The organism is Thermococcus eurythermalis (genome assembly GCF_000769655.1).
Classification (GTDB): domain Archaea; phylum Methanobacteriota_B; class Thermococci; order Thermococcales; family Thermococcaceae; genus Thermococcus; species Thermococcus eurythermalis.
In genome coordinates, this window is sequence record NZ_CP008887.1 from 166,074 (window position 1) to 278,686 (window position 112,613).

The following is a 112,613-nucleotide window of genomic DNA, read 5'->3' on the forward strand; positions in this document are numbered from 1 at the left end:
CTCCCTCGCTTACCCGTTCTACGCCACAGCCATCCTGTACGCCGTAGCAACGGTCATGTTCTATGTCCTCTTCATAAAACACAACGAGTGAAGTGTCCCAAAGGAAGAAGAGAGGGAAAAGTTCACTCCTCTGCGAGCTCGACTCCCCTATCGAAGGCCCTGAAGTTCACTTCCCAGAGCTTCTCGCGCAGGGTGAGCTTTATCCCCTCGAGGAGGCTCTCGCGCTTGAGCGGAATGAGGCCCTTGCCATAGGCATAGCCGAGCATCAGGACGCCAAGGGTCCTGGGGTTTATCCCGTCAGCCTCGCGCTGGAAGTCCAACATGTGGACGGGGCAGATTCTTCCAAGGGCCTCGTTTATCTCTTCAAGCTCAGGGTAGCGCTCCTTTCCGACGAGCGTCGTCGCGGTGTGAATCGGATAAGCATTGACGATTGCCACGCTCTCCTTTCCCAAAAACCGAGCGTTCCTCAGAGCCTCTGCGGGCTCAAGGGCGAGCATTAGGTCCGCTTCCCCCTCCCCGATGAGAGGAGAATAAACCTCCTCGCCAAAGCGGAGGTAGCTGAGGACGCTTCCGTAGCGCTGGCTCATTCCAAGGGTCTCGCCGATGCGAACGTTGTAGCCCTCTACCATCGCCGCGTTCCCGACTATCCTCGAAAGGGTCAGACCACCCTGGCCGCCGACCCCGGTAATTATAAGGTTAAACTCCATAAACACCACCTACATGGGTTGGAGCGAGACAATAAAAAGCTAAGCTCAAAAAAATTCGCTGAAACAAGGGGTTTTCTGAAAATTATGAGCCTTCCATCCTTAGTTCGAGAATTCCATTCAATTTCCAAGACACCTCCAGCCGGGGCCTAGGATACATATTTAAGGGATTGCGAGAACCCAAAAATATGACGTTCGAGGAGTACTACTCGGCTTTCAAGACATACAGCGATGTCCATTCAGAAGAGTACAGGAGAAGAATCGAAAACCTTGAGCCCCTCCTCATGAAGTTCATGACGAAAAAGGGAAGAGTCCTCGACCTCGGGTGCGGTGCAGGGGGCTTTTCCTTCCTTCTCGAAGACTTAGGCTTTACAGTTATCGGAGCCGACAACAGCGACTACATGCTCTCCCTCGCGAGGGGTTTTGCCAAAGAGAAGGGCTCAAAGGTAGAGTTTATCAAAGCCGACGCCAAGGAGCTTCCCTTTGAGGACGACTCATTCGACTACGTCCTCTTCATAGACAATCTCGTGCACTTTGAGCCCCTTGACCTTGGAAAGGCCTTCCGCGAGATAGCGAGAGTGCTGAAGCCAGGTGGGAGGCTCCTACTCCAGTTCACAGACCTCAGAGCCCTGCTCCCAGTCCTCATGAACGGACAGGTGGTCGGGGCAGAGTACTGGATAAGCAAAGTCCTGCCGGATAGAGAGGAGAAGACCGTCCTGATAGAGTTCCAGAGCGAGGAGAAGTCCTTCAGGGTTCGCTTCAACGTCTGGGGAAAGACTGCGGTGGAGCTCCTGACAAAGCTCTACTTCAGAAAGATTGGAGAGGAGCAGATAAACGAGCACACATACCTTCAGGTTTACGAGCCAAAGAAATGAAACAAAAACAAATCAGGCCTCCATGCGGAGGCGCTTGAGGACGAACTCCCTATCGAGCGAGGCCAAGAACGGGGCAAGCCTCGGCCCGCGGTCCTTGCCTATGAAGACGTTGTAGAGAACCTTAAACCACTCCTTGCTCGGGATTCCGCGCTTCTTGGCGACGTCAAAGATTGCGTTGTTGAGCTCATCAACCGTGAACTTCTCGTGTGCCTCGATCCAGTCTGCCAGCTCCATCATCGCCTCCCTGATTTCGGGCTTTAGGTCGAGCCCTGGCGCTTCCTCAAGCAGGCTGAACTTGACGTTCTCGGGGGCGTACTTCTCGACCCAGTTCCTGGCGAGCCTGATGCGGAGCCTTATTCTCTCAATGTCCTCTTCGCTCAGGTTCTCGGGAACGTGGCCCTGCTCCTTGAGAACCCTGATTATTCCCTCCTCGTCGAGGTGAGGCATCTGGACGAGGGTGACGAGGAAGCGGAAGGGCGCCTGAGCGATAAGCCTCTCCGGAACCTTCGGCATCGACAGCTCGTAGGTCCTCTTGAGTTCCTCTTCCTCCTCGGGGTTCTTTGCGTGCTCAAGGCCGAAGTAAATCCTCTCGACCTTGTCGAACTCGTCGTAGAGGTTGAGAAGGCCGAGACCGAGGTCTATCTTGAGCTCCTTGTTGGGCCTCGCCTTGGCGTAGATGAAGCGGATTATTCCCGGCTCGAGAACCTCGTAAAGGTCGCTGAGGAGTATAACGTTACCCTTTGAGCCACTCATCTTGCCCTTCTGTCCCTTGATTCCGACAAACTCGTACATGAGGGTCATCGGGGCGGGCCAGCCGAAGACCTTCTCGGAAATCTCCTTTCCGGTGTCGTAGGAGCTTCCAGCGGCGAGGTGGTCCTTTCCAGCCGGCTCGAAGTCCACCTTGAAGTGGGCCCAGCGCATCGGCCAGTCAACGCGCCAGCGGAGCTTAACGTTGCCCTCCCTTATGTCGGTCTCCCCCTCCTCGCCACAGTGCTCACAGCGGTACTTAACCTTCCACCCGCCGTCCCACGAGACGAACTTCGCCTCTCGCCTACACTTCGGGCAGTAGACCATGACCGGCTGCCAGTCATCTTCGAGGGGCGGCTGCTTGGCCCTCTCGCGGTACTTGTCGAGGACGGCTTTGATTTCATCGCGCTTGGCCAGGGCAGTCCTTATCTCCTCCGCGTACTCACCGGACTTGTAGAGCTCGCTCGCGTAGAGGAAATCAACCTCAATGCCAAGTTTCTTTACCTCTTCCTCGAACTTCTCCATGAAGTGCTCGGCGTAGCTGTTGTGACACCCCCACGGGTCGGGAACCTCGCGGACGGGCTTGGTTAGGTGCTCCTTCCACTCAGCCGGGACGTTCTTTGGAACCTTTCTAAAGCGGTCGTAGTCGTCCCACATGTGGATGTGCCTGACCTTCTTTCCCCTGTCCCGGAGGGCGTGGCCCACGATGTAGGCCGTGAAGAACTCGCGGAAGTTCCCAATGTGAACGTAACCGCTCGGGGTTATCCCGCTCTCGACCACGTACTCCTCCTTGTCACCGCGTTCCCGGATAATCTTTTCCGCCATGTAGTCCGCCCAGTGAACCATCTTCACCACCGCGCTTAGCTCCTCGAAAGGGCTTTTAAGGTTAGCCTCCAGTCAAACAACTCCCTAAGAGAAACACTTATAAGCACGAAGAGTAAAAACTACTGAACAATGTAAAAGGTGAACGCTATGGAGTTCGAATTGAGGAGAATGAACGTTTTCTTTCCGGCGTCGCTGGAGATTCAGGAGGAATTACTCAAGGCCGGCTTTAAGGTGCCGTACGACAAGGAAACAGGAAAGAAAACTCCCGTTCCTGTGGTCTCAAGCTCGAGGGAGGGCAGAAAGCTGAGGCGCGGAAGGCTGCTGAAGGCAACGGATTTTGAGATAAAGGACAAATTCGCGGTGATTCCAGAAGAGAAAACTCTCATCGAGTTCGAGGTTACCAAGAAGGGCTTTCTCGTGATAAGGCCGAAACCCTTCGAGTACCACCTCGAGGAGCTCGGGTTCCTATCAGTCCCACCAAGGATTTGGGGAACGTGGGCGAGCTTTTCACTGCCGTTTTCAGCGTACGGGGAGCTTGCCGATTGGCTGAGTGAGTTTAAAGGGGAAGGCAGCGGTATTTACACCGCCTCAAAGGGCTCAGGAGGAAGGATAGAAGTCTACGCATACAAGGGCAGGACGAGGAAAGACCTCGGCATCCCAGTCTTCGGCTACGCCTTTGGCTTACACGGTCTAACCCTCGCGGAGGAGTACCTGAGGGAAAAGGCGGAGGAGAACGGCGTCCCAGAGGAGAGGCTCCGCTACCTAAAGCTCGGTCTGAGGAAGAGGAAGGAAACCAAGGCCGGCCTCAGGGTCGGAATCGTCTGGGAGAACGGAAAACCCGTTGAGGTTACCCTTAAGCTCTCTACGACCGCGCCAAGAGTCAGAATCCAGGGCCTCTACGGAGAGCTCGTCGGAAAGTCCAGAGGCGAGCTCACGAGGACTGACGACTGGTACATCTTAGTCCACGCAACGGACTTCGTAAACGCCCTTGAGAAGGTGCGCGGGACGTTTGGGTGAGGAGCGGAAGATATTTTAGTTTCAACCTCATTTTTCTTTTGGTGAAAACTGATATGATTGAAACTGCACTGGGAGTTGCAATAGCGGCTTCGTGTATCATAATCACGATATTTCTAACCAGCAAACTCGGGCCAGAATGGGCGTGGATAAACAGAAAGCTTATACACTTCAGCATCGTGCCCGCGGCCCTGCTGTTCTACTACGGCATGATTCCAAAGGAAATCTTCAGCCCAGCGGCTGCCCTCTTTGGAATCGTCCAGCTGGCGACACACCTAAAGCATAAAGAGCTCAGCTGGTACCAGCTCAACCACAACTACGGGGAGGTCTTCTTCGCATTCTCTGCTACGGCCATCACGTTTTTCCTGCCGAGGGACTACGCAACCGCCCTGCTCCTTGTGATGGCAATCAGCGACGGCGTTACGGGAGTCGTGAGACACTTCTACTTCAGGAGAAACGGGCTCAAGGTGAAGCTCAAGAAGCACTGGACCGGGAGCCTGGCGTATCTGGCGACGGCCCTCGTGATAGCGTTCATTTTCCTTGAGGGAGAAGCAATAAGAAAAGTGATATGGGCAGTGGTGCTGATGCTCGCAGAGTACCAGCCATGGGTCGATGACAATCTGGCGGTGCCCCTCGTTGGTAGTCTGCTGTTCCCCCTCTACTGAGCCCACCTGACCTTCAGGCTGTCCTTTTTCACCTTTTTGAACTCCTCAACCAGGGCCCTTCCCGTTCTCTCCATGAATTCTTCAACGTCGGTGATGCCAATTTCCCTGAGACCTGTTGCTTCCACGCCCTCCGGAATTCCCTTTGCCTCGACGTTTATTCCGATGTGAATCTTCACGCTGACCGGCGAGACGGTTGCTATCGAGATGCTGAGCTTCCTGCCGTTAACGTAGATGTCGTCGCCTTTGCGCATTGTCTTGATGCCGTACTCACCGAGAACCTCACAGAGCCTCGCTATGAAGAGCTTCTGGAGCGTCGAAGCGAAGAGGGTGTTTACGAGGTCAAAGACCTCTATGATGTAGTGAACCATGTCGTCGCTCTTTATCTCCTTGTTCTGCCTAAGGTCTTCGATGTCGATCATCTCTTCCACTTTGACGTCGCACTTCCCGCGGAAAACCACGAGCGAGTTGCCGAGCAGGCCGAAGTTTCTGTATGCCCAGTGGCTACCAATGGCCGAACCGTCGTAGTCAATACGCCTGTCCTTAACTATCAGCAGCTCCATACTATCACCCCATTCTTTCGAGGAGTTCCATTAGCTCTTCAAAGCTTTTTGCATCGACCCACATGTGGATGAAGTCAACGCCAGGAACGGCCATTTTGACACCATCGATGTGAATGGCCCTGTCGTCAATGTAGATGATGTCGTCGATATCATAGCCGATTGAACGAAGCTCTTCAATGGTTCTCCGAATCATGTCACCCTTGTCAGGATGGCCCTCAATTTTCGGGAAGACAAAGTAGTCCCATAAACCAAAGCCCTCGAGAATCGGCCTTACCCTCTCCTCGATGTTCCAGCTCGCAATGCTTAGAACAAACCTTTCGCTCGCCCATTCGAGGAACCCGCGGACGCCAGGGAAGAGGCAGAGCTCTTGGCCAAGGGAGTCTGTTAAACAATCACCGCTGAACTCGTAAGGCAGAACTAAAGCAGAAGCGTCCTCATGGTCCCAGAGGGTGCTGTCCAAATCGAGAACGAACAGTCTCATGAAAATCACCAGGAAAATGTATCGCGGAGAATTTTAATTTTTGCGGGTTGAAACTTGCAGAAGAGTTGAGTTAAGTCATGATGAGGGCCGTGCATAGGCGAGCTGGTCTCTCAGACGCCCCGCCCGGGGCACTCGGGCTGTTGGGAGCGGCAGGCTGAACGGGTCGGTTTCCCTTCCCGCTTACACCCCCGCCCCATCAAACGGGTCTTCTTCCCGAGCCCTCGTCCTGGGCAACGGACCGGTCGCCCAGGCCCAAACGCCCAGGAACGGCCGCCTATTTTCGGGGACCGCTTCGGCCTTAGATGCTTTCAGGCCTTATCGGACGCGGCGTAGCTGCCCGGCTATGCCCTGTAGGACAACCGGTAGACCAGAGGCCGCGGCTCCCTGTTCCTCTCGTACTGGGGGAGCCTTCCCCTCAGGCGGCCAGCACCCCCGGTAGATAGCATCCGACCTGTCTCACGACGGTCTAAACCCAGCTCACGTTCCCCTTTAATGGGTGAACACCCCCACCCTTGGCCCCTGCTGCAGGGCCAGGATGGGAAGAGCCGACAGCGAGGTAGCAAGCCTCGGGGTCGATATGGGCTCTCGCCCGAGACGACTCTGTTATCCCCAGGGTAGCTTTTCTGTCATCCCTGGCCCCCACCGGGGAGGCACAGGGGTTCGCTAGGCCACGCTTTCGCGGCTGGACCCGCCTCTGTTACGGGTCCAGTCAGGCCGGCTTTTGCCCTTGCACTCTACGGCGGATTCCTGACCCGCCTGAGCCGACCTTAGGGCACCCTCGATACCTTTTCGAGGGTGTGCCGCCCCAGCCAAACTGCCCACCTACCGCTGTCCCCCCCTTCCGGGGGTTAGCCGTACGGCAGAGGGTGGGCGGTGTCTCATGGACGGCTCCACCCGCCCCGGAGGGCGGGCTTCGACGCCTCCCGCCTACGCTGCGCACCCCCCGCCGTACGGCAACGGCAGGCTGCAGTAAAGCTCCATGGGGTCTTCGCTTCCCACCGGGGGTCCCAGGCATATGCGCCTGGCAGAGGTTTCGCCGGGCCCCAGCCGGGGACAGTGGGGACCTCGTTACGCCATTCATGCAGGTCGGCATTTAACCGACAAGGAATTTCGCTACCTTAAGAGGGTTATAGTTACCCCCGCCGTTTACCGGTGCTTCACCCGGTTGTACCCGGGCTTCACATACCGGCACTGGGCAGGCGTCGGCCCCAGTACAAACCCTTTCGGGCTAGCTGGGACCTGTGTTTTTACTAAACAGTCGGGCCCCCCTAGTCACTGCGACCTGCGGGTTACGCACCCGCAGGCACCCCTTCTCCCGAAGTTACGGGGCCAATTTGCCGAGTTCCCTCGGCTGGGTTTCCCCCGACACGCCTTAGGCTTCTCACCCAGGGGCACCAGTGTCGGTTCTCGGTACGGTCGCGGTGGATCGTTCCCGAGGGGCTTTTCACGGGCCCCAGGGATCGGCGGAACCCCCCTTACGGGAGGCCATTCGCGCTTTCATCCGGTTCTCGCCATTACGGCACTCCCCGGACTTATACGCTTAGCCGGCCTTGTGGGCCGGTCCGCCTACCCCGAGGCGTCACCCCTCGGGCTTGCGTTGCCGCGCCTACCACCGCGGTACGGGAATATAAACCCGTTTCCCTTTCCCCGACGCCGAGTTACGGGTCGGGTTAGGACCGACTAACCCACGGCTGACGAACATTGCCGTGGAACCCTGGCCCCTACGGCGGCCGGGATTCTCACCCGGCTATGCTGCTACTCCCGGCAGGATCCACAATACCGACGGGTCCACCGGACCTTACGGCCCGGCTTCCGCCCCATCGGCACGCCCGCCTACCCGATCACGGACCAATCGGTCCGTGCGCCGGGGTCTCGGCGGCCGGCTTAAGCCCCGTCCATTTTCGGGGCCCCTGACCTCGACGGGTGAGCTGTTACGCACTCTTTAAAGGATGGCTGCTTCTAAGCCTACCTCCCCGCTGTCTAAGGCCAGGGACACCCTTTGGAGTAACACTTAGCCGGCACTTTGGGGCCTTAACCCCGGTCTGGGTTGTTCCCCTCTCGGGTGACGGCTTACACCGCCCCCCTACTCCGGCCATCTACGGCGGCGGTGGGTTCGGAGTTTGACAGGGAGCCGGAGGCTTTCGCCCCCTAAACTCCCAATCAGTGCTCTACCCCACCGCCTACCTCCGGCCGGGCTATCCTGGGGGATAATTCGGCGGGAACCAGCTATCGCCGGCCTCGATTGGCCTTTCACCCCTAGCCCGGGGTCACGGGAGCGAATTGCACGTCAGCACCCCTATCGGGCCTCCATCCCTCGGTTGAGGGACTTCACCCTGCCCCGGGCTAGATCGACCGGCTTCGGGTCTCACCCGAGCGACTCCGGGCGCTTTCACACCCCGTCCCTCGCCCTTACGGGCTGCGGACCTGTCGGTTTCCCTGCGACTTCGGGGCTGACCCCCTTAACCTCGCCGCTCGGGTGAACTCCCTGCCCCGTGATCCAAGACGGACGGTGCAACCCCGGTCACCTCCCCTCGTACTCCACGGTCGCCCGTGTTTCCTTCGGGGAGGGTCAACCCTTTCGGGCCGCACCCTCCTATCGCCGCCTGGTTTCAGGCTCTTTTCACCCCCCGCCAGGGGTGCTTTTCAGCTTTCCCTCACGGTACTAGTTCGCTATCGGTCTCGGGACGTATTTAGGGTTGGGAGCCGATGCCTCCCAGCTTCCCGCCGGATATCCGACCGACGGTACTCAGGGACACCCCAGGAGCTCGGGGGCTTACGCCTACGGGGCTTTCACCCTCTACGGCGCCGCGTTCCAGCGGACTTCGGCTTCGCCCCCAGGGCTCCTTCGGGGGCCCTACAACACCACATCCCCCGAACCTTTCGGCCCGGGGTTCAGTTTGCCCTGTGCCGCTTTCGGTCGCCCCTACTCACGGCATCGCTTTTGCTTTCTTTTCCTGCGGGTACTAAGATGTTTCAATTCCCCGCGTTCCCCCTCCCGACTGGGAGTGCGGCAAAGCCGCGGGAGGTCCCATTCGGGCATCCCCGGTTCGACGGCTGCCTGCGCCTCGCCGGGGCTTATCGCAGCTTGCCACGCCCTTCGTCGGCGCCCCGAGCCGAGCCATCCACCAGGCGGCTTAGTTGCCACCGGGCGGGGCGTTTTCTGGACCAGCTCGCCTATGCACGGCCCTCATCGTGACCCCTGTTCGGGGTCTCAGGCCCTTCCACCCCGAGCCAAGCTCGGGATGTGCACCTCTTCGTGGTGGACCGGCCGGGATTTGAACCCGGGGCCTCCGGCTTGCAAAGCCGGCGCTCTCCCAGGCTGAGCTACCGGCCCACTTTGGCAGGCCCGACACCCCTTAAACCCCCCCGGACGGGTTCCCGGCGATAGGAGGTGATCGAGCCGTAGGTTCCCCTACGGCTACCTTGTTACGACTTCTCCCCCCTCACGGAGCCCAGGCTCGACCCGGCCTCCCCGAAGGGAGACCAGGCCTCACCCAGACCCCGCTCGGGTGGAGTGACGGGCGGTGTGTGCAAGGAGCAGGGACGTATTCGCCGCGCGATGATGACACGCGGGTACTAGGGATTCCAGCTTCACGCGGGCGAGTTGCAGCCCGCGATCCGAACTGAGGGCGGGTTTAGGGGATTCCCTTCCCCTTTCGGGGTCGGATCCCATTGTCCCGCCCATTGTAGCGCGCGTGTAGCCCGGGGGTTTCGGGGCATACTGACCTACCGTCGCCCGCTCCTTCCTCCGGCTTATCGCCGGCGGTCCCCCCAGAGTGCCTCCTCCCCAGCGGGGAGGACTGGCAACTGGGGGCGCGGGTCTCGCTCGTTACCACACTTAAGTGGACGCCTCACGGTACGAGCTGACGGCGGCCATGCACCTCCTCTCGGCGCGTCCGGCAAGACCTTCAGCCTGGCCTTCATCCTGCCGTCGCCCCCGGTGAGGTTCCCGGCGTTGAATCCAATTAAACCGCACGCTCCACCCCTTGTAGTGCTCCCCCGCCAATTCCTTTAAGTTTCAGCCTTGCGGCCGTACTCCCCAGGCGGCGGGCTTAACGGCTTCCCTCCGGCACCGGGCGAGCTCGAAGCTCGCCCGACACCTAGCCCGCATCCTTTACAGCCAGGACTACCCGGGTATCTAATCCGGTTCGCTCCCCTGGCCTTCGTCCCTCACCGTCGGACCCGTTCCAGCCGGGCGCCTTCGCCACTGGCGGTCCCCCTGGGATTATAGGATTTCACCCCTACCCCAGGGGTACCCCCGGCCTCTCCCGGTCCCAAGGCCCGCAGTATCCCCAGCAAGCCCCACGGTTGAGCCGTGGGATTTCGCCAGGGACTTACGGGCCCGGCTACGGACGCTTTAGGCCCAATAATAGCGGCCACCACTTGGGCCGCCGGTATTACCGCGGCGGATGCCACCGGCCTTGCCCAGCCCTTATTCCCGGAGCTTTTTACACTCCGGAAAAGCCATGCCTGAGGCACGGCACTGGGGGTCCCCCCGTCGCGGTTTCCCGCATTGCGGAGGTTTCGCGCCTGCTGCGCCCCGTAGGGCCTGGACCCGTGTCTCAGTGTCCATCTCCGGGCTCCCACTCTCATGGCCCGTACGGATCTTCGGCTTGGTGGGCCGTTACCCCACCAACTACCTAATCGGCCGCCGGCCCATCCTCGGGCGGGCAGAGCCCCTTTCGGCCTGGGGACCTTCCAGTACCCCAGGCCTATGGGGGATTAGCCCCAGTTTCCCGGGGTTATCCCCCTCCCGAGGGTAGGTTACCGACGTGTTACTGAGCCGTCCGCCGGTGCGCGCAGAGCGCGCCCCATGACTCGCATGGCTTAGTCGGACCCCCATAGCAGTGGCCTCCGGCAGGATCAACCGGAATTGAGCAAGGAGTACGGCCGGTGGAACTCCCCTCAAATGGGGGAGTACCGATTCCCGTCCGGGGGTTTGGTCGGGGTGTCGGGCCTGCCTTACCCCCGAGGGGTCCGCCTTTCGGCGTTTCCTCGGGAGCGCACCTCGTGTAACCCGGACTGGAGGGCGGGGTTCATCGTTGGGTGCTTTGCACCCGTTCCCCCCGACGCCGCCGTCTTGGCGTCCGGGTCTTCGTCGCCCCCTGTTCGGGGGCTCCACCCAATAGGGCTGAACCCCCGCAGTGAAAAATTTTTGCAAAACCCGTGAGCGGGGAGATTTTTAGAAAAGAACCTGTCAAAAGAGAGAACCAAAATGCACAAAAATAGGCATGAAAATGTTAAAAATTTTTGCAGTCAGAAGCGAAGTATTTCCGGGACAACGCTTATCTTCGAGACGGGGGTGGGTATTGTGTTCGTGACGGCGAGCTCATCAACAGCACCGCCAACCCTCTCGATGGCACCCTCGGCAAAGACCCCATGGGTGGCCGCAACAAAGACCTTACCCGCACCCATCTCCCTGAGCAGGTTGGCCGCCCTTATCATAGTACCCCCTGTGCTTATGATGTCATCAACTATAAGCACGTTCTTGCCCTTGACGTCTATGTCCACGGGCCTCATCTCGACCTCGGTAGGTGAGATTCTCCTCTTCTCAAAGTGGCTATACTCAAGGCCGAGCTCTTCAGCAACTGCCCTAGCCCTCTCGCGGGCGCCTTTATCAGGGGCAAGGACTATCCCCTCACCAAGCTTCTCGCGGAAGTAGCCCGCTATGACCCTCGCCGGCGAAACGTTGACTCCCTTGCCAGGGAAGTACTTGAGGGTCTCGGGGTTGTGGAGGTCGAAGATGTAGAGTTCATCGTAGTAGATGCCGAGCGCCTTCATTATCGCCCTCACGCTCACCGGCTCACCATCCTTCGTGACCCTGTCCTGCCTGCTGTAGGCGAAGTAGGGAACTACGGCGCGGAGTTTCGTGAAGCCCTTCTCCCTGAGCGCGTCCCCAATGAGGAGTAGCTCAACGATTTTCTCGTCCTGCGGTGCGAAGGTAGAGCTGACGACCGTTGCTTCACTACCTGAACCGAGAACCCGGACGTACTTCTCCTCATCCGGGAACTTCTTTATCTCGACGTCAATGATTTCTCCGCCGAGTTCCCTCAGCTCCGGCTCAAGGTGCTTTCCACCGCTCCCTATGACGAACATGAGAACCACCCCCTTTGACAGTCTCCTGTCGAATTGGCGACTTATAAACCCACCGTCATACCAGAAGAACGGCAATGATTCCGGCGAGAAATATTCCGTCGAAGGTCCCCGCACCACCTATGCTCACCATCGGTGCCCCCAGCTTCTTGATTTTGTCCCAGTTCATCAGGTCTGCCCCTATGAGGACACCCAGCGTCCCGCTGACGTAGGCAACGAGGGTCGGGTTTCCATCACCAAGCAACCAGCCGAGAAGGACGGCAATGAGGGGTGGAAACAGCGTCGGCATTGCTATCCCAAGACCCCTAACCGGTCTCGCGACGGCGTTGCTGAGGAGCGAGGCGATGAAAACCGCGAGAAGGGTGTTCAGGAGAAGGCCGTACTCACCGAGGTAAACGAGGCGGAGTAGCTCGTAAATAGATATGCTCAGCGGGACGAGTGCACCGCCAACGTTGACGGCTATGACAGTCTTCCGCTCCTCCCAGTCGAAGTATGGCATCGGGTAGAGGATTCCAAAGAAGCCGATTTCCCGAACCCTAATCACGGGCTCGTAGGTCACTTCCTCCGCTATGGGTATGTTTATGAAGCTCCCCACGAGCGCGAAAATAAAGAGGGTAATCGCCACACCGGGCGGAAGGCCGAGCCTGTGGAACGCTATGAGAACAGCACCCGAGAAGAAAAAGAACGTGAGGACGAAGACAACCGCTATGAGAATCAGAAACGGCCAGGTAAGGGGTGGAAACAGGAAGCGCCTCGCTCTATTCATCCTTAACCACCACGTTGGCCCAAATCTGAACTCCTTTGGCCATCTCCACTTCCTTGGGCTTCTCAAACTTCTCGGCGTTTTTGAGCACCCACGCGTAGAGTGGCTTCCCGTTGGAGTACTCACGGAGGAAAGAAACGCTCGCGCGGTGCTTGTCCTCGTGCTCAGCTAACTCCTCCGGCGTGAACGGGCCGAGGACGTCAACAAGTTCGGCCTTTCCAATGGCCTTTCCGTTGGAGATTATCAGAATCTCGCCCCTAACTCTCGTCCTCGTCTTCCTAATCTCCCACACTTTCTTGCCCTCAACTATAAGGCTCGCATAGGGTTCTCTCACTATGAGGCCTTTTTTCGTCTCCATCGTCATCGCTTCCAGTAGGGTTTAGAGGTTATAAAGCCAACGCTGGGAAAACTTTAAGTCCGCTTTACCGAAGGCACTTGAGGAGGTCGAACCGATGAAGGTCATATGGTACGGTCACGCCTGCTTTTGGGTTGAGACGAACGGAGTGAAGATACTGATAGACCCATACCCGGAAGTTGACGACGACCGAATTGGCGAGGTTGACTACATCCTGATAACCCACGAGCACACGGACCACTATGGAAAGGTCGAGCTCCTGTCAAGGCTCCGCGACGCCACGGTAATAGGCCCCAAGCAGGTCTACCTGATGGCGGTGGCAGATGGCGTTACGAAGGTCAGGGAAATCGAGGCGGGACAGACGATAGAGCTCGAAAACGGCGTGAAGGTTACGGCCATCTACGTCGAGCACCCGTCGAGCCAGTACCCGCTCGGCTACCTGATAGAGGGCGACAAGAGGCTCCTCCACCCCGGAGACACCTACGCAGGCCCAGTGTTCCAGAGGCTTCGCGGTAAGGTGGACATCCTGCTCGTCCCGATAAGCGGTCGCTCAACGGCCAATGCGAGGGAGGCGACGCAGATAGTCGAGGACGTGAGACCGAGGGTGGTAATCCCGATGCACTACGGCGTTTACAACGACGCCGACCCGTCGAAGCTGGCCGAGGAGCTCAGGAAGAGGCGCATTTGGGTGCTCTTCAGGGAGCCGAAGCTCTACGAGGAGATGTCCTTCTGAGGGAAAGGCATGCTATCCACGGGCTCACGGAAGCTCGACGAACTGCTGGGGGGAGGCTTCGCCCCCGGCGTTCTCACCCAGATTTACGGCCCCTATGCTACCGGGAAGACGACCTTAGCCGTTCAAACAGGAATTCTAAGCGGTAAGAAGGTCGCCTACGTGGACACAGAGGGAGGCTTTTCTCCCGAACGGCTGAAGCAGATGGCAGAAGCGAGAAACCTCGACCCCGAGGAAACACTGTCGCGCTTCATACTCTTTACACCTGCAGACTTCACGGAGCAGAGAAGGGTTATAGGCTCGCTGAAGAAGGTCGTTGACGAGTCCTTCTCGCTCGTCGTGGTGGATTCCATAACCGCCCACTATAGGGCCGAGGAGAACAGGATGGGCCTCCTGACCGACCTGAGCAGGCAACTCCAAGTTCTCCTCTGGATTGCAAGGAAGCAAAACATACCCGTCCTCGTAATCAACCAGGTGCACTACGACAGCCGACTAGAGAGAACGAGGCCAGTTGCGGAACAAACCCTCGGCTACCGCTGTAAGGACATTTTGAGACTCGACAAGCTCCCGAAGCCGGGCCTAAGACTAGCTATCCTCGAAAGGCACCGCTTCCGCCCCGAGGGCATAATGGTCTACTTCAGGATTACAGAAAAGGGCATTGAAGACGTTGGTGAATGATATCGCTGAGGTCGAAGGCCAGGACGCCCTCTTTTCTCAGCTCCTCCTTATCCTCAAGCTCCCTCGCTATAATGCCGAACCTGTAATTCCCTTTGAGCGGGAGAAGTTCCGCTTTCCTCTCAAGGGAATTCAAAACCTTCCTCGCGTCTCTCAGGCTCAGGTCCCTCCACTTCACCTCGAAGAGAACAACGTTTTTCCGGTCGTAGGCGACCACGTCTATCTCTTCTCCCCCCTGCCACCACCTGCCAACGCGCTCGGGCCTGAAGCCGAGGTCGAGCCCTCTCACGAAGTCCAGGGCAATTCTCTCGTAGGTTTTGCCAACGAAGGCAGGAAACTCAGTTTTAAAGCGCTCGAAGACCCTTCTGGGGTCCTCCTCAAGGGCGGTGTAGTTGTGGTAAACGAAGCGGAACCAGAAGTTGAAGAACTCGTCGCTTATGCGATAGGCCACCTTCCTCGTCTTCAGCGGGTTCTCGGTGACGGGAACTTCCCTCTTCAGGTACTCGAAGTGGTTCGTCAGCTCGCTGAGGTACTTGCCAACGGTGAGGAGCTTCATACCAGTTTTGTCGCTTATCTCCTTGGGCGTAACGTAGCCGAGGCTGACCGCTTCGAGGATTGAGAAGTGAGCGCGGTAGAACCTGCCGAACTCCAGCTTGAGGACGTTTAAACCTTCTTCCCTCAGAGGGGCGAACTCGTCGAAGAATAGCGCCTTCAGAGCCTCAAGAGAGCCTCCATGGTAGTAGCGCGGGACGTAGAGGAGGTACCTTGGCATTCCGCCCAAAGCCGAGTACAGCTCAACGAAATCCTTCGGTGGAACATCAACAAGAGAGCGCACGAAGTTAAATGAAGTCCAGAAGTCAAAGGGCTTCAGCTTAACCCACTCGTCCACCCTGCCGAAGAGGGGCTCTTTTCTGTCCATGAAGATGCGCTTAATCATGCCGACGTACGAGCCTATGACTATAAGCATGAGGTTTGAGGTCTCCTTTTTCTCGTCCCAGAGCCTCTGGAGGGAGGAGAAGAAAGAAGGTTTAACCGTCCTGAAGTTCTGGAACTCGTCGAAGACCACAACAAGCTTTCTCTCCCGCGAGTAGTCGAGCAGGAACTCAACCAGCTCCTCCAGGGAGCCGAACTTTGGTTTCACGTAAGGGGGAAGGTAGCGGGAAAGCTTCTCCTCAATCTCGCGCGAGTACTCCTCGAGGAGCAACGCTTCGTCCTTCTCGCCAACGAAGAAGTAGAGGCCAAGTTTATCACTCAGGAACTCCCTGGCCAGGGCTGTCTTTCCAACCCGCCTCCTGCCGTAAATTACGAGAAAGCTTGAGCCAGGAAAGGAGTAAACCTCGTTGAGCTTCTCAAGCTCGCGTTCCCTGTCGTAAAACATATTACCCACCGAGTATATTACTGAATGAGTAATATTTAAGGGTTGTGGGGAATCAAAGCCAAGACTAACAAGCTCGGCACGCCCCTAAGCCACGAAGTTACCAAACGTTTTTGAGAGCTATCTTCAAACACCCGCATATGAACTCCCCAGAAACCGAAAGAACACACCAGAGAAAAAGGCTCAAGTTACCGGTTCTTCCCGGCGGCAGGAATCTACCCCCGAGGACATTGAAAAGACCATAAGCCTCGGCCAGGGTAGTGAGATAGTAGAGGAAATGAGAGTAAAGAAAACGGGAAGAGAGCGCCTTCAAATCCTCTCGTAGACCTCCTGTGTAATCCTCAGCACGGCCTTGTAGAGCTTCTCGCTTATTATACCCTCCTCGTAGTGTTCCGCTAACTTCTCCTTGTCGATTATCTCCTTCGTTCCATCTGGCCATTTAACGATGTCAACCTCGAGGTCAACGTAGCGCGCTCCATCGGGGTAAATCTCAACGGGAGTGTTGATGTTGTAGTACTCGCCCTTCAGGTTGCCGTTCTTGTCGTAGTAGCGGTGCACGAACCACCACTTGCCGGCCTCAATCTCTGTTATGGCGTAGTCGCCGAACTCTATCGGCAGGTCGAGGCCGTCGTAGAACTTACCGGGCTTGAGGTGCCTCTTTATCGTGACCTTGAGCGGGTTGTGGCTGACCTCCAGAACTTCTCCCGGCCCAATCCTTATCCTCTGACCGTCGGGCTTGACGTGGTCGAGGCTGAAGAGCCAGCCCCTCCTCGGCCCCTTGTTCTCTATCAGAGCCTCCCAGAAGCCCCGGTTCACCTTCATCCTCTGGCCGGGAACCTTGGCGAGGATTCCCTCCGCTATCTCAACCGCGAAGCCGAGTTCGGGGTCTTTAGCCTTGAGCTGGTGGTGGCCCTCCACGGTCGGGACGACCTTGTTCCTTATCTCGTCGAGCTTCTTCTTGGCACCGCCACCGAACTCGACCTCGTAGATGTTCCTGCCCTCGATGATGAGCGACGGCGCGAAGTAGGTGTCAGCCTTGGCCAGTCTGTCGGCGAGCTTTGAAAGCCTGACTATCTCGTCCCTCAGGGTGTTCCAGTCCTTGTAGGCCGCGGCGGTTCTCCAGAGGATTCCCCACTCGCCGAGGTCTATGCTCAGGCCGAGGATTCTGAGCCTCTCGCGCTCCTGGTTGTCCCTTATCTTCCTCGAAATCTTCACGTGCCTCTGGGCCCCTATCGGCTTGGGAATCAAAACGGCGTAGTCGCCTGGAATAGTTAGGGTAGTGCTGAGGTGTGGCAGGAGGTTGTGCTTCTTCACCTGAACGAGAACCTCGTCCCCTTCGTTCGCCCTCGGGAGCTCGTTCTTGGGGAGGGTTCCTATCGCGCTCCCGAGGTCAACGTAAACGTACCGCTCATCAACCTTAACAACGAGACCCTTGTAGATGCCGTAAAGCTGGTAGGGAAGTCTCCTGAAGAAAACATCAATCAGCTCCTCCTCCAGGACGGCCTTGGCCTCCTCAACGGCGTTTCCAACGAGAACGACGCCGTGCCTGTCCTTCTTATCGTAGATGTCAACGTCGAACTCGTCGTAGGTCTTCTCAAGGCCGAAGCGCTCGACTATCTTGTTGCTCGGCTGGCTTATGCCGAAGCCCCTGTCGAGGAAGAGTTTCGTTAGGGCCGTTGAGTAGATGCCCCGAATCCTAACCGTAAGCCCTGTGTCTGTAGACACCTTCACCACCCCTCATCTTCTTCTCCACCACTCCAATGAGCGCCAGTCCCTCAAGGATTTCCTCAGTGTCTCGCACCCCGCTGAGCTTCTCCACGTTTCTCGCCTCAACCCAGAGCAGGCCCTTGGAGTGCCATTCGAGCAGGGCCCTCTCGACGCGGTGAACGTCTGAGGAATGAGCGTAGAGCCTGTAAACGAAGCGAACGAGCGTGTCGAGCCTCTCCTCAAGGTACCTCGTTCTGTGGACTTCCTCCAGTATGCCAACGGGAACCTTTTTGTGGTTTTCGCCCAGGAATGCCAACCCCTCAACCTCGGCCGAGAGCTCGCCTATCGCCTTCCTCACCGCGTAGTCGTAGAGCCTGTGAAACTGGACCAGCCTGTCGAAGGAAGCCTTCAACCTCGCCCGCGAGTTGAAGTCGTCACCGCGGAGGAGCGAGAGGACTTCCTCAAGGCGGAACTTCATCTGGTGCTCGTTCTTGTAAAGCTCCTTCGAGAGCTCCTCAAGCCTCCCGCCGAACTTCGCCAGCTCACGGTAGAGCGACGAGGCCCTCTCAAGCTTCTCGGCCGAGAGCTCGTGCAGTGACCTGAGGACAGCCTCGAGCTCCTCAGCGCCCTTCTCACCGTAGAGCTCGGAGAACTTTGATTCAAAACGGGAGTGAAGCCTCTCAAGCTCCCCGAGAAGTGACCTGAGCTCGTCAACGTCCATCCCCGAAACCCCCTAATGTAGGAGTTGGCCGTAGGCCTACTTTTACTTTTCGATTGGCGGAGTTAAACGAAACCGCTTACCCGAAAGCCTTTTTTAAAAGGACAGTGTATCAGAGTACGGTGTTGCCATGACCCTCTACGACCGCTTTGGAAGGCCAGTAACGAACCTCAGGATTTCGCTCACGCAGGAGTGCAACTTCCGCTGCTTCTTCTGCCACCGCGAGGGCCAGAGGTTTTTGGCCGCGAATGAAATGACCCCCGAGGAAATCGAGAGGCTCGTCAGGATAGCTTCCCGCTTTGGGATAAGGAAGGTTAAGCTCACAGGCGGTGAGCCGACCGTTAGGGAGGACATCCTCGAAATCGTTCGGAGGATAAAGCCCTACGTGATTGACCTGAGCATGACGACCAACGGGAGCCGGCTTAAGGAGCTCGCAAAGCCACTCGCAAAAGCGGGACTCGACAGGGTGAACGTCTCACTCCACAGCCTCAAACCGGACGTTTACCGCAGGATTACCGGCGTTGACATGCTTGAAACCGTTCTGGAGGGCATAGAGGAGGCCGTGAAGTATCTCAGCCCCGTCAAGCTCAACATGACGGTCATGAGGGGCCTCAACGACGGCGAGATATGGGACATGGTCAAGTTCGCCGCGAAGACTGGAGCAATACTCCAGCTGATAGAGCTCGAAGCGCCGAGGGAGATGACCGAGACCAAGTTCTTTAAGAAGTACTTCTATCCGCTCAGGCCGGTTGAGAAGGAGCTCGAAAAGAGAGCCGTTGAAATCCGCGAGAGAACGATGCACAGGCGGAGGAAGTACTTCATCCCGACCGACTACGGCATAGCCGAGGTCGAGGTCGTTAGGGCGATGCACAACACGGTCTTCTGCGCCAACTGCACCCGCTTGAGGGTCACTTCCGACGGCAAGTTCAAGACGTGTCTGCTGAGGAAGGACGACCTTATAGACTTCCTAACGGCGATGAGGAACGGCGCAAGCGATGAAGAAATCGCGGAAATACTCCACCAGGCCGTCCTGATGAGAGAGCCTTATTGGAAATAGTTTGGCATTGGATGCCCTGGACATATTGGCCTTCAATTAGATATTCATCGAAATTTTTTAAAATTCGTCTTAACGCATGGGTTTGATAGAAATGGAAAAACATTTAAACTATTTTGTAGATACCACAAGCAAGTTTGGAAATACTGCGGTGCGGTGGGGTTATGTATCAAAACATTCCAGGGCTCCTATCGGGATTTGCACTTGTGACAATTGGACTGCACCTTATTTGGATAGCACTCAAGTACTACAAGGCCCTCGAAAAGCCCGGGAAAAAGTTAGCTTGGAGATTCTTGATTTCGATATCGCTCTTTACTGTAGGTTCAATTGGGGTCGTCATAGACTCTCTAACCGAAATCCAATTATGGTTCATCATGGCCATCATTTATCCAATCTCCTACTTTATTTTGGCCTCCTCAGTTGGATTCTACCTTAAGGCCCTGCTCTCAAAGCAGGCGAAGCCAATAAAGCCCCACAAGAAGGCGCCGGTTCTCCCAATATCCGGAGCATACTCCTTGAGGAAGCCCGTAACACCCCAAACGCTGGCATACCTGTCGAGGATTTCAAGCGGACTGCTCGTCATCAGCAGGACAAAGAAGGAGAGGTGGGTCAAAAAATATCGGCTTGAGCCGGATGAGTTCGTATGGCTGAGCAATATGGAGGAAGAAACTGCAATCAGCCCCACAAAGCTCCACGTGATTCAGGGCAAGATACTCCAGTTTCTGAACGGGAGCGGAGGAAAAGCAGTGGTGTATATGGAGGGGGTTGAATATCTGGTAATCTACAACGACTTTCCCCCAGTTGCAAAGTTCCTGTTCTCGGTCAAAGACTACGTTATTTCCCATAAATCGGTGCTTATCTCTTATATCCCCCATGGCATCCTGGATAAGTCACAAGAGAGCATTATTCTAAAAGAGTTCAAGGAAGCGGAGGAGGAAGAACTACTTAACGAAATCTCCCAAAAACTCCTAGTAACAATGGTGGAACAGAGGGAAAGTGCTAGTGTCGATGAACAAGAAAATGTCATGTCAAACAGTGAATGATGGCCCCAGCAGGGGTACTTTTGGAGCCGTACTGCAGTCTTGGAGACGCGAACAAGCACCCGCCGTAGAGTAGAAAGGTTTTTTGGGGAGCGATGCAAAGTTTTAATGGTGGAACAGTGGAGCTAAACAACCTCTCGCCGTATCTTTCAGGGATAATGCTGATTCTCATAGGCCTCTATGGTATGGTTAGGTCGTACCAAGAGTGGAGACTGCATGACGAGCCAGCCAAACGGCTTGCCCTAGTCCTAATGGTCTCATTCGCCCTGTTTGGGATCGTCGGAGGAGTTAGTATAATCATGCTTATCGCCATTGACCCCGAGTTCTGGGTCATTGAGGCAACTGCAATCACTTCGGGGTATCTTCTCCTGGTGTATGCAACGCTGAGCATGCTCCCGTCTGAGAACAATCCAGAAAAAACCCAGGACAGGAGGAGCAGAGGAAAAACTCGAAAGACAGAGGGTAAAAAAGGTAAAACTTCCCCTCCCCTCTGCGGGGGTAGTGAAGTCCCGCAAAGACGCTGTATTACTCCTTAGGGCAATAGCAAACTATGCTGGCCGCCCCATCCTTGTCATTGGAAGGGAGCACCCCGATGAGTGGGTCGAAAGGGCGGGCATAGAACCCGACGAGTACATATGGCTTACAAGGGTTGAGCACAGAAAGGCCGTGAGTCCGAGCAGCCTGCATGTTCTCACAGGAAAAGTTGAGGCATTCCTAAAGGGTAAGCCGGGAGGTGTGGTCTACATTGAGGGAGTTGAGTATATGCTCTTTTACTCCGACTTCAAAGCCGTTGCAAAGTTTTTGTTCACAATCCGGGACATGGCAATAATGGAGAATGCCCACATAATCCTTCTAGTAGATGAAAACACGATGTCCCCAGAACAGACGGCAATACTAAAAAAAGAGTTCGAGGAAATAGACGTAGAAGATGCCCTCGAAAAGCTGATGGGCCCTGCACTGTTTGGAGCTATTCCCAGCGAAAAACGGAGGGGCAACAATGCCAGCCCTGAAAGTCCCGAAGAAGGAAGCGGAGCCGGTGAAGAGAAAGCTGAAGAATCTGGGTCTCTACGACGGGAAGAGGAGACCGAGGAGAGAAAGTGATTTCGTCCTTCTGCCTGTAGTTGAGGACGAGAGAATTTATTCCCTCGGCTACGAGGTTTTACCAATTGAGCTCCCCCTCAGGCCGGAGAGACAGATTTACAAGAACCTTGAGAGCGTCCTTGCGGAGAGGCTGAGCGAGGAGGAGCTGAGGCACCTCAGGCGCTACGACGTGGTTGGGGACATAGCGGTAATCCAGATACCGCCCGAGCTGGAGCACCGCGTTGACGACATCGTCTGGGGACTGAGAAAGGTTCACCCTTTTCTGAAGGTCGTCGCAAAGAAGGGCTTCCACGAGGGGGCCTTCAGGATAAGGGACTACTCGATAATCTGGGGCGAGAAAAGGCTTGAGACAGTCCACAGGGAGAACGGCGTCGAGATTAAGGTTGATTTGAGCAAGGCATTCTTCAACCCGCGGATGAAGGGAGAACGCTATCGGCTGGCCCAGCTGGTGAAAGACGGCGAGAGGATTTTAATTCCCTTCGCCGGAGTTCTGCCGTATGCCCTCGTGATAGCAAAGTATAGAAAGGTCAAGATAACTGCCGTCGAGCTGAACAGGGAAGCCTACGAACTCGGACTGGAGAACATAGAGCGCAACAGGAGGAGGCTGAAGGGAGAGATAGAGTTCATCTACGGCGATGCCTTCAAAGTCCTGCCGGAGCTCCCAAGCTACGACCGCGTGATAAGCCCAACGCCGAGGGGCGTTGATGCCCTAAGTTTAACGCTCTCAAAGGCCGAGCGCTGGCTTCACTACTACGACTTCGTCCATGAAAACGAGATTAAAGCCTTCAGGCGGAGAATACTTGAGGAATGCCAAAAGCTCGGAAGGGAGTGCTCGGTAATGGTGAAGAAGGTCAGCGACTTCAAGCCGCATGTGTTTAAGGTGTGTGCCAATGTTGAACTCATGCGAGGCCCTTAAACTTGATGTTGCACCACAATACGACTCCCTTATTCGGATTTCTTTTGTCCGGTTCTAAATGGGAAACCCAGGTTAGAACAAATTTATACTTGAAAAAAAAAGAAAAAAGACTTACTTATAGTAAAAGGAAAAACTTATAAAGGTTAGCTGTACAACTGATATTGCAAAAACCTAATGATGGAGGTGACCTCATGCGGTGGAAACCACTCCTCGCAGTCCTGTTGGGACTGCTGATGGTCGGAGTAACGGCAGGAAGTGCGATGGCAGTGGAAATCAACAATGATTCGAAGCACTTAAGCGGGATAGTATTAGTTCTGAAGGGGAGGTACTATCCCCATTCATGGAAGGGGAACTACACAAAGTCATCACCTGCCCAAACAGTTGCTAGGTTCAACATGCGGACTCATGAATTAACAGCAATCTTTATGTACGAACAAACTATGGAGCCCACCAGGTACAAGGTTAGAATACTAAAATCACATCTGTTCAATGGATACGCATTGCTACCCATAGGTAGTAGCCAAAAACACAACAACATTCATCTTCTTGAGATTATAGTATATGACAACGGAACGATACAGATTTTTGCTAAAGACCATAAGGGCAACCTAATAGCCCTCAGTGGATATAGCCGCAGCTTAATAAGGGGACTGCATCTATCACAGTTCCCATCTGAAGATATTCCAGACAATTTGTGGATAATGTCCGTAACACCTATCATTAATGGAACAACAAAAATAGTAAAAGTTCCAACAGATTATAGTACAATGGCGACACGCTCAACTTCTGTCTCTAAAGTTATAGAATATCAATATACCGCAAAAGCCGCACATTGGAACGTTACATTTTACATAACATTCAAACTATACATGTATGGACCAACGTCGCTAGATAATTATGGCAAATACCGTGTTTCAGTGTCTGTCTTGGACAAAGGGGTATACTATAACAAAAAACATGTACATCACAATGGAGTTCCCCTCTCGATTGGGAATATAAAGCCTATTGAAATTGGGTTTATAGTTCCAAACGATGACAACATCAAAGACAGGATTATATCAACACAGTTTTCATATCATTCACCTTCAGATATTTTATCAAAATTAGCAGTAGGATGGGACCTCCTAGTGGGGGGGTTCAATCCAATAACTGTTGTTGACACCTTTTTCAACATAAAACCAGATGTCAAACTAGATCTTAGGCACACAGATGAACCTCCCAATGCAATTCATGTAAAGTTCGAGAATGTACCGTTATGGTCTCCCGAAGACTACGTGGAAGGTTTATTCGAGGTTGACCATTCATCAGGCGTAGGCAGTGGAACTATTACCACGTTTTTTGCAGTTCCACTCTATTACAAACAGGGCAAATTCCACTATATAGAGACTATCAAAGACAAACTCAAAATAACCGCTGAGCATCTAGACAGTAAAACTGCTCGAAGGTGATGAACATGCCAAGCAGGTGTTCACTAGCAATCTCCCTCCTTCTCATTTTTCTCGTTGGTACCAACGTCTGGACATATGCATATTACAAAGAGACCGTCAGAGAAGCACAGAAAAATGGCGACATACACACAGCCGTACTGCTCACAGGTACGTATCTCCATGATACACGCTCCCACTCGGAGGCCGCTCTCAGCGCCCTTTCACAGGGAAACTTTGACATCTTTAACTTCACGATGGGTGAACTCCACAGCGACTTTGTGAACCTTGGGTTTTCATTGGACCTAATAGCGGAACTCGTATTCCCCGAAGAATATCCTGATAACACAACGGTGGTCAGCATGACCGAAACGGGGTCGTGTGCTGACTTTGTAAATAAAGCGCGGGATGCTGTCTTATCCGGCCAAGGGAACCTCTCTGCCGTTAGAGAAGGCCTTATACTAATCCACGATTTTGCCAACCAATGGATAACCGGCGATGCTAATTCCCATGCCCTTAAAAATAACTCCACGCACGTTCATCATTTCGCTAACAGGTGGATCTTTTCTGGCTCCCTCGTTAGCAGAGCATTCCTTCAGGCAAACGAGAGGCTTGAAGAGAAATGTGAGCTCCTCGCCCATAAAATTGATGGAGGTTGATGATACCGATTACTCCAGATACGCCCTTAAGGAATCAAAACACAGATAGCAGGGCGCACATTATTAGGGCAAGAAGCATAAAAACGATAAAAATCGGTAAAATACAAAATCAGAGCCTCACTTCTTCCCCAGGAAGTCGAACAGCGTCGCCTGCTTGCCCTTCTTCTTTTCAGGCTTCTTCTCCTTCTTCCCCACGGGCTCTATCTCCCTCTCGGCCTCCTCAAGCTCCTCTTCGGTGAGCTCTTCACTTTCCTCGGACTCTTCAACTTCCTCCTCCGGTTCTTCAAGCTCCTCTGCTTCTTCTAACTCTTTCTCCCTTGCCTTTCTCAGGCCCTCACGGACCCTCTCCTCAAGTTCACCGCGCTCTTTGAGCCTCTTCTCGATGTTCATGGCCTTGCCCCATATTGTCTTGGCCTTCTCCGAGTCCCCAGCTATGAACTCAACTTCCTTGAGGTTAAGGTCGAGGTAAACAACGAAGTGCGCCGCAAGGTCTGGGTTGTTCTCGAATATGACGCGGAGGTAGTGGAGCGTCTCAAGGGCCTCAAGCTTGGCCATGTGCATTTCTTTCATTATTTTCTTGACTATCGAGTCCCTGAGGCCCCTCTCAGCCTTGCTCTCCGCCAGGAGCTTAATCGTCTTCGGCGGGTAAATCCTCACGAAGCCCTTCTTCTTGACGCCGGCGACGGCAACTCCGGCCGTCATCATGTCGGTGGCGTACTTCCAGAGCGAGTAGTTGCCTGTCCGCTTCGCCCTGCCAAGGTATATGTCGGCCCTGCTCAGGGCCTCGTAGGCCCTTGCTATGTCCCCTGGCTTGTAGTAGACGTAAGGCACGTTCTCGTCAATCCAGAGGAGGAGCTCGTCGGGAAACATGTCAACGCCGAGCGTCGCCATCTTTGCCCTCTTCGCGTTGTCGGTCGCGAAGACCTGAGCCAGAGCCTGGAAGACGCTCTTCTCGACGTCACGGTATGCGAGAACCTCGGCGGCGTCCTCGGCCCCGCCAGTGACCACTGTTTGAAGGTCGTTTATTGCCGCCCTCAGGTCGCCGTTCGCCCTCTTGGCTATCTCGTAGAGGATTTCCCTGGGAACAGTCTTGCCCTCGCGCTTGAGAATCCTCACGAGGGCCTTGATGATGTCCCTCTGGGTAAGGCGCTTGTATTCGACAATCTGAGCCTTGTTCCTTATCTCCTTGGGCACTTCCCAGTAGTGGTTGGCGCTCATGATTATCGGGTTCTTAGCCTTGTCGATGAGCTTCGCTATCTCGCGAGCACCGCTCGGCTCTATGTTGTCTGCCTCGTCAAGGAAGATGAGCTTCCTCCTCTTTCCGAGGATGTCCATAGTGTACGCCGCCTGGACGTAGCGCTCGACCTTCTCGTAGGTTCTCTCATCGCTCGCGTTCAGCTCGATGACCTCGAAGCCGTACTCGTTCGCTAAAGCATAGACGGTGGTCGTCTTGCCGACGCCTGGAGGTCCAGCGAGGATTAGCGCCTTCTTCTTCGGGGGGTTGCCGTGAAGCCAGGCCTCGACCCAGGCCCTCACCTGCTCTATTGCCTTCTCCTGGTTCACTATCTCGCTCAGCTTCCTCGGGCGGTATTTCTCAACCCAGGGAACCTCGGTCATGGCAATCACTTGCCCTTCTTGTCACCCATAATCGTGAACTGAGCGAGTAAAGCTTCGAGCTGTATCATCTCGTTGGCGCCTTCAACCAGGCGGAAGTTGTACTCGCCTATCTTGTCTGCCAGAGCTACCTTCTTGTCCTCCGGAATCGGCAGGTTAAACACTTCCTTGTGCATCTGAATCAGCACGTCCTCACCGCTGAGGCCCTGCTTGAGGAGTATGTCCCTCAACTTGTCCCTCGCTTTCAGGAAGTTACCCTCCAACGCTAAGGTCATCATCTCGCGAACGTCCTCCGGGCGGGCTCTGCTGGCAACGAGGAAGACGTTCTCGTCGGTTATCTTCTTGTCCAGAGCGGCCGCCGCCTGGAGGACGTTGATGGCCCTCCTCAGGTCGCCTTCGGCAACGTAGAGAATCGCCTGAAGGCCCTCCTCTGTGAGCTCAAGCCCCTCCTGCTCGGCAATGTACCTTATACGCTTCGCTATGTCCTCGTCGCTGAGGGGCCTGAAGCGGAAAATTGCACACCTCGACTGTATCGGCTCGATAATCTTGGAGGAGTAGTTGCAGTTGTGGCTGACGACGCCGTTGGATATGAAGCTGTGGTCTCTGGCGCAGGTAACGTCGTAGACGTCGAGGTAGCCGAGCTCCTCCTTCTTGATAATCCGCTCAACGACGTAGCCGTCGAGGGTTCTCTCGCGGAGGAACTCCTCAAAGGTCATGAAGTCCCTTGTTAGGCCAATTGGGACGCCCTTGAGTCTGTTCACAACAAAATCCCGCTTGACGCCGAGGACTTTGGCGGCATGAGCTGGATTTGTAGCTGTGGCGAGCTCCACGGCTTTTTCTGCAACCTGCGGGAGGACGAGTTCTTTGTACGCCAGCTTAATCCTGAGGTACTCTCCAACGAGCCTCGCATGGGAATCCTTGGCGTAGGCGTAGCCAACCCTCGTGAGGAAGAGGAGGTAGTTGGCGTCGTTGGGCGTAACGAGAAGGCGAACGATGAACTTTCCGTCCTTCGAGGGGGAAACCACGATCTTCGAATCAACCTCGAATTCCCTGAGGAGCTCGGCCAAGTCGTTGAAGAACTCAGTGGTCTTCTCAAGGCTCTCCCTCGTCGCGCGCATCTCAAGCTTTATCCCGTTGAAGTTGTAGCGGTTTCCGCTCGGCTTCGTTCCGTCGGCTCCAAAGAGGCCCCTGAGGAACTCCCTCTTGACGAAGAGGTTGCCCCTCTTTATCCACTCTGGAACGGCGTAGCCCTTGGAGGTTTTGTTTCCAACCTCGACGTCCCAGAACCGCATGAGCGCGTGGAACGCTGAGCTGTCCACGTAGAGCATGTGGATTCTGCCCTCGACCTTTCTTCCGCGTATTTCTGAGCTGGTCTCACGTTCTATTATCTCAGAGGGCTTTAAGCCGAGCCTTCTGAGGTCCTCGGCGAGGAGCTCAAGTTCCTCCCTGCTCGAGTTGAACCAAACCCTGACACCTCCCTTGGCAAGGTGGCCGTCGCCGAGGAGGAATCCAAGGACCCTCGCAAGGATTCCCGCTTTCTCGTCGTCGTAGCGGACGAGCCACTTCTCCCTGACCTCCCGCAGGATGTCGTAGGCGATTCCACTTATCTCACCGTTGAGGAGCTTTCTAACGGTGGAGTAGCTTATCCTTATTCCGAACTCCCCCTCAATGGCCTTCTTCACGTCCATCGCGTTTCTTAGAGGTTTGCCGTTGCGAACCTTCCTGACGAACTGCCTTTTGCCTTCAATCCTCCTTTCGACGTAGCCCTTTTCCTCAAGGCTCTGGAGGAGCTGGTTGAGCCTCACCCTTGAGAGGCCGGTCTTCTTCTGAAGCTCCGCCCGTGAAACCCAGTCCTCTGGAATCTGGGTGAGGATTTCAGCCTCCCTAACCGTCAGCCCGTTCTCCATCTCGGCCTTGAGCTCAAGAACCCTTGCGAGGATTTTCTCCTTATCCCTCGTCAGGAGCTCGCGGAACGTCTTTGCCTCGCCGAGAGGCTTCAGCCCGTGCTCGCGCTCGATTTCCTCAAGGAAGCGGTAGAACTCGTGGAGGTCTATTATCGGTCTCGGGTCTGGTTCGTATGGGGTGCCCTCAAGCGTCGGCCTGACGAGGACTTCCGAGCCTTCCCTTAGGTCGTAGGTCTGAACCCAGCCCGTAGGCGTTAGGAACATGTGGTCGCCAGTAGCTTCGATTATCCTACCACTTTCAAGGGTCAGCCTGAAGACGGGGTGGCCGACTATCTTTGAGTTGAAAGCCACTGCTGCTATGACCGTATCCCTTCCCGCCCTGTTGCTCACCTCCCTGAGCAGGCCATTCTCGAAGTGCCTAAGGAAGTCCCGTATCTTAACTTCCCTTTCGTCGGGCGTGTAGATTTTCGTGTCTCCAGTGACACAGCTTAGGATAAAGCGGACGTTGTTGGAAAACATTTCCATCGTTCTTCTCAGGGCCTGCTGGGCGTCCTGGGTCAGAGCATCGGCCTCGTCGAGGAAGATTATCTTGAAGCTCGCACTGCCTATCGGCTTCGTCCTTGCAAACTCCTTGACCTTCTCCCTAATCACGTTTATTCCGCGCTCGTCGGAGTTGTGAAGCAGAACCGGAATCTCGCCAGCGAAGAACATCTCGTTGCCCGGAACACTGACGTCGTAGACGAAGTCGTTGTATTCAACGAGCTCGACCTTTTTGACAGTCAGGGCATGTAAATCCGTCTCGGCGAGCTTTCTCAGCGTTTCAAGGATCCTCCTGCCCTTCTCGTCGAGTTTGTCCTCGTTAACCATTCCGATGACCTTTCTCAGGGCTGCCTTCCTGACGCGCTTCTTGCCTTCGTAGAGCTGGTGCCTGAGCTCGTAGCGCCAGTTACCCTCGATGGCGTTTTCTATCGCCGTGAGCATCTTAACTATCGGCTCAGCTGGGAGGGGCTCAGCCTTGCTCCACTTCATTCCACCCTTCCAGATTAGTCTCGCCTCCCTCTCGAAGAGACTCGCCTCTATTCCAGAAACCCTCGCGAGCCAGACGGTGTCTATGAGCAAATCCCTCGAAACCGAGGAAACCCTGATTACACCGCCCCATTCTCCTGTTCCGTCACCGTCGGCAAGTCCCTTCAGGAACGCTATCCTTTCCTGAAGGGGGAACTCGAAGACGAAGCCCGGAATCCTTTTGTTCACAGCCCTTCTGCCTTTTCCATCGTAAAAGCTCTCCTCAAAGAACCTCGCCAGCTGGGTGTTGAGGAACCTGAGCTGGTGCGCGCTCTTCCTTGAGCGGTCGAAGGCGGAACCAACGTCATTCTCGTAGAGGCTCACCCCAAGGTTCTCGGCAAAGGCCCTAACGCGGTTTATCAGCTCGTCTTCGTGATTTCCGAGGGTGTAGATGACCTGACCGGAGGTCTTGCCCTTGAATCCCACCGCCCCTTCAGCGGCGTAAAGGCCGAGCATGTAGGAGAGCTCCTCACCGACGGGGAGGTTCTCAAAGGTCCTCGTCCTCGCGCTCTCCTTAATCCTGTATTCGCTCAGGTCGAGGACGTCGAGGAAGCCCTCAAGGTTCGCCGTGAAGCTGAGAAGGATTGTGCCTTCCGTAAGCTCACTCGCCTTCACCGTTTCGAGTCCGTTCTCGGTGAGCACCATAACGGAGTGGTTTCCAGTGAGTTCGAGCTTTCCTCCGCCTTCGAGGTGGACGCGGAGTATAACCGGAACGCGGTGGCGGATTATCTTGCTCACCCTCGCCCACTTGACGCGGTAGTTCTCATCAACCGTAAGGACTTCAAGGTTTGGAGCATCTTTGTAGGCAACGTCGCCGTCGTTCCCGTCGAAGTAAATCTTGTCAAGCTCGGCAAACGTTGTCCTGATGACTCTTCCATTGAGCCTCACGAGTATCGGGGTGTCCTTAGAAACGGAGGCGTTTAGCTCAAGGAAATTGTGTTTCCAGTTTTCGCCGAATAACTCCCTCGCAAGGGCCAGAGCAGCCGTTGTGTTGTGGAGAACCGTCGGAAGGTTGCCGCCTATGAAGTTGTGGTAGTTCGGCACGTGGAGGTCGTAGATTATGAAGTCGCCCCTAAGCTTCTCGACTTCGACTATTTCGTCCCAGAGGAGCTCGTTCTGGGCAAGGAAGATTAGATAGGCGACCCCGCGCTTGAGTTTCTCGTCGTTGAGCATCTCCCTTAGAAGCTTCAGCTCGGCCTTCCTAATTTCCTCAAGGACTTCTATCTTCTCGGTGTTGCTCTCAAGGACAATCCTCACACTTGAGTTCCAGGTTCCAACGAGCCTACCAATTTCGGCATAGCTGGAATACTTTCTCGCAAAGAGTCTCATGGCTTCTATCGTTTCCTCCAGCTGAATTCCAAGGGCGCCAGCAATCTTAAGGTAGTTCCTCAAGCTCGGCTTTCTCTTGCCCCTGATGTACTCAAGGATTCTGTCGGCCCTTATTCCAGTGGCCTCGGCGATTTCCTTCCTTCTCTTCGCGACTTCGTTCCAGTCTATGAGAACGCTCCTCGACAGGGCCTTCTCAAGCTTTTCGAGCTCATCCAGGCGGTAGTAGATTTCCTTCATCAGCTCCCATGCTATCCTCTTGGCCTTCTCCGGGCCCCACCGGGGCTTGTCATCGTAGAAGTTCAGCTTGAGCCTGTCCCTGACGTAGGAAATCAGCTCCCTGTCAGCGTAGAGCGAGCCGATGTTGGGGTTCGGCTTCTTTACCAACGCCTCAGCTTTCCTCCTCTTCTCCTCGACCGAGAAGCCAACCTCGCTGAGGAAGCGTGATATGTTTTCGGAGCCTGAGATAACAACGTAATAGTAGGTGCGTCCTTTGACTGCCTTGCTCTTCACTTTGGCGACCACTCCAAGCCCCGCCAACGCGTAGGAAACCTGTTCGGCCATTTCCCTGCTCGCGGTCGAGAGAACTATCCCGTTCTTCTCAACACCCGCGTCGCAGTCGAAGTAAGCTCTCAGGAAGGAACGCAGGCCATTCCAGCCCTGCTTAGGTATGTAAACCCTATCTGCCTTCCTGCCAGCGAGGCCAAGGCTCTCAACGAGCTTCTTTGCCATCTTCGAGTTCACGTAAACGTCGGGTGCACGATTCTTGTGAATTCTTTCCTTAATTCTTGCATCGGAGAAGAGTCTTTCGGTGAGCTCCATGAAGCGCTTTCTGAGCTTCTTGTCCGTGTTAGTGAATGTTATAACGTTGTTCTGAGCGTCGGCGTGGCCGTCACCGATGAAGTAGCCAAGCCACTCGGCCAGGGGGTCTTCATCGAAAACTGCTGGAAGGAAACGTGGAACCGCAAGCCTGTCCCCAGGCTTGAGCTCCTCAGCCTTGACCCACGCGATTCTCCCGTCCCTTCTGTTCACGAGGAGCGGATGGTAGGGGGTCACCTTGAGCTCCCTACCAAGTCTCGTCCTTATCCTGACGAGCTCATCGGTTCTGTCCTTGTAAACGTACTCGACTGGCAACTCCCTGAGTTTTCCGTCCTCGTCAACGCCGAGAACCGTTAGGCCTTTGACGGGGGTTGGACCAAATCTACCGTTGCCTAACTTCTCAACGAGTTCACCTATGGTAGTCAGCTCACCGTTGATTATGACCTTAGCATCTCCCGTAAGGCACTTTCCAACGCCTGGCGGTCCAGCGAAGAGCAGGTGGGGCATCGAACCGGTCTTAGCGTAGTGTTTGAGCCTCTTGACTATGTGCTCCTGACCGACGATGTCATCGAGCCTCTGAGGGCGGTACTTTTCAACCCAGGGCTTCTCGAGAACCTTAACCTCTCTAATCTCCTCGGTCATGTATTCCACCTAAACCTTTATGAGAGCCAAGAGTTTAAGGGCTTTGCCATGGACCCGCTTGAGCACGCCTCGATTCCGAGCCTCGTTTACCTCGCACTCTCAAACGAGCCGACGCTGACGGGACTAACAGCACTCGTCCTCGGCGCGGTCTTCCCCGACCTCGATGCTTTAGCTGAGGAGCACCGCTCATACCTCCACTCCCTCCTGCCCTTTCTCCCGGCCCTTCTCCTCGGCCTGCACTTCAAGCCGTTTCTCCTCTTCGCCCTCGGCTGGGGAAGCCATCTCTTCCTCGACTTCTTCACCGGTGTCGTGCCCCCTGCTTACCCACTGTCGAGAAGGGGCTGGGGGTTGTCAATCATCGTCACAGGGCCGACAAATTTTAGGATTGAGCTCAGACTAATCGAAAGGTATCCGGACAGAAAGCGCGACTACAGACTTGAAATCGGCGGGAGCGTTGCGCTCGCCCTTTTAACAATCCTCACGGCAATAATTAGACTGAACTAACCGGTTCAGTGCAAAACTTTTATACCTCAATGACCAAAAAACGACCGGTGGTTTTCATGGGGAAGCTTGACTGGATTAGGGAAGAGCTCCAGGAGCTTAAGGATAAGGGCCTCTACGTGACCATAAGGAAGCTCGAGAGCGCCCAGGGCCCGTGGGTCGTCGTTGACGGCAAGAAGGTTCTCAATATGTGCTCCAACAACTACCTCGGCCTTGCCGCGCACCCGGAGATTAGGTACGCGGCAATTAGAGCTATTCTTGACTACGGTGTTGGTGCCGGAGCCGTTAGGACCATAGCCGGAACGATGGAGCTCCACGTGGAGCTTGAGGAGAAGCTCGCCAAGTTCAAGAAGAGGGAAGCTGCTATCCTCTTCCAGAGCGGTTACAACGCGAACCTCGGAGCCATAAGCGCCCTCCTCAAGAAAGGAGAAGACGGAGTCTTCATCAGTGAGGAGCTCAACCACGCGAGCATCATAGACGGGATGCGCCTCAGCGGTGCGCCGAAGGTCATCTACAAGCACATCGACATGGAAGACCTCAAGAAGAGGCTTGAGGAGAACAAGGACAAGAAGAAGAAAATCATCGTCAGCGACGGTGTTTTCTCAATGGACGGTGACCTCGCCCCGCTTCCCGAAATGGCCGAGCTGGCCGAGCAGTACGATGCCATACTCTACATAGACGACGCCCACGGTGAGGGTGTCCTCGGTGACAGCGGTAGGGGTATAGTCGACCACTTCAAGCTCCACGACAGGGTTGACTTCGAGATGGGAACGCTGAGCAAGGCCTTCGGTGTCATCGGCGGTTACGTGGCCGGTCCAGAGGAGGCCATCGAGTACCTCCGCCAGAGGGCGAGGCCGTTCCTGTTCTCAAGCGCCCCGAACCCGCCCGACGTCGCCGCGGCCATAGCTGCCGTTGAGATACTCCAGAGGAGCGACGAGCTCGTCAGGAAGCTCTGGGACAACACCCACTTCCTCCAGAACGGGCTGAGAGACCTCGGCTACGACCTCGGAAACACCAAGCACCCGATTACGCCTGTTATGCTCTACGACGAGAAGCTCGCCCAGGAGTTCTCAAGGAGGCTTTACGACGAGTACAACATCTTCGCGCAGGCCATCGTCTATCCGACCGTCCCGCTTGGAACCGCGAGGATAAGACTCGAACCTTCAGCGGCCCACAGCAAGGAGGACCTCCAGTACGTCATAGACGCGTTCGAGGATTTGGGGAAGAAGACGGGCTTTTTGAAGTGAACCCTTTCCATCTTTTCTTCTATTCTCTTAAAACCTCACCCACTCAACCTTATAATAAGTAACATCCGCGTCCTCATCAACTATCGCCATAATCATGTTCTTCCTGACGCCGTGGGCGACGCGGACGCGGGCTGTGATGTCGTTTGGACTCAGGCGGGAGTTCTCTGGGAGAACCCACACGAGCCACTGGGAGTGCTCGTCCATTCCGCGCCTGTAAACGCGGAAGTGGGAGCCGAACTTGAGGCCGGACTTGACGGTGTAGCCCCTGTCGCGCAAATCCTTGTAGACGAGGTATTTTGCATCAAACAGCTCGTCCCTCTCCCTTCCGAGGTTCATGAGCTCCTCAACGGTGAGCTTCCTCTTTCCATCCCTGACCTCTATCTTGCCCCTTTCAACGAGGTAGGTAGCTTCCAGCAGGGAGAGGAACAGCTTGCCCTCCACCAGCTTTCCGAAGTGGCGCTTGTTGTAGAGGCCGTTTATCGCGTTCTGGTCGGTCGAGAAGACCCTGTCTCCGCTCAGGTAAAAGACTATCATCAGCTTCCCCTCCATTCCTCAGCAGGCAGGAGCATGTAGTAGGCGTCCTCGCCGTCTGAGTAGTAGCCGATAATCCGCTTCACCTTCCTGAAGCCAAAGCGCTCGTAGAGCTTTATGGCCTTTTCGTTGCTGACCCTGACTTCGAGGCCTATGTACCTTGCCCCCCTCGCGATGAGCCTGTTTATGGCCTCTGCAAGTAGAGCAGAGCCAATACCGTTCCCGCGGTAGCGCTCCTCAACGGCTATGCTCATTATGTGGCCCTCAAGGTCGGGCCTGAGGTAGGCCATGACGTAGCCTATAACCTTTCCGTTGTATTCTGCAACGAGAAAAGTATCCGGGTTGTTCTCAAGGAAGACCAAAAAGAGCCCCCTTGGGTAGGCCTCGCGGAAGGACTCCCTCTCAATCCTCATAACTTCGCTTATGTCGAAGAGCTTCGCCGGCCGTATCGTGACGAGTGCCAGAGGTATTCTGGCCTTCACTTCCCTCGCTGAGACGCTCATGTTAATAACTCTCCCCCAAGGCTTTTAAGGCTTGAGGGGACTCCCTATGGGGTGGCCACCCCGGCGTGATGAGCACTCTCGAACCTGACCCAGGGATGATGACCGGATTCCTGGCTGATTACAACTCCCTTTAGTTCCTTTTTCACGGTGTGGAAAAGTTTAATTAGCCGAGCCTCGAACTTGTGCCGGTGGTGAAGTTGAGGATTCACGAGGAACCTGTTGGTATAGTCACCGGAGAAGCCACGGTCAACTCGTTCCAGTTCTACGCTCACCCGAACGTAGAGCTCAGGTTCGGCGACTTCGTCGTTGCAAGGCTCTGCAAGGAGGCGAAGGACAGGAGCTGCCGCTGGAACGATGACGTTGAGTGGGTAATAGGGACAATCAGGGGGATTAAAAACATCAACTGGCTCCTCAGTGAAGGGAAGAGCACTTTCCAGTCCCTCATGCTCGACATCAGGGAATACGGGGAGAGCATAGTTGAGAACGAGGCCCTAATAGTGGACGTCCGCATCCTCGGCAAAGTTTCCCTCAGCGGGGAGAAGGCGGAAATAGTGCCCCACAGGGTACCTGTCCCCAACGGCAACACGGTTTATAGAGCAAGCTCGGAGCTCCTAAAGGCAATATACTATGGAGGAGATGGGTTTATCGAGGTTGGCAACCTCCTCCTGAGGGAGGACGTCCCGATATACCTCAACGCAGACGAGCTCGTCTCAAGGCACTTCGCAGTCCTTGCAGTTACGGGTGCGGGAAAGAGCAACACCGTGGCAGTCCTGATAAGTGGAATGGTAGAAGACCTCGGAGGGACTGTGATAGTCCTCGACCCGCACGGGGACTACGTCAAGCTCATGCTACCGAAGACAGGAAGAAAGCATGTAAACGTTATAGAAGCTAAAATTTCACCCGAACACCTTGATAGCGAAGAGCTTGCGGAAATTATAGATGTAAGAAAAGATGCTTCTATTCAACGGACGATTTTAGAAAGAGCATGGGACACTGTAAAACATGAAAATCCGACTCTAGGTGGAAAAGATCTTATAGTTAAGCTACGAGATAAATTGATAACTTGGGTAGAATGGGAAGATTGGAATAATCCCCCCAAATACTGGGACCCAATTACTGAACGAAAATATGAGCTAGAAAAGCTAGACACAAACAAAAAGAATTCCATTGTAGGAGTTATCATGAGGCTATCTAGATTCATACGAAATTATGGATCCTTGCTAACTTCAGAGGACTTAATTGGAATGATAAAACCAGGGATGGTCAACGTCATAGATCTAGGCCCTCTAGACGAGGGACAAATGAAAGTTATCACTGCAAGACTCCTAGCTAGGTTATTCGAATTGAGGGTTGAATATGAAAAGGCAAGAAAAACCCTCGAGAGGGAAAAAGAAGAAGCAATGCTCAACCCTAACTCGCTTAGAACCGAGAAAATTAAAGAACTTGAACAAACGCTAAAACGTATTGAGACTATAAACCCTGCCCTGGCTGAACCCGTGCTCGTGATAGTCGAAGAGGCCCATATCTTCGCGCCACAGGGCGAGAAGAACGACGCAGTGAGAATACTCAGCAGGATAGCGAGGGAGGGAAGAAAGTTCGGCGTCGGGCTCGGTATAGTCTCCCAGAGGCCAAACAAACTCAACGAGGACGTGCTCAGTCAGACAAATACAAAAATAATCCTGAGAATCGTCAATCCAAAGGACCAGGACTACGTGCTGAAGGCGAGCGAACAGCTCAGTAAGGAGCTCCTCGGGGACATAGCGTCCCTCGGAAAGGGTGAGGCCGTCATCGTCGGCCAGGCGATAAGCCTCCCTGCCCTCGTCAAGATACACAACTTCAAGGCCATCGGCGGAGACTACGGAGGAGAGGACATAGGAGTCGTGAAGCGCTGGCGCGAGAGGCTTGAGCGGGAGAGAGCGGAGCGCGAGAAAGAAGCCCTCTACGAAGAGGAAGGTATTGAGATAGACCTGTGAGGTGCTAAGATGAAGTTCGCCCACATAGCGGACGTCCATCTGGGCTACGAGCAGTACCGACTGCCATACCGGGCAGAGGAGTTCACCCGCGCATTCAGGGAGACCGTTGAAAGGGCAGTTGAGGAGAGGGTGGACTTCATACTCATAGCCGGCGACCTCTTCCACACGAGCAGGCCGAGTCCCGAGACTCTAAAGGAGGCCATAGAGATACTGAAAATCCCAAAGACAAGGGGAATACCCGTCTTTGCAATAGAGGGCAACCACGACAGGACCCAGAGAAAGGTCTCGGCGTACCACCTCCTCGAGGGCCTTGGCCTCCTCAACCTCGTCGGCATACGGGAAGAGAAGGTTGAGAGCGAACACCTGACGAGCGAGAAACTGGGGGACAAGTACCTCGTCAAAGGAATCTTCGAGAAAGAAGGCGAGAGCATCGAGATTCACGGGCTCAAATACATGAGCGCCGCGTGGATCGAACGGAACAGACTGAAGGACATATTCAGGCCCGAAGGAGACGCAATCCTTATGCTCCACCAGGGGATAAAGGAGCTCTTCGAGAGGGTCTCAGGAGTACTTCCCGAGAGCCAGCGCGATTATTTCGAGCTCAAGATGGAAGACCTGCCGAAAGGCTATCTCTACTACGCGATGGGCCACATACACAGGCGCTTTGAGACCAACTACGACATCGGGAAACTCGTCTACCCAGGCTCGCTCCAGCGCTGGGACTTCGGGGACTACGAGGTCAGGTACCGCTGGGACGGAAGGACGTTCAAGCCCAGGGCCGGCGTCGAAAAGGGCTTCTACATCGTGGAGGACTGGGAGCCGAGGTTCGTTGAGCTCAAGGTGAGACCCTTCGTGGACATCAAGATTGAGGCCGACGGTGAGACCGTCAAGAGGGAAGTAAAGAGGCTCGGCCCCAGGATTCCCAGCGAGGCCTTTGTAAGGCTCGATATCAAATGGGAGAAGCCCTTTGACGTCTCCACCCTCCACGAGCTCTTGAAGGTAAAGTACCTCCACATAAGAACCCGCTTTGGAAGGAAAATCGAGACACCCGGCGGGGGAGGAGAAGTCCCGAGACCGGAGGAGTACTTCTCGCCCCTCGAACTCAAGGCCATTGAGCTCACAGGAGAGAAAAAATTCGAAGTGGAGCCCGTGGTGGAGCTCTTCCTCCGCGGTGGGTGGGACGCAGAAAAAACCCAAAAACGGGAAGAGAAGAAGGAAAATAAGAAGATGGAAAAAGAGGGCCCCTCAAAAGACGGCGAGAAGAAGCAGACAGAGGCCAGACCCCCCAAAAAAGGGGAAGCTGTTGAGAAGAAGCCTGAGAATGCCAAGCCCAAGAAGGGCCCCAACCTGCTTGCCTGGCTCGGTGGTGCGAGATGAAGGTTGAGAGGCTCATAATCAAGGACTTCCGTTCGCACAAACTCACGAAGGTCAATTTCACCAGCGGGATAAACCTGATAGTCGGCCAGAACGGTAGCGGAAAAAGCTCCCTCCTTGATGCCCTCCTGATAGGCCTGTACTGGCCCACCAAACCGAAAGACCTGAAGAAGGACGACTTCTTCAGGATAGGCGGGACATCAACTGAGATAACGGTCTTCTTCGAGAAGGACGGTGTGAAGTACCAGCTGCACAGGAACATAACAAAGGGCCTCTCCTTCGTCAAATACTGGGACGGTGAGCGGTGGCAGACCCTTGAGAGCGGGCAGAGGCAGGTCAGGGAGTGGATGGAGAGGCTAATCCCCTACGACGTCTTCCTCAACGCAATTTACATCCGCCAGGGTGAGATTGACGCCATACTGGAAAGCGACGAGAGCAGGGAAAAGGTCGTCCGGCAGGTTCTCGGCTTAGATAAGTACGAGAACGCGTACAAAAACCTCCTTGATGTCAAAAAGGACATCGAGGCCAGGATTAAAGCCGTGGAGGACTACCTGAAGAGCACGGAGAACATAGACTCCCTAATTGGGGAGATGGAAAAAGAGCTGACGAACACCCTCAGGGAAATAAACGGGCTCTCACCCCAGCTCCCGAACCTCAGGAAGAGGCTCGCGGAGGTTGAGGGCCGGCTGAAGGAGCTGGACAAGCTCTCTAAGGACATCAACAGCATGAGGCTCGAAGTGAAGAAGAGGGAGGGAAACGTTGGAATACTGAAGGCGAGAATAGGGGAGCTTGAGAGGAAGCTCTCCGAAATCGAGGAGCGCATCGGGGGGCTCAGAGAGAAAGTGAGAGAGGCCGAAATGCTCAGAGAGAAAGCCGAACTGTACACAAAGCTCTCCGAATTCAGAAAGCGTTATTCCGACGAGAAGGCCAGGGACGAAAAGCTCGTGGAAAGCTACAAGGCACAAATCAAGAGCATAGAAGAACGTCTGGCCGAAATAGAGGGGCTAAAATCCCGCGTTGAAGAGCTTGAAGGGAAGAAAAAAGAGCTCTCCGAGAAGCTTGAGGTGCTGAAAGAGGGCACAAAGACGTATGAAGAGGTGCGCGCGATAGAGGCCAGCCTGAGGGACAGCAGGGCAAAACTAAAGCTCTCAGAGGAGGAAATTGAAAGACTTGAAGGGAGCATTGAAGGCGCCAAAAAGAGAAAGGAAGAAATCCAGCGCAGACTGGAGGAGATAAACGGGGAAAGGGGAGCGCTGAAGAGCCAGGCGAGCGAAAAGAACAGGGCAATACTTGAGCTAAAGAAGGCCAGGGGCAAATGCCCCGTGTGCGGCAGGGAGCTCACCGAGGAGCACAGGGCGGAGCTCCTTGAGAAGTACCTAGGGGAGGTTCGGGAAATATCCAGGAAGATCAAAGAGCTCGATGCAGAGGAGAGAAAGCTCAGAGAGGAGCTCGTGGACGTCGAGAAGACGCTTAAGAGGGAGCGGGAGGTAATAGCCCAGAGAGAGCTCCTTGAGAGGGTTAAAGAGCTTGAAAGCAGGCTAAAATCCTACGACATTGAGGGCCTGAAGGCCAAGGTGGAGGAGTACGAACGGCTGAGGGGCGAGCTCGGGAAAGTCGAAGGCGAGCTGAAGAACCTCAAAGAGGAGCTTGAAAAGGCCAGAGCCCTTGAGAAAAAGAGAGATGTCCTGCAGAGAAAGCTGGAGTCCCTTGAGTCGAGGCTGGGGGAGCTTGATAACGAACTCAAGAACCTCGGGTTCTCAAGCGTCGAGGAGCTTGATGAAAAACTGAAGGAGCTCGAACCGGACTACAGGAAGTACCTGTCCCTCAAGGGTTCGGCAGAAGAGCTGGAGAGGGAAGAGAGAAGGCTAACCCTGACCCGGAAGGAGCTCGAAAGTGCCAGAGAGAGCCTAGAAAAAGAGACCGCAGTCCTGTTGGAGCTGAGGAAAAAGCTCGAAGAGCTGGAGCGGGCCTACAACCCCGAAGAACACGAAAAAGTCAGGGAAGAGTTCACACGGCTGAGGGAGGAGCTTGCCAAGAAGGAAGAAAAGCTGAGGGGGCTTGAGGAGAAGAGAGACCAGCTCATGGAGAACATCAGAAAGCTGAAGGAAGAAAAGGAGAAGAGAAAAGAAAAAGCGAGGGAGCTTGAGAAGCTTAAAGAGGCCCGCGATAGGGTGCAGAGGCTCAGGGAGAAGGTCAAGCACTACAAGAACCTCCTCAAAGAGGGCGCCCTCGCCAAGGTTGGGGAGATAGCGAGTGAGATATTCGAGGAACTGACGGAGGAGAAGTACTCCGGAATAACCGTTAAGGCCGAGGAAAACAAGGTCAGGCTCGGCGTTGTTTACGATGGAAAAGAGCGTGGACTCGGATTTCTGAGCGGTGGGGAGAGGATAGCGCTGGGACTGGCATTCAGGCTTGCGCTGTCCCTCTATCTGGCGGGAGAGATAAGCCTGCTCATCCTCGACGAGCCCACACCATACCTGGACGACGAGAGGAGAAGAAGACTTGTGGACATAATGCAGCGCTACCTCAGAAAGATACCGCAGGTCATCGTGGTTTCTCACGACGAGGAGCTGAAGGACGCGGCGGACAGGGTAATACGGGTGGGCCTTGAGAACGGGGTATCAGTCCTCAGGGAAATCGAGGTGGGGGTGTGAGCGTGTACCGGCTTCTTGACAGGAAGAGCGTTGACAGGATAAAGGAGATGCTTGAGAGGAGCTACAAAGAGGCCGAAGGAAAGCTCAAGGACATCGAATGGCGGGAGCTACCTGAGGAGAGGAGGCCCTGCAGGGTCTACGCAATAGACGGCAGTCAGGGGAAGCAGAGGCTCAGCGGGACGATTTTCTACGCCGTCTCAAGCTACGCCTTCGGCAACGGCCCGGCTTACAGGCTCATCTACACCAACGTAATGCTCTACAACCAAGGCATATCCGACCAGATAATAAGGCTCCAGATGGAGACCCTTGAGAACAAGCTCGGCTACCTATCGGCCGAGCTCGGTGAAGTCGACTACGTTATGATGGACGGGACGCTCACGGGTTCACTAACGAGGCCCCCGGTTTACCCGGAGAGCATCAAGGGCATAACCACCATCGAAAACGCCCTTGGGAGAAACAAACTGGAAGAGCTCGTCAAAGCCTTCGTTGAGCTCCTCGACGAGCACTACGAGAAGCTGGGGGAGGAGCTCAGGGAGAAGCATAAGGTAAACCAGGGAGTCATTCTTGCAGACGAGAGGCTGGAGGACTTTGAAGAGTTTTACAAGGCAATGGAGGGCTTCAAAGGGCGCTCCCTTGATGCGACCTTACCGAGAAGGGTCGTCCTTACGAGGAAAACCCTCGATGCCTACCTCAAGGGGGAAAAAGGCGCTGAGGAGATATTCCAGGAGATACTCAACGAGTACAGCGAAGAAAAGGAGCTGAGCCTTGACGACGCGCGCAATGCCGTCCACGTTGTCCTCGGCTACCTGGAGTACCTCTACTCTCTGGAAAAGCTCCTTCAGAAAAACCTCGTCTACGTCGCCAAGAGCTTCTACAACAGAAAGATAACCCAGAAGCTTGGACTTGACATCGTAGACGTCCCCTACCTCGACGCTTACCTGAGGCAGAAATACGGGGAGGAAAAAACCGGGTACTACATCATAACCCAGGGGGGCACCCCGATAAGCCACAGGATGCCCAAGATACTAAGGAAGTACTTCCCGACCGTCGAGGACTATATCGAGAGGGGCGTTCCGATGGCCTACATAAGGACTATGCGCGGTGGGGTCATTTACCTCCTCCAGAGCAACAGAAAAATAACCGACGACCTCTTGGCTGAAATACTCTGGCACGAGAGCAACGGCTACTTCAGGCCGCTCCAGAGGGCCCATGAGGGCGTTAAAATCGAGAAAAAGGCCTTTGAAGCTGAGCTGAGGGCGCTTCTCAACATCATCAAGGCCGAGAACCCGGAGCTGAGGGCCTTCCTCAAGTACGGACGCTCACCCCTTGAATAACATCAGCTTTAAAAGGCTGGACAAAAACTCCACCACATGCGGAAATGGCTCCCGGCCCTGCTCGCCCTTTCAATCACCTCAATTTTCCTCGGCGTTTACTTCGGCCCGGTTAGCCTGGGCCTTCACGACGTCACAGAGAGCGTAACCTATGGCCTGAAAACGACCCTCGGAAACGGGCTATCCTGGATTCTAGAGGGGCTCGCCGAGGTCACCCACTCCCAGACCCTTGAGGAGGTTTCCAGGTCAATAGCCGAGCGCGTCTCAGGCCAGCCCCCAAGGTACTTCACAATAGTGTGGCAGATTCGCATGCCCGAAGTCCTCTTGGCATATCTCGTCGGCCTCGCCCTCGCATCGGCCGGCGTCACGAGCCAGGCCCTCTTCCGAAACCCCCTCGCCGACCCGTACATAATAGGCATAAGCTCCGGCGCGGCCCTAGGCTCCGCCATCGCAACGCTGGTTAACCCCACTTACATGGCGCCCTTCGCTCTGGTGTTCGCATTCCTCTCTGTCTTCATAGTCTACACGATAGCGAGAACCAACGGAACCGTCCCGGTAGATACGCTCCTCCTCGCGGGGATTGCCTACGGCTTCCTGGCAAACGCTGTGACGTGGTACATCTACGTGACGCACCCCCACGAGAGCACCCTGAGCTGGATGTGGTTGCTTGGGAGCTTCAACGGGAGCACGTGGCGGGACGTAGGGGTGATGCTCGTCGTCTCGACCCTTGGAGTCCTCTTCCTCACCTGGCGCTGGCGCGAGCTGAACCTAATCCTCCTCGGAGAGGAGAGCATAGCGCTCGGCCTCGACCTGCACCTCTACAGAAAGGTTTTCCTCGGGGTTATAGCGACGCTGACTGCGTTCGCCGTCTACACTTCCGGGATAATAGGCTTCGTGGGCCTCGTGAGCCCCCACATAATGCGCCTGCTCCTCGGCCCGAACCACAGGGAGCTGACGCCCGCAACGGCGCTCTTCGGCGGAGTCCTCCTCGTCACGGCAGACCTGCTGGCCAGAACAGTCGCAAAGCCAACGGTCATCCCGGTCGGCGTAGTGACCGCCCTAATGGGCGCACCGTTCTTCCTCTACCTTCTGATGAGGCACAAGAGGGGTGAGCTGATTGCTTGAGGCGAGGGTCTCGTTCGCCTACGGCGAGAGGGAAGTCCTGAAGAATGTCGAACTGAGCGCGAAGAGGGGCGAACTGCTCGCTGTAATCGGGCCGAACGGTGCCGGTAAGAGCACCCTGTTGAAGTGCCTCGTCGGTATTCTAAGACCTATTGGTACAGTAAAGCTGGACGGCCTCGAGCTGACAGGGCTTAAACCCGCCGAAAGGGCCAGGCTGATAACCTACGTGCCCCAGAGCTCTCTGCCGCAGTTCGCCTTTACCGTCGAGGAGTTCGTGGAGATGGGGGCGTACATAACGAGGGGGAGCGTCGAGGAGGCCCTCAAACGGGTTGGCCTCTGGGAGAAGCGGAGTGACAGGATAACGAGCCTCAGCGGCGGAGAGTTCCAGCTCGCCCTCATAGCGAGGGCTTTGGCACAGGGCAGTAAGGCCATTCTCCTCGACGAGCCCACGAGCCACCTCGACATCAACCACGCCCTCGACGTCATGGAGCTCCTCAACGAGCTCAAAAGGGAGAAGATAATCATCGCCGTCCTCCACGACCTCAACCTCGCGTTGAGCTACGCCGACAGGGTTCTTGTCCTGAAGGGCGGAAAGAAGGCCTGGGAAGGGCCGTCGAAAAAGCTCAAGGCCCAAATCATCGAGGAGGTCTACGGGATACGGGCGAGAATCCTCGAGGTCGAGGGGAAGAGGCTCATCGTCGCCTGGCCGGAGGGCTAAGGTTTAAAACTCTGGCGCGTTTCTTAGTTTAGGTGAGAGAAAGTGGAGAAGAAGACCGGAACAACAACGGTGGGAATAAAGGCCAAGGATGGCGTTGTTCTTGCAGCTGATACGCAGGCCTCACTTGACCACATGGTCGAGACCCTGAACATCAAGAAGATAATCCCGATAACCGACAGGATAGCGATAACCACCGCTGGAAGCGTCGGCGACGTTCAGGCCCTGGCGAGGATGCTCGAAGCCGAGGCCAGGTACTACCAGTTCACGTGGGGAAGGCCAATGACCGCCAAGGCGATGGCGCATCTGCTCAGCAACATCCTCAACGAGAACAAGTGGTTCCCCTACATGGTGCAGATTATCATAGGCGGCTACGTTGAGGAGCCCACTTTGGCGAACCTCGACCCGCTGGGCGGCCTCATCTTCGACGACTACACGGCGACCGGCTCGGGAAGCCCCTTCGCAATAGCGGTCCTTGAAGAGGGCTTCAGGAAGGACATGAGCATCGAAGAAGCCAAGGAGCTCGCCATCAGGGCCGTCAGAACCGCAGGAAAGCGCGACGTCTACACCGGCAACAGGAAGGTTCAGGTCGTCGTCATAACCAAGGACGGCATGAAGGAGGAGTTCGTCGAGTTCAAGGAGTGAACCGTTCAACGGTTGCACCAAAGCTCTTTTTAATTCTCTTTTTGAGTTGGTAACATGCGGAACCTCCCAGAAAAGCTGGCGGTTCTGGGGCTGATACTCATTCTCGTTTCGGCCCTCTACGCGGCCGAGAGGTTAATTGCCGAACCGGGCACGGTTCTTGAGGAAGTTGACGAAATCCTCCACCAGGTTCAGGAGATACGAAACCTCACGTTCAAGGAGTGGCCCAGGATAGTTGTCATCACGAAGAGCGAGGCCCTGAGCATGTGGAAGCCCGGCGAGACGGACGTCGAGAGGCTAAGGATAGAAGAGCTGACATATAAGATGACGCTCCTTCTCCCCCCTGACTACCAGTACATCAAGGAAGAGACCGAGAGAAAGGCCAGCTGGATAGCCGCCACCGTTGGGGACACCATCTACATCATCAGGGAAAACTTCATGGAAAACCCTGACATCGCCCGGAGAACGATAGCCCACGAGAGCGTCCACGTGCTCCAGAAACAGTGGTTCGATGCGAAGTACAGGGCAGACACCTACGACGGCACCATAGCGGTTCAGTCACTCATCGAGGGCGACGCAGACCTCGTCGCCGACCTCTACTGCGAGAGGAACGGGATTCCGATTCACAAGATACGCTCGCTGAGCGGCAATCCACTCACGGACCTTCACATCTTCCCCTACGTCTTCGGCGACCGCTTCGTGAGGTACCTCTACGAGAAAGGTAGCTGGGAACTTGTTAACGAGGCGTACAGCCGCTATCCGGTCTCGGCGCAACAGGTCATGCACCCGGAGCTGTACCTCGAAAACGTCACCCCCCTCAACGTCACCCTGAGCGCACCGCCCGGTTCCAGAGTCCTAAAAGAGGACAGGCTAGGTGCGTATTACGTCTACATCCTCCTCCTGGACGTCGCGGGGCTGGACAACGAGGCCGCCTGGAGCGTCTCGACCGCCTGGCTCGGCGACAGGCTGGTTCTCACGGTCAACGGGACTGACTACGTGCTCCTCTGGAAGGTGGAGTTCTCGGACGAGAGGGCTTCAGAAACATTCGCCGAAACCCTCAAGAAGCTTGCCCGGGAAAACAGCTATGCACACTTCACTATAACCCGTGATGGAAACACCGTGCTCCTTAAAGCTGTAAGGAGGGTCAGAATTGAAACTTAGGTGTCCACTCTGTGGTAGGGAGTACAGTGAGCCAGTCCAAAGATGTGAGTGCGGTGAACCGGTTGAGTTCGAGACATTTCACGGCGAGCCGTACATCGGAAAGAGCGTCTGGGAGCGCTTTTACGACTTCTGGCCCGTTGAGCCCGTGCTGGAGTTCTCCCTCGGCGAGGGCGACACGCCTCTGGTTAAGTCGAGGCTCGGCGAAGAGCTTGGAATAAAGCTCTACCTCAAGAACGAGACCGTGAACCCGACGTGGAGCTTCAAGGACAGGGGCACTTTTCTGGCGATGAGCTACGCACTCAAAGCAGGCTATAGGACAGTTGGAACTGTCTCAACTGGGAACATGGCGGCGAGCGTCTCGGCCTACGCCTCCCGCTTCGGGCTGAAGGCGAAGATTCTCGTCTCAGAGAGCGCTAGCGAAGAGAAGCTGAAGGCTGTCGGCGCTTACGGCGGGGACGTCATCAGGGTTCACGGCGACTACGGAAGGCTCTACTTCGAGAGCCTGAAGCTGGGAGAAAAGCTCGGCGTCTATTTCATCAACTCGGACAACCCCTTCCGAATCGAGGGCTACAAGGGAATAGCCTTTGAGATAGCGGAAGAGGTAAGCCCGGACTACGTTTTAATCCCCACCAGCTCCGGCGGGCTCTTCAGGGGAGTGGCGAAGGGCTTCATCGAGCTTTACGAGAGCGGGCTGATTGATAACTTACCAAAGCTGATTGCGGTCCAGGCGGAGGGTTGTTCGCCGATATGCAGGGCATTCCACGAAGGAGAGGAGAAAGTGGAGCGCTTTGAGAACCCGAAGACGATAGCAAAGGCCATAGCCAATCCCTACCCGCCAAGCGGGAACGCGGTTCTGAAACTCCTCAGGGAGTTTGGCTGGGAGTGCGTTGCCGTTTCGGACGAGGGAATAAGGAAAGCTCAGGAAAGGCTCGCCCGCGAGGGCCTCTTTGTCCAGCCCGCGAGCGCTACGGGAATTGCCGCGCTTGAGAAGCTCGACCTCCCTGAGGGAGCAAAGGTCGTCTCGATTCTCACTGGCTCGGGTTTGAGAACGCTGAAGGAGGCCCAGACCGGAAAGGTAATGGAGTGCCCGCTCGAAGGACTTGAAAAGTGTTTGAGGTGATTGAAATGCTAGTTGGAATCGGCCTGATGCCCCACGGGAACCCGGTTCTTGAGCCGCCCGACGAGGAAACGGAGAGGCTCGCGGAGGTGCTGAGGAGAATCGGCGAGGAGTTCAGGAATGTGGACTCCTACGTTTTGATAAGCCCGCACAACGTGAGGATGAGCGACCACCTCGGCGTGGTTATGGCGGAGCACCTAGTTTCATGGCTCGGCTTCGAGGGGAAGGAACTGCCCGGCGAGTGGAAAACAGACAGGGAGCTGGCTGAGGAAATATACCGCGCCGAGAAGGACGCCGGAATGCCCGTAGTTGACCTGAACTTTGCATCGGCAAGAGGGGAATACTCGCGCTGGCCGCTGAGCTGGGGAGAGCTTATACCACTGCAGTTCCTTGAGAAGAAACCGCTCGTCCTGATAACGCCATCTAGGGGAGTGAGCAGGGAGACCCTCGTAAGGTTCGGTGAAGTCCTCGGCGAAGTCCTCGAAAAAGATAACAAGAAAATCGCCCTGATAATCAGCGCCGACCATGGACACGGACACGACGAAAACGGCCCCTACGGAAAGGTGAAGGAAAGCGAGGAGTACGACAGGTTGATAATGGAGCTGATAAACGGAGACCGCCTTGAGGAGCTCCCAGAGGTTCCCGAGGAGCTCGTTAGGAAGGCCCTCGTGGACAGCTACTGGCAGATGCTTATAATGCTCGGGACTATGAAGAAAGCGGAGTTCGAGCTGAAAGCTTCGGCGTACGCCTGTCCGACCTACTTCGGCATGGCAGGGGCGCTGTGGGTGAGGTAGCCTGCACCAGAGTTCTCTCGTAATCTACACTTTCCGTTTTTAGCCCTAAAAAAGGGTTATTAGGAATCACCACGTACCTATTGAAGGTGTTCTCATGAAAAAGCTCGAAGAAATCGCCAAGGAACTGGGGGCCGAGATTCTTAAGATTGGAAGGCCCGTCAAGACCGTCGAACAGGCCACAAGGGAGACGGGCGTTTCCAAAAAGCAGGCCATAAAGTCGCTCGTTATCGTAAGCGAGAGCGGGCCCCTCCTCGTCATAGTGGACGGCGAGTCGAGGGTCAGCATGTCAAAACTTGAAAAAAGTTCGGAAAGTGCAGGTTCGCCAGGCCAAGGGAAGTCAAAGAGCTCACCGGCTATGATGTCGGAGGCGTCCCTCCAGTTGGCGTTCCCCTCAAGACGGTAGTCGACCCGAAGGTTCTGGAAAACGAGTACGTTATCGGCGGTGGCGGCACCACTGAGAGGTTTCTGAGGATAAAGCCAGAGAAGATAGCCGAGTACCAGAAAGCAGAGATTCTTGACGTGAGCGAGTAGTGCGGAATGTCCATAGACACCCTGACAGGCCAACCGGTGATTATCCAGTCCTATCTGAAGACTTTTCAATGTTTAAATGTCCACATCGAATAAACCCCACAGAAAGCTTTCACTATTCAACGAAAACCGTTATAAATGCCAAAAGCGATACACTAATGCCGAATTAAAAGCTTTTGAGGTGGTCAAAAATGGCCGAGAAGAAGAAAAAGAGGGTTCTGATTTTGGGCGCCGCCGGAAGGGACTTCCACAACTTCAACGTGTTCTTCAGGGACAACCCTGAGTACGAGGTCGTCGCCTTCACCGCCACCCAGATTCCGGACATCGAGGGCAGGCTCTACCCGCCCGAGCTCGCTGGAGAGCTCTACCCGAACGGTATCCCCATCTGGAGCGAGGACGACCTTGAGAAGATAATCAAGGAGCACGACATTGACATCGTCGTCTTCGCCTACTCCGATGTCTCCCACGAGCACGTCATGCACCTCGCCAGCAGGGCCCACTCAGCCGGTGCCGACTTCTGGCTCCTCGGCCCGAAGAGCACCATGCTCAAGTCCAGCAAGCCGGTCGTTGCCGTTACCGCAGTCAGAACCGGCTGTGGAAAGAGCCAGACCAGCAGGAAGGTCGCCCAGCTCCTCCAGGAGATGGGCTACAAGGTCGTTGCCATAAGGCACCCGATGCCCTACGGCGACCTCAGGAAGCAGGTCGTCCAGCGCTTCGCCACCTTCGAGGACCTCGACAAGTACGAGTGCACCATCGAGGAGAGAGAGGAGTACGAGCCCTACATCGAGCGCGGTATGGTTGTCTACGCGGGCGTTGACTACGAGAAGATTCTCCGCGAGGCCGAGAAAGAGGCCGACATAATCCTCTGGGACGGAGGAAACAACGACTTCCCGTTCTACGAGCCCGACCTCTGGATAGTCGTCACCGACCCGCACAGGCCCGGCCACGAGCTCAAGTACCACCCTGGTGAGACCAACTTCAGGGCCGCTGACGTCATAATCATCAACAAGATTGACACCGCCAACAGGGACGACATCCAGAAGGTTCGTGAGAGCATCGAGAAGGTCAACCCGAACGCCACCGTCATCGAGGCTGCCTCGCCGATATTCGTCGACAACCCAGAGCTCATCAAGGGCAAGCGCGTTCTCGTCGTCGAGGACGGTCCGACCCTCACCCACGGCGGCATGAAGTACGGAGCCGGGTACGTTGCAGCGAAGAAGTTTGGAGCCAAGGAAATCATCGACCCGAGGCCCTACGCCGTCGGCTCAATCGTCGAGACCTACAAGAAGTACCCGCACCTCGACGTCATCCTCCCTGCTATGGGCTACGGCAAGAAGCAGATTAAGGAGCTCGAGGAGACCATCAACAGGGCTGATGCCGACGTCGTCATCATGGGCACCCCTGTTGACCTGCGCAGGTTCATGAACCTCAACAAGCCAGCTGTAAGGGTCCGCTACGAGCTCGAGGAAATCGGCCAGCCCAAGCTCAAGGACATCCTCGAGAACTGGGTCAAGAACTGCGAGAAGCTTAAGAAGGAGTGAAGTTTTTAACCTCCGCTCCTAATTTTTCTTCATGTTCGACGTGGTCATTGAAATCTGGTGTCTGATTTGGGTTCTCAACATCGCGGGCTTTGCGTGGGTCACCTACGACGTCATCAAGAAGCAGAAGCTTATGCCAGACTCGGAGAAGGTCATGTGGATTCTTTTGGCGTTTCTGTTTGGCTCCTTTGTTGCCCTCGTCTACGCCATCTCAATTAAGCTGAGCGGGAAGTATGAGGAAGTCGAGTTCGAGAAGAAGGAGAACGAAGATGTCAAAGTGTGGTAGAAAGCCTTTTATTGTGAAGCGCCCAACTCAAATCGCCCGGGGAGCACCGCCGAGGGCGGAGTCAATGAACTCGGGCGGGTTATTACCGTCCCGCCGACTCCTTCCTTTTTATTGCATTGACAGTGAGAGTCGGCTTCCCTCCTCCCAGCTTCATTGGAGGGCTTTCGGGGGGAACGGTGACTCCCCACATCTTCAAGGCTCTCAAGCGAATATTCCAACTCCCAACCACGTCCCTATCGGCTTCAAAACCACAATTCAAACACTTCAAAATCCGGTGCCCATTCGGGCTTAATTTCTCTCCACATATCGGGCACAGAGAAGAAGTGTAAGCAGGGTTTACAAAAACGACTCTAACACCCTTCAGTTTGGCTTTGTATTTGATGATTGACTGGAGTTTGCGAAAACTCCACCTGTGAAGTCTCCCATTCATCCCAGCTGAATATCTAATCGAATCCCTGATTTCAATCAAATCCTCTAAAGCAATCCCACCATACTTCTCCGCCAGCTCGATGATTTTATTGGCAAGCTTATGGTAAAGGTCGTTAAGCCTGTTCTTTTCCCTTCGCCCGTATTTTTCAAGGAGTTCTCTCCTCCTCTTTCCAGCCTTAAATTTCTTCTGGATTTTCCTTCTCTTCATGAAGTAACCTGTCCTAATCTCCCGCTCGTGGGTGATGATTTGAACAAACTCTCCATTAGGGAAGGAAAGCGTTACGTTATTCTCATTCAAATCCACTCCAACAAAGGCTTTCGGCTCTTTAACCTCGACTTCCTTCGAGAAGACGACGTTTAGGAAGACTCCCTTCGATGTTCTCACTAACCACGCTTGACCAACCCCCCAGTTCTTGAACTTCTCGTGGTATTTTGCGGGATAAAACTCTAACTGAACCCTCCCGCTTGGAGTGGAGAGTTTTACGGTCTTGTTCTCCAAGTCGAGTTTGAACAGGTGGTCGTCGAGCATAATAACTTCTTTCTTGAAAACTGGTCTTCCCCTCGCTTTACCCTTCTTTTTCCTCTTCCTGAAGCTTTTAAAGATTGCAGTCGCCATCTGGCAGGCCGTGTAAAGGTAGTGACTTGGGAGTTCTGGATACTCTTTGCGAAGACTTTTGTAAGTTTCTTTTTTCAGCCTGTAGAAGCTTGTGGTGTTGTTTTCGAAAGCATAAGTGATGAGAAAGTTCACGATTTCACGATAAGTGGAGAAAAGGCATTCTAAACCCTCTGGAATTTCCCTAAGCTTGAATTTGGCAGTAAGTTTAATTGTTTCAAATGACATTGAAAACCACACAAAGATCTAATTTGGAGTATTTAAATCTTACTATAATGTCTTCGTGGACAATTCCAATTCCATATAATTGTACTCTCTGGGAGGAGGGAAATGATAAATCGGGCTGTATTTTTGATGTCCATCGGTGGAGCAAGTTTTGCATACGGCGTTATGAACTTCTTGACAGCAGCTACGGAGCTCTGGAAAAAGCGCTTTCCTACTACCGCTCAAGCTCAATCTACAAAGATAAATCAGAGCTCCAACATCTTCAGCGCGCCTACAAAGATGTCCTCCCCACCGCGACGAAGGATTTTCACGAGATAATTGGAGGATGGCGTCTCAGCGGTGCCGGGGTTTTACTGGGCTGGTATGCCATGTTGAACGGTGAATATCTGACTACATGGAGCGAAGAACTCATGGAGGACGTATCCGACGTAAAAACCACAGGTTATATCGTTGACATAGGTCTCATAATCGCGGGGCTGGCATTCATAATGATGATACTATCTTACCTTCGAGTCAGCAGCTATGAGAGAGAACTCCTTGCGATAAGGCTTAAAGACTCAAAAAATGCTGAAATTTCGATAAAGGTTTAATTTTTCATTCTCCCACCGTTCCCCTTTGCGTTCCGAACCTATTTAACGCCTTTGCATTGAAGCGTTTATAAATGGTGAGAACTCACACTTCTCAAAGTTTATAAAGAGGTGAGAACCGGAAGTTCTCACTCCCCTATGACCTGCACTATAACGCGCCTGTGCCTCGGCCTCACGTCCAGCTCGACGAAGAAAATCTGCTGCCAGGTTCCGCGCACGAGCCTGCCGTCAGCGACCGGGAAGCACTCGCTAGCTCCCAGCAGGGTGGCACGGAGGTGGCTGTGGGCGTTGTCGTCTATCCTGTCGTGGAGGTAGCCCCTCCCCTTCGGAATCAGCTCCTTCAAGGCCCGCTTGAAGTCCTCCAGAAGGCCGGACTCGTGCTCTATGGTGACTATCGCGCCCGTTGCGCCGGGGACAAAGACGAGAACCTGGCCGTTCTCTATTTCGGACTCTTCCACAATCCTCTCGACGTCGCGGGTTATGTCAACGAGGTCAATCTCACCCCTCGTGGAGAAGTGAAGCTCCTTTGTCACGACCCTCATGCCACCACCCAAGGAGGACTCCGAGCGCGAAGCCTATTAGGTTTGCGCCCATGTCCGCGAAGGAGAAAGTCCTGCCGGGGACGAAGAGCTGGAGGGACTCCAGGACAACGGGCAGAGGAACGAGATAGCGCCAGAGAGACCGGCCCAAAAAGCCCAGTACCGCAAACTCGGCCAGATGCACCAGCTTGTCCCCGTTCGGCACGGGGGACGACGGAACAGCGGGCATCAGGTTCAGAAAAAGAAGGAGAACCACATAGGGAACAAGAATCCTACGCCTCAAAGGTGCCTCACCAGCCGCTTGAGCTTCTCAACGACCTCAACGGGGTCTCTACCGAAGAGGTAGACAAGGGGCTCAACGCCGAGGCCGCCCTCGTCGACGACGGCGTCGTAAACATCGTCCCTGAAGACCCCCACTATCCTCTCAATGGCCTCGTCCTCGCCCAGCCCGCCGGTTTTAACCCTCGCGACTTTAAAGCCGGCCTTTTTGATGGTCCCCTCAACGTCATCACCATACCTTATGTTCAGAACGCTCCTGATTTCAGGCCTTATCCCGGCCAGCTTCACGAGGATCCCCGCAACAAAGCGGCTCGCGCCGAACTCCGGCGGTAGTGCGAAGGCCTTCCCCTTGACGGAGGTTATCCTACCCGGAATCGCCGCGACGTCCTCTGGGCTCTTCGGGGACGGGAGGGAATAGGCGAAGTTGCTCCGTACCTCCGGAATAAGGGACGGGAACTTTTCTTCCCTGAGGAGCTCGTTTAGGGCGGTGTTCAGAACCTCAAGAACCTCCCCTCTGCTCGGAACCATGGAGAACAGCGAGCGACAGGCCTCCTCGCTCACTCCGGCGTATTCAGCGTAGAATTTGCACAGGAAACCGTTCTGGAAGAGCTCCATCAAGCGCCTCGTCACAAGAAGAACCGCTTCCTCCCTGCTCCCGCCGAAGAGTATGAAGGAGGCAACGTCATTTGCCAGGTCTTCAAGTCTCTCGGCTACCTCCGCCGGGGGCACCTTGTACTTCCCGGCCAGGTACTTGCTCACCATGGCCTGGGTCATGCCGAGATAAGATGCAATCTGCGACTGCCTCATGCCCTCTCGGTATAGTCTCTCAGCTATTTTAGCCCTCAGAAAAGGCATCAGCTCCTCAGCAACGTAAACGCTGGGCGTCCTCATGCTATCACCCTAAAACCAGGTTATTGAACGTTCCAACTCGATGTTTAAATTTTTGCCTCAACAAGCAAATGTCAAAAAAGACTTAAAAACCCATCGATTTTTACATCGGAAGGGCTCTTATGGAATGGAAAGGACGCGACGTGATAAGCATTAGGGACTTCTCAAAGGAGGACATCGAGTTCCTTTTGAAGGTCGCCGAGAGGCTTGAGGCGGAACTGAACGAAAAGGGCTCTCTTGACTACGCGAAGGGAAAAATCCTAGCAACGCTCTTCTTTGAGCCATCAACGAGAACCAGGCTGAGCTTCGAGAGCGCCATGCACCGCCTCGGGGGCTCCGTTATCGGGTTCTCATCGGCATCGAGCACGAGCGTCAAGAAGGGAGAGAGCCTGGCAGACACTATAAAGACGGTCGAGCAGTACAGCGACGTCATAGTGATACGCCACTCGATGGAGGGCGCCGCGAGGCTAGCGGCGGAGGTGGCCGAGATACCGGTCATCAACGCCGGCGACGGGAGCAACCAGCACCCCACCCAGACGCTCCTCGACCTCTACACAATAAAGCGCGCCTTTGGGAAGATTGACGGCCTTACCATCGGCCTACTCGGCGACCTCAAGTACGGGAGAACTGTGCACAGCCTCGCGGAGGCCCTGGCCTTCTATAACGTGGAGCTGTACCTGATTTCTCCAGAGCTTCTGAGGATGCCGAAGCACATCATAGAGGAGCTCCAGGAGAAGGGCGTCAAAGTCCACGAAACCAGCGACCTTGAGGGGGCAATCCCGGAGCTGGACGTTCTCTACGTCACCAGAATCCAGCGCGAGCGCTTCCCGGACGAGCAGGAGTACCTCAAGGTCAAGGGCAGCTACCAGGTGAACTGCGAAGTCCTCAAGAACGCCAAGGAAACGCTCAAGGTCATGCACCCTCTCCCAAGGGTTGACGAGATACACCCTGAGGTTGACAAGAGCAAGCACGCGCTCTACTTCAGGCAGGTTTTCTCTGGTGTCCCTGTTAGAATGGCCCTGCTCGGGTTAACGCTGGGGGTGCTTTGAATGGCCGAGCTTAAGGTTACTGCCATTAAAGAGGGAACCGTTATAGACCACATCCCAGCCGGAAAGGGGCTTAAGGTCATCGAGATACTCCGCCTCAACAGGCCGAACGGAGGGGCGCTGCTCCTCGCCTCGAACGTCAACAGCAAGAAGCTGGGCAGGAAGGATATAGTCAAAGTGGAGGGCAGGTTCCTGAGCGAGGAAGAGGTCAACAAGATAGCCCTCATCGCCCCGACCGCCACCGTGAACATAGTGCGGAACTACAAGGTCTCCGAGAAGTTCAAGGTCGAGATTCCGGACGAGATAACAGGAATACTCCGCTGTGCCAACCCGAACTGCGTCAGCAACCACGAGTACACGGTTTCAAAGTTCTACGTCGTCTCAAGGGAGCCTCTCAAGGTGCGCTGTCACTACTGCGAGAGGACGATGGAGGAGGAGGATATACTCCGGAACCTCTGAAGAAAACTTTAAAACTACACCCCCTTTATTTTAATTGTGAGTAGTATGAGAAAAAACTCACGAGTATTATTGCTGCTCATAGTCACCACTACCATTCTTGGAATTATATACCTAGGGACTAGTCATTTTGAGGAAGTCCCCCTCTCAGAAAGCCACGAAACTGAAGACGTCAGAGTCTACGTAATGCTCAAGGAGGAAAACGCTGTTTTTGAAACAGCCATATTTAAGATAAACGTTGGCAAAGCAAGGATAAACGAGACAAACGTCCCAGCTTTGGCGTACAGCGGGAAACCAGGCCGTGTTCATCTTCGAGTAGGGGGAGAAGTCGTAAACTGGAACGGGGTTAGATTCGATGTCACAGGCGATTTTTCCCTGGAAACTGAGGGAGGAAAAAGCTATTTAGTGGCACTCACCCTCGTTCATAAACCCGGGGTCTTTGTAATAAAGCCAGATTCACGACTAAGTGGCATCATAGGTGAGGACATACCGGACACGCTTCTCCTAGATGACAAATTCTTTGTAAATAGGGCAATGGCGAAGGCCAACGCAACGGAAGAGCTAAAAATAAACCGGGAACTGAGAGAAAAATACCTAGGGTTGTGGGAGCAAACTAAAAATCTGAGTTATCTTCTGGCCTACAGGGACTTAAGCTATCACCTCAAGATGATTTCCATGCTCGGGAAAGCTGGAAAACTAACAGACACTGCCCTTAAAACATACGTCCTTGATATAATTGCCACAGACTACTATTATTCCAGGTTCACGAAACCAGGGAAAAAAGACCTGATACTGGTTTTTTCGAACGAGTGTCCGTATTACGGAGCCATTAAAGTCACAGATGGTCCCATAAAGAGCCACATGCCCTTCATATACTACCGCGGGAGAGGGTTTAACTTATACCCCGTTTCAGCTCTTCACTGGGCACACGTATATTTTGAGAAAGATCGCCCCAACGTGGCCGTTGAAATTCTGCAGGAACTCCAAGATTTCATTGAACACGGAAAGTACCAGACAACCGAGTACGCCATCTTTCCAGTATACTTCCACTTCCAAAACGCCAGCATCCCATGGGTTTCAGGCTATGCCCAGGGCCTAGGCGCTGGACTCTACGCCCTCGCCTACAACATCACGGGGAATGAGAGTTACCTCCAGACTGCCAAGCTACTCCTGAACTCCTTTGAACTGCCTCTAGAAAGGAACGGCTTTGTTCTTCAAACCCCATATGGGCCATGGTACTTGGAATACAACTACTACCCAGAGCAACTCGTCTTGAACGGACATATAATCTCCCTCCAGGGACTCTACTATTACTGGAAAGTAACGGGCGACCAGAGGGCCTACAAACACTTCATAGAAGGCGCCTTAAGCGTTAAGCGAGCCCTCCCATTCTTTGACACCGGGAACTGGAGCAGATACGCCAGTATCTACAACTCCTCCAGCATCTTCTACCACCGTCTTCACGTAAGGCTCCTCGTCTGGCTCTACGCAAAAACGGGAGAGGAGGAGTTCATAGAGTACGCAAAGAGATGGAATGGTTACCTAGAAGAGAAGGGACTTAAAAAAGAGGACATAGAGGCTCTACTCCAACAGATGCGGAAGACGCCTTAAAACGGGTATCGTGGCGGCCAGTCCTATGAAAACATCAATTGCACTCTGCACCGAGTTGGGCAAGCCTATAGCCACCCAGAAGGGGACGTGCGTCCAGTCCTCAACTGCCTGAACCACCTGCTCCCTCGGCAGGCCAAGCCAGATTGGAAGCGCCACGTAGTAGTTGAGGGCCAGCGTCAGCGGAATCCTAAGGGCAACACCCACCACGTACGCGACGAGACCGAAGAGGACGGCCCTTCTCGGATTCCTCAGGTCGAAGCCAACGGTTCTCCTCGCAAACTCAAGGCCCAGGAGAACCGTGAAGGTGGCGGTCGTCTTCATCATTGCTCCGAGCCAGCTCGCGGAGGAGACCACGCTGAGGCCCAGGAAGAGCAGGCCGAGGGCAAAGAGGCCGCCCCAGAAGCCCAGTATCAGGTAGGTGACTATTATCGGCACTGCAACAACGTCAATCTTCATTCCCCATACCGTCGGAAAGTCTATCGGGGCGACGTCGAGGAGGAGCGCGAGACCCAGCATCACACCTGAAATCGCCATCTCTCTCGGGCCAACTTTCATTCACACCACCGAGACAAATTTGTTCCATAATTTTAAAAGGTTTGTTCCAGAAAAAGAACAATTTTCTTAAAAACATCCGCCCGGAACACTCACCGATGTTCACCCCAGAAACAATATCGAAGCTCGTGCAAGAGATACGGAGGGAGCACAGCCTCCCGGACAGCCCCTTCAGGATAGATGAAGTCAGATACGACGAGGAGGAAGACAAGCTCTTCATAATCGCCCACGACAGGACGGATAAGAGTGTGGTCATAGGCAACAGCCTCGTCATCGGGAAGCTCCGGGAGAGGCTTGGGGTCAAACAGGTTACCGTCTACTCAAACCTCGACCTGGAGATAAAACGGAGGACGCTTGAGGAAGCCGAAAAGCTAATATCCGGCACGGAGTTTGAGTTTCTCCTCCCGATAATAGAGGCCGAGAAAAGATTCCCTCCAAGGAAATGGCCCAACGTTAAGGGGGACATCAAAACGCTCGTCTTCCTGAGCTTCAACGCAAAAGCTCTCCTTGGATTCGCCAAGCGGCTGGGACTACCATACGAAGCCATCGGAATCCGCTATGCCTTCCCAAAGCTGGAGTATGAGCCCGTGGAAGCGGAGCCAAGGAAGATTTTCTTTCCCGACGAGGAGAAGCTCACCATGTTTGCAAAGGAGAAGGGGACGAGACTCGTCCTAGCAGATTTCCCGTTCGGCCTGAAGTTTAAAAATGAAGTTGCGCTCCTCAACCCATTCCGCTTCCTTCACGTAGGGTTCTTCGAGCTGAAGTACCTCTTCGGCTTTGAAAAGCCCGTAATCTACGATAAAAAGGCCCTCGTGGACTTCGTGGTAAGCCTGACCTACGAGGGCCTCATGGAGTCCACCGATGGGGCAAACATAATCTGGAGGATGTGGAGAAAATGATCATCGGAGTCGTTGGAAAGATTGCCGCGGGAAAGACGACGGTTGCAAAGTTCTTCGAGGAGAAGGGGTTCTGCAGGGTCTCGTGCAGCGACCCGCTCATAGACCTCCTCACCCACAACGTCTCGGACTACTCCTGGATCCCGGAACTGCCCGAGAAGGCCGAGCCGACCCGTGAGAGGCTGATAGAGTTCGGAAAGTACCTAAAGGACAAGTACGGCGGCGACATACTCATCCGCCTTGCCGTAGACAAGAAGCGGAACTGTGAGAACATTGTCATAGACGGCGTCCGCTCCAAGGAGGAGATTGAGGCGATCAAAAGGCTCGGCGGAAAGGTCATCTATGTCGAGGCGAGTCCGGAGATAAGGTTTGAACGCCTGATGAAGAGGAAGGCCAGCAAGGACAGAGAGATAAAGAGCTTCGAGGACTTCAAGAAAATGGACGACGTAGAGGAGAGCCTTTATCACACGAGCAGGCTGAAGGATTTAGCCGACTACGTGATAGTAAACGAGGGGACGCTGGGGGAGCTGAAAGGACAGGTTGAAAAAATAATCGAAGAGGTGGTCGGGTGAAGCTCCTAATCCTCGCCCCCTGTCTTCTGAGCCCCTTCTACGTCTACCGCGGACCAAAGGAGAAGGAGTATAAAACTGCAAAGCTCCTGAGAGAGCTGATTGGAGAGCTGGGCGACGAATGGCAGGTCTTAGTATACCCGTGTCCCGAGTTCGAGCTGATCGGCTGGCCAAGGGCGCCGGCGAGCAGGGAAGTTTATGAGAGGCTCGGCATGCGCGAGAGGGCGAAGGTAATAGCGGACTTCATAGGGAGGGTTCTGACCGAGGAAAAGCCAGAGAAAGTCATTTTTGTTGGAGTTAAAGGCTCGCCGACCTGCGGTGTCTTCCACACGAGCTCAAGCGACCCCGAGGGCTACCCGTACCGGGCGATGCAGGAGTTCTTCTACCTGAGCAAGGACGAGAGGATAAAGCGTTCTAAGGAGCTCGTGGAGGAGCAGAACTTCAAACTTGTGAAGATGCCCGGCATACTGTTTGAAATCCTGATGGCGAGGTTCCCGGAGGGTGTCTACATCGAATTTGACAATGAGGACATTGAGGAGAGCCTTGAGAGGCTAAGGGAAACCCTATCCAAGCGCTCATAGTCCACGTCCCCATTCGCCACGGAGCATGGAGAAAAAGCAAACCCGCTGCGAGCCACTCCGGCTTTTGCTAAGTCACAAAGAAACCAGCAAAGCTCCCAGGACTATCAACAACGCCCCAAAACTGTTCTGGGTGTAAGTTCTTCCTTCAAAACTGACCACGAGAGAAATATCGCCAGGGCGACGCTCGTCTTGTCTATTGCTATTACGGCTGGAACGCGGCCGTCCTTAACTGCCATGAAGTATAAGAGCCACGAGAGCGCCCCGCTATCCCGGAGAGGGCTATGAAGAGCAACGCCCTGCCGTTGATGCTGGAAACGTCGGTCCTACCCTGCCACACTGCAAGGAGGAAAAGGAACGCGAACATTATGAAGGCCCTCACCATCGTCGCGACGGTCGAATCAACGTCCTTCAGGCCGAGTTTTCCGAAGATGGGAACAAGAGAGGCAAAGAAAGCCGAGAGAATGGCATAGAAGATATAGGCCTTCATCTCACGCCCGCTCCACGGCGTTCCTAACAAGCTTCTCCGCCTTCTCCATCAGCTCTTTCGCTTTCTCCTCGGTGTGAGCCTCAAGGGTGATGCGCATTATCGGCTCAGTCCCGCTCGGACGGAAGAGTATCCACCAGTCCGAATTCTCTATTCTTATCCCGTCTATGTCTATAAGCCTCTCGTAGTCGAAGCTATTAAGAGCTTCCTGAGCTATCAGCTCCATCGCCCTAGCTTTCTTCTCGTTGGGGCACGGTATCTTCGCCCTCAGCGTCACGTAGCGTGGGACTTCCTTGGCCAGCTCGCTCAGCGGGCCGAGCCTGTCAATCATCTCAAGGACGAGCGCCCCGGCAAAGATGCCATCGGGAGTGAGGTTCCACTGGGGGATTATCCACGTCCCGCTCGGCTCTCCGCCGAAAATCCCGCCGTGCCTGGCCAGCTCGTCCGCGACGGCCACATCCCCAACGCGAGTCCTTATGACCTCGCCGCCGAGGGGCCTGACGTAGTCATCTAAAGCAAAGCCGGCATCAACGGTGGTCACGATTTTGCCCTTCCCGAACTTCCTCAGCATGTAGCCGGCCATGAGCGAGAGCATGACCTCATACTCAACAAACTTCCCTCGATCGTCTACAACTCCAATCCTGTCCGCGTCGCCGTCGTGCGCTATGCCAACGTCGGCCTTCATGGCCTTGACCGTCTTCGCCAGTGCGGAGAGGCTCTTAGCGTTAGGCTCAAGCTCCCTCACGAAGAAACCCGTCGGGTGGGAGTTAAGGCTTATAACGCGGTTTCCAAGCTCGCGCTGGAGGTACGGGGAAAGAATGCTCCCGGCACCGTTTCCAGAATCGACGACGACGGTGTAAGAGTTATCGAGGTGGACCATCTCAAGGGCCTTTTTTATGTACTCGGCCTTCGGGTCGGCCCTTCTGAGGCTTCCAATCTCGTTCCAAGGGGCCTTCCTGAAGTTGCCAGACTCCAGAATCGCCTCAAGCTCGTTCTCCATCTCAGGGGTGTACGCCATCCCGTTGGGCTGCCACACCTTTATGCCGTTGTATTCAGGCGGATTGTGAGAAGCGGTGATAGTAACGCCAGCGTCCGCACCGTAGAGCCTGATTGCAAAGCCCGTGAGAGGGGTCGGCGCGAGGCCGATGTCTATAACATTAACTCCCGTGCTCAGGAGTCCACTTATTACCGCCCGCTTGAGGGTCTCACCGCTCGTTCTCGTGTCCTTACCGACCACCACCGTGCCGCCACCGAGGTACGTTCCAAGCGCCTTTCCGACTTTGAGGGCAAGCTCCGGCGTCAGCTTCTCGTTGACGACCTCTCGAATCCCGCTGGTTCCAAAGTACTTCCCCATGGGCACCACCTAAATTAGATTGACGAAGATGAAATTAAGACGTAACAGGAGAGAGTAAAAGGGAAAAAATATAACGCTTTCGTCACTTCTTGACGAGGCGGTAAATGCCAACGGAAACGGTGTAGCTGTCCACGTTAACTGGAGCTTTGTAGTCAACTCTAACCTGGAAAGGCTGGCTTGAGCCGTAGATAAGGCTGTTAGTCTCGGACTCCGTCAGGACATTGCCGTTCTCGTCCAGGATTGTTATTTTCTCCACGGTCCCCTCGCTCTCGGCGGTTATCTTGTACTTGCCCGGCTCAAGCACGTGGCTGAGGTAGAAGACGTCGCCACTCACGGTCTCGGTCTTGACCTCGACTGGAACCTTATCGTAGGCTGTATCGTAATAGTACTGCATTCCAAAGATTGCCGCAACTCCGATGAAGAGGAGCAGGAAGAAGCCGACTATCAGTTTCTTCAGGATTCCCATTTTCTCACCCCCCTCAAGTTGAATCCTCCCTAACCGCATTCGCAAGTTCTTCGGCGGTAAGCTTCCCCTCCCACGCGTGGAGCAGATTCTCACTCGATATGGAGAACGTTGCATTCCTCTCGCCGATGTAAGTTATCCTGACTTCTTCGACCCATGGAGCGTTCTCCAGAACTGCGAATGCCATCTTGAAGTAGTCATTCCAGAAGGAACCCCCGTCCGCAAGGTATTCAAGCGATACCGCGGCGGTCTCGTTGGTAACGTCCACATCAAACACGTTCACGTCAAAGAGGGCAAGGTCAGTCCTTATCCTGAACTCCGGCGTTCTGATGTCCTCAAAGGTGTAGCTCCCGTTGGTCTTCGTGAGCCTCAGAACTGGCTCACCGAGGTAGTAAGCGTCAACCCTCGTCGCGTTCCTCTCGACCGCAACTCTGTAAAGCAGGCCCGTGAGGTTCTCGTTGACGGCCGGAACGTCCAGCCTGACGTAGGTGCTCCCGTTCACGGTCGAAACGCTGACGTTGCCCGGTATCTCTGAAGGCGTTAGGGTTGAAGTCGCGTCGCCGTTCTCCTTCCCTGTGAGGTCATTCACGGCCGAACGGACGTCGTCCGGGGAGATGTAGCCGTTGACGTAGGCGTAGGCCCCGAGGAGGAGCAGGATTAGAAAAATAACCTTCCCCTTCATAGCTTCCCCTCCTCGAAGAGCTTGTTTATGTAGAGCCTTATTCTGGCCTCCTGGTCAGAGTAGTCACCGCCAGAGTTCCGGTTGAGCATTTGAACCTTCTTCATGCCCTGTGTGGTTTCCATGACCTCGTTCACCGTGTTCCTGATAATGTCCCTGTACTTCAGTCCCATCTTCTTGTAGCGGACGGCGGTTTCCGCGGTCTTCCTGAACTCCCATTCGTAGTTCTGGGCGAGCGTCTTCTTTATGGCGACTCCCATTGACGAGAGAACAGTTTCAATGGGTTTTGTGGCAATCGAGGTCGGAACCGCGTTTTTGTAAGGGGATAGGGCTTTTTCCCTTGACTCAATCGAGTTCATCGTGTTGTACAAAGAGGCGCTTCTCTCGTTTACGTGAAGGTCTTTGGCCGTTTTCCTGACCGATTCGCTTTCGTTGAAGACGAGTGAGTCCTTGTATCCCTTGACGTAGTCCTTAAACAGACCGAGCGGACTGGGCAGGAGCGACGAGGCGCCGTCGATTAGGGAATCTAGGGCTTTGTTGCCGTAGTACTTGGCCTTCCAGCCGAGGGCGGTGCTGGCCCTTCCTGAGCTGAGCTTCACAAGTTTTCCGTTGGGGGTTTGGAGCTCTATGGAATCCCCGAGCGAGGCTATCCTCGCGGTTGTCGTCTTCATTCTCTCACGGGCAGAGGGGCTCAGAAAACCTCCCGAGCTCTCTGAGATGTTGTCGTTACCACTCGAAGTCTCGCCAGAGCCCTCTATCGAGACGTTTTCAGGAACCCTGACGGTGTTCCCCTCGAACTTGCTCAGGTAGAGGTTGAAGAGCCTCGGGAGAAGGGCATCAATACTGCACGGGGGCGAGTAGCTTGTCTGGTAGTACTTGGTCGAATAATGGGTGTTCAGCGTGACGATGTAGTCCCCAATGAGGGCATAGTAATAGTACCAGTAAACCTGGTAGTCCCGGCTGGAGTCGTAGTAGTCGTAGTCCTCAATCTGAAGGACGAAGAAGTAGTCATCGTCACCCGAAATCTCGTAGTGAATGCGGTGCGTCCCTATGACTTCCCCGCTCCAGAAGTCCTCAAGGGGACTCTCTTCCTCCTTGCGCCCCATAAAGTCTTGATAATACGCTCTAAACTCCTTCCCCGCACGGCCGTCCGGGTAATACGTCGCCATCAGCGTTATCGTGGTGTACGGCTCGCGGTCGTTGAGGCATATGAAGTCCTGGTATGAATTGGAGCCCCCACCCGGAACGCTTCCACCGCCGCCGTAGCTTATCCTGAGCCCCAGGGAGGAAGCCTCCTCCTGTGTTACGTGGGGAAACTGGGGCGTGGCCACGACTAAACCTGCGCTGATTAGAAAAAGGAGTACTGCAAAGAGCCTTCTCATTTTCTCACTTCCCAAACAACCCATCTCGCGGAAGAGAAAAGCGGGACAGGGTCACTTTGTACAACTTACGCGCTCAAGGGTAATAAGGCTTTCGGAAAAGAAAATTCGAAGAATGCTGAAGGAAAGCTAAGAACTTCTCCTCAACTTCTCAGCCAGCTCGACGAGCTTTTTAGCCCTCTCAAGGGAGACCTCGTTCTCGACCTTTCCGTCGCGCTTGAGCCACGTGCCGACGATGAAGGCATCGGCGTGCTTCCACAGCTCGGGCAGGTTGTCGTAGGTTGTTCCCGAGCCGACTATCACTGGTACGGGCGAGATTCTCTTCGCGAGGGCGAGCTTTTCTAAATCTACGGGCTTTCCGGTTGCCCTTCCGCTCACCACCACCGCATCGGCCAGACCGCGCTCGACGGTGTCCCTTATGGCATCTTCAAAGTCGAAGAAGTGAACCGCGTGCTTGACGTGGACGTCGGCAAAGACCTGAATCTTGCTCGGGAGGAGCTTTCTGAGCTTCGCCAGCTCGTGGGCGATGCCCTCTATGATTCCCTGGTCGGTGTAAGCGACGCCACTGAGCACGTTAACCCTTATGAAGTCCGCTTTAATCGCGTAGGCTATTGAATAGGCCGCTATCCCGTCGTTCCTGAGGACGTTAATCCCAACTGGAACGCTCACCTCGTCCCTGATGGCCTTTGCTACGGCGGTAAAGGAAGCAACCGTCACCTTGTCAACTGTCTTGGGAAACGGGACGTCGCCGAAGTTCTCAATCATTATCGCGTCGAAGCCCGCCTCTTCGAGAGTCTTGGCGTCCCTCAGGGCGAGCTCAATAACAGTCTCAAGGTTGCCGTCGTAGAGGTACGAGCCAGGGAGGGGCTTGAGGTGAACCATGCCGATGAGCGGTTTCCTCTCGAAGTCCATGCCTTATCACCGGTAGGGGTTGAGGGAGGGAGTATTAAACTTTGCCGGCGGGCCGCAGAAATGGAAAAAGAAAATGGCTCGCCAAAGCGTTTAGCCACGCTTCCGCTTCCAGACCGCGAGGAGAACCAGGAGAAGGGCCGCCATTCCGGCATAGAGCGGCCAGTTCTCTGACTGTCCCCGCGATTTGGTTTCCCCAGGTTGTACCGGTTGCTTAGGGGGTTCGTCGCTCAGGAGGACGACCGTGGAGTTCACGAAGCCGTAGAGGGTGACGTTGATGGGCTCAAGCTCTCCCCAAGGCGAACCGGCGTAGAGCTCGACCGAGAAGGCCGTCCCGTTGGGCAGGGGTGCAACTGTAAAGTAGTAGCCTGTGCTCGACCTCAGCATGGGCCTCGGCTCGGCCAGCTCAGGGATATCGCCCTTAATCCAGAGCTGGCCCGTGATGTTTGTGGCGTTAACGACGACGAGCGCGGGGACGTCGTTCCCGGAGTAGTAGCGCAGTTTTGCAGGGGCGCTTGTCCTACCGCCCCTCTCGACCACCACATCTACCCATGCGCTCTCCGTTTTGAGCTCAGGAACCTCGATGAGTATCTCAATCGGGCTCCACGAGAGAACCCTTGCCTCAACGCCGCCTACGAGAACCCTTCCGGAGGAGCCGAAGCCGGCCCCACCTATGAGGACTTTCTGGCCGGGCTGGGCGGCGTAGGGCGTCAGGGAGCCGATGAGGGGTTCTTTCTGCTCTCCCTCGATGTGGAAGACGTAGAAGCTGTTGTGCGGGAGCTCAAGTGTAGTCCTACCGTTGGAAACTACCATCTCCCCACCGTAGAGGGCGTCCTCATACCTCCTGTCAGGCCAGTCTATGCTGAGGGTCAGACCGACGGGCGAGCCCTTGTTCATGACAACTAGAAGCTTATGGCTTCCAAAGGTTCTCTCAAAGGCCCATACGGAGTAGTTGGCGTAGAGCGTCTTGAAGTCTCCGAAAGCGAGGGCATCGTTGGTCTTTCTCAGCCCCGCGAGGGTTCTAATTATCCTCGCCGCCTCGGTGGTGTTGTCGAAGACCATCATCGGCCTGTTGTAGGGGTCGCCCTTGCCGTCCCTGCTCACCAGGTAGCTCTCGTCGCCGTAGTAGATGACCGGAATTCCCGGCAGGGTCATCGTGAGGGCAAGGGCCATGTGGAAGCGCTCAACCGCGTCCTTTCTCCTGGCCGCGTTGAGGAAGCGGACGAGGTCGTGGCTGTCGAGGAAGTTCAGCTGCTTGTTAGGATAGACGAAATGAGAGTAGTACTCCTCAAGCGTCTTGGAAAGGGCCTCGAGGCTCCCCACGAAGCCGAGGGTTCTAATGATGTCCTCCCTTATCGGTATGTTGAGAAGGGGCGAGACGTTGGAGTAGCGGTAGAGCTCGTAGAGGTCGTCAGTCTTTTCGGGCGAGAGGGCGTAGTACTCGCCGTAGATGAAGAGCGGACCCCGCGAGTAGAGGCGCAGGTAAAAGCTCTCCAGCCAGCCCAGCTCCATGTGCTTGACCGCGTCTATCCTGAAGCCGCAGGCCCCGGAGTCCGCGAAGAGGAGCGCGCCCTCCGTGAGGTACGAGTCGACCCAGGGATTGAGCTGGTTGAAGTCCGCCAGGCCGAAGAGGTTGGAGTACTTGAGCGGAATGCCTTCCCAGGCGAAGATGTTGCCGTTGTGGTGGTAGATGTTCTCCTTGAGGCCAGTGTATGGGTTCACGGTCGCGTTCTTGATGTCGCGGTAGTAGTCGGTTACGAATGTGCCGTTGTCGTAGAGGGCCCCAAACTCACCGTCGGTTGCCGGGTTGGAGTGGTTTGGGACGTAGTCAACGACGATGCAGATTCCCCGCTTTCTAGCCTCCTCGACGAGCCTGCGGAAGTCCTCCCACGTCCCGAAGTGCTCCTCTATGCGCTTGTAGTCGCGCGTCCAGTAGCCGTGATAAGGGGCGCTCCCGGCGGCCATTTTGTTTATGTTATCGTTGAGCGGGGAGACCCATATCATCGAGACGCCAAGGCTCCTGATGTAGTCGAGCTTCTCTATCAGCCCCTCTATGTCCCCGCCCCAGTAGAGGCGGTAGTTCGTGTGCGTCGGATCGTAAAAGGGCCCGTTGTTGCTCTCGTTCCCGTCGTAGAAGCGGTCAACCATCACCTGATAAACCACTCCCCTCTCGGGGACGCTGTAAGCTCCGACCGGGGGAATCAAGAGGAGCAGTGCCAACAGGAGGGTTATACCACGCATTTTATCACCACAAGTGATACTCAGAGGCGCTTAAAAAGCTCACGCCGGTGCCGGCAGGGTCAGGGACCAACTGAACCAATCGCTATAGAGCAGTCCGCCCTCCAAAAGAGAGCAGAGAGAAGAAGGAAATCAGACGAGCCTTCCCCCCACGAGGACCCTCGGTGAGATAAAGCTCTGAACCCTCTCCGGTTCCTTTCCGGGCCTCAGCGTCCTGAGGAGCTCGAAGACGTTGCCGACGAGCATGTTGTCCTTGAAAGGCTTTAACTCGCCGTTCTCAACGACGTAGCCGAGCTCGACCGTCAGCGAGAAGTCCCCGCTCACTGGGTTTGCGGTGTGCTCTCCGAAGACCTTCCTGACTATGACCCCTTCGTAGTCCTCAAGGCTTTCTTCACCGGGCTCAAGGACGATGTTGCTCGGCCCTATGTGCGGTGTGCTTCTAAAAGTTCTCAGGGCGTTTCCCGTGCTCTCCATGCCCAGGAACGATGCGTAGGTGTGGTCGAGGAGGAAGTTCCTGACAACTCCGTCCCCGACGAGGGTTGTTTTCTGGCCCGGTGTCCCTTCCCCGTCAAAGGAGTAGCTGCCAGGGAGCTCAGGGATGGTTGAGTCATCAACGAGCGTGAAAGAGCCAACTTCCTCGCCGGGCTTAGAGAACCTGCTCCTGCCGTGGTAGACCTCGTCGCCGTAGAGGTTGCTCAGGAAGACGCCGATGACCGACTCCAAAGCGGTTGGCTCCAGAACGAGCTCGCCAGAGTAGGGCTCAAGCTTCTCCGCCCTGGCGCTCAGCCTGGCTTCCTCGACGGCCTTCTCAACGGCATTCTCAAGGACTTCAAAGGGCTGGAGCGAGGTAAAGTTCTGGCTGTACGAACCGGTTCCAGGCGGGTCGCTGAGAACCGCGTAGGCGGAGACGCCCATGTAGGTGGAGCTCTCCTCCAGCTCGACCCCGTTGGAGTTGACCACCCCATTCGTCCCGACGGCAAGCGAGATTGAACCCGAGATTGTTTCCCCGGCCTTTTTACCCCTCATGAGCTCAGCGTACTCAAGGGCCAGCCCCTGGGCTTCCTCGAAGGGAATCTCGTCTATCTCCCTGTCGTAGATTCCAGGGACGCGCTTCACATTTTCATGGGCGGGAAAACCCCTAAACGGAACCTCGCTTATCTTTGCCAGCTTTACCGCCCTCTCCACCAGCTTTTCAAGCTCCTCCTCGCTCGGATGGAGTCCCGTGATGTAAGAAAAGCCGAGCCTGCCCTTTAACCCGACCCTGAGGCCTATTCCCGAATAGAACTTCCTCTGGGAGCGCTCAAGAGTTTCTCTCTCGATTTTAAACGACCCAGAGCGGCCGAACTGGTAGAACACTTCCCACTCGACGTCCTCGCGTTCGAGGATGCGGACGAGCCCCTCAACGGCTTCCATCATCTCAATCCCCCCACAAGGGCCCTTGTGAGTATGTGCGGCCCGCCGTCGTCAACGGGAACCCACTGGCCCTTTCCGCAGTAGCCTGGAAACTCCACACGGGTATCGTTTCCGATGGCCCTGATGTTCTTCAGCACGTCGAGGATTTTGCCCGAGAGCGCGACGTCCCTGACGGGCTCCTTGAGCTCGCCGTTTTCGACGATGTAGCCGAGCTTGGCCCCGAAGGTGAAGGTGCCGTTTGCGGTGTCAACCTCACCGCCCTTGTCCCCGAGCATGTAAAGGCCGTTCCTGACCTCTTCAAGCATTTCCTCAAAGCTCCAGTCGCCGGGTTCGACGTATGTGTTGCTCATCCTCACGAGGGGCTGGTAGGCGTAGCTCTCAGCCCTCGCGTGCCCGTTCGGCTCAAGCCCGAAGTACTCCGCAGTTTCTCTGTCGTTGAGGTAGTTAACCAGGACTCCATCGCGGATTATCTCGACGCGCTTCGCCCTAATCCCCTCGTCGTCGTAGGGGTAGCTCCCGAACTTGCCCGGCAAAGTGGGGTCGTCCACAACGTTCAGCCCCTCAACCGCAATTTTCTCCCCGAGCTTCCCAGCAAGGATGCTGTCACCGTTCTTGACTGAATCAGCCTCGACAGCATGTCCCAATGCCTCATGAATGAAGACACCGGTCAGCTCGGGGTCGGCTATGACGTCCATCTCGCCGGACGGGGGAGAGCTAGCCCTCAGGAGCTCAAAGACCTTTTCCTTGACGTGGGAAGTCCAGTAGTCTATGTCAATTCCCTCTATCAGCTCCCAGCCGACTGTGCCTCCGAAGCTCTTCCAGAAGTCCTGCATTGAGCCGTTTTCGCGGGCTGTGACTGAAAAGCCGAGCCTTATCCTCGGCACAACTGTTCTTATCTCGCTCCCAAGGGAGTTGAAATATAACGTCTCAACGACGGAGTCGCCGTAGCTGACGTTCCTGTTGACGATTTTCTCTCCCTTGAGCATGCCGTCTATCTCCTTGACGAGCGAGAGGGCTTCCTCGATGTCAACGGCGGTGAAGGGCTTCTTTACCCTGAGCTCTACCTCGTCCCTAACCGGGTCGCCGAGGTAAATCCTCGCGTCTCCCCTGGATAATTTTGCTATCTTCATCGCGGTCTCGATAGCCTTCTCAAAGCGCTCGCGGTCGTTGGCGCTCGAAAAGCCCCACGCCCCGTTAAAGGCCCTCGCACCTACCCCCAGCTCGGAGTTGCTTGAGAGCTCCCTCAGCTGGCCGTTGCTCATGGCGAGCCTTCTCGACGTGACCTTAATGAGCCTGATTTCATAGTAATCGACGCCGTGCTTTCTCGCGAGCTCCTCAGCCCTCTTCATGAGCCACTCCATAATCCCACCGCTCGGCATAAACGGGGAAGGCCTTATATGGATTGCCATAGCGTGATGAACCACAGGGTTTAAGGGTTGAAAGATGGAGCGGAGGAAGGAGATACTCAACTACATCCGCAACAGACCAGGTATAACTTTCCGCGAGCTGGCAAGGGAGCTTGGACTGGGCATAGGCGACCTGCAGTACCACCTGGGAAAGCTTGAGAAAGAGGGGCAGGTGTTTTCAAGGAGGGCCGGAAGGAGGCGCTACATCTTCCCGGCGGGCTTTGAAGAAGATGCCCAGAGACTGCTGATGGCCATATCCACCGAGACAAGAAGGCAGATACTGCTCCTCCTCATGAAGGGGCCAATGAGCCAGGGCGAGATAGCGGAAAAGCTGGGGGTCAGCCAGCCGACGGTGAGCTATCACATGAAGGAGCTCGAAAAGCTCGGCATTGTGAGGGCCGAGAGAACGGGAAAGAGTATAATTTACCGCATCAACTACGACCCTGAGGCCCTCGTGAGGCTCATCAGGGAATACAGGCCAACACTGTGGGAGAGACTGGCGGACGGCCTTATAGACTTCCTCGCTGGGGTGGGTGAAGGTTAATGATGGGAATGCTCGTAGATATGGTGGTGGCCATACTCGCAGTGGCGCTGGTTGGTGTCAGCTATCTGGCGTACCGCAAGAGCCACATGAGGGCGGCACTCTACCTGGCGCTGGCCTTCATTCTCTTCGCCCTCAAGAAAGTCGTGGAGATTTCGGCCGAAGGCGGTGCCATAGAGAGAGACATCAGGCTAATCGTGGACTTCCTAGAAGTTCTCGTTCTCCTGCTCTTCCTGATGGCCATCTGGCGGCGTTAAACTGTTGAACCAAAAACGCTTTATTTAACCCTCTCCAATCCTCGAAACGGGTGAAAAGATGAAGAGAGCAGTCATTTTAGTTCTGGCAGTGCTCCTTCTGCTCCCGTTAGCGACGCCAGTGGTGGCTCAGTGCCCAAGTGAGGGACACACGGTGATAATGCACGCACCGGCAGTGGCCAAAACCTCGACGGGCGAACTGACCGGTGTCGCCACGGAGTTCGTGATTACAGTGGCTCCAGGAAGCGGGCACGTTTACATAGAGACGTGGCCGTTAGCAGAAGTTGACATGCAGGCCAGCGCCAGGCTGGCAACCCAGGTGGCGGGAAGGGTTCTCCAGGTGGACATGAGCCAGTACGATGTTTTTGTCCGGGTTCGTGCCGAGAGCCCCATCATAGGTGGGCCCTCAGCAGGCGCAACCATGACCGTCGGCATAATCGCGGCGCTGATGGGCTGGGACGTCAACCCGAAGGTTATGATGACCGGAATGATTAACCCGGACGGCAGCATCGGGCCCGTTGGTGGAATTCTTGAGAAGGCCTCAGCCGCCCACCAGGCGGGGGCGGAAGTCTTTCTGATTCCAGAGGGGCAGAGAATCCAGTACATCCAGGAGACCCAGAAGAAGGAAATCGGGGGGATTATCCAGATAGTGAACACCGAGACCCAGCCGGTTGATGTCGTTGAGTACGCCAGAGAACGCTGGGGGCTCAAGGTGATAGAGGTAAAGGACATCTACGAGGCAGTTTATTACTTCACGGGCCACAGGCTCCCGAAGCCCAAAGTGCCTGAAAACGTCCAGATTGACACCTCCTTCCTTAGAAACGACGCTCTGAGCGACTACCAGAACACCACCGAGTACTACCAGAGGGTCTTGGAGGCTCTCAAGGGGAGCAACGTCGGCTACGACACATACATGACCCTCCTTGCGGCCCTTGACAGCGCAGAGGAGAGACTTGCCCAGGCAAAGAAGTACCTGGACGAGGGGCGCTACTACACCGTCCTCAGCAAGGACTTCCAGGCAAGGATAGTGATAAGGCACGTCGAGTGGTACCTTAGTGTTGCCACGCCAGAGGACGTTGGGGAGCTCCTGAAGAACACGAGCAGGACGATAGATGAGACCGAAGCCTACGTTGAGGGCCAGGAGATAAGAGGCATCACGATGCTCCAGGCGGTAGCGGCCGCCGAGGAGAGGGTGGAAGACGCCAAGAGCAACCTTGAGGAGGCGTGGAAGGCCTACTACTCAGGAGATTATTGGAACGCCCTTGGAAACGCCGCTTACGCCTACGAGAGGGCAAAGACAGCAATCCTCTGGACTGACCTCGGGAAACGCTTTGCTAAAGACGAGACGATTGAAAAGGATGTAGTCAAAGCCACAGCGAGGGACTACATAGACGAGTCCACACTCATAGTCGCCTACATCGAGTCCATGTACGGGGACGTTCTCGGAAGCACCCTCACCGACACCATCCAGAAAGCCGAACAGTACTACGACAACGGCAAATATTCAGCGGCCCTCTTCACGGCCATGGAGGCCCGCGTCCAGGGTGAGGTGTTCCTCGACACTCTTGCAATATCCAACTGGACAGTCCTGCTGGACAAGCTCAACATGCTCAAAAATGACGCCAGAACCGCGATAGGCCTCGCGGAGAAAAACGGGGTGACCCCATTGCTTGCAATAGCATACTACGAGTTCGCCCAGAGCTTTGAAGACCTCGCGAGGGAGAACCAGAGCCTCAACGACCTCCAGACGGCGATGACATTCTACGCCTACGCCAAGGAGACCGCGAACCTGTTTCTCTCGACCCCGCTCAGCCCGATTGAAGAGGTGCCCGAGGAGAGCATACCTGTGCCGGAAATAGTTATTCCAAACGAGACAGAAACTCAAACCCAGACGCAGGCCCAGACTCCGGCCGGCCAGACGGATGAAGTGAACTACGAACTCATAGGTTTGTCCGTGGTTTTGGCGTTCGTCCTTGGAGTGTCCATTGGAAGGAAGCTCTGAGGGAGCGCCCTCACTCCCCTCTTCTTTAACAGCTCAACCTCCCACTCCGCCAGACTCGGACAGATTGTACAGCCAAGCCTGTAGAAGCCCTCGTAGTAGAGCGGGTGCAGTTTAAAGCCCCTCATGAGGATGAAGAGCTGAACCATGAGCCCGCTCCAGAACTTTATGGGCATAACCTCAAGGATTCTTCCGAAATCCGTCTTTCTCTCGATGACCGGTGGCTTGAGCCTTCTCCTCGCGCTCTCCCCGTCGCGGTCGCCGACGAGGAGAACTGGGTTTTCAAACTCCGAAACAACTGAATAGAGGGCCTCGACCTTCTTCCTCGTGCACCAGCGGTTCCCATGGGTCGGCATGCCGTACTTCTCAACGGGCATCGGAACGTCGACGCGAACGAGGTTAACGCCAAGCTTTTCCGCGAGTTCTTCAACGTATTCGTCCGTTCCTGGCATCTCGTACTCCATCCTGACGTAGACAGCGGTAACCTCGTCGAAGACCTCTTTCGCTAAGATAAGTGTGGCCGTCGAGTCCTTTCCCCCGCTCCATGGAACCACGATGTCGTAGTCCTCAAAAGCCCTGAGAAATGCTTTCGAAGCCTCGGCAAAGGCCTCTATGTAGTCCCTGTTAGCTGAGATGAGCGAGTCGAGCGAGACGTCCTCGATGCAGGGGCACTTCCAGAGGACCTCGGTCGGAAAGCCGAGCTTTTTGCTCACCTCGGCCACCTTGTTCGGGCCCGAGAAATAGACCTCCTGGTTCATAGTCTTCCTCAGGACGAGCGAGTTCTCGCCGAGCTCGACGTCGAGGAGCGAGCGCATGGCCCTTCTAAAGCCGTCGTCAAGGGCGAGGTAAACGTCGTAGTCCGGGTTAATTTCGAGGCCGAAGGGGTTCTCGGGGTTGAGAGCGTAGGTTCCCCGCCACTCGATGCCGAGGCGAAAGAGGGCCTTTATCTCCTCGATGTGGGAGTAGAGCTCGTCAACGCGCATGTTTCTAACGCGCTTCGTCCTCAGAACCCTCGCGTAGAAGGGCTTTCCTGACTCCCTCAAAACGGGGAGGAGCTCCTCCATGAGGTCTCTCTCCTTCTCGCCGAGGAGGAGAACCGGGATGTAAGGCCCTTCGAGGGCTCTCTCAAGGTTCTCGAGGACTTCCTTCTTAGTTCTGCCCCCGCCGAGGCTCTCAACCCTAAGAAAGCCCCCGTAGTTCCTCTCGTTTATGTAGCTTAGAGCCTTCGCGTCCTTCCTTGCCCTCGCTATGAGCGCGAACATGGAAGGGGTTAAAAGGGGAAGCTTAAAAGGATTGTTACCAAACAGGACTGTTTTTCTTTTGAGATTTCAATGAATTTAACCCCCACCAACCTATCACGAACGCCGACGAGAAGTGAACGTCCAAACCTAACCCTTGAGCAAGTTCCCGCCCCAACTTCGAAGAACCTGCAGGATTAACCAGATAGACCTCAAAACCCCTCTTCAACGCCATAACAATCCCGTGTTCGAGAAGCTCCTTCTTGGCGAAATTTGAGGCCTTTCGATTCCCTTTTCTCGAATTTGTTGCCTTCCCATTTTTCCTCTTAATCCTCTCCAAATCCTCAAAGAACACGACCCCAACACCATGATAAAACGCATAATCCAGAAGATGAGCGAGAGCCTTTAACCTCAAATCCCGAGCCCTCCTTTTCGAGAACCCCGGAGAATTAACTTCAGGAAAATGCTCAACCCTAACGTCCCGAATAATCCCCCTCTCATCGAGAATAACCATATTCACCCTGTCCGAATTCAAATCAAATCCAGAGTAAAGCTTTCCATAAGCAGTCCTCCCGTAGTGTTTAAGATAAACCTCAAAAGGCACTTGAACATGCAGATAAACTTTTCCATTTCGCAGAACAACTTGAGCACCGTATTTTAATTTCTGAACATCAAAGATTACCGGAAGAAAATTCTTGCCTGTCTTCATCTTAAAGTTTAGCCATTCACCGTTCGAGCGAATTCTAACGTTTAACCCTTCAATCCTTACGTTCCTGTTCCCCTTCTCGTTTTCCTTAGGCTTGCTAATGAGGAATTTTGATTTCAAGTGAATGTGCAGTGGATTTCCACCGTTTTGTTTTGCTCCCTTGAGAAGCATTTTCGCGTAATCCCACGCGCTGTCAGAATACCACCAGTTATTGAGAACCAGCCGGGAAACTTCCTTTACGCCTTCACTCTTTCTAATCCCCTTGAGCTGTAGCCTTATTGCGAGTTCAACGGCTCTTTTGAATTTTTCTGTCAGGAGAGCAAGTTTCAAGTAGTCTTCCGATGTTTTTGGTTCAAGCTTTGTCTTGATGGTTACGTAGTTTACTTCTGCTCGACGGATCGTTCGTGTTTTTCGAGCCATAACTCAATAGCCTCCGTTATGGCCTTCCCGAGAGCTCCTTTTTTAACTCCATAAACGTCAAGGATTTTCTTTCGGAATTTGACTTCCAGTTCATCTGGAATTTTCACTGTGATGACACCCATTGTATTCACCAAAATTCTTAAATACTTGTTTACTTAAATAGTTTTTGGCAATGATGCCGGCCCTGTGAAGTCTGTGAGCCAGGCGAGGTGGAGGTCTGGTTGAGCCCTGTGGGTGTTCGGGCGACCCGTTCCGCCGTAGTGTGCTGAAAGAGAAGGAGAGTGGGCGGGGCGGTCTAAGTCCGGGCACCCCCGTAACTCGGGGAATGAATCCTCGTGTGTGAGTCTTGTGAACTCACGAAGGGGGACCCCGATGAGGATAACTCCCTGCCCTGAGCGGTGATGAGACCGGCTTTCCCGAGGCTACACCAGCGACGCGAGGAAGGCTCTGTATGTTTCCTTCACCCTTCTCATCGATGAAACGCTCACCCACTCGTCGCTCGCGTGCCAGTTGCCTCCCTCTGGCCCGAAGACGAGGGTTGGCTTGCCGAGGTAAGTCGCGAAGTAGTTGAAGTCGCCGACGCTCCTGCCGTAGGTTACCTCGGGGCCCTCGCCCGTCGCCGAGGTGTAGGCCCTCTTAAAGAGCTTGACCTCGTGGAGGTTCTCCCTCACAACGTAGGGGAGCATGTCCGGCGTTGGCCTCGGGAACTTCTCGATTTCGAGCTCAGCTTTAACGCCAACCCGTTCCGCGAGCTTTCTCAGCTCGGCCTCAACGCGCTCCCAGTCCTCCCCTATGACGGTGTGTCTATCGATTATCGCCTCCGCGTAATCGGGGACGCTCAGGCCGTCGGCTTCGCCCCTCATATAGAGCGTGCAGTACGAGCCCCTGCCGAGTTTCAGGTGGCTCTTTGGCCTTATCCTTTCAAGGTTCGAAACGAGCTTTGCCAGCTCCTCGATGGCGTTTACACCAAGCCATGGCCTCGCGGCGTGGGCCTTCTTTCCTCTGGCCCTAACTGTGATTACAAAGCGACCCCTCGCGCCGAGCATCAGCCTCTCACGCGTCGGCTCTGCCACGAGAACCAAATCGGCATTCTCGAGCTTCCCGCTCTTTATCAGCTCCCACGTTCCGCGCGAGTAACCTTCCTCGTCGCTGACGGCGGTGAAGATTAGGTTCGGCCTCTCCCGCTTTGAAAGCTCACCCATCTCGACGAAGAGGCTCAGGAGAACGGCCAGACCGGCCTTCATGTCCACACTGCCCAGACCGTAAAAGCGGTCGCCGTCGAGCTCGCCCTTCGGGTTCCTCGTCCAGCCCGGCGAGAGGTTTACCGTGTCCATGTGGCCGTTGAGGACGACCGTTAGGCCCCTCCCTGGAAGATATGCCAGCACGTCGTCACCAAAGCCCTCAACAGGAAGTGTTTCAACGTCGAAGCCATGCTCCTCCAGCAGGGACGCTATAAAGCGTGAAATTTCCCCTTCCCTGCCGAAGGGAGACTCAATGGCAACGAGCTTTTTAAGGAGTTCAAACTCGTCCATCCCTATCACCAACCAGCTCCTGAATGAACTCAGAAAACCTGGCTTTCCTGTTGAAGTTTTCTACCCTCTCAAGCTCCTTTTGAAGAAACGAAATATTTTCCTGAACCTCGTCCAAAAAGTCTTCAAGTATTGCCCATATTTCCCAGTTCTGAACACACTCAGCGAAGCGCTTGGCCATCTGAAGCTGGGTCTTCTCAAGCACTATGGCCTCTCTGAGAACGTTGGCATAATCCCCCACAGTCGAAGGGGGAACCTCAAACTCCTCGTCAGGCCCCCCAGAAGAAAGGGTCGATGGCAACAGTTCAAGTGCCAGCCTGCGGAGTTTGGCCACCTGGCCCGCCTTGAGCTCGACAAAGCGGGAAAACTTAATCTTGCTGTAACCCCTCGGCAAAAAGTCCCGCATGACCTCGTAAGTCTTGAGGGCCCGATTGGACACCGACAGGAGACGTCCTAGAACCCCATCAGGAGGAAGCTGAGAGGGCAAACTTAAGGCCCTTGACGAATCCGAGGGTTCAAAGAACCGTTCCAGTGAACCCATAACACCACCATAGAAGAATCACGGCAGAACGTAAAAAGTTTGCTGGTGGACCGGGCGGGATTTGAACCCGCGGCCTCCGCCTTGCGAGGGCGGCGCTCGTACCAGGCTGAGCTACCGGCCCACTCCCGGTTATAGTGGAGTGCCCGGGGTTTTAAAAAGTTTTGGTATATGCCATGTGCTCAGTGGTGACCGCTCTCATCACCGTTCTGGTTAGCCGTAACTTGTGTAAAGTTCGTAAACGTCGTTACGGCTAACCTTCCCCACTCCTGTCTTCATTGTGGGGCTTTCGGGGGGAACGGAAACTCCCCACATCTTCAGGGCCCTCAAACGGATATTCCAACTTCCAATCACATCACGGTCGGCTTCAAACCCACAATTCGAACACTTCAAAACCCTGTGCCCATTCGGGCTTAATTTCCCCCCACATACCGGGCACAGGGAAGAAGTATGAGCAGGATTCACGAAAACAACCTTAACCCCTCTCAGTTTGGCCTTGTATTCGATGATTGACTGAAGTTTGCGAAAACTCCACCTGTGAAGTCTCCCATTCATCTCAGCTGAATACCTAATCGACTCCCTAATTTCCGTTAAATCTTCGAGGGCGATTCCGCCGTATTTCTCCGCCACCTCAACGATTTTATTGGCGAGCTTATGATAAAGGTCATTAAGCCTGTTCTTCTCCCTCTCACCGTATTTTTCGAGGAGTTTTTTCCTCCTCTTCCCACTCCTAATCTTCCGCTGGATTTTTCGTCTCTTCACGAAGTAGCCAGTCCTGATTTCACGCTCATGGGTTATGATTTGGAGAAACTCACCATTAGGGAGGGAAAGCGTTATGTTGTTCTCATTCAAATCCATACCAACAAAGGCTTTAGGCTCTTTAACCTCGACTTCCTTCGAGAAGACGACGTTTAGGAAGACTCCCTTCGATGTTCTCACTAACCACGCTTGACCAACCTTCCAGTCCTTGAACTTCTCGTGGTATCTGGCAGGATAAAACTCCAACTGAATCCTCCCGCTTGGAGTGGAGAGTTTTACGGTTTTGTTCTCCAAGTCGAGTTTGAACAGGTGGTCATCGAGCATAATAACTTCTTTTTTGAAAACTGGTCTTCCCCTCGCTTTACCCTTCTTTTTGCGTTTCCTAAAGCTTTTGAAGATTGCCGTCGCCATTTGACACCCCGTGTAAAGGTAATGGCTCGGTAACTCAGGATACTCCTTGCGAAGGCCCTTGTAAGTCTCCTTTTTCAGCCGGTAAAAGCTGGTGATGTTGTTCTCAAAAGCGTGAGTGATGAGAAAGTTCACGATTTCTCGATAAGTGGAGAAAAGGTCATCTAATCCGTCGGGTGTCCCCTTGAGTTTGAATTTGGCAGTGAGTTTAATCGTCTCGGAGGGCATTCTTTACCGCCTCGACGAGGCGTTTTTTCTTGTGAGAACGCATACCGTAAAGCTTTCCGGCGAAGGAAGTTACGATTGCCAACAAGTCTTCCACGAGTTCCTTTTCCGGTGTTTTCTCCTCATCGTCGAAAATTACTTCAATCTCAACACCGTGAGAGTTGAAGTATTGTTCGAGGTATTTGAAGCCGAAGCGGGTAAGCCTGTCCCGGTAAGTTATGACGACTTTCGTAACTTCCCCGCTTTCGACGAGTTTGAGAAGCCGTCTTAATCCCTTTCTGTTCTCGTTCAATCCAGAGGAAATGTCCGTGATGATTTTGGCCACTTGGTATCCTTTGGACGAACAGTAATTCTTGAGGTATTCGACTTGCCTTTCCAAGTCCTCTTTTTGGTCTCGGCTTGAGACTCTGGCATAAATAACGACCTTATCAGGGATTTTGCCCTCAAGAATTCTCTTGATTTCACTTTCGGGGATACGGTATTCTTTGCCAATCCGATACGCTTTAATCTCACCGGATTTTATCTTCCTAATCAATGTTGGCTTGCTGATACCTAAGAGTTGTGAGGCTTTGCCCGTCCGATAAAGCCTCATATCTTGCTCCACCAAAACAAGCTATGAAATGAAAATATTTAAACTTTACGCTTTTAACCGTTTATGAAACAGCCCCTCAGGAGGGCTTGGGCGTCATCATCGCTGGGCTTAAAAACTCACGAGCCCTTTTAACCCTGGTGGTTGAGATGCGCTTCATACCGCTCATCGTCGCTAAACCGGAGGTTCAGATGGCGATAGACGAGGCGATAATGATTGCCAGAATCGAGGGAAGGGTTCCCGACACTGTAAGGTTGTACGCCTTCTCGCCGAGTTCTGTGACGATAGGCCGCTTCCAGAGCGTCGTCCACGACGTCAACCTTGATGAAGCCAGAAGGCTCGGTATTCCCGTCGTGCGCAGGATAACCGGTGGAGGAAGCGTTTTCCACGACGAGTTCGGCGAGATAACCTATTCGGTCGTCGTCGGCGAGGACCTTCACCCAGCTTTGAGGAACGTCGAGACGAGCTACCGCTACTTAGCCGGTCCGCTGGTTGATGCGCTGAAAGGACTGGGGCTTGAGGCCGGCTTTTCAGGGTTAAACGACATCGTAGCCAACGGGAAGAAGATAAGCGGCTCAGCCCAGACAAGGAGGAAGGGAGTAATCCTCCAGCACGGCACCTTCATGTACGCGACGCGCGTTGATATACTTGGTAAAGTTCTCCGCGTTTCGAGGGCTAAGCTCGCGGACAAGGGCGTTTCGAGCATCTGGGAGCGCGTTACGACCCTGGAGCGCGAGGGAATAAAGCTGAACCGCTGGGAGGCCTACGAGCTTTTAAAGGAGAGCTTTTTCAACGCCTTCGAGCTTGAGGAAGGCGAGCTTACAGACTACGAGCTCGAACTCGCGGAGGAGCTGGTAGAGAAGCGCTACGGCAACAAAGAGTGGAACGAGATGAGGTGAAACCTTATGGGTTCCCCTTCCCTTTTTCTTGCTCCCTGAACAGCTCACGGTAGCGTTGGCAATTCTCCAACAGCTCGTCATGCCGGCCCCTGCACACTACGTGGCCCCTATCGAGAACCCAAATCTCCCCCATCCCTCTGACCGTCGAGAGCCTGTGGGAGATAATGATTAGTGTCATGTCGGCCTCCATCAACCGCTTCAATATCCTCGCTTCCCTTTCGGAGTCCATTCCAGATGTCGCCTCATCGAGGATTAGAATCCTTGGATTCCTTGCCAGAGCCCTCGCGAGGCCAATCCTCTGCCTCTGCCCCAGTGAGAGGTTTTTGCCGCCCTCTTCAATCACATGGTCAAGGTCAAAATCACTGAGCTCCACCATATCCAAGAGGTTCCTAAGCCTTTCGTCCGGGATTTCCCTGCCGAGGGTTAGGTTCTCGCGCAGGGTGCCTGTGAAGAGATATGGGTGAGACGGTACGTATATCAGGTAATCACCGAGGAGTGCAGACGGCGGACATTCTCCAACGCTTACTTCACCCCCTGTTGGTTTTAGGATTCCCGCGATAATCAAAGCGAGCGTAGTCTTTCCGACACCGGAGGCCCCAACTATTCCGAGCTTTCCACCTTCAGGAATTTCACCGCTTATCCCGTCGAGGACGGTTGAATCGCCGTAGGACAGGGAAACACTCTTCAGAGCTACACCATAGGAGTGTGGAGAGCAGGAGGGTCTTTCAAGCCTCGGCGTTTCCCTTTCAATGACGTCCCATATCCTCTCGATGATTGGAACGGCGCGGTGATAACTGCTCCATAGGAAGGCAAAGCGCTCAACGGGATAGTAAACCCTCCCGAGGTAAGAAAAGACTGCCACCACCGAAGGGAGTGTTGCCATGTCTTTCTTGACGAGAACAACGCCGGATAGGAGGACGAGGAGCGGAAGGATCGTCGAGAGGTATGATTGGAGGCCGTAGTTGGCGCTACTGTAGAAAGCTACCCTCTTCGATGCCTCGACCCACTCGTCGAGCTTCTTTGAAACCCTGTCCACGAGGTACTCAAAGGCGTTGAGGGACTTCGCATCAAGCCGGCCGTCAAGGCCCTCCTTGAAGTATTCAACCGTCTCTGAGTAGCGCTTTCTCTCCTCGGCCGAAGCTGTTTTGAGTCCGTGAACGAAGGCCCTGAGTGAGAAGCCGTATATGGGGAGTGTCAGGAGAGTTATGACACCGAGGTAGAAGTTCAACCTGAAGACAACGATGACTGAAACGATGAGCGAGAAGGCCTCAATGATTATTGCCGGAATCAGGGACATGCCCATTCTGCCCACTATTTCAGTGTCGGACTGGATGCGCGAGAGAGCGTCCCCCGTGTCGAGGTTTTCGGAGAGTAGCGTCGAGATGAAGAGCTTCCTCTTGAGCCACGCCGCGGCCTTGGTCTCGGCAAAGTTACTCACGAAACCGCCGTAGAGGTAAACGATTGTCGAAGCCGTGTAGAGAAGGACGATTATCCCGATATAGCCGAGAATCTCCCGCGTGCTCAGATTTTCAAGGTTTGCCAACAGGTTCCTTAGGTAGAAGGGCACCATCGCCGAGAGGAGGGTCGAGAGCGCTCCGAGGACTATCAGAAGAACAGTGTAACGCCTGTGCGCAAGCCCAATCTGGAGAACCCTGCGGACGTTTTCGTTCATGAGGGCACCTCCACACATTGAGTACAGATTTTTGTAGTACAATTTTCTGTATTTAACTGGCGTTGTTTGTATATAAAAATTTACCGGGTTATCGACATAAAGGCTCACCGTCAAACAAGAGACGCCGGCTTCGCTTCGGCCTTCCCCCTCGTTTATGGCCTTGTGGTGGTTCTCATCTACCCAGTCTATGAGGTCAGAGAAAAAGAGGCACCGGTGGCGACGGTTGGGGACGTGGTGGAGTTCTTGGTCGGCTACGTTATCGGCTTGGCACTCCTAATCTGGCTGGCGTTAGGGTTTTATACTTAGGTGAGAACAAGAAGCGAGGGAGCTTTATGGGAGCGACCAAGAGCGAGATTGTGGTTGAGGTCCCCAAGGGAATGAGTGTTAGCGAGATTCGGAAGATAGTGAGGGAAATCGTCCTCAGGTACCTTCGCGAGAAGGGTGCGAGCGAGGAGGAGCTGGAAAAGGTGAGGGTTAGGGTGGAGGTGCTTGAGGAGTGAAGGTCAGGGTCAAGGTGTATGGTGGCTCGATTCCGGAGCGGGTTCTTGCGAGGGAGTTAAAGCGTGCGCTTGAGATTAAGAAGACGGCGAGCGAGTTGTATGAACTTCTATCGGAGGAGGAGCTCGATGAAATCAAAAAGGAAGTCTCGAAGAAGAGGGTCTCGTTCAGGGACTTCGGGGATATTGATTGATACGAGCGTTCTGATTGACCTCTACAAGGCTAAAAAGCTTGAAGAATACGCAGGCTCGGCAATCTCGATAGTTACTCTCTTTGAGTTCGTTAGGGGAATTCCAAGTGAAAGAAAGAGAGTAGCAGTTCTGAAGAGATTGGAAAAGCTGTTCAAGGTCGAACCTCTGGACAACTTGATAATCCTAACGGCCTCGAAAATATACAGGTACCTAAAGAGGAAAGGAGAGCTAATCGATGACGCTGATATACTCATCGGCGCCACCGCGATAGTTAAAGGTTATACCGTGTGGACCACAAACATTGACCATTTTGAGAGAATGAGGGACTTTGGGGTGAAATTGTACAAACCCCGGAAGAGGTGATGGCCTTGGGTGTTTACCTCGACCGCGAGGCGCTTGAGATAGTGTTTTAAAAGAGAGACTCAGCCTCAAGAGAAGTGTCAAGACTCTAAAAGTTTTAAACTGCAGACTCTATCCCAAACTCCTCCGCCAGCTCGTAGAAAAGCTCGTCCTCACCGAGCTCCTCGCGAAGCCTCTTAAAATTCTCCATCAGCCTCGGAAGCCTGCCCTTGCTCCTCCGCAACATCGAGTTGCCTATTTCGAGGGCGAAACGCAGGTAGTCGTCGCTGACGAGGACTTTTCCATCCCTGCCGAGCGGTGCCGTGAGATACTCTGTGGCGTTTATCTCGACGAGGTAGCGCTTTGAGATGACCTTGAACGTAGTGTACTTAAAACCAGAGGCGAGGCCGAGCTCGTGGAGCTTTTTGGCCCGCTCAAGGTCTTCAGCAATGACATGGAATATCGGGGGCTGGCTCTTCAGGAAGATGAGGCCTTTCTCAGCGTTCTTCAGCGCGGCCTTGGCCTCTTCGAACTCGATTGGGTGGTGCTCCTTTATCAGCCACCTGCTGAGGGGCTTAGCACCGAGGGCAGGCTCCTCTATGATGCCTATCCTCCCGGAGCACGAGCTTGTGGTGTAAACTCCCCTGATTGAGTTGATTAGAAGGAGAAGGTCTATTATATCCTCATCAACTTTTCCCTCTCTCATTGCTGTGAACAGGCTAACTAGGGCCTCACGCTTCGCTTTCATTCGTTAACCCCCCGTGCGGTTTTCAACAGCAGTTTTATGACATCTATGCCTTACTTTCGGATTAAAGCAGAACCTACGACCTCCGCTCCCGGCATCTGACGAAAACTTTATAAATCTAACCCGAAAGCTTAAGCTGGACGTGGCCGGGGTGGTGTAGCCTGGTCAGCACAGGGGACTGTGGATCCCCTAGCCCGGGTTCAAATCCCGGCCCCGGCCCCATAACAGCCCTTTGCTTCGCAAAGCGCTGGCGGAAAGATGGCGTGCAATTCTAAAAACGCTTGTCCTCTAAGTGGTTTACACTTCAATTGCCACTTTTACAGTGTTTCACTTCCCACAAGGCGTTCAACGAACGCCAGAATAAAAAGCGAAACCCGCTCAACAGTCTATTTTAAAGCCAAACACTCATCGCAGGCAAATTTCAGAGCGCACGCTTTATTCTCTGCCAGTTCAGCAGGAAAGGAACATCTTTTGGTGAAGCTTTTTCCAAAAGCTTCATGTATTCTCAAACACCCAACATCTTTAAAACTCCTGGCAATTATATCCACAGGGTGAGTTTCATGACGTGGAAGGAAAAACTTGGCCTTGTCCATATCTACACAGGGAACGGGAAGGGGAAGACGACGGCCGCTTTTGGCCTGGCTATCAGGATGCTTGGCTCCGGCGGAAGGGTGATAATCATTCAGTTCATGAAAGCCGGAGGAGTGTACGGCGAGCAGAAAAAGATAGCGGAGTGCGGCGCTGTCATAGAGTCCTTCGGTCTGCCGAAGTTTGTGCACGGGAAGCCCGAGCCAGACGACATCGAAGCGGCCAAAAGAGCCCTGGAAAGGGCAAAGGAAGTCGTCTCAAGCGGCGAGTGGGACCTGGTAATCCTCGATGAAATCTGCGTTGCCCTCGGCTTCAAGATGCTCGATGTTGAAGACGTCAAAGAGCTCATTAAGAACAAGGCACCCAACACCGAGCTCGTCCTCACGGGCAGGTACTGTCCGGAGGAGCTGTTCGAGCTGGCGGACTACGTCACGGAGATGAGGGAGGTAAAGCACCCATACCAGAGGGGAGTCATTGCAAGGAAGGGTGTGGAATACTAGCCCTTTGTTGTCAGCAAACCCCAAAAAGCAGACCGAAGACACGCCAAGCTTGGGCCAGGCCTTACCTAAAAATTTTTAATCCCGCTAGTTGTGTTAAACTAGGGTGTTTAAAGTGGGGGGCAGGAGCTTTCTGACAGAGCAGCAGATTAAAATCCTCAGGCTCAGGGCAAAGGGCCTCAAGCAGAGCGAGATTGCGGAGCTTCTGGGCACAAGCAGGGCCAACATCAGCATACTGGAGAGACGGGCCCTCGAAAAGATTGAGAAGGCGAGAAACACCCTCCTCATATGGGAGCAGATAAACTCCAAGGTGAGCGTCGAAGTGAGGGCTGGAGATGACATATTCACGGTTCCGGAAAAGCTCTTCAGGAAGGCCGACGAGCTCGGCGTTAAAGTCCCCTACAGCACGGCTGAGATAATTGCTTTTCTCGTGGAGCACGCACCGATACACGACAGGATAGCTAAGCGGGACTTCACGCTCTTTCTCGACGCCAAAGACAGGCTCAGGATAAGCGAGTGCATCTTAGAGGACTTCGATGAGGTAAGGAAGGACTAAAGCAGTAAAGACGCCGTTCAGGGCCATCGCCAGCCCGCTAACTGCTCCCGCCAGCTCGTCCTCGGTTATTATCCTCGCCGTTCCGAGGCCGTGCGAAGATACACCCGTCGCAAGGCCCCTCGCTATTCTGTCCCTCACCCCAAAGAGGTTCAGCAGCTCTGGCGCGAAGGCGTTGCCGAGAAGCCCCGTGAGAATCACGAGGACTGCGGTTAGTGCCGGAATGCCCCCTATCTCCTCGCTCACGCCGATGGCTATGGCGGTGGTAACGCTCTTCGGGGCAATGCTCAGAACGACTTCTCTGCCCCCTCCCAGGAGTTCGGCAATATAGAACGCGCTCAGGATTGCAGCTGTTCCGCCGACGGCTATCCCAAGCGCTATCTCTCTTGCATATGCCTTTATCGTGTCTCTGCCCTTGTAGACCGGGACGGCCAAACTAACCACCGCGGGCCCGAGGAGGAACTTGAGAAAGGCCGCGCTCTCCATGTAGGATTCGTAAGAGAAGCCGCCGAGGGTGAGGAGTCCCGCTATAGTGGCTATCGAAAGGAGAACAGGGTTCGTGTAGAAGGCCTTCCTCCTTGCGTGGAGCTCCGAGAACAGGTAGAACACAACGAGGGTCAGGGTTATCCCATAAGGGTTCATTTTCTTCCCCTCCTGAGGATTTCAACGGTCTTTGCAGTCACCAAGAGGGTCACGAGGAAGCTGATGACGAGCGCCCCCACGATTGGCACGGCCTGGCTCTTTATGAGGGCCGTATATGCGACTATCCCAACCCCCGGGGGAATGAACATAACGCTCATGTTCCTCACGAGGAGTTCTGCCTCGCCCTCCACCCACTCAAGCCTAACTGCCCCCGAAAGGAGCGCCGCGAGGAGGAAGAGCATTCCGAGCACGCTACCCGGGACGGGCAGGTCGAGAGCCAAGCTCGTGAACTCGCCCAGCGCGTAGAAGCCGAATATTATCACCAGTCCCCTGTACGGCCTCATAGTCACTTATAGGGCCCCGGAGTATAAAAACCCACCCCCGAAAGGGCAATAAAGGACAATGTTATACTCACCCTGGGTGATACAATGCTCCTGAAGAACTACCGGTTCCCTGGAAGATACGGCCCGGAGTGGGGCAGCGGTGGAATCTTCGGGCTGAGGTACCACAACGGGACGCTCTACTTTACGCTGGCTTTCGAGGCTGAGGCACACTTCATAGACTTGGAGAGCGGCGAGGAAAAGGTATACGACTTCACGCTCCTCGGCGACGCCCCGACGAGCGGCGGTGACACATACAACGCTGTTGAGACCGTTGACGAGTTCATATACTTCGGCGGCTGGGTTCACGCACCGGCCATCTACCGCGAGGAGGGAAGGATACTCTTCCACAACAAGTACTCCCACGTCCACGCCTACGACACAGAGGAAGGAACCGTAAAGCTCCTCTGGAAGGACTCAATCCACCACGAGACAGACTGGGCCGGAGAAGTTAGCGACATCATCTACGACCCTGCCAACGACAGGCTACTCCTCGCGAGGGAGGACGGCCACGCGAACCTCGGCGTCTACGCCCTCGACAGAAGAACAGGGGAGGCCAAAGCCCTTATCAACGGGCCAGTGCCGAAGGGGACAAGAGTCCACGACACGGCGTTTTTCGGCGTTGGGAACAACTTCACAGGCGGCTTAAGGGAGATAAAGGCCCTCGACTTGATAAGCGGAAAGTGGGAAATCTTCAAGCCGGGCGGGAGCGTGGACGGAAGGCCCTACATAAGGCCGGAGCTCGGTGCTATGGCATCCGCATACAACAGGGCCTTTGCCTTCGTCCGTGGGGGCATACTGGCGGGCAACCCGTTCATGGGTGAAGACTTCAGGTTCTTCCGCCTCTTCGAGTTCTACACCTTCTACGTCCCGTTCAGGGTGAACGCAATAAACGTCGGTGGGGGGATCCTCACGGCATACAACGCCCACCACGACGCCTCATACCGCCCAAGCTCAGAGGACGCCGGCGTTCACTGGGCCACAACCAACACGATATCCGGGCCGAGCGTCCTCATCTACGTCGCCCCGCCGATGGTGAAGATAGTGGGCGCCTTCGGGGCTAGGGTCACGAGCATCGAGAAAGTTGATGGAAAGCTCCTTGTCGCCACGAACACGACGCCGAACACAGGTGCGACGGAGGCGACACCCTTCGACACCGGCAGCAGGGATATAGTTGTTCTGGACGAGAAGGTTATCCAAGAGAGGCCCCCTGCGGTGAGCTTCTCCGTCCCGCTCTCGCTTCCTGCCATAGCAAAGAAGATGGGTGCGGGAACCTTCGGAGGAATTCCGCTCGACGGCTACCGCGAGCCGAGAATGGTTCTCCACCTCAGCAGGGACAACAGGCTGACTGTCCACGAGTACGACCTCTCGTTGCCGGCCGGAGAAGCCGTCTCGGAGACCTTTGACGTGAAAGCGGGCAGAAACGTCATTGACCTAAGCTCTTTCAGCGGAATCGTGGGCTTCGAGCTGGAAAAAGAAGATGTAAGAGGAAAAGCAAGAATAGAGCTCCGCTGAGCTTTTCTTTTTCACAGTTTGAATTTGCTGATGATTTCTCTGAGTTGTTTGACGATGTTTTTGAGGTCGTCTGCAGCCCTCTGGAGTTCCTCAGTAGCGGCAGTCTGCTCTTCAACAGCCGAACTAACCTCCTCAGCACTGGCAGTAGTCTCCTCAGCACTGGCAGCCAAGTTCTCCAAAGCCCTAAGAGCCTTCTCAACCTCCTCCTGAGTCCTAACAATCTGCTCCTTCACCTCACCCATCCTACCACTAGCATCCTGCAACAAATCAGCAATATTCGCCAAGTAAGTTATAGTCTCCTTCAACGTGTCCGCACTTTCACTCACCACCGAAACGCCCTTCTGGGTACTCTCAACAGCATCATGAATCTCACTGGTTATCTGGTCAATGATACTCTTGATGTTGTCTGCGGCCTGCTTGCTCTCCTCGGCAAGCTTCCTAATCTCCTGGGCAACCACTGCAAAACCCCTGCCAGCCTCACCAGCACGAGCAGCCTCAATAGCCGCATTCAAAGCAAGCAGATTCGTCTGCTCGGCAATGTTGGTAATCACATTCGTAATCTCCTCAATACTCCTGCTCATCTCAGCAACCTTGCTGACGGCGTTCTCAATCCTGCCCATCATCTCCTGAATGCTTTCAATTTGTTTGGCTGAGACTTCGCTTTTCTCCCTGCCCTCATTGGCGATGTTGACGACTTCATTTACAGCACCTTCAAACTCGTCCATTGCCCTGACGCTCTCAGCGCTCGTCTCTGCCACGAAGCGCATTCCCTCGGTAATCTCGTTAATGTGCTCCTGCTGGCGCTGGGCTTCAACGCTGACCTGCTGGACGGCCTCATTAACCTGGTTGATTGCCTCCGTAACGTCTGAGGCAATTCTTGCAAGAACGTTGGCGCGCTCTTCGAGAGTGTCGGTGATGCTGACGACCTGTCCAATGAGTTCTTTGAGTTTGTGAGTGGTGTTCTTCAGGTCTTCGAGGATTTCTTTGAGTTCGCCCTTGGCTTCCATGGTGAGGCCGTTGCTCAAGTCGCCCTCAGCGAGGCGTTCGAGCTTTGTGGCGATTGTATCAAGGGTTCCAACGAGGTCTTTACCAACCGCCTCAAAGGCCTTTATGAGGGCTCCAATCTCATCATCCTCAATGTAGTGAATCTGCTGAAGCCTCTTACGCACTTCGCTGAGTCTACCTTCAGCGAGGGCATGAGCAACATCCCTAAGAGCCTCAAGCGGCTCAAGTGTTCCTTGGAGGTTTCTATACCCGATGACTAGCATTACGAGGCCCACCAATGCCGCTAAGAGCGCCCCCGTCATGGTTGTCCTGATACTGTCGTCAACAACCTTGTTAATGGACTTGGTTATCTCATCCGTGCTCTCGTTAACGGCGGCGGATATGGCATTGGTCAGCGGGTCGGTGAGCTCGTGGAGCGGCACTGTAGCCAGAACTATCCATCCGGTGGTTCTCATCCTCTTGTAGCCGGCGACCTTCTCGACTCCCTGGAAGGAGTAAACGACCCAACCACTGTCCTTGTTTTTGTCGAGTTCATCTGTGAGAGATTTGAGGTTGGGATCGTCGTGTATGTTTAATGTTTGAACCAGGCTCTCATCAGGGTGCACAATGATGGTGCCGTCCTTGTTTATTATCGCTATGTAGCCGCTCCGGCCAATCTTTATCTCATTGGCCTGCTTGATTAGGTTGGACACGAAGACGTCAACTCCTATAACACCTACGAGCTTGCCGTTGATGTAAACGGGCTCAGAATAGGTAACGACCCACTTGCCTGTGGACGCATCTTTGTAGGGCTCGGTCCATACCGGGCCGTTCTTTGCTACGGCCTCCTGGTACCACGGCCTCACACGGGGGTCATAGCCTTCCGGCAAAGGCTCGTCGGGCCACATGTACATGTTACCGTCGGTGCTTCCAAAGTACACGTAAGCAACGTTCGAGTCGAGGTCTTTCACCGCCTTGAACCTGTTGAGCAGAAACTGCCTGAACGCGGAATCATCCGGGTTGTAGTTTGTGTAAGCAACATGAACCGCCTCTATTGCAACCTTCCCCATCATTCGCATCTTGTCAAAGTAGTCATCAAACAGCTTTGCACCAAGCTCCGCCGAACCTATCGCTATCGTTCCCGCTTCCTCCGTTATTGGGTCTTTGATGTGCTCCGATACAAGCTCCGGAAGGTGGTGGTTCAGCTCTGTGTCGAGGGAGGCCCGTACGTTGTCCCTCATATGGAGGGAGGAGTACAACACTATGGTAGAGCCCATCAATATCGTAACGAGCAGAACCACGGCCATGGTAAGAACAATCTTTTTCTTGAACTGCATGGGAACCACCTCGCGTGGCTGGCAACAATGGCCAGACTACCCTAAAGGGATCCGGCTATCTTGATTATACCATCTCAGAACTTAAAGCGATTTTGTGTAGGGTAATGTGTAGGTGGTTACTCCTTTTTGGCGGATAAGGGTTTTAAAGATTCTGAGCACTCAACAGAGAAGCGAATGAGCCGTGATGAGTATAAGATAAAAAGGTACCAAAGAAAAAACTTCAAGCATTCGAAAGGACGTTGTTCCAGGAGTAGCTGGACTCCAGGAGTTCCTCCACAGTTATTTGTTCTTCTTTGACGATTTCTGGCTTGAGGTCTTCTAGCTTCTCAATGAGTTCTTTCTTGGGCATTTTTTCTTCGTCAAAGACTACGATGCCCTTCTTGGAATAGCCGTTGATGAAGGCCCTCCAGACCCGGACGTCTGTGAGGAGCTCGTACTGCTTTGCGGTGGCCTTTTCCCAGTCAACGTTTTCAAATTTTAGGGTAATCTTCGTGAGCTTCTTCTCCGGGCTGACGCTCATTTTCACCACCTCAGTTCTTGGTGTTCACTCCGAAGTAGTCTTCTATGTCAATGTAGGTCTTCCTGTAGAGCTCGCTCTTCTTCATCTTCTCGACGAACTCCTTGCTCCTGAAGTACTTGTCCTTCTTGTAGTCCCAGTCTGGGTGGAGCTTCTTCCATTCGTCCCAGGTGTAGCTGAACTGCGCCTGAACCTTGTCCCTGTAGAGCTCCGGAATCACGTTGAACGTACAGAACGGCACTATCCTTCCGTCAGGCATCGCGTAGTGTATGACACAGCGCTCAACCCTCTCAACGTCGTAGTTGTACTCGTCCATGAAGTGCATCATTCCTATGAAGAGCGCGTTCTCGTGGAACTTGCCGAGGGCATCGTAGGTGCCGTGAACGAAGGCGTTCTTTATGAGACCGAGAACGTCCAGTCCCTTCGGTGCGTACTTCTCGTCGTAGAAGCTCTTGAACTTGAGGAATATCTCCGCTCCAAGCTTGAGCTTCTGGAGCCTGCCGAGCTTCTTCCACTGCTCTATTTCCTCCGCCTTGGTCTCAAGGTACTCGACGAAGCCCTCAACGTCTATGAAGCGCGGAATCGGGACGACGCGCTTGTTCTCGCGGTCGAGGAAGACGTATGTGGCAGCTCCACAGGCGAAGTGGCTGGTCATGTAGTAGCGTGAGCCGGTAAAGGCCTCAAAGAACCTCGCGATGTGGCCGGCTATCGGGATTGGGTACCAGTCCTCCTTTGTGATGACACCATTGGTCTGCTCCTCTATGCGCTTTATTGCTCCCGGAATCGTTATCCTGAACCTCTGGCGCTCCTTCTTCGGAACTCTACCGACCTGCGAGATGGGCTGGAAGTTTACACCGCGAACGATGTCGAGGTGGTTGAGGCCGAAGTTGATTATGGCTCCGAGCTCGTGGTCGTTGACGTTCCTTATCGTGGTTGGCACGAGGACTATTCCCGGCCCGCCGGCCTTCCTCACGTTCTCAAAGATGAGCGGAATCTCCCAGTGGTTCTTCCAGTTGGTCTGGGGTGTCATTCCGTCGTAGCTCAGGTAGAGGGTGTTCGTTCCGGCCCGCCTGATCTTTTTAACCAGCTCTGGGTCAAAGGCGAGCTTTATTCCGTCGGTGTTGAGCTGGACGTGGTCGTAGCCTTCCTCCTTGGCGATTTTGATGATTTCAATCAGGTCGTCGCGAAGGGTCGGTTCACCGCCGGTGAACTGGACGGCGTTCGCTCCTATGGGGTGCTCCTTCTTGGCGTTGCGGAGCATCATGCGTATCTGCTCAAGCGTCGGCTCGTAAATCGGCTGGCCCTCCTTGGCGTAGAAGAAGCAGTACCAGCACGAGAGGTTGCACCTGTTGGTAAGGACGATGTTCAGAAGGTTCGTGTGGGAGCGGTGTCTAGCGCACAGCCCGCAGTCAAGGGGGCAGTTAACACCGGTGTTTTCAACGTTTGCACTGAAAATCTCTTTCTCCGTCCAGAGCCACCTCTTAAAGCGGTTGTAGGTTTCAACATCCTCGTAATAGAGGTCAGTTATCATGCCCTCAGGGCAACGTTTGGTTATCCAGACCTTGCCGTCCTTCTCCCATACCACGGCGGGGACAACCCGTCTTGTTTCAGGACAGAGGGAGTACGTCCTGTGGGGCAACTCCCCCCCGTAACCCCTGCTGGCGGTTTTAAGCATCTCTTTAAACTCTTCCTCGCTTATTTCAGGAAAATCGACGATATCTCTAATTCTCTTGGTGGATTCAGCGAACTCTTTCTCGCCGCTGGGAATTTCACCAATGTTCTCAGCCATGGGGCTTCACCTCTAGCTCACATCTGCCATTCTTTCAATCGCGGAGTATAAAAGCTTTTGCGTAAATATGAAGGTTTTCCTTCATAGGTATGCCCCAAATCGGTAAAGTCACTAAGGTTAAAAGCACTTCCGACGATGCCACACGGGTGATAAAATGCCGGCTCGCGAGATGAGGATGGAGATGTTCGTCAGGGCCCTCCTTAAAAGGGACTTCAGCAGGGCAAAGGGCCACTTGGAAAAGCTCATCAAGATAGCAGGCAGCGATGAGTGGGGCAGGGGCTACTCAAGGGCCGTCGAGGGCATAATGAACGCTCTCAAGGACAACGACACCGATTCACTGATTGTCCAGCTGATTTCTGGCAACGACAGGAAGAGGGCAGAGGAGTTGCTTGGGAACTACTCAAAGCTCGCCGGCCAGGACTTCCGCGACGACTACGAGAGGGGCTTTTACACGGCCTGGAGCGAGTTTCTGAAAGCCTACCTGAACCAGAAGACACTCGCGTGATGCCGATGGGGAAGGAAGAGCTCATGAAGAAGCTTGAGGAGAAAATCAGGAACTGCCGGAAGTGCCCCCTCGGCAAGCTCAGGACGAACGCGGTGCCTGGGGCTGGAAGCTACGACGCCAAGGTGATGTTCGTAGGCGAAGCGCCGGGCTACTGGGAGGACCAGAAGGGGCTTCCCTTCGTCGGCAGGGCTGGAAAGGTTCTCGACGAGCTACTGGCGGAGATAGGCCTGAGCAGGGACGAGGTTTACATAACCAACATCGTCAAGTGCAGGCCACCCGAAAACCGCGACCCGACCGAGGAGGAGATAAAGGCCTGCGCCCCCTACCTAGACAGGCAGATTGACATAATAAGGCCGAAGGTGATAGTCCCTCTCGGCAGGCACTCGATGAAGTACATCCTTGAGAAGTTCGGCTTCAAGGCGGAGCCGATAAGCAAAATCCATGGAAAGACTTTCGAGGCACGGACGCTCTTCGGGAGGATAGTCATAATGCCGATGTACCACCCGGCCGCGGCCCTGTACAGGCCACCAATAAAGGAGGAGCTCAGAAAGGACTTTCAGAAGCTGAAGGAGCTCCTGAGCTCCGCGTTATGAACCTTTTTTCACCTTTAAGATTACTATTCTGAGTGAACAAGCCCCAGTGCGGTTTTTGTCGAGATTTTCCTTGCCCCTTGCAGAATTTTTCCGGGAAAGGTTTTTATGACATAAAAGAGCAATATAGTACTTGAAGGTACCCAGTAATGCACGACAGCATTGATACATGCTAAACTATGCAGTATAATACCCCCAACTGCCATAGTAGTCCAGCAATATTTTCGAAGATTTAACTATCTGCCAAAGATGTTGCGACAAGATTTATAAATCGCCGATATTTATGGGTTCAAAACCCGCTGGAGGTGAATTCATGTCGGACTTTGGTGTGCTGGCTCTGCTTCCACCACTGGTTGCGATTGTTCTGGCGATATGGACGAAGAGGGTTATCCTGGCGCTGTTTGCTGGAGTCTGGATTGGTGGAGTAATGGTCGCAGGGGGTAACCCGATAATGGGAACAACCCAGACGCTGGAGTGGGTTGTTGGTAGCGTTACAGACGACTGGAACGCAAGGATACTCATTTTTGACTTCCTGATAGGTGCGGGTGTTGGTCTTGTGTACAAGTCCGGTGCTGTTCACGCCCTTGCGGCTTCCCTCGCAAAGAGGGTCAAGAGCAGCAGAGGGGCCTCGCTTCTCGGGTGGCTCCTTGGCGTCCTGGTGTTCTTCGATGATTACACCAACACGATAGTCGTCGGGAACACCATGAGGCCCATAACGGACAGGACGAGGGTCTCAAGGGAGATGCTGGCCTATATAGACGACTCCACAGCCGCACCGGTCGCCGGGCTGGCGCTGATATCCACCTGGATAGGATACGAACTTGCCATGATAGGAAGGGGTTTCACGAGCGCAAAGGTCGATTATGGCACCTACGACGCCTGGCTCTCAAGCGTCCCGTACAGGTTCTATTCAATACTTGCAATACTGCTCGTCTTCATTGTGGCTTACACCCACAGGCACTACGGCCCCATGCTCAAGGCCGAATACCGCGCCAGAACCACCGGAAAGGTGCTTCGCGACGGTGCGAAGCCGCTCATGAGCACGGAGACTGACCTCGGAGCGCCAAAGAGGAACGGAAACCTCTGGGACTTTGTAATCCCAATCCTAGTCCTCGTTGGCGTATCAATGGTGGGCCTCTGGTACACCGGCGCGGCGAACCTTGAAGCATACAGCCAGGATTTGGGGTGGTGGACCGAGCTGGACGACCCCTTCGGCGTAAACTTCCTCAACTACGGCTTCGTTGACTCCTTCCGCGAGGCCGATGCGGCGACGGCCCTCCTCTGGGGTTCATTTGCCATGGTCGTCGTCGCCAGCGTAATGCTCCTCGGCAGGAAGAAGATGACGATAGAGGAGTGGGAGGACACCATAATAAGGGGAATGAAGCAGATGATATTCGCAAACACAGTCCTCGTCCTCGCATGGAGCCTCGGCACTGCCGCTGAAACCGTTGGAACCGGCGACTACATCATCAGCCTCGCCACAGGCTCCGGGGCGAACCTAGGGCCGTGGATGCCCCTCATAATGTTCCTCGCGGCTATGTTCGTCGCCTTCACCACGGGAACCAGCTGGGGGACGTTCTCAATCATGGTTCCGCTCGGTGTCGAGCTGAGCCTTGCCTTCACCGGGGGCCACGTCAACGAGATAGTCTTCGCCACAATAGGGGCGACGTTTACGGGCTCGATATTCGGCGACCACTGCTCCCCGATAAGCGACACCACCATAATGAGCTCCATGTTCAGCGGCTCCGACCACATAGACCACGTAACAACCCAGGTGCCCTACGCCGTCACGGTTGCGGCAATAGGCGCCGTGCTCTACGTCCTCTTCGGCCTCGGAGTGAGAAGCTGGGCGATCCTTCTCCCCATCGGAATAGTGCTTCTCATCGGTGCCTGGTACGTCCTCAGCGAGTGGTACGGCAAGAAGTACGGCATACCTCACGGTAAGGTGCCAATCTATGTAGTTGAGGAGTGATTTCTCTCTTTTTCTTCTAAACCTTTTAAAAAGCCCAGTTCAATTCCTTCTGGAGGTGACGCAATGCTCGTCAGAGCCTTCGTTCCGGCCCATATCACGGCGTTCTTCGTCCCGCGCTTTAACGATGACCCCCTCAGAGCGGGCTCACTCGGTGCTGGAATCAACCTAGATAAGGGCACAAACATCTTTGCGAGCATAGAAACTGGAACGCTGGAGAGGCACATACACGTTGCCTTCAACGGTGAACCAGTAAAGAGGGAGGAGGCCGTCATAAGCTACTCCGTCGCAGAACGGCTCGTCCCGGAGGGGTTCATAGGCGAGGTCGAAATCTGGCAGTACTTCGACTTCCCCAACGGCTACGGCTTCGGCAACAGCGCCGGCGGTGCCCTGGGGACTGCCCTGGCACTGAGCTACAGGTTCGGGGGGACGTGGCTCAGGGCGGCTCAAACTGCACACGAAGCCGAGGTAAGGCACAGGGGCGGGCTCGGGGACGTCATAGCCCAGCTCGCAGGCGGAATTGAGGTCAGGGTTAAAGCGGGCGGGCCAGGGATAGGCGTCGTTGACAACCTGTTCTTTGGGGACTACAAGGTTCTGGTCGTGCCTCTAGGGAAGCTCTCGACGAGGGAAGTTCTCGACGGGGACGTCGTCAAGGCAATAGAGGCAGAAGGCTCAAAAGCCCTTGAGAAGCTCCTGGCGGAGCCGACACCCGAGCGCATGATGGCCCTTGCGAGGGACTTCGCCGAAAAAACCGGCCTCCTGAACGGTGAAGTCCTTGAGCTGGCGAGGGAGCTGGACAAAGTCATTTCCACTCCCAGCTCGATGATAATGCTCGGAAAAGGTCTCTTCGCGCTCGTAAGGGGAGAAGAGGTTGAGAGCATTAAGGCGATTCTTGCAGACCTCGAAGTGCCATATGACATCGTGGAGATATACGAAGGGAAGCCGAGGGTCGAAAGGTGGTTTGAAGGGGGGTCAAAATGAACACCACACTGTTTGTCCTGGCGGTTGCATTCATAATACTTGCCACCTACGCCAACATGAAAGGTGCCCACAAGCCAGGACTTGCGCTTTCGGGAGTCGCAGGCGGGCTCGCCACTATGGTGCTTTTTGAGGGCAAACTCAACCCCAGCATAGCGTTTGCAGTAGGGTTCGTAGCCACAGTGGCCTTCGAGAAGGCAAGGTTTTCCTGGACAAGGCGCTGAGTTTTTATCCCCTTCGCCGTATTTCTTCCGGTGGTGGGAGTGAGCGATATGAAGTACTCCGAGTTGGCGGAGCTCTACAGGAGGCTCGAAAAGACGACGCTCAAGACCCTCAAGACCAAGTTCGTTGCAGACTTCCTGAAGAAGACGCCGGACGAGCTTCTTGAGGTAGTCCCGTACCTTATACTGGGAAAGGTCTTCCCGGACTGGGACGAGAGGGAGCTTGGGGTCGGCGAGAAGCTCCTGATAAAGGCCGTCTCCATGGCCACGGGTGTCCCCGAAAAGGAAATCGAGGACTCTGTTAGGGACACTGGCGATTTGGGTGAGAGCGTTGCCCTGGCTTTGAAGAAAAAGAGACAGAAGAGCTTCTTCAGCCAGCCCCTCACGATAAAGCGCGTCTACAGCACCTTCGTCAAGGTTGCAGAGGCGAGCGGAGAGGGAAGCCAGGACAGGAAGATGAAGTACCTGGCGAACCTCTTCATGGACGCCGGGCCGGAGGAGGGCAAGTACATAGCCAGAACCGTCCTCGGGACGATGAGAACTGGAGTTGCCGAGGGAATCCTGCGCGATGCCATAGCAGAGGCCTTCCGGGTGAAGCCCGAGCTTGTGGAGAGGGCCTACATGCTCACGAGCGACTTCGGCTACGTGGCGAAGGTTGCCAAGCTCGAGGGGAACGAGGGGCTCTCGAAGGTCAGCATACAGATTGGGAAGCCGATAAGGCCGATGCTTGCCCAGAACGCCGCCAACGTCAAGGAAGCGCTGATAGAGATGGGCGGTGAGGCGGCCTTCGAGATTAAGTATGACGGCGCACGCGTTCAGGTCCACCGCGACGGCGACAGGGTGATAATCTACTCGAGGAGACTTGAGAACGTCACCCGCTCGATTCCAGAGATAGTCGAGGCGGTAAAGGCCTCGCTGAAGCCTTCTAAGGTCATAGTAGAGGGCGAGCTGGTTGCCGTCGGCGAGAACGGTCGCCCAAGGCCCTTCCAGTACGTCCTGAGGAGGTTCAGGAGAAAGTACAACATCGAGGAGATGATTGAGAAGATTCCGCTCGAGCTCAACCTCTTCGACATCCTCTACGTTGACGGCGAGAGCCTCATAGACACGAAGTTCGCCGAGAGGAGGAAGAAGCTCGAGGAGAGCGTTGAAGAGAGGGAGAAGATAAAGATTGCTGAACAGCTCGTGACCAAGAAAGTGGAGGAGGCAGAGGAGTTCTACAAGAGGGCACTAGAGCTCGGTCACGAGGGCCTGATGGCCAAGAGGCTAGACTCCGTCTACGAGCCCGGAAACCGCGGAAAGAAGTGGCTCAAGATTAAGCCCACGATGGAGAACCTCGACCTCGTCATTATCGGGGCGGAGTGGGGCGAGGGAAGGCGCGCGCACCTGCTCGGTTCCTTCCTCGTTGCGGCCTACGACCCGGAGAGCGGTGAGTTCGTCCCGGTGGGCAAGGTTGGAAGCGGCTTCACCGATGAAGATTTAGTCGAGTTCACCAAGATGCTCAAGCCCCTGATTATCAGGGAGGAAGGGAAGTTCGTCGAGATTGAGCCCAAGGTCGTCATCGAGGTCACCTACCAGGAGATACAGAAGAGCCCGAAGTACAGGAGCGGTTTCGCGTTAAGGTTCCCGCGCTACGTGGCGTTGAGGGAAGATAAAAGCCCGGAGGAGGCAGACACGATAGAGAGGGTCGCCCAGCTCTACGAGCTCCAGGAGAAGTTCAAGGCAAAGAAGTAAAGCCCTCCGGGTCTTCGTCCTCGTTTTCCTCTTTCTGATTCTCTTTTTCAGGTTCTTCAACCCCAGGCATTTCTTCATCCCCATATCTGAGCACCTCATACCTCTCCTCAAAAGCCGCGTACATCTCCCTCTTCCGCTCCACGAGCTTCCTGGCATAGCTCACCGCGAACCCAAAGGCATCATCAACGGCCCCGTTGATGTAGATAAGTGCGGCTATGCTCACCGGGACGATGAGACCCGCGAGACCCCCGAGGGGGTAGATGAGCATTATGGGCGCGTCGTAGAGGCAGTGGAGCAGTGCCGCCTTAAGGTAGCCGTCCCACAGGGAGCCTCTGAGGGCCCCTTCAAGCGCTATCGCAGTCCAGGCGACGTGGAACATCACGACCACGCCCCTGAGGATGGCGCCGAAAAAGTTCCCCATCGAAATCAGGAGCACAAAGTACATGAGCGCCTCGATGATTCCAAAGAACAGCGCCGTCCTCACGGTGAGGTGCCACCGGGTCATTGCGTTTTCGTCCTGTTTGACCACAAAGGGGAGAAGCTTGGCACCTTCCTCGATGGGGCCGACGACAATGGCCAGAGCAAGCATTGCAGTTGAGATTTCACGGGAGAAGCGCAGGACGAGCGACTCAAGAACCATGGCAGTGAAGAACGCCACAATTCCCCACCCCAGAACCGAGTAGAACGGCACCGGGAAGACAGTCCTGTCTGTCTCAGAAAGCCATGAAACGGTCTTGAAGAACACCATTATTCCAACGCCGATGGCGATGAGAACGTAGACCACAATCAGGAGTTCCCCTATCATGTGACCACCGCTTAACTTTTGGTTGTGGTAACTTAAAGCTTTTGGTTGAGCCCATCATGTTAATTTCCCACACAAACCCAGCAGGTTTTTAAGCAAATTTGCCAAAGACCAACGGTGGTTCCCATGGGGAGCAAGGACGAACTCATCGAGATGTTCTTCAGCGAGGGGGCGATACTGTTTGGCCGCTTCGTCCTCACCTCTGGGAAGGAGAGCGACTACTACATCAACGTCAAGAAGCTCATCACGAACCCCAAAGCCCTGAAGCTCATCGCGGAGCTCATGAAAGAAAAAACCGAGGAGCTGGGGATTGAGTTCGACCGCGTTGCCGGCCCCGAGCTCGGAGCCGTCCCGATAGCAACGGCGCTTTCCCTCGAAACCGGAAAGCCCCTCGTAATCGTCAGGAAGAAGCCGAAGGGCCACGGCACGGGGAGCCAGATTGAGGGCGAGGTGAAACCAGGGGACAGAGTCCTCCTCGTAGAGGACGTGACGACGACTGGAGGAAGCGTCCTCCGCTCGGCTGAGGTGCTGGAAAAGGAGGGGGCAGAAGTAGCGGCTATCCTCGTGGTCGTGGACAGGGAGGAAGGCGCCCGCGAGAACCTCGCTGACTACCGCTTTGTTCCCCTCGTTACGGTCTCAGAGCTTTTTGCCAGAAGGGGTTCCGTGGAGGACTGACAGAAAAGCTTCCTTTATCTTTTCCCAGAGGCCTTTCTTTTCCCGCTTCCCAAACATCCGCTCGCTGAGGAGCATTCCCGCGGTTTTTATGTCCTTTGAAGCCTTTGCGTGGGGTGCAAACGCCAAAACGGGAACTCCCTCGTTCTGGCTCGCCGGCACAGTGGGGTCGTAAGAGACCACCCCCACGACGGGGACGTTAAAGCTCCCCTCAAGGAACTCAACGACGTCATCTATGACGGGCTCCGCCTCGCGGACTTTGTTCAGCAGGACACAGACATTAAGGCCGTAGGCCTCACCGAGGGCTTTGAGCTTTTCGACCTCGTTCTCGACCATCCTCTGAAAAGAGTGGATTGGCCCCCTCTCAACCTCGACGACTATCAGCTGGTACTGTGCCAGCCTGAACGTCGAAATCGTGTCGAAGGGGATTCCCACGGGGGAGTCTATTACCGTAACGTCGTACCTCGACCGGACATCGAGGACTACCTGCCTGAGCCTGCCCTGGTCAATGTCGAGGACGTCGTAAAGCTTCGAACTTCCCGGGAGAATGTCCACTCCAGTCCTCACGTCGCGGTAAATTGACTCGTCGAGGCTCGAATCTTCTTTTAAAAGCGTGTGGATGTTCGTCACAGGGTTGTATATCCCAAAGTGAAAGGCCAGTTTTGGCAGGTAAAGGTCTCCATCAACCGCGAGGGTCTTCAGGCCCATGCTTGAGAAGTAACTCGAAAGGTTGGCCGTCATCGTCGTCTTCCCGGCCCCGCCCCTTCCAGTAACCACTATCGCTACCATAAAGCATTATCTCCACCTTTTGTTGACTTAAAGAAAATGATTAGAGGGTTAGATGTAGTCCTCAAGCGTCTTGGCCTTCACCATGATGGCCGCCTTTTCGCGGCCGTAGAAGACTTCAACGAGCCCTTCGGACTCAAGCTCCTTAACGGTCTTGAGCAGGGCAGGGGTTGGAGTTTCAAGCTCGGCACTGAGGCTCTGGAGGGCAACGGCCCTCTTCTTGGTTGCCAAAACCTTATAGACTATATCCTTACGGCGCCCGAACATGAACTCGGCACCGATAGTAATACGACGTTAGACTAGATAAACCTTCCGTGAACACCTTTGACAGATAGTCAAAGGGCAGGTTTATAAGAGGTCGTGAGCATCGCCGGCCATGAAGGGAGTAATAGAGAGGCTCAGCGATGACGGCCTGGGAGTGCTGCGAGAGGGGAAGCGAGAAGTCCTTGTGCCCTACACGGCCCCAGGAGACACCGTCAAGGTCAGGAAGTGGCGGAGAAAGAAGAGGAAGCTTATAGCCACTGATTTCGAGGTAATCAGCCCGTCAGATATTAGAGTTGAACCCAAATGCCCTTACTTCGGGGTATGCGGCGGCTGTCTGCTCCAGCACCTGCCTTACGAGGAACAGCTCCGCTTCAAGGCCTCCAAGCTCTCAAAGTACCTCGGCATCGACGTCGAGGTGATACCGTCTCCAAAGATATACGGCCACAGAAACAGGATTGACGTCGTTATTTCGACCACGGGAATCGGATTCAGGCGCTACGGGACGTGGTGGGATGCGGTTGACATAGAGGAGTGCCCGGTCTTCGGCAAGACGAGCGGAAAAGTCCTGAGGGCGCTTAGGGAGTTCATCGAAGACGAAAAGCCTTCGCTCTACGATATACGCAGGAACAAGGGCTTTCTGCGCTACATCGTTATCCGCGAGGGTAAGTTCAGCGGGGAGGTCATGGTAAACCTCGTGACGAAGGAGGGAACCCTTCCGGAGTCCTTCCCCGAGTACTTCCCCTTCGCCACATCGCTCTACTGGAGCGTCAACAGGAGCGAGAGCGACGTCTCCTACGGCGACGTCGAGCGGTTCTGGGGGGAGCCGTTCATACGCGAGAGGCTGGACGACGTGACCTACCTCATCCACCCGAATTCGTTTTTCCAGACCAACAGCTACCAGGCGGTAAACCTCGTGAGGAAGGTCGCCGAGCTCGCCGACGGGGAGAAAATTTTAGACCTGTATTCCGGTGTCGGCACGTTCGGAGTTTACCTCGCGAAGAGGGGCTTCAGCGTCGAGGGAATTGAGATTAACCCCTTCGCAGTCGAGATGGCCAACAAAAACGCGGAGCTGAACGGTGTAAATGCAGAGTTCCACGTCGGGAGCGACCGGGACGTCGAAGACCTCTCAAAATACGACACGGTGATAGTCGACCCGCCCAGGGCAGGCCTCCACCCGAAATTGGTTCGGAAAATCTTAAAAGACGGGCCGGAGAGGGTAATCTACGTCTCCTGCAACCCGAAGACGCTTTCAGAGAACCTCTTGACCCTAAAAGAAAGGTACCGCGTTGAGAGTGCTATTGGCCTCGATATGTTCCCACACACCCCGCACATTGAGGCCGTTACAGAGCTAAGAAAAGTTTGATGACTAAACCAAATAAGGCCGATACTTTAATAAGAAGGTGTGCGTAATTAGAACTAAGGTGGTGAGATATGCTCGACGAGAGGGATAGAATTATACTGGAGATGCTCACCAAGGACGCGAGGACACCCTTCACGGAGATAGCGAAGGTTCTCGGCATCAGCGAGACGGCGGTGAGAAAGCGCGTCAAGGCACTTGAGGAGGCCGGTGTGATAAGGCAGTACACGATAGTCGTGGACCCCGCCAAGCTCGGCTACAACCTCGTGAGCATCACGGGGGTAGATACCAAGCCGGAGAAGATATTCGAAGTCGCCAGCAAGCTCAAGGAGTTTGACTTCGTGAGGCACGTCTACCTCACGAGCGGAGACCACATGATAATGGCAGAAATCTGGGCAAAGGACGGAGAAGACCTTTCCGAGATAATCTCCAACAAGATTGGCAAAATTGACGGCGTCGTCAAGGTCTGCCCCGCGATTATCCTCGAAAGAATGAAGTGATGCCTCTTTTCTCTTTTCTTAAATTTCCGAGGAATCTGCGTAGGCTATTTAAAACTCCTGAATTTTCACGGAAGACAGCACCTCTTCTCGATATTATGAGCACGCATCAAAACGATGGCTAAAATCCTCTCTGGATTTGCAGTGAACCACAAGAAGCGTTTAGAATTCTGGTGGTCCCGCGGCCCGGATTTGAACCGGGGACCTGCGGATCTACAGTCCGCCGCCACTCCCAGGCTAGGTACCGCGGGACCCTACTGCCTGGCCCGAACCATAATCTTCGGGGCAGGTTTATAAATTTTTCCCTCCAAACACCGATGGTGGAGAACATGCAGGAGCCAATAGCGGTCGCGGTTCCGCTCGCGAAGAGGATGATGGACGTCATAGTCAGCGAAAAACGCCTTCCCAGCGGAGAAGAAGTCAAGGAATCCCTTAAAGAGCTCGGTCTTGAGGAGCTGTACTCGGGGAAGGGCCTGGCCCTGCTCAGGAGCAGGGACGTCGTGGCGCTGATATTCCCGAGGGAGAACATAGTCGTTGACGTGCTCCCGGCCAGCGGCGAGGTTAGCGACGCCCTTGAGGTCATCGCGTACCACGACAAAAAGCTCAACTCCCTGATACTTGAAATCCTCCCGGCCAACGACCTGGAGTACGAGGGCAACATAGGCATAGAGCCCGTGATAGTGAACCTCGAAACAGGGGAGCTTGAGAGCGTCCCAGTCCTGGGCGACTTCGAGGAAGACAAGGACGGCTTCTACCTCGTTATAGACGAGGAAACGTTCGAGCGCTGGAAAGAGGAGGGAGACCTCAACACCTGCCCCCTCTGCGGGGGAGAGCTTTCGTGGCGTGGGAAGAGGGGACTGTGTCTCGACTGCGGCTACGGCGTTAAGGTGAGGGGTGGTAACGAATGAGCAGAACCGCCAAGCGCCAGCTTGTCCTGTACTCAAGAAAGGCCCACGAGAGGGGCCTAACGGCCGCTTTCGGCGGGAACCTGAGCGTCCGCTCGGGGAATCTGGTGTTCATCAAGGCAACTGGGGCGGTTATGGACGAGATGACCGAAGAGCAGGTCGCGGTTATTGACCTGTCCGGAAGGCAGGTGTCGGGGGTCAGGCCTTCCTCCGAATACAGGCTCCACCTCGCGGTTTACAGAGCAAGGCCGGACGTAAGGGCAGTAGCCCACTTGCACCCGCCCTACTCGATAGTGGCCTCTACCCTGCTCGAAGGAGAGCTGCCGATAATAACGCCCGAGGCCGAGATATACCTGAAGAGGATTCCGATTGCGCCGTTCCGCCCGGCAGGCACGGAAGAGCTGGCGGAAGTAACGGCGGAGGCATTGAAAAAAACGGACGCGGTTCTGATGGCAAAGCACGGGATTGTGACGGTCGGCAGAAGTCTTAGAGAAGCGTTCTACAAGGCAGAGCTCGTAGAAGAGAGCGCAAAGCTCTGGTACTTAAGCAGGAAATGAGCGGGAAAAATCAAAGGCTCACTTGACCTGCTCGAGGGCACCGAGAACCTCCCAGATGATGGTCCTCGTGTGCATGGGCATGTTCGGGTCCTCGCTAATCTCCTCGAGAATGGCTATGGCATCGGCGGCCCTGACGGCCGGCTCCTTGCTCTCGTCGAGGAGGACCTCTATGGCCTGCTCGGCCGCCCTCCTAATGTTCCTCGGAACAACGGTGTCCTGAACAACCTGCTCCTTGAGAACCTGCACAATCTGCTGAATCAGGTCGCTCATTTTCTCACCCCCTCCGTGTTATCCTAAAAAATTGTTACTAAAACCTTCCCGGCTTATCTTAAGCATTCTTAACTAAAAAGCTTTTCGGTTTTTGAAAAATCTTTTCAGCATTCAAACACCCACAGGCCCCATGAACCCTCGAAAGCGTTTCTATCAATAAATCCACTCCTACCAGAAACTACAATAGATACCACTGCCCCCAGATGACTTCAAGAACAGGCAAAAATTGGTGTGGTGCGGTGGCCGGGATTTGAACCCGGGTTACCGGCTTGGGAGGCCGGTGTCCTAGACCAGGCTAGACTACCACCGCGCGCCCGTTATTCTTAAGGAGAGGGGACTTTAAAAGTTTTACTCTCCTCAATCTTCCGAGCGACGATTAAGCGGACTATTCCGCGGTAATAACTCTCCTCAAGCTCGACTTCAAAGTATTTCGAGACGAGTTTGTGCGTCTCCCGTAGCGGGTCGTCATCGAGGAGAAGCTTCAACGGCAACTTCAGGGGAAGAAGAAAGAGGTAGTTCAGCAAAGTTGAATCGCTCGTCGTGTGCTCAAGGAGAATCGCCTTCCCTCCGGGTTTCAAGACCCAGAAGATTTCCCTCATACCCCTCTCAGGATTGGGAACGGTGCAGAAGGCGAAGGAGCTCAGAACGGTGTCAAAGCTGTTGTCCGGAAATGGAAGCTTCTCAACGTCTGCAACCTCGAAACAGGCGTTAAGGTTAAGCTTTCGGGCCTTTTCTCTGGCAATCTTGAGTGTCTCGGGGACGGCATTGACGGCGCAGAGCTCAACATCACTCGGATAATAACGTAGTGTTTTCCCAACCCCAACACCGACTTCCAGAGTTTTTCCCTTAACCAACGAAACCGCCCTCTCGCGCAGGGGACAGAAAAACCTGTCGAGTGGCTTCTCAAGGGCCTCATAGTGCCTTGCTATGCGTGAATACTTGGCTTTGAACGACATAGGTTGAGTTGGGAAGGACTTTTAAAAAGTTGAACCCAAATGGGGGCGGTGAGAGCATGCCGTACCTCGTGATCGAGCACCTCGAGGAGATAAGCGACTGGCTGTGGCTGGAGTACAAGCACGTGAGCGAGTGGTGGAAGGAGGGACTGATTTTCACCAACGTCCTGCCGGGGGAGAGGGAGAAGCTCGCGAAGCTCGGAAGCGTCATAGGTGAGAGCGTTACCAGGTTCCCGTTTGACCGCTCCAAAATCATAGTCCTCGACCTCCAGGCGGAAGAGGAGCTCAAGCCGGAAGACATTGATGATGACACGATAATAGTCGTCGGCGGAATCCTCGGTGACGCCGTCCCGAGGGGCAGGACGAGGGAGTTCATCACGTCGAAGATGGAAGGCGTTAAAGTCAGGCACATCGGGAAACCCCAGTTCTCGATAGACGGGGCCAGCATAGTGGCCAGGCTCATCGCGGACGGCAAGAGGCTCGAAGAGATTGAGTACGAGCTGAACCCGACGATAAAGCTGGACGAGTTCAGCGAGATAACGCTCCACTACGCGGTTCCGAAGCTGGACGGGAAGCTCCTCCTAACGCCAGGCCTTATAGAGCTCCAGAAGAGGGAGCTGGGCTACACGGAAGCGGACGAGGAAATAAGCGACGAGGAGCTAATTGAGTTCTTTGAGGGGAAGAGGGAGCTTTAGTCCCTCCCGTTTGTAGATTTCTATCCCATCCTTTGAATAAACGCGGACGTATCTGGCATCCACCATCTTGTTCAGCCTTTTCAGCCAAACACGGCCGCGGTATGTTTTTACATTGACCAGCACCAGGTCGGGCATGACCTTTGAGGGATAAACGTAGGCGTTGTCTTTGACTGCGAGGGCCGGATAGAACGCTGGCTGGGTGTAAACCGAGAGATTGGTCTTTAGAAGGGCGTCTATGACCTCCCACGCGGTTTTATAGCCCGGAGCGGGCTCAAGGATCAAGTAGTGGACTATGGGAACCGGCTCTTCTGGCGTGTGTATTACAACCGGCATCGTGGCCCAAGACGTCAGGAGACCAATGACAACGAGCGTGTAGAACACCCTCTTAATCCTCCAGATTTCCAGCTCCTTTATGGCGAAGACTGTCCCCACGAAGGACAGTGGGACGAGCATGTAAGGGTAATGGAAGCCAAAGGTGTACTGACTCGCCCTCGACGAGAGGAGGCACTCAAGCCACGGGGGCGTTACGAGAACCCAGGTCCTCGGAAGGAAGAGGGCAAAAAGGCCAAAGCTCATATTAAAGAGCAGGAAGTACACGAGCTTTCTCCGGGTCAGGTGGAGGTTGCTGTAAAGGTCGTGGTAGATGTAGCCCCTCCCGAAGTAAGGGATTATGAACTTGATGACTACCAGCCCGTATAAACAGGCAAGAACACTCAAGATAAGAAAATCCCGGTTCCTCTTGAGGTTTTCAATAGAAAAGCCGCCGTGGAGGGCCCACCACAGGGAAAGGGCAGCAACCCCAAGAAAGGCGTCCTCTTTCACGGAGAGCAAGACCACGGAGGTCATGAAAAACGCCTTCTTCCTGCCGTCCACGAGGAAGACCGCCGCGAGGAGAAACAGGGGGACGGCAAGGGATACCGGGTGGAACTCAAAGAGGTTGATTCCAATGAGCGAAGAGTTGAGTGCGTAGAGACCGGTAAGGAAGAGGGCCAGTTTCTCGTTTAGAACCTTCCTGGCAAGGGTATACGCCAGCAGTATTGAAGAGCCGAGCGCGAGGCTCTGGACGACAAGGAGGGTCTTCGCAGAGGGGAAGAGCCAGAACAGGGGGACGAGCAGGAATAGAATCGGCTGAAAGTGGACTCCAAAGTGGCTGGAAACGCCGTGGGCCTGCCACTCCCCCGTGTTGAAGAAAAGGCGTCCGTGGAGAAACTCAGCAAGGGACTGCGTGAATATTCCGAGGTCGAAGCTGGTGTAGCGGAGGTACCTGAACTTGAGCAAACTCAGATAGATCATGAGGAGAGAATAACCTAAGGCCGTAAATACAGCGGCAACATCGTATGGTGATAACCTATTGAATTTTAGCTTTAATTCTGCCATCATATAAAGTTGGAAAAGCGATTCGATTTAAAATCGTTTCGCACCCGCTAAGTTCTTAGCATCACAAGCAGGTACAAGCTGGCATACTGCCGTGGGATGCTCATACAAAAAGAGTGAGAGTAATTCACGAGTTAGTGAAAGTCCCCTGAATTTAAACCGGGAGCTTTAGTCCCTCCAATCCTCCGCTAATCTTTCAATTTCCGCCCAGACCCTCTGCCTATCGGCCTTATCCACGACGAGAAAAACTTCCTGAACGGAGCCATCGCTCTTGGCGACGAGCTTAAGGCCTGTCTGCGTCTCCCGCGTCACCTTGATCTCGAAGCCCCTTGAGTCGCTCGCGTAAATCCTTCCAGGGATTACCTTTTTGACGCCGGGAATCAAGGCTATCTCTTCCAGCGGCTTCTCAAGGCCCTTCAGGAAGTGGTGTTCCCTCTTGACTCCTCGTTTGAAGTACTTGGGCATGAAGGGAGATAAAAAAGCGGGTTTTTAGGATTTTCTCTAGAAAAACCTTTATAACCCCATAACAACATAATCCTCTTAGGTGCCAAAGTACTATGAATATAGACGAATATCAAACTAATATGTACAAAATAAAATCCTCTATCGTCAAAGAGGCCTTTTCTGACCTAGTTTCAGTTGAGATATTATTGGGACAAAAGCTAAACCACAGGGAAATATATAGGATAGTTCAGGGAAAATTCGGAGGACTTGTTTATAAGCATGATGAAATGCTTGGAAAGGTAGTTGCAGTAATCAAGGAAGAATATATTTCAGAATTAGAAAATGAGCCCGAGATTCAGGTGCTAAGCATACAAGCATTTGACGTGTCCTCACTTGATAAAAACAAAAGAGAAAAACTATTGCTCAATATTCTCAAAAAGAAAGGGCATTTATTCCAGATCTTGAGGCATAAACAAGTTATTGGCAAAATAGAAAACCGAACAATCAGAAGAACATTTAGGGTATCCATTGAATCGGAGGGCAAGGAATACTACATTGTAGTGCTACCGAGACATGAAATTATTGAAGATTCCACTATTATGGATCTTCTTATTAAGGGAGAGCTAACCATTGAGGATCTGAAAATCAACTTAATAGAAAAAGGAACCTGGAAAATAACGTCATTCCGAAAAGATATCGACGTATCCCCCAATGCCGTTGAAGAAATTATCTTAAAAGTGGAAGATCCCTCCCGGTATAACGCAGAGCTAAAGCGAATAAATGAATATTTTATAACAAGGACTTCGCTCGAACCTATTGACGATTCTAAGTATCCAGATAAATATAACATGATACTAATAACCAAAGGCAAAAGATACTCATATCATCCCTCCAGAGCAATGCTTATCCGTCCAGTGGAGGGAGAACTTCAAAAAAAGATACATCACTCTGGGGAATTCCTCAAAGCCTTAAATATAGCCGCAGAATATATAAAAGATATAATCGAAACTTCAAAAAGAGCGACTTTTGAGGGAGTTCAAATTCCATCTCAAGATATCTATTACAAGGCAACCTTTTTAGAAAACGGCAGAATAATCAGAAAGAAGATAGCCCCCTATTACAATATTAAAAATACGTTCAATTGGTTGTTTAAAAATGAGCCGTTTGAAAAAACATATTCATTAATTGTCCCAACAAAAACACCCAAGTTTATCAAGGATAAAAAGATAGCCATTTATTTGCTATATCCAAAGGAGTTCTCCAAAGAAAGGACAACACTGGTAAGTGACGTAAAATCCGCTCTAGACAGAGTCTCCGAATACTTTGCTTACTTGCGTACTATTAGTATGACCTCTAGCCTATCTTTACCGGTAGAGATTACAACTCCCCTCATTGCTGTAGATTACACTAACCTTGCTCAACGACTCACCAAAATATTCGAAAAATATGAGAATTATGATTATCACCTAGCGATTACCTTCGTGCCATCCATGAGTAGGGAGCAGTTTGATCGTATAAAAAAGTTCTTTTTTGAACGAGGAATAATCCATAAAGCCATAAATATAGACAATCTTAACTCAAAGTTTGGAAAGAATAAACAAAGGATTATTGAGAGCGTGATACTCCAAGCACTGTATGCATTTGGGATATATTTTTATTCTCTGGATAATTTGCCCTATGACATAATAATTGGTATAGACGTAACCAGAGAGAAAGACAAGAATGGAAAATACTATGGGATCTCTGGGGCTGCTGTAGTACAAAATAAAAACGGAGAAATCATAAAAATAGTTCCTATAACTCAGCCACAGTCCAGCAGTGAAACTGTAGATGTCGAAAAAATATTTGAGAGCCTACAGCCAGAACTTGATCAAATTGTAGAGACAAAGTCAAATGTTGATATCCTCATTTTAAGAGATGGAAGAATACCTTCTCGTGAAATTGAACAACTCAAAAGACTATCTCTCAGACGGCCATACACGTTTACGCTTGTAGGGATTATAAAAAGACCTCTCGTGAGATTTTTCAAAGGAACTGATAGACATTTATTTGGACCAAAACCAAACTACTACTTCAGAATTGGTGACACATATTATTTAACTTCCCACTTTCTAGAACACTATCTAAAAGTCCCGTTAAAATTGGAAAGAAAGTACGTAATAAGCAGAGGGAAACTAGCCACTAGTCCATTAAATCACGAAGATATTTTGGCCATAACGAAACTGACAAAACTGAACTACTCCCAACCAAAAAATCCAGATAGAATGAAATTGCCAGCCCCCGTGCATTTGTCTCATAGGCTCATAAACTATGAAAGAAGAGGATTAAGATTTGCCCGCCCAGAATTCCTACAAGAGGGGGCACTATATTTCCTTTAGTTATGCCCGCTTCCTCACCTTGACGGCGACGCCCTTCTTCGCCCTGACCATCTCCTCGCCGCTCAGGACGGCCTTGCCCACGCCAACGACCTGCTCGTCCCTAACGACCGCAACGATGTCGTCTGGCCTTATGGCAGGGTCGGCCTCATTAACGCCCACCGCAAAGACGTCGCCGCGCAGGTCGAAGTCAATCTTCACCCAGTAGGCATTGAGGGAGTCGTAAATCCTCTGCATTCCGAAGGGCGTGACGCTTATGACGCCGTCCCTGAAAGTTCCCGTCTGCTGGTTTTCAACGAAGAGGCGGAGCATTTTAGAGCCTTTGACGTGGCCGTTATCAGGAAGGACGGCCTCGCCAGCGCCGACGCCAAAGTAGAAGTCGAAGACCTTCCTAATGTTCTCAAAATAGCGGTAGGTTCTGTCCTCCTTCGTGCCCTCAAGCTCGAACTCCTTCAGCGTCTCGGTGAGCGAGCTGAGGCTCTCCCTGCTCGTCGTTCCGTTCTTCACGTCGGTGAAGATTATCTCCCTGCCGGAGAGCTCGCTCGCGAGCTTCGCTATCTCAACGTAGGCCTTGTCGAGGTGGGCTATTATCGGGACGTCCTTCGGGTACTTCTCAAGGGTCTTCGCGAGGAGCTCGGCCGCGGGCTTAATCTCCTCCTCTCCCCAGTGGCCTGTAACCACTATGTCGTACTTCGCTAGCCACTCCCACTCCCTCGGGACGACGCCGAAGGGTGAGGTGAGTATCAGCTCGTGGACTCTGCTGATTCCAGAGCCGAGGGCCTCTTTTACAGCCCTGCGGTAGAGCGTGTGGCTCCTTGAGAAGGAGTAGGGCTTCCTAGCCGAGCACGGGAAGATGAGCACGAGCTCGGTGTTCTTGGGCGGGGTGAAGCGCTCAACGACGCGGGAGTGCCAGCGCCTCACTTCGGGCCTCCTGATGGAGGCGTCGCTGATGAAGTAGACGGTCTCCTTCTGGATCGGCGTGTACTTCTCGAGGTAATCGGCGTGTTCCAAATCCGCTATGCGGAGAATTCCAGCGTGGTACTGGGTGTAAAACAGGTTCTCGACGAGGTAGCGGAGCTTACCGCTCTCAAGGGCCTTCCTCACGAGGAGTATCGTCTCCCTGGCGAAGTTGAGGGAGTTCGGCTCCTTCCCCCAAAGGAAGGGGCTGTACTGGGTGAACCCCTTGCTCTCGAAGTCGTAGAGCCTGAGTGAGCGCGTGTCGAAGGCGTCAACGCCGAGGTAAACTGCTAACGGATAGAAGAACGGCTCCAAATCCGCTATAATCATCAGGTTGGGGAACCTCTCGCGGAGCGCGCGGAGGATTTTAACGAAGTAGCGGTACTCCTTGACGAGGATTTTGGAGTTGCCGAGGTAGACGGCATCGAAGTTGTACCGCTCGATTATCTTGAAGAACTCCTCGAGGTACTCAGTTTTCCGTAGGGCTGGAAGGTAGAAGGCGTTGAAACCTTCGTAGTTAACGCTCCAGAGCCTTCCAAGGGCTTTCTCAATGACCTCAGCTGGGGTGTAAAAGCCGAGGGGTATGGACGGAGCCAGGTTGAAGTCGTAATCGCCCGGCTCCTTCGGGTGGAAGAATGAGTTGAAGGGCGAGAGCGTAAAGTCTACCCCGGCCAAAGCGGGGGTTCTGAAGGAGTAGTCCTCTAAGCGGACTAACCCAAGCCTCCCAGGCCCTTCGTGCTTGATGACCTCCATAGGCAAGCCTCAGACGAGGTTGTACCTCTGGAGGAGCAGCAGCTCGTCGAGGGTGAGCTTCTCACCGCGCTTGAACTTCTCAAGGGCCTCAACGGCCTTCTCGAAGCTGGCGTCCTTCTTGGAGCGCATCTTCGCGACGAGCCTGTAGGCGATGAGCTCCTTGTGCTTCTCATCGTACTCGCGGATCTTCCTCTCGATTTCCCTGAGCTCCCTCCTGAGCTCCCTGACCTTCTCGCGGAGCTCGACGACCTTGGCATGGTACTCGTCGGCCTCCTTCTTGACCTCGTCGGCCTTGTTGAAGGCCTGAATCATCTGCTCGTGGTACTGCTGGCTCTGGTTGGCGAGCTTCTGTATCTCAAGGCTTATGGCCTTCCTGGCCTTCTTGAGCTGGTCGACCTTCTTCCTCGTCTCGACGAGCTTCTTGTGGAAGCGGTCAGCCTGCTGGATTATCTCAAGCTCGGTCGCGAGAACCTGTATCTGGTCGACTATCTGCTTCTCCCTCTCGGGAGTGATGTTCGGGTTGGTCTGGAGCTCCCACTCGAGCTTCTCTATCCTCTCCTGAATCTTCTCCGGCCTCATCTTGAGCCTCCTGAGCTGGTTGTACTCGTCCCTCTTGGTCTTGTACTCAAGGATTTCCTGGTAGAGGAGGTCGAGCTTGGCGTTGATTTCCTCCCTGTTCTTCTTGAGCTCCTGAATCTTCTGGTTTATCTCGTCCCTCTTTGCCTTGTACTCCCTGCCCTTCTGGCGGAGCTGCTGCACTTCCTTATTCTTCTCATCTCTCTTCTGAATCCAGGTCTGTAGCTCCTTTTCGAGCTCATCTAATTTGGCCCTTATCTCGTTTCTCTCCTTTTCAAGAGCCTCAATTTCTCTCTTGATCCTCTTAATCTCCTCTGGGTCTACTTTAACCGTTGGCATTTCTCTTACCCCTCTCCAATTTTTAGAACAGCTCTGTTCACTCCAAACATCTGGACTGAAAAATGAGGAATCAAATAAAAACTTTTTGGCCAGAGGAACTGAAAAGTCCAAAGAAAAACACCCTCAACGCCTCCGCTTCTAGAGGGGATATAAATCCAACCGTGAGGGACACACAGGAAATTCAAGCGTGTCCGGATAAGGAGAAAAGTAGAGACACGGTTATGCCC

The 112,613-nt window shown here is 54.2% G+C and carries 111 protein-coding genes, 5 tRNA genes, 2 rRNA genes and 4 pseudogenes (2 of these 122 cut by a window edge); 61 read left to right on the top strand and 61 right to left on the bottom strand.

Annotated features, from left to right (window positions below; translation table 11 throughout):
• Positions 1–91 carry the 3' portion of an MFS transporter gene (locus TEU_RS00940; RefSeq protein ID WP_050002004.1) on the top strand. 1,076 nt of this gene lie to the left of the window's left edge, so 91 of the gene's 1,167 nt are visible here — the last part of the coding sequence; its start codon lies beyond the left edge, outside the window; the stop codon is at positions 89–91.
• 31 nt (positions 92–122) lie between these two features.
• On the opposite strand, the gene TEU_RS00945 is transcribed toward TEU_RS00940, so the two are convergent.
• Positions 123–707 (bottom strand): indolepyruvate oxidoreductase subunit beta, encoded by a 585-nt coding sequence (locus TEU_RS00945; protein ID WP_050002005.1) that lies wholly within the window; start codon positions 705–707, stop codon positions 123–125.
• Positions 708–892: 185 nt separating this feature from the next.
• On the opposite strand from TEU_RS00945, the gene TEU_RS00950 reads away from it, so the two are divergent.
• Positions 893–1,579, top strand: a complete 687-nt coding sequence (locus TEU_RS00950) for a class I SAM-dependent methyltransferase (RefSeq protein ID WP_050002006.1) — start codon at positions 893–895, stop codon at positions 1,577–1,579.
• Positions 1,580–1,591: 12 nt separating this feature from the next.
• On the opposite strand, the gene lysS is transcribed toward TEU_RS00950, so the two are convergent.
• Positions 1,592–3,172, bottom strand: coding sequence for a lysine--tRNA ligase (gene lysS, locus TEU_RS00955; protein ID WP_050002007.1), 1,581 nt, complete (start codon positions 3,170–3,172; stop codon positions 1,592–1,594).
• A 126-nt stretch (positions 3,173–3,298) separates the two neighbouring features.
• Between lysS and TEU_RS00960 the strand changes: the two genes are divergently transcribed.
• Together TEU_RS00960 and TEU_RS00965 are read left to right on the top strand one after the other, a co-directional pair.
• Positions 3,299–4,168 (top strand): hypothetical protein, encoded by an 870-nt coding sequence (locus tag TEU_RS00960; RefSeq protein ID WP_050002008.1) that lies wholly within the window; start codon positions 3,299–3,301, stop codon positions 4,166–4,168.
• A 53-nt stretch (positions 4,169–4,221) separates the two neighbouring features.
• Entirely contained in the window at positions 4,222–4,830 is a 609-nt protein-coding gene (locus tag TEU_RS00965; RefSeq protein WP_050002009.1) for a diacylglycerol/polyprenol kinase family protein, read from the top strand.
• On the opposite strand, the gene TEU_RS00970 is transcribed toward TEU_RS00965, so the two are convergent.
• The 8 genes from TEU_RS00970 to TEU_RS01005 form a co-directional block, all read right to left on the bottom strand.
• Complete coding sequence (locus tag TEU_RS00970) at positions 4,824–5,390, bottom strand: DUF366 family protein (RefSeq protein ID WP_050002010.1); 567 nt, start codon at positions 5,388–5,390, stop codon at positions 4,824–4,826. The two genes, TEU_RS00965 and TEU_RS00970, sit on opposite strands and share 7 nt — an antisense overlap.
• Before the next feature lie 4 nt (positions 5,391–5,394).
• Positions 5,395–5,871 (bottom strand): magnesium-dependent phosphatase-1, encoded by a 477-nt coding sequence (locus TEU_RS00975; RefSeq protein ID WP_050002011.1) that lies wholly within the window; start codon positions 5,869–5,871, stop codon positions 5,395–5,397.
• A 120-nt stretch (positions 5,872–5,991) separates the two neighbouring features.
• Positions 5,992–9,021, bottom strand: a 23S ribosomal RNA gene (locus TEU_RS00980).
• A gap of 107 nt (positions 9,022–9,128) precedes the next feature.
• Positions 9,129–9,205 (bottom strand) — tRNA-Ala (locus TEU_RS00985).
• A gap of 52 nt (positions 9,206–9,257) precedes the next feature.
• Positions 9,258–10,745: ribosomal RNA gene (locus TEU_RS00990) — 16S ribosomal RNA — on the bottom strand.
• Together the 16S and 23S rRNA genes with 1 tRNA gene alongside form the textbook arrangement of a ribosomal RNA operon.
• Before the next feature lie 382 nt (positions 10,746–11,127).
• Positions 11,128–11,967: a ribose-phosphate diphosphokinase gene (locus tag TEU_RS00995; protein ID WP_050002012.1), complete on the bottom strand. Its 840-nt coding sequence runs from the start codon at positions 11,965–11,967 to the stop codon at positions 11,128–11,130.
• Between the two features lie 55 nt (positions 11,968–12,022).
• Positions 12,023–12,730 (bottom strand): DUF1614 domain-containing protein, encoded by a 708-nt coding sequence (locus TEU_RS01000; RefSeq protein WP_050002013.1) that lies wholly within the window; start codon positions 12,728–12,730, stop codon positions 12,023–12,025.
• Positions 12,723–13,091, bottom strand: coding sequence for an ASCH domain-containing protein (locus TEU_RS01005; protein ID WP_050002014.1), 369 nt, complete (start codon positions 13,089–13,091; stop codon positions 12,723–12,725). The genes TEU_RS01000 and TEU_RS01005 overlap by 8 nt, the downstream gene beginning before the upstream one ends.
• An 88-nt stretch (positions 13,092–13,179) precedes the next feature.
• Here TEU_RS01005 and TEU_RS01010 point away from each other — a divergent pair, with 88 nt between their 5' ends.
• Both TEU_RS01010 and radB read left to right on the top strand, forming a co-directional pair.
• Positions 13,180–13,815, top strand: a complete 636-nt coding sequence (locus tag TEU_RS01010; RefSeq protein ID WP_050002015.1) for an MBL fold metallo-hydrolase — start codon at positions 13,180–13,182, stop codon at positions 13,813–13,815.
• Between the two features lie 9 nt (positions 13,816–13,824).
• Positions 13,825–14,490 (top strand): DNA repair and recombination protein RadB, encoded by a 666-nt coding sequence (radB, locus tag TEU_RS01015; protein ID WP_050002016.1) that lies wholly within the window; start codon positions 13,825–13,827, stop codon positions 14,488–14,490.
• Here radB and TEU_RS01020 read toward each other — a convergent pair.
• From TEU_RS01020 to TEU_RS01030, 3 genes are all read right to left on the bottom strand, one after another.
• The gene (locus TEU_RS01020) at positions 14,456–15,865 is read right to left on the bottom strand and encodes an ATP-binding protein (protein WP_050002017.1); all 1,410 of its coding nucleotides are present in this window, start codon (positions 15,863–15,865) and stop codon (positions 14,456–14,458) included. The genes radB and TEU_RS01020 overlap by 35 nt on opposite strands.
• Before the next feature lie 306 nt (positions 15,866–16,171).
• Positions 16,172–17,587: a DUF402 domain-containing protein gene (locus TEU_RS01025; protein ID WP_050002018.1), complete on the bottom strand. Its 1,416-nt coding sequence runs from the start codon at positions 17,585–17,587 to the stop codon at positions 16,172–16,174.
• Positions 17,559–18,290: a hypothetical protein gene (locus TEU_RS01030; protein ID WP_050002019.1), complete on the bottom strand. Its 732-nt coding sequence runs from the start codon at positions 18,288–18,290 to the stop codon at positions 17,559–17,561. Before TEU_RS01030 ends, TEU_RS01025 begins: the two co-directional genes overlap by 29 nt.
• Positions 18,291–18,417: 127 nt before the next feature.
• Here TEU_RS01030 and moaA point away from each other — a divergent pair, with 127 nt between their 5' ends.
• From moaA to TEU_RS01065, 7 genes are all read left to right on the top strand, one after another.
• Positions 18,418–19,344, top strand: a complete 927-nt coding sequence (gene moaA / locus TEU_RS01035) for a GTP 3',8-cyclase MoaA (RefSeq protein WP_050002020.1) — start codon at positions 18,418–18,420, stop codon at positions 19,342–19,344.
• A 134-nt stretch (positions 19,345–19,478) separates the two neighbouring features.
• A complete protein-coding gene (locus tag TEU_RS01040; RefSeq protein WP_227738736.1) occupies positions 19,479–20,384 on the top strand; it encodes a DUF835 domain-containing protein in 906 nt (301 codons plus the stop codon).
• A 116-nt stretch (positions 20,385–20,500) separates the two neighbouring features.
• Entirely contained in the window at positions 20,501–20,917 is a 417-nt protein-coding gene (locus TEU_RS11690) for a hypothetical protein (RefSeq protein WP_050002022.1), read from the top strand.
• Positions 20,883–21,482, top strand: coding sequence for a DUF835 domain-containing protein (locus tag TEU_RS01050; protein ID WP_050002023.1), 600 nt, complete (start codon positions 20,883–20,885; stop codon positions 21,480–21,482). The genes TEU_RS11690 and TEU_RS01050 overlap by 35 nt, the downstream gene beginning before the upstream one ends.
• Positions 21,379–22,398, top strand: coding sequence for a tRNA (guanine(37)-N1)/4-demethylwyosine(37)-methyltransferase Taw22 (gene taw22 / locus TEU_RS01055; RefSeq protein WP_050002024.1), 1,020 nt, complete (start codon positions 21,379–21,381; stop codon positions 22,396–22,398). The genes TEU_RS01050 and taw22 overlap by 104 nt, the downstream gene beginning before the upstream one ends.
• Before the next feature lie 191 nt (positions 22,399–22,589).
• Entirely contained in the window at positions 22,590–23,846 is a 1,257-nt protein-coding gene (locus tag TEU_RS01060; RefSeq protein ID WP_050002025.1) for a hypothetical protein, read from the top strand.
• The gene (locus TEU_RS01065; RefSeq protein ID WP_144244786.1) at positions 23,846–24,481 is read left to right on the top strand and encodes a hypothetical protein; all 636 of its coding nucleotides are present in this window, start codon (positions 23,846–23,848) and stop codon (positions 24,479–24,481) included. The genes TEU_RS01060 and TEU_RS01065 overlap by 1 nt, the downstream gene beginning before the upstream one ends.
• Before the next feature lie 117 nt (positions 24,482–24,598).
• On the opposite strand, the gene TEU_RS01070 is transcribed toward TEU_RS01065, so the two are convergent.
• The 4 genes and pseudogenes from TEU_RS01070 to TEU_RS12090 form a co-directional block, all read right to left on the bottom strand.
• A complete protein-coding gene (locus tag TEU_RS01070; RefSeq protein WP_050002027.1) occupies positions 24,599–26,098 on the bottom strand; it encodes a replication factor C large subunit in 1,500 nt (499 codons plus the stop codon).
• Positions 26,099–26,103: 5 nt separating this feature from the next.
• Positions 26,104–28,710, bottom strand: a complete 2,607-nt coding sequence (locus TEU_RS12080; RefSeq protein ID WP_449450112.1) for an LAGLIDADG family homing endonuclease — start codon at positions 28,708–28,710, stop codon at positions 26,104–26,106.
• A pseudogene (locus TEU_RS12085) lies at positions 28,702–29,952 on the bottom strand (LAGLIDADG family homing endonuclease); the annotation flags it as partial. The gene TEU_RS12080 and the pseudogene TEU_RS12085, both read right to left, overlap by 9 nt.
• 24 nt (positions 29,953–29,976) lie before the next feature.
• A pseudogene (locus TEU_RS12090) lies at positions 29,977–31,851 on the bottom strand (LAGLIDADG family homing endonuclease); the annotation flags it as partial.
• Positions 31,852–31,899: 48 nt separating this feature from the next.
• Between TEU_RS12090 and TEU_RS01080 the strand changes: the two are divergent.
• A complete protein-coding gene (locus tag TEU_RS01080; protein ID WP_050002029.1) occupies positions 31,900–32,355 on the top strand; it encodes a metal-dependent hydrolase in 456 nt (151 codons plus the stop codon).
• Positions 32,356–32,411: 56 nt separating this feature from the next.
• The gene (locus TEU_RS01085; RefSeq protein WP_050002030.1) at positions 32,412–33,599 is read left to right on the top strand and encodes a glycine C-acetyltransferase; all 1,188 of its coding nucleotides are present in this window, start codon (positions 32,412–32,414) and stop codon (positions 33,597–33,599) included.
• A gap of 27 nt (positions 33,600–33,626) precedes the next feature.
• Here the strand turns inward: TEU_RS01085 and endA are convergent, their stop codons facing one another.
• Together endA and rimI are read right to left on the bottom strand one after the other, a co-directional pair.
• A complete protein-coding gene (gene endA, locus TEU_RS01090; RefSeq protein WP_050002031.1) occupies positions 33,627–34,133 on the bottom strand; it encodes a tRNA-intron lyase in 507 nt (168 codons plus the stop codon).
• Positions 34,133–34,633: a ribosomal protein S18-alanine N-acetyltransferase gene (rimI, locus tag TEU_RS01095; RefSeq protein WP_050002032.1), complete on the bottom strand. Its 501-nt coding sequence runs from the start codon at positions 34,631–34,633 to the stop codon at positions 34,133–34,135. Before rimI ends, endA begins: the two co-directional genes overlap by 1 nt.
• 197 nt (positions 34,634–34,830) lie before the next feature.
• On the opposite strand from rimI, the gene herA reads away from it, so the two are divergent.
• The 14 genes and pseudogenes from herA (at position 34,831) to TEU_RS01160 (ending at position 49,868) form a co-directional block, all read left to right on the top strand.
• A complete protein-coding gene (gene herA / locus TEU_RS01100; protein ID WP_050002033.1) occupies positions 34,831–36,606 on the top strand; it encodes a DNA double-strand break repair helicase HerA in 1,776 nt (591 codons plus the stop codon).
• A 9-nt stretch (positions 36,607–36,615) separates the two neighbouring features.
• A complete protein-coding gene (gene mre11, locus TEU_RS01105; protein WP_050002034.1) occupies positions 36,616–37,983 on the top strand; it encodes a DNA double-strand break repair protein Mre11 in 1,368 nt (455 codons plus the stop codon).
• The gene (gene rad50 / locus TEU_RS01110; protein WP_050002035.1) at positions 37,980–40,634 is read left to right on the top strand and encodes a DNA double-strand break repair ATPase Rad50; all 2,655 of its coding nucleotides are present in this window, start codon (positions 37,980–37,982) and stop codon (positions 40,632–40,634) included. Before mre11 ends, rad50 begins: the two co-directional genes overlap by 4 nt.
• Positions 40,631–41,968, top strand: coding sequence for a DNA double-strand break repair nuclease NurA (gene nurA / locus TEU_RS01115; RefSeq protein WP_227738737.1), 1,338 nt, complete (start codon positions 40,631–40,633; stop codon positions 41,966–41,968). Before rad50 ends, nurA begins: the two co-directional genes overlap by 4 nt.
• Before the next feature lie 36 nt (positions 41,969–42,004).
• Positions 42,005–43,090: a FecCD family ABC transporter permease gene (locus TEU_RS01120; protein ID WP_050002036.1), complete on the top strand. Its 1,086-nt coding sequence runs from the start codon at positions 42,005–42,007 to the stop codon at positions 43,088–43,090.
• 52 nt (positions 43,091–43,142) lie between these two features.
• Positions 43,143–43,805, top strand: a pseudogene (locus TEU_RS01125) (ABC transporter ATP-binding protein); the annotation flags it as partial.
• A 42-nt stretch (positions 43,806–43,847) separates the two neighbouring features.
• Positions 43,848–44,447 (top strand): archaeal proteasome endopeptidase complex subunit beta, encoded by a 600-nt coding sequence (psmB, locus tag TEU_RS01130; protein ID WP_050002038.1) that lies wholly within the window; start codon positions 43,848–43,850, stop codon positions 44,445–44,447.
• Between the two features lie 54 nt (positions 44,448–44,501).
• Positions 44,502–45,605, top strand: coding sequence for a hypothetical protein (locus tag TEU_RS01135; protein ID WP_050002039.1), 1,104 nt, complete (start codon positions 44,502–44,504; stop codon positions 45,603–45,605).
• Positions 45,595–46,725, top strand: coding sequence for a threonine synthase (gene thrC / locus TEU_RS01140; protein WP_050002040.1), 1,131 nt, complete (start codon positions 45,595–45,597; stop codon positions 46,723–46,725). Before TEU_RS01135 ends, thrC begins: the two co-directional genes overlap by 11 nt.
• A gap of 5 nt (positions 46,726–46,730) precedes the next feature.
• The gene (locus TEU_RS01145) at positions 46,731–47,516 is read left to right on the top strand and encodes a DODA-type extradiol aromatic ring-opening family dioxygenase (protein ID WP_050002041.1); all 786 of its coding nucleotides are present in this window, start codon (positions 46,731–46,733) and stop codon (positions 47,514–47,516) included.
• A gap of 94 nt (positions 47,517–47,610) precedes the next feature.
• Positions 47,611–47,919: a YbaK/EbsC family protein gene (locus TEU_RS01150; RefSeq protein WP_265100829.1), complete on the top strand. Its 309-nt coding sequence runs from the start codon at positions 47,611–47,613 to the stop codon at positions 47,917–47,919.
• Positions 47,883–48,047: pseudogene (locus tag TEU_RS11960) on the top strand (hypothetical protein); the annotation flags it as partial. The gene TEU_RS01150 and the pseudogene TEU_RS11960, both read left to right, overlap by 37 nt.
• Positions 48,048–48,235: 188 nt before the next feature.
• Entirely contained in the window at positions 48,236–49,585 is a 1,350-nt protein-coding gene (locus tag TEU_RS01155; RefSeq protein ID WP_050002042.1) for a cyclic 2,3-diphosphoglycerate synthase, read from the top strand.
• 31 nt (positions 49,586–49,616) lie between these two features.
• Positions 49,617–49,868 (top strand): hypothetical protein, encoded by a 252-nt coding sequence (locus TEU_RS01160; RefSeq protein ID WP_050002043.1) that lies wholly within the window; start codon positions 49,617–49,619, stop codon positions 49,866–49,868.
• Between the two features lie 82 nt (positions 49,869–49,950).
• Here the strand turns inward: TEU_RS01160 and TEU_RS01165 are convergent, their stop codons facing one another.
• Complete coding sequence (locus TEU_RS01165) at positions 49,951–51,138, bottom strand: RNA-guided endonuclease InsQ/TnpB family protein (protein WP_050002044.1); 1,188 nt, start codon at positions 51,136–51,138, stop codon at positions 49,951–49,953.
• A 47-nt stretch (positions 51,139–51,185) separates the two neighbouring features.
• Between TEU_RS01165 and TEU_RS01170 the strand changes: the two genes are divergently transcribed.
• Positions 51,186–51,725: a hypothetical protein gene (locus TEU_RS01170; RefSeq protein WP_050002045.1), complete on the top strand. Its 540-nt coding sequence runs from the start codon at positions 51,186–51,188 to the stop codon at positions 51,723–51,725.
• A 125-nt stretch (positions 51,726–51,850) separates the two neighbouring features.
• Here TEU_RS01170 and TEU_RS01175 read toward each other — a convergent pair whose 3' ends face one another.
• Genes TEU_RS01175 through TEU_RS01185 form a run of 3 tightly spaced genes read right to left on the bottom strand, consistent with a single transcriptional unit; the run spans position 51,851 to position 53,431 of the window.
• Positions 51,851–52,264 (bottom strand): secondary thiamine-phosphate synthase enzyme YjbQ, encoded by a 414-nt coding sequence (locus TEU_RS01175; protein ID WP_050002046.1) that lies wholly within the window; start codon positions 52,262–52,264, stop codon positions 51,851–51,853.
• On the bottom strand, positions 52,221–52,544 hold the full coding sequence (locus tag TEU_RS01180) for a VanZ family protein (RefSeq protein WP_050002047.1): 324 nt from the start codon (positions 52,542–52,544) through the stop codon (positions 52,221–52,223). The genes TEU_RS01175 and TEU_RS01180 overlap by 44 nt, the downstream gene beginning before the upstream one ends.
• Positions 52,541–53,431, bottom strand: coding sequence for a thiamine-phosphate synthase family protein (locus TEU_RS01185; protein WP_050002048.1), 891 nt, complete (start codon positions 53,429–53,431; stop codon positions 52,541–52,543). The genes TEU_RS01180 and TEU_RS01185 overlap by 4 nt, the downstream gene beginning before the upstream one ends.
• A 119-nt stretch (positions 53,432–53,550) precedes the next feature.
• Here TEU_RS01185 and pyrB point away from each other — a divergent pair, with 119 nt between their 5' ends.
• The 3 genes from pyrB to TEU_RS01200 are packed head-to-tail and all read left to right on the top strand — an operon-like array spanning position 53,551 to position 56,541.
• The gene (gene pyrB / locus TEU_RS01190; RefSeq protein WP_050002049.1) at positions 53,551–54,477 is read left to right on the top strand and encodes an aspartate carbamoyltransferase; all 927 of its coding nucleotides are present in this window, start codon (positions 53,551–53,553) and stop codon (positions 54,475–54,477) included.
• A complete protein-coding gene (gene pyrI, locus TEU_RS01195) occupies positions 54,478–54,933 on the top strand; it encodes an aspartate carbamoyltransferase regulatory subunit (protein ID WP_050002050.1) in 456 nt (151 codons plus the stop codon).
• 45 nt (positions 54,934–54,978) lie between these two features.
• Entirely contained in the window at positions 54,979–56,541 is a 1,563-nt protein-coding gene (locus TEU_RS01200) for a D-glucuronyl C5-epimerase family protein (protein WP_050002051.1), read from the top strand.
• Here TEU_RS01200 and TEU_RS01205 read toward each other — a convergent pair.
• The gene (locus tag TEU_RS01205) at positions 56,512–57,096 is read right to left on the bottom strand and encodes a hypothetical protein (RefSeq protein ID WP_050002052.1); all 585 of its coding nucleotides are present in this window, start codon (positions 57,094–57,096) and stop codon (positions 56,512–56,514) included. The two genes, TEU_RS01200 and TEU_RS01205, sit on opposite strands and share 30 nt — an antisense overlap.
• Positions 57,097–57,191: 95 nt before the next feature.
• On the opposite strand from TEU_RS01205, the gene TEU_RS01210 reads away from it, so the two are divergent.
• Genes TEU_RS01210 through TEU_RS01220 form a run of 3 tightly spaced genes read left to right on the top strand, consistent with a single transcriptional unit; the run spans position 57,192 to position 59,139 of the window.
• A complete protein-coding gene (locus tag TEU_RS01210) occupies positions 57,192–57,992 on the top strand; it encodes a hypothetical protein (protein ID WP_050002053.1) in 801 nt (266 codons plus the stop codon).
• Entirely contained in the window at positions 57,989–58,561 is a 573-nt protein-coding gene (locus tag TEU_RS01215; RefSeq protein ID WP_050002054.1) for an AAA family ATPase, read from the top strand. The genes TEU_RS01210 and TEU_RS01215 overlap by 4 nt, the downstream gene beginning before the upstream one ends.
• The gene (locus TEU_RS01220) at positions 58,558–59,139 is read left to right on the top strand and encodes a hypothetical protein (protein WP_050002055.1); all 582 of its coding nucleotides are present in this window, start codon (positions 58,558–58,560) and stop codon (positions 59,137–59,139) included. The genes TEU_RS01215 and TEU_RS01220 overlap by 4 nt, the downstream gene beginning before the upstream one ends.
• 104 nt (positions 59,140–59,243) lie before the next feature.
• Here TEU_RS01220 and TEU_RS12095 read toward each other — a convergent pair whose 3' ends face one another.
• The 10 genes from TEU_RS12095 to TEU_RS01265 form a co-directional block, all read right to left on the bottom strand.
• The gene (locus tag TEU_RS12095) at positions 59,244–59,375 is read right to left on the bottom strand and encodes a hypothetical protein (RefSeq protein WP_449449953.1); all 132 of its coding nucleotides are present in this window, start codon (positions 59,373–59,375) and stop codon (positions 59,244–59,246) included.
• Entirely contained in the window at positions 59,342–59,626 is a 285-nt protein-coding gene (locus TEU_RS01225) for an EamA family transporter (protein WP_449449955.1), read from the bottom strand. Before TEU_RS01225 ends, TEU_RS12095 begins: the two co-directional genes overlap by 34 nt.
• A 1-nt stretch (position 59,627) precedes the next feature.
• Positions 59,628–60,977, bottom strand: a complete 1,350-nt coding sequence (glmM, locus tag TEU_RS01230; RefSeq protein WP_050002056.1) for a phosphoglucosamine mutase — start codon at positions 60,975–60,977, stop codon at positions 59,628–59,630.
• Between the two features lie 82 nt (positions 60,978–61,059).
• Positions 61,060–61,443, bottom strand: a complete 384-nt coding sequence (locus TEU_RS01235; protein ID WP_050002057.1) for a hypothetical protein — start codon at positions 61,441–61,443, stop codon at positions 61,060–61,062.
• Positions 61,444–61,456: 13 nt separating this feature from the next.
• A complete protein-coding gene (locus TEU_RS01240) occupies positions 61,457–62,122 on the bottom strand; it encodes a hypothetical protein (protein ID WP_050002058.1) in 666 nt (221 codons plus the stop codon).
• Positions 62,119–63,501, bottom strand: a complete 1,383-nt coding sequence (locus TEU_RS01245) for a hypothetical protein (RefSeq protein ID WP_050002059.1) — start codon at positions 63,499–63,501, stop codon at positions 62,119–62,121. Before TEU_RS01245 ends, TEU_RS01240 begins: the two co-directional genes overlap by 4 nt.
• A 126-nt stretch (positions 63,502–63,627) precedes the next feature.
• Positions 63,628–64,410 carry a BtpA/SgcQ family protein gene (locus tag TEU_RS01250; RefSeq protein ID WP_050002060.1) on the bottom strand — a complete coding sequence of 261 codons (783 nt, stop codon included), beginning with the start codon at positions 64,408–64,410 and terminating at the stop codon, positions 63,628–63,630.
• Positions 64,411–64,500: 90 nt separating this feature from the next.
• Positions 64,501–66,648, bottom strand: coding sequence for an alpha-amylase family glycosyl hydrolase (locus TEU_RS01255; RefSeq protein ID WP_050002061.1), 2,148 nt, complete (start codon positions 66,646–66,648; stop codon positions 64,501–64,503).
• A gap of 129 nt (positions 66,649–66,777) precedes the next feature.
• Positions 66,778–68,061, bottom strand: coding sequence for a TldD/PmbA family protein (locus TEU_RS01260; RefSeq protein WP_050002062.1), 1,284 nt, complete (start codon positions 68,059–68,061; stop codon positions 66,778–66,780).
• Complete coding sequence (locus TEU_RS01265; RefSeq protein WP_050002063.1) at positions 68,058–69,419, bottom strand: TldD/PmbA family protein; 1,362 nt, start codon at positions 69,417–69,419, stop codon at positions 68,058–68,060. Before TEU_RS01265 ends, TEU_RS01260 begins: the two co-directional genes overlap by 4 nt.
• Positions 69,420–69,501: 82 nt before the next feature.
• Here TEU_RS01265 and TEU_RS01270 point away from each other — a divergent pair, with 82 nt between their 5' ends.
• Genes TEU_RS01270 through TEU_RS01280 form a run of 3 tightly spaced genes read left to right on the top strand, consistent with a single transcriptional unit; the run spans position 69,502 to position 72,261 of the window.
• Entirely contained in the window at positions 69,502–70,008 is a 507-nt protein-coding gene (locus TEU_RS01270; protein ID WP_050002064.1) for a winged helix-turn-helix transcriptional regulator, read from the top strand.
• Positions 70,008–70,262, top strand: a complete 255-nt coding sequence (locus TEU_RS01275) for a hypothetical protein (protein WP_050002065.1) — start codon at positions 70,008–70,010, stop codon at positions 70,260–70,262. Before TEU_RS01270 ends, TEU_RS01275 begins: the two co-directional genes overlap by 1 nt.
• 58 nt (positions 70,263–70,320) lie before the next feature.
• Positions 70,321–72,261, top strand: a complete 1,941-nt coding sequence (locus TEU_RS01280; protein WP_050002066.1) for a S16 family serine protease — start codon at positions 70,321–70,323, stop codon at positions 72,259–72,261.
• Here the strand turns inward: TEU_RS01280 and TEU_RS01285 are convergent.
• The 8 genes from TEU_RS01285 to TEU_RS01315 form a co-directional block, all read right to left on the bottom strand.
• Entirely contained in the window at positions 72,192–73,520 is a 1,329-nt protein-coding gene (locus TEU_RS01285) for a phosphoadenosine phosphosulfate reductase domain-containing protein (protein ID WP_227738738.1), read from the bottom strand. The genes TEU_RS01280 and TEU_RS01285 overlap by 70 nt on opposite strands.
• Positions 73,521–73,554: 34 nt before the next feature.
• Positions 73,555–74,532 (bottom strand): transposase, encoded by a 978-nt coding sequence (locus TEU_RS01290; RefSeq protein WP_265100830.1) that lies wholly within the window; start codon positions 74,530–74,532, stop codon positions 73,555–73,557.
• Between the two features lie 50 nt (positions 74,533–74,582).
• Positions 74,583–74,753 (bottom strand): hypothetical protein, encoded by a 171-nt coding sequence (locus TEU_RS11695; protein WP_158506630.1) that lies wholly within the window; start codon positions 74,751–74,753, stop codon positions 74,583–74,585.
• Positions 74,754–75,044: 291 nt separating this feature from the next.
• On the bottom strand, positions 75,045–76,154 hold the full coding sequence (locus tag TEU_RS01295; RefSeq protein ID WP_050002068.1) for a M20 family metallopeptidase: 1,110 nt from the start codon (positions 76,152–76,154) through the stop codon (positions 75,045–75,047).
• Positions 76,141–76,557, bottom strand: coding sequence for a hypothetical protein (locus TEU_RS01300; protein ID WP_144244788.1), 417 nt, complete (start codon positions 76,555–76,557; stop codon positions 76,141–76,143). Before TEU_RS01300 ends, TEU_RS01295 begins: the two co-directional genes overlap by 14 nt.
• Before the next feature lie 178 nt (positions 76,558–76,735).
• Positions 76,736–76,813: transfer RNA gene (locus TEU_RS01305), tRNA-Ala, on the bottom strand.
• A gap of 89 nt (positions 76,814–76,902) precedes the next feature.
• Positions 76,903–78,084, bottom strand: coding sequence for an RNA-guided endonuclease InsQ/TnpB family protein (locus TEU_RS01310; protein ID WP_050002070.1), 1,182 nt, complete (start codon positions 78,082–78,084; stop codon positions 76,903–76,905).
• The gene (locus TEU_RS01315) at positions 78,065–78,673 is read right to left on the bottom strand and encodes an IS607 family transposase (protein ID WP_050002071.1); all 609 of its coding nucleotides are present in this window, start codon (positions 78,671–78,673) and stop codon (positions 78,065–78,067) included. Before TEU_RS01315 ends, TEU_RS01310 begins: the two co-directional genes overlap by 20 nt.
• Before the next feature lie 146 nt (positions 78,674–78,819).
• On the opposite strand from TEU_RS01315, the gene TEU_RS01320 reads away from it, so the two are divergent.
• Positions 78,820–79,569: a lipoate--protein ligase family protein gene (locus TEU_RS01320; RefSeq protein WP_050002072.1), complete on the top strand. Its 750-nt coding sequence runs from the start codon at positions 78,820–78,822 to the stop codon at positions 79,567–79,569.
• Positions 79,570–79,573: 4 nt separating this feature from the next.
• Here the strand turns inward: TEU_RS01320 and TEU_RS01325 are convergent, their stop codons facing one another.
• A complete protein-coding gene (locus TEU_RS01325; protein ID WP_050002073.1) occupies positions 79,574–81,241 on the bottom strand; it encodes an ABC transporter ATP-binding protein in 1,668 nt (555 codons plus the stop codon).
• Positions 81,242–81,406: 165 nt separating this feature from the next.
• Here TEU_RS01325 and TEU_RS11820 point away from each other — a divergent pair, with 165 nt between their 5' ends.
• The 4 genes from TEU_RS11820 to TEU_RS01340 are packed head-to-tail and all read left to right on the top strand — an operon-like array spanning position 81,407 to position 82,293.
• On the top strand, positions 81,407–81,547 hold the full coding sequence (locus TEU_RS11820; RefSeq protein ID WP_227738739.1) for a hypothetical protein: 141 nt from the start codon (positions 81,407–81,409) through the stop codon (positions 81,545–81,547).
• A gap of 26 nt (positions 81,548–81,573) precedes the next feature.
• Positions 81,574–81,741 carry a hypothetical protein gene (locus tag TEU_RS11775; protein ID WP_169741385.1) on the top strand — a complete coding sequence of 56 codons (168 nt, stop codon included), beginning with the start codon at positions 81,574–81,576 and terminating at the stop codon, positions 81,739–81,741.
• Positions 81,738–81,932, top strand: a complete 195-nt coding sequence (locus tag TEU_RS01335) for a hypothetical protein (RefSeq protein WP_050002074.1) — start codon at positions 81,738–81,740, stop codon at positions 81,930–81,932. The genes TEU_RS11775 and TEU_RS01335 overlap by 4 nt, the downstream gene beginning before the upstream one ends.
• On the top strand, positions 81,925–82,293 hold the full coding sequence (locus TEU_RS01340; protein ID WP_050002075.1) for a type II toxin-antitoxin system VapC family toxin: 369 nt from the start codon (positions 81,925–81,927) through the stop codon (positions 82,291–82,293). Before TEU_RS01335 ends, TEU_RS01340 begins: the two co-directional genes overlap by 8 nt.
• 94 nt (positions 82,294–82,387) lie before the next feature.
• On the opposite strand, the gene taw3 is transcribed toward TEU_RS01340, so the two are convergent.
• Positions 82,388–83,017: a tRNA(Phe) 7-((3-amino-3-carboxypropyl)-4-demethylwyosine(37)-N(4))-methyltransferase Taw3 gene (gene taw3 / locus TEU_RS01345; protein WP_050002076.1), complete on the bottom strand. Its 630-nt coding sequence runs from the start codon at positions 83,015–83,017 to the stop codon at positions 82,388–82,390.
• 142 nt (positions 83,018–83,159) lie between these two features.
• Here taw3 and TEU_RS01350 point away from each other — a divergent pair.
• The 3 genes from TEU_RS01350 (at position 83,160) to TEU_RS01360 (ending at position 84,655) form a co-directional block, all read left to right on the top strand.
• Positions 83,160–83,236 (top strand) — tRNA-His (locus TEU_RS01350).
• A gap of 338 nt (positions 83,237–83,574) precedes the next feature.
• Positions 83,575–84,102: a cob(I)yrinic acid a,c-diamide adenosyltransferase gene (cobO, locus tag TEU_RS01355; RefSeq protein WP_050002077.1), complete on the top strand. Its 528-nt coding sequence runs from the start codon at positions 83,575–83,577 to the stop codon at positions 84,100–84,102.
• 112 nt (positions 84,103–84,214) lie between these two features.
• Entirely contained in the window at positions 84,215–84,655 is a 441-nt protein-coding gene (locus TEU_RS01360; protein ID WP_050002078.1) for a Tfx family DNA-binding protein, read from the top strand.
• Here TEU_RS01360 and TEU_RS01365 read toward each other — a convergent pair.
• Both TEU_RS01365 and TEU_RS01370 read right to left on the bottom strand, forming a co-directional pair.
• Positions 84,623–85,294, bottom strand: coding sequence for a CidB/LrgB family autolysis modulator (locus TEU_RS01365; protein WP_050002079.1), 672 nt, complete (start codon positions 85,292–85,294; stop codon positions 84,623–84,625). The genes TEU_RS01360 and TEU_RS01365 overlap by 33 nt on opposite strands.
• A complete protein-coding gene (locus TEU_RS01370; RefSeq protein ID WP_050002080.1) occupies positions 85,291–85,638 on the bottom strand; it encodes a CidA/LrgA family protein in 348 nt (115 codons plus the stop codon). Before TEU_RS01370 ends, TEU_RS01365 begins: the two co-directional genes overlap by 4 nt.
• Before the next feature lie 84 nt (positions 85,639–85,722).
• Here TEU_RS01370 and TEU_RS01375 point away from each other — a divergent pair, with 84 nt between their 5' ends.
• Complete coding sequence (locus TEU_RS01375) at positions 85,723–87,189, top strand: DUF2139 domain-containing protein (protein WP_050002081.1); 1,467 nt, start codon at positions 85,723–85,725, stop codon at positions 87,187–87,189.
• A gap of 11 nt (positions 87,190–87,200) precedes the next feature.
• Here the strand turns inward: TEU_RS01375 and TEU_RS01380 are convergent, their stop codons facing one another.
• From TEU_RS01380 to tes, 3 genes are all read right to left on the bottom strand, one after another.
• Positions 87,201–89,510 carry a methyl-accepting chemotaxis protein gene (locus TEU_RS01380; protein WP_050002082.1) on the bottom strand — a complete coding sequence of 770 codons (2,310 nt, stop codon included), beginning with the start codon at positions 89,508–89,510 and terminating at the stop codon, positions 87,201–87,203.
• Positions 89,511–89,730: 220 nt separating this feature from the next.
• On the bottom strand, positions 89,731–90,030 hold the full coding sequence (locus TEU_RS01385) for a DUF3213 domain-containing protein (protein WP_050002083.1): 300 nt from the start codon (positions 90,028–90,030) through the stop codon (positions 89,731–89,733).
• Positions 90,031–90,040: 10 nt separating this feature from the next.
• Positions 90,041–91,816, bottom strand: a complete 1,776-nt coding sequence (tes, locus tag TEU_RS01390; RefSeq protein ID WP_050002084.1) for a tetraether lipid synthase Tes — start codon at positions 91,814–91,816, stop codon at positions 90,041–90,043.
• Positions 91,817–91,970: 154 nt separating this feature from the next.
• Between tes and TEU_RS01395 the strand changes: the two genes are divergently transcribed.
• The 6 genes from TEU_RS01395 (at position 91,971) to TEU_RS01420 (ending at position 97,810) form a co-directional block, all read left to right on the top strand.
• Positions 91,971–92,321 carry a hypothetical protein gene (locus TEU_RS01395; RefSeq protein ID WP_050002085.1) on the top strand — a complete coding sequence of 117 codons (351 nt, stop codon included), beginning with the start codon at positions 91,971–91,973 and terminating at the stop codon, positions 92,319–92,321.
• 5 nt (positions 92,322–92,326) lie between these two features.
• Positions 92,327–92,914: a type-4 uracil-DNA glycosylase gene (udg, locus tag TEU_RS01400; protein ID WP_050002086.1), complete on the top strand. Its 588-nt coding sequence runs from the start codon at positions 92,327–92,329 to the stop codon at positions 92,912–92,914.
• 310 nt (positions 92,915–93,224) lie between these two features.
• The gene (locus tag TEU_RS01405) at positions 93,225–94,883 is read left to right on the top strand and encodes a Na+/H+ antiporter NhaC family protein (RefSeq protein ID WP_050002087.1); all 1,659 of its coding nucleotides are present in this window, start codon (positions 93,225–93,227) and stop codon (positions 94,881–94,883) included.
• 63 nt (positions 94,884–94,946) lie between these two features.
• A complete protein-coding gene (locus tag TEU_RS01410) occupies positions 94,947–95,861 on the top strand; it encodes a pantoate kinase (protein WP_050002088.1) in 915 nt (304 codons plus the stop codon).
• Entirely contained in the window at positions 95,858–96,082 is a 225-nt protein-coding gene (locus tag TEU_RS01415) for a hypothetical protein (protein WP_050002089.1), read from the top strand. Before TEU_RS01410 ends, TEU_RS01415 begins: the two co-directional genes overlap by 4 nt.
• A 48-nt stretch (positions 96,083–96,130) precedes the next feature.
• Entirely contained in the window at positions 96,131–97,810 is a 1,680-nt protein-coding gene (locus tag TEU_RS01420) for an ATP-dependent DNA ligase (protein ID WP_050003905.1), read from the top strand.
• On the opposite strand, the gene TEU_RS01425 is transcribed toward TEU_RS01420, so the two are convergent.
• The gene (locus TEU_RS01425) at positions 97,794–98,615 is read right to left on the bottom strand and encodes a PrsW family glutamic-type intramembrane protease (protein WP_050002090.1); all 822 of its coding nucleotides are present in this window, start codon (positions 98,613–98,615) and stop codon (positions 97,794–97,796) included. The genes TEU_RS01420 and TEU_RS01425 overlap by 17 nt on opposite strands.
• A gap of 123 nt (positions 98,616–98,738) precedes the next feature.
• Here TEU_RS01425 and pyrE point away from each other — a divergent pair, with 123 nt between their 5' ends.
• Entirely contained in the window at positions 98,739–99,287 is a 549-nt protein-coding gene (gene pyrE / locus TEU_RS01430; RefSeq protein ID WP_050002091.1) for an orotate phosphoribosyltransferase, read from the top strand.
• Here the strand turns inward: pyrE and TEU_RS01435 are convergent.
• Entirely contained in the window at positions 99,249–100,073 is an 825-nt protein-coding gene (locus TEU_RS01435; protein ID WP_050002092.1) for a MinD/ParA family ATP-binding protein, read from the bottom strand. The genes pyrE and TEU_RS01435 overlap by 39 nt on opposite strands.
• 48 nt (positions 100,074–100,121) lie before the next feature.
• Positions 100,122–100,337 (bottom strand): hypothetical protein, encoded by a 216-nt coding sequence (locus tag TEU_RS01440; RefSeq protein WP_050002093.1) that lies wholly within the window; start codon positions 100,335–100,337, stop codon positions 100,122–100,124.
• 109 nt (positions 100,338–100,446) lie between these two features.
• Between TEU_RS01440 and rlmD the strand changes: the two genes are divergently transcribed.
• Positions 100,447–101,697 carry a 23S rRNA (uracil(1939)-C(5))-methyltransferase RlmD gene (rlmD, locus tag TEU_RS01445; RefSeq protein WP_050002094.1) on the top strand — a complete coding sequence of 417 codons (1,251 nt, stop codon included), beginning with the start codon at positions 100,447–100,449 and terminating at the stop codon, positions 101,695–101,697.
• 68 nt (positions 101,698–101,765) lie between these two features.
• Positions 101,766–102,191: an HTH-type transcriptional regulator LrpA gene (gene lrpA, locus TEU_RS01450; RefSeq protein ID WP_050002095.1), complete on the top strand. Its 426-nt coding sequence runs from the start codon at positions 101,766–101,768 to the stop codon at positions 102,189–102,191.
• A 171-nt stretch (positions 102,192–102,362) separates the two neighbouring features.
• Here the strand turns inward: lrpA and TEU_RS01455 are convergent.
• Positions 102,363–102,439 (bottom strand) — tRNA-Tyr (locus tag TEU_RS01455).
• A gap of 78 nt (positions 102,440–102,517) precedes the next feature.
• On the opposite strand from TEU_RS01455, the gene TEU_RS01460 reads away from it, so the two are divergent.
• Entirely contained in the window at positions 102,518–103,096 is a 579-nt protein-coding gene (locus tag TEU_RS01460) for a hypothetical protein (RefSeq protein ID WP_050002096.1), read from the top strand.
• The gene (locus TEU_RS01465) at positions 103,093–103,650 is read left to right on the top strand and encodes an aldolase (RefSeq protein ID WP_050002097.1); all 558 of its coding nucleotides are present in this window, start codon (positions 103,093–103,095) and stop codon (positions 103,648–103,650) included. Before TEU_RS01460 ends, TEU_RS01465 begins: the two co-directional genes overlap by 4 nt.
• Before the next feature lie 18 nt (positions 103,651–103,668).
• On the opposite strand, the gene TEU_RS01470 is transcribed toward TEU_RS01465, so the two are convergent.
• The 3 genes from TEU_RS01470 to TEU_RS01480 form a co-directional block, all read right to left on the bottom strand.
• Positions 103,669–103,920, bottom strand: a complete 252-nt coding sequence (locus TEU_RS01470; RefSeq protein WP_050002098.1) for a UPF0147 family protein — start codon at positions 103,918–103,920, stop codon at positions 103,669–103,671.
• Between the two features lie 232 nt (positions 103,921–104,152).
• Positions 104,153–104,230: transfer RNA gene (locus TEU_RS01475), tRNA-Gly, on the bottom strand.
• Between the two features lie 13 nt (positions 104,231–104,243).
• Positions 104,244–104,876 (bottom strand): class I SAM-dependent methyltransferase, encoded by a 633-nt coding sequence (locus TEU_RS01480; protein ID WP_050002099.1) that lies wholly within the window; start codon positions 104,874–104,876, stop codon positions 104,244–104,246.
• Positions 104,877–104,932: 56 nt separating this feature from the next.
• Between TEU_RS01480 and TEU_RS01485 the strand changes: the two genes are divergently transcribed.
• The gene (locus tag TEU_RS01485) at positions 104,933–105,568 is read left to right on the top strand and encodes a hypothetical protein (protein ID WP_050002100.1); all 636 of its coding nucleotides are present in this window, start codon (positions 104,933–104,935) and stop codon (positions 105,566–105,568) included.
• Here TEU_RS01485 and TEU_RS01490 read toward each other — a convergent pair.
• Positions 105,533–106,948 carry a DUF2079 domain-containing protein gene (locus TEU_RS01490; protein ID WP_227738741.1) on the bottom strand — a complete coding sequence of 472 codons (1,416 nt, stop codon included), beginning with the start codon at positions 106,946–106,948 and terminating at the stop codon, positions 105,533–105,535. The genes TEU_RS01485 and TEU_RS01490 overlap by 36 nt on opposite strands.
• A gap of 162 nt (positions 106,949–107,110) precedes the next feature.
• On the bottom strand, positions 107,111–107,407 hold the full coding sequence (locus tag TEU_RS01495; RefSeq protein ID WP_050002101.1) for a DUF2103 domain-containing protein: 297 nt from the start codon (positions 107,405–107,407) through the stop codon (positions 107,111–107,113).
• A gap of 92 nt (positions 107,408–107,499) precedes the next feature.
• Here TEU_RS01495 and TEU_RS01500 point away from each other — a divergent pair, with 92 nt between their 5' ends.
• Complete coding sequence (locus TEU_RS01500) at positions 107,500–109,764, top strand: Piwi domain-containing protein (RefSeq protein WP_050002102.1); 2,265 nt, start codon at positions 107,500–107,502, stop codon at positions 109,762–109,764.
• Here TEU_RS01500 and arcS read toward each other — a convergent pair whose 3' ends face one another.
• The 3 genes from arcS to arcC all read right to left on the bottom strand — a co-directional run.
• The gene (gene arcS, locus TEU_RS01505) at positions 109,765–111,471 is read right to left on the bottom strand and encodes an archaeosine synthase subunit alpha (RefSeq protein ID WP_050002103.1); all 1,707 of its coding nucleotides are present in this window, start codon (positions 111,469–111,471) and stop codon (positions 109,765–109,767) included.
• A 9-nt stretch (positions 111,472–111,480) separates the two neighbouring features.
• The gene (locus tag TEU_RS01510) at positions 111,481–112,386 is read right to left on the bottom strand and encodes a coiled-coil protein (RefSeq protein ID WP_050002104.1); all 906 of its coding nucleotides are present in this window, start codon (positions 112,384–112,386) and stop codon (positions 111,481–111,483) included.
• Between the two features lie 219 nt (positions 112,387–112,605).
• On the bottom strand, positions 112,606–112,613 hold the final stretch of the coding sequence (arcC, locus tag TEU_RS01515) for a carbamate kinase (protein WP_050002105.1). 937 nt of this gene lie beyond the right edge of the window; the window shows 8 of its 945 coding nt (coding positions 938–945); its start codon lies beyond the right edge, outside the window; it ends in the stop codon at positions 112,606–112,608.

Coding starts and splice junctions, on each gene's coding strand:
- TEU_RS01485 (WP_050002100.1), top strand. CDS start 104,933: ATGCCGTACCTCGTGATCGAGCACCTCGAGGAGATAAGCGACTGGCTG.
- TEU_RS01405 (WP_050002087.1), top strand. CDS start 93,225: ATGTCGGACTTTGGTGTGCTGGCTCTGCTTCCACCACTGGTTGCGATT.
- TEU_RS01375 (WP_050002081.1), top strand. CDS start 85,723: ATGCTCCTGAAGAACTACCGGTTCCCTGGAAGATACGGCCCGGAGTGG.
- TEU_RS01365 (WP_050002079.1), bottom strand. CDS start 85,294: ATGAACCCTTATGGGATAACCCTGACCCTCGTTGTGTTCTACCTGTTC.
- TEU_RS01325 (WP_050002073.1), bottom strand. CDS start 81,241: ATGAACGAAAACGTCCGCAGGGTTCTCCAGATTGGGCTTGCGCACAGG.
- rad50 (WP_050002035.1), top strand. CDS start 37,980: ATGAAGGTTGAGAGGCTCATAATCAAGGACTTCCGTTCGCACAAACTC.
- TEU_RS11775 (WP_169741385.1), top strand. CDS start 81,574: ATGGGAGCGACCAAGAGCGAGATTGTGGTTGAGGTCCCCAAGGGAATG.
- TEU_RS01210 (WP_050002053.1), top strand. CDS start 57,192: ATGTTCACCCCAGAAACAATATCGAAGCTCGTGCAAGAGATACGGAGG.
- rlmD (WP_050002094.1), top strand. CDS start 100,447: ATGAAGGGAGTAATAGAGAGGCTCAGCGATGACGGCCTGGGAGTGCTG.
- TEU_RS01185 (WP_050002048.1), bottom strand. CDS start 53,431: ATGAGGACGCCCAGCGTTTACGTTGCTGAGGAGCTGATGCCTTTTCTG.
- TEU_RS01065 (WP_144244786.1), top strand. CDS start 23,846: ATGAACATGCCAAGCAGGTGTTCACTAGCAATCTCCCTCCTTCTCATT.
- TEU_RS01420 (WP_050003905.1), top strand. CDS start 96,131: ATGAAGTACTCCGAGTTGGCGGAGCTCTACAGGAGGCTCGAAAAGACG.
- TEU_RS01250 (WP_050002060.1), bottom strand. CDS start 64,410: ATGGACTTCGAGAGGAAACCGCTCATCGGCATGGTTCACCTCAAGCCC.
- taw3 (WP_050002076.1), bottom strand. CDS start 83,017: ATGAAAGCGAAGCGTGAGGCCCTAGTTAGCCTGTTCACAGCAATGAGA.
- TEU_RS01285 (WP_227738738.1), bottom strand. CDS start 73,520: ATGTTCGCGCTCATAGCGAGGGCAAGGAAGGACGCGAAGGCTCTAAGC.
- TEU_RS01150 (WP_265100829.1), top strand. CDS start 47,611: ATGAAAAAGCTCGAAGAAATCGCCAAGGAACTGGGGGCCGAGATTCTT.
- TEU_RS12095 (WP_449449953.1), bottom strand. CDS start 59,375: ATGGCAGTTAAGGACGGCCGCGTTCCAGCCGTAATAGCAATAGACAAG.
- TEU_RS01260 (WP_050002062.1), bottom strand. CDS start 68,061: ATGATGGAAGCCGTTGAGGGGCTCGTCCGCATCCTCGAACGCGAGGAC.
- TEU_RS01490 (WP_227738741.1), bottom strand. CDS start 106,948: ATGATGGCAGAATTAAAGCTAAAATTCAATAGGTTATCACCATACGAT.
- taw22 (WP_050002024.1), top strand. CDS start 21,379: ATGCCAGCCCTGAAAGTCCCGAAGAAGGAAGCGGAGCCGGTGAAGAGA.
- TEU_RS01020 (WP_050002017.1), bottom strand. CDS start 15,865: ATGTTTTACGACAGGGAACGCGAGCTTGAGAAGCTCAACGAGGTTTAC.
- TEU_RS01225 (WP_449449955.1), bottom strand. CDS start 59,626: ATGAAGGCCTATATCTTCTATGCCATTCTCTCGGCTTTCTTTGCCTCT.
- TEU_RS01010 (WP_050002015.1), top strand. CDS start 13,180: ATGAAGGTCATATGGTACGGTCACGCCTGCTTTTGGGTTGAGACGAAC.
- mre11 (WP_050002034.1), top strand. CDS start 36,616: ATGAAGTTCGCCCACATAGCGGACGTCCATCTGGGCTACGAGCAGTAC.
- TEU_RS01315 (WP_050002071.1), bottom strand. CDS start 78,673: ATGAGGCTTTATCGGACGGGCAAAGCCTCACAACTCTTAGGTATCAGC.
- TEU_RS01275 (WP_050002065.1), top strand. CDS start 70,008: ATGATGGGAATGCTCGTAGATATGGTGGTGGCCATACTCGCAGTGGCG.
- TEU_RS01160 (WP_050002043.1), top strand. CDS start 49,617: ATGTTCGACGTGGTCATTGAAATCTGGTGTCTGATTTGGGTTCTCAAC.
- lrpA (WP_050002095.1), top strand. CDS start 101,766: ATGCTCGACGAGAGGGATAGAATTATACTGGAGATGCTCACCAAGGAC.
- TEU_RS01030 (WP_050002019.1), bottom strand. CDS start 18,290: ATGGACGTTGACGAGCTCAGGTCACTTCTCGGGGAGCTTGAGAGGCTT.
- TEU_RS01255 (WP_050002061.1), bottom strand. CDS start 66,648: ATGCGTGGTATAACCCTCCTGTTGGCACTGCTCCTCTTGATTCCCCCG.
- TEU_RS01410 (WP_050002088.1), top strand. CDS start 94,947: ATGCTCGTCAGAGCCTTCGTTCCGGCCCATATCACGGCGTTCTTCGTC.
- TEU_RS01070 (WP_050002027.1), bottom strand. CDS start 26,098: ATGACCGAGGTTCCCTGGGTTGAGAAATACCGCCCGAGGAAGCTGAGC.
- TEU_RS00945 (WP_050002005.1), bottom strand. CDS start 707: ATGGAGTTTAACCTTATAATTACCGGGGTCGGCGGCCAGGGTGGTCTG.
- rimI (WP_050002032.1), bottom strand. CDS start 34,633: ATGAGCGTCTCAGCGAGGGAAGTGAAGGCCAGAATACCTCTGGCACTC.
- TEU_RS01240 (WP_050002058.1), bottom strand. CDS start 62,122: ATGAAGGGGAAGGTTATTTTTCTAATCCTGCTCCTCCTCGGGGCCTAC.
- lysS (WP_050002007.1), bottom strand. CDS start 3,172: ATGGTTCACTGGGCGGACTACATGGCGGAAAAGATTATCCGGGAACGC.
- TEU_RS01205 (WP_050002052.1), bottom strand. CDS start 57,096: ATGAAAGTTGGCCCGAGAGAGATGGCGATTTCAGGTGTGATGCTGGGT.
- TEU_RS01165 (WP_050002044.1), bottom strand. CDS start 51,138: ATGTCATTTGAAACAATTAAACTTACTGCCAAATTCAAGCTTAGGGAA.
- cobO (WP_050002077.1), top strand. CDS start 83,575: ATGACGTGGAAGGAAAAACTTGGCCTTGTCCATATCTACACAGGGAAC.
- TEU_RS01295 (WP_050002068.1), bottom strand. CDS start 76,154: ATGGACGAGTTTGAACTCCTTAAAAAGCTCGTTGCCATTGAGTCTCCC.
- TEU_RS01395 (WP_050002085.1), top strand. CDS start 91,971: ATGCCGGCTCGCGAGATGAGGATGGAGATGTTCGTCAGGGCCCTCCTT.
- TEU_RS01245 (WP_050002059.1), bottom strand. CDS start 63,501: ATGAGAAGGCTCTTTGCAGTACTCCTTTTTCTAATCAGCGCAGGTTTA.
- TEU_RS01500 (WP_050002102.1), top strand. CDS start 107,500: ATGAATATAGACGAATATCAAACTAATATGTACAAAATAAAATCCTCT.
- TEU_RS01385 (WP_050002083.1), bottom strand. CDS start 90,030: ATGAGCGTCAGCCCGGAGAAGAAGCTCACGAAGATTACCCTAAAATTT.
- radB (WP_050002016.1), top strand. CDS start 13,825: ATGCTATCCACGGGCTCACGGAAGCTCGACGAACTGCTGGGGGGAGGC.
- udg (WP_050002086.1), top strand. CDS start 92,327: ATGGGGAAGGAAGAGCTCATGAAGAAGCTTGAGGAGAAAATCAGGAAC.
- TEU_RS01370 (WP_050002080.1), bottom strand. CDS start 85,638: ATGAGGCCGTACAGGGGACTGGTGATAATATTCGGCTTCTACGCGCTG.
- TEU_RS01215 (WP_050002054.1), top strand. CDS start 57,989: ATGATCATCGGAGTCGTTGGAAAGATTGCCGCGGGAAAGACGACGGTT.
- TEU_RS01135 (WP_050002039.1), top strand. CDS start 44,502: ATGCGGAACCTCCCAGAAAAGCTGGCGGTTCTGGGGCTGATACTCATT.
- TEU_RS12080 (WP_449450112.1), bottom strand. CDS start 28,710: ATGTTCTTCGCTGGCGAGATTCCGGTTCTGCTTCACAACTCCGACGAG.
- TEU_RS01000 (WP_050002013.1), bottom strand. CDS start 12,730: ATGAATAGAGCGAGGCGCTTCCTGTTTCCACCCCTTACCTGGCCGTTT.
- TEU_RS01495 (WP_050002101.1), bottom strand. CDS start 107,407: ATGCCCAAGTACTTCAAACGAGGAGTCAAGAGGGAACACCACTTCCTG.
- TEU_RS01470 (WP_050002098.1), bottom strand. CDS start 103,920: ATGAGCGACCTGATTCAGCAGATTGTGCAGGTTCTCAAGGAGCAGGTT.
- TEU_RS00970 (WP_050002010.1), bottom strand. CDS start 5,390: ATGGAGCTGCTGATAGTTAAGGACAGGCGTATTGACTACGACGGTTCG.
- TEU_RS01145 (WP_050002041.1), top strand. CDS start 46,731: ATGCTAGTTGGAATCGGCCTGATGCCCCACGGGAACCCGGTTCTTGAG.
- pyrB (WP_050002049.1), top strand. CDS start 53,551: ATGGAATGGAAAGGACGCGACGTGATAAGCATTAGGGACTTCTCAAAG.
- TEU_RS01155 (WP_050002042.1), top strand. CDS start 48,236: ATGGCCGAGAAGAAGAAAAAGAGGGTTCTGATTTTGGGCGCCGCCGGA.
- TEU_RS01415 (WP_050002089.1), top strand. CDS start 95,858: ATGAACACCACACTGTTTGTCCTGGCGGTTGCATTCATAATACTTGCC.
- TEU_RS01435 (WP_050002092.1), bottom strand. CDS start 100,073: ATGGTAGCGATAGTGGTTACTGGAAGGGGCGGGGCCGGGAAGACGACG.
- TEU_RS01175 (WP_050002046.1), bottom strand. CDS start 52,264: ATGAGGGTCGTGACAAAGGAGCTTCACTTCTCCACGAGGGGTGAGATT.
- glmM (WP_050002056.1), bottom strand. CDS start 60,977: ATGGGGAAGTACTTTGGAACCAGCGGGATTCGAGAGGTCGTCAACGAG.
- TEU_RS00995 (WP_050002012.1), bottom strand. CDS start 11,967: ATGTTCGTCATAGGGAGCGGTGGAAAGCACCTTGAGCCGGAGCTGAGG.
- arcS (WP_050002103.1), bottom strand. CDS start 111,471: ATGGAGGTCATCAAGCACGAAGGGCCTGGGAGGCTTGGGTTAGTCCGC.
- TEU_RS00950 (WP_050002006.1), top strand. CDS start 893: ATGACGTTCGAGGAGTACTACTCGGCTTTCAAGACATACAGCGATGTC.
- tes (WP_050002084.1), bottom strand. CDS start 91,816: ATGGCTGAGAACATTGGTGAAATTCCCAGCGGCGAGAAAGAGTTCGCT.
- TEU_RS01465 (WP_050002097.1), top strand. CDS start 103,093: ATGAGCAGAACCGCCAAGCGCCAGCTTGTCCTGTACTCAAGAAAGGCC.
- TEU_RS01380 (WP_050002082.1), bottom strand. CDS start 89,510: ATGCAGTTCAAGAAAAAGATTGTTCTTACCATGGCCGTGGTTCTGCTC.
- TEU_RS01170 (WP_050002045.1), top strand. CDS start 51,186: ATGTCTTCGTGGACAATTCCAATTCCATATAATTGTACTCTCTGGGAG.
- TEU_RS01510 (WP_050002104.1), bottom strand. CDS start 112,386: ATGCCAACGGTTAAAGTAGACCCAGAGGAGATTAAGAGGATCAAGAGA.
- TEU_RS01480 (WP_050002099.1), bottom strand. CDS start 104,876: ATGTCGTTCAAAGCCAAGTATTCACGCATAGCAAGGCACTATGAGGCC.
- TEU_RS01060 (WP_050002025.1), top strand. CDS start 22,590: ATGCGGTGGAAACCACTCCTCGCAGTCCTGTTGGGACTGCTGATGGTC.
- TEU_RS01300 (WP_144244788.1), bottom strand. CDS start 76,557: ATGCGGGACTTTTTGCCGAGGGGTTACAGCAAGATTAAGTTTTCCCGC.
- endA (WP_050002031.1), bottom strand. CDS start 34,133: ATGATAGTCTTTTACCTGAGCGGAGACAGGGTCTTCTCGACCGACCAG.
- TEU_RS01085 (WP_050002030.1), top strand. CDS start 32,412: ATGGGGAAGCTTGACTGGATTAGGGAAGAGCTCCAGGAGCTTAAGGAT.
- TEU_RS01440 (WP_050002093.1), bottom strand. CDS start 100,337: ATGTTCGGGCGCCGTAAGGATATAGTCTATAAGGTTTTGGCAACCAAG.
- TEU_RS01425 (WP_050002090.1), bottom strand. CDS start 98,615: ATGATAGGGGAACTCCTGATTGTGGTCTACGTTCTCATCGCCATCGGC.
- TEU_RS01320 (WP_050002072.1), top strand. CDS start 78,820: ATGCGCTTCATACCGCTCATCGTCGCTAAACCGGAGGTTCAGATGGCG.
- TEU_RS01460 (WP_050002096.1), top strand. CDS start 102,518: ATGCAGGAGCCAATAGCGGTCGCGGTTCCGCTCGCGAAGAGGATGATG.
- moaA (WP_050002020.1), top strand. CDS start 18,418: ATGACCCTCTACGACCGCTTTGGAAGGCCAGTAACGAACCTCAGGATT.
- TEU_RS01080 (WP_050002029.1), top strand. CDS start 31,900: ATGGACCCGCTTGAGCACGCCTCGATTCCGAGCCTCGTTTACCTCGCA.
- TEU_RS01270 (WP_050002064.1), top strand. CDS start 69,502: ATGGAGCGGAGGAAGGAGATACTCAACTACATCCGCAACAGACCAGGT.
- pyrE (WP_050002091.1), top strand. CDS start 98,739: ATGGGGAGCAAGGACGAACTCATCGAGATGTTCTTCAGCGAGGGGGCG.
- TEU_RS01200 (WP_050002051.1), top strand. CDS start 54,979: ATGAGAAAAAACTCACGAGTATTATTGCTGCTCATAGTCACCACTACC.
- TEU_RS00965 (WP_050002009.1), top strand. CDS start 4,222: ATGATTGAAACTGCACTGGGAGTTGCAATAGCGGCTTCGTGTATCATA.
- TEU_RS01265 (WP_050002063.1), bottom strand. CDS start 69,419: ATGGAGTGGCTCATGAAGAGGGCTGAGGAGCTCGCGAGAAAGCACGGC.
- TEU_RS01235 (WP_050002057.1), bottom strand. CDS start 61,443: ATGGGAATCCTGAAGAAACTGATAGTCGGCTTCTTCCTGCTCCTCTTC.
- TEU_RS01005 (WP_050002014.1), bottom strand. CDS start 13,091: ATGACGATGGAGACGAAAAAAGGCCTCATAGTGAGAGAACCCTATGCG.
- TEU_RS00960 (WP_050002008.1), top strand. CDS start 3,299: ATGGAGTTCGAATTGAGGAGAATGAACGTTTTCTTTCCGGCGTCGCTG.
- pyrI (WP_050002050.1), top strand. CDS start 54,478: ATGGCCGAGCTTAAGGTTACTGCCATTAAAGAGGGAACCGTTATAGAC.
- TEU_RS01310 (WP_050002070.1), bottom strand. CDS start 78,084: ATGCCCTCCGAGACGATTAAACTCACTGCCAAATTCAAACTCAAGGGG.
- TEU_RS01280 (WP_050002066.1), top strand. CDS start 70,321: ATGAAGAGAGCAGTCATTTTAGTTCTGGCAGTGCTCCTTCTGCTCCCG.
- TEU_RS00975 (WP_050002011.1), bottom strand. CDS start 5,871: ATGAGACTGTTCGTTCTCGATTTGGACAGCACCCTCTGGGACCATGAG.
- TEU_RS01120 (WP_050002036.1), top strand. CDS start 42,005: ATGCGGAAATGGCTCCCGGCCCTGCTCGCCCTTTCAATCACCTCAATT.